At 52.2% G+C, this 115343-nt stretch carries 94 protein-coding genes, 1 tRNA gene and 6 pseudogenes (2 of these 101 running past the window's edge); 48 read left to right on the top strand and 53 right to left on the bottom strand.

Annotation, left to right across the window (positions count from 1 at the left end):
• The 3 genes from REH51_RS04165 to REH51_RS04175 all read left to right on the top strand — a co-directional run.
• Positions 1–383 carry the 3' portion of a LysR family transcriptional regulator gene (locus REH51_RS04165; RefSeq protein ID WP_009721521.1) on the top strand. The gene continues 520 nt to the left of window position 1, outside the view, so the window shows 383 of its 903 coding nt (coding positions 521–903); its start codon lies beyond the left edge, outside the window; its stop codon occupies positions 381–383.
• A gap of 89 nt (positions 384–472) precedes the next feature.
• A complete protein-coding gene (msrA, locus tag REH51_RS04170) occupies positions 473–1108 on the top strand; it encodes a peptide-methionine (S)-S-oxide reductase MsrA (protein WP_498936938.1) in 636 nt (211 codons plus the stop codon).
• Between the two features lie 200 nt (positions 1109–1308).
• The gene (locus REH51_RS04175) at positions 1309–2691 is read left to right on the top strand and encodes an NAD-dependent succinate-semialdehyde dehydrogenase (protein ID WP_009721519.1); all 1383 of its coding nucleotides are present in this window, start codon (positions 1309–1311) and stop codon (positions 2689–2691) included.
• A gap of 124 nt (positions 2692–2815) precedes the next feature.
• Here REH51_RS04175 and REH51_RS04180 read toward each other — a convergent pair whose 3' ends face one another.
• From REH51_RS04180 to REH51_RS04200, 5 genes are all read right to left on the bottom strand, one after another.
• Entirely contained in the window at positions 2816–3304 is a 489-nt protein-coding gene (locus REH51_RS04180) for a phosphatidylglycerophosphatase A family protein (RefSeq protein ID WP_009721518.1), read from the bottom strand.
• Entirely contained in the window at positions 3304–4074 is a 771-nt protein-coding gene (locus REH51_RS04185; RefSeq protein WP_009721517.1) for a tellurite resistance TerB family protein, read from the bottom strand. Before REH51_RS04185 ends, REH51_RS04180 begins: the two co-directional genes overlap by 1 nt.
• A gap of 105 nt (positions 4075–4179) precedes the next feature.
• Positions 4180–7245: an AAA family ATPase gene (locus REH51_RS04190; RefSeq protein ID WP_009721516.1), complete on the bottom strand. Its 3066-nt coding sequence runs from the start codon at positions 7243–7245 to the stop codon at positions 4180–4182.
• Positions 7242–8390, bottom strand: a complete 1149-nt coding sequence (locus tag REH51_RS04195; protein ID WP_039868509.1) for an exonuclease SbcCD subunit D — start codon at positions 8388–8390, stop codon at positions 7242–7244. Before REH51_RS04195 ends, REH51_RS04190 begins: the two co-directional genes overlap by 4 nt.
• Positions 8391–8508: 118 nt before the next feature.
• Positions 8509–9972 (bottom strand): SLC13 family permease, encoded by a 1464-nt coding sequence (locus tag REH51_RS04200; RefSeq protein ID WP_498936940.1) that lies wholly within the window; start codon positions 9970–9972, stop codon positions 8509–8511.
• Positions 9973–10420: 448 nt separating this feature from the next.
• On the opposite strand from REH51_RS04200, the gene REH51_RS04205 reads away from it, so the two are divergent.
• The 3 genes from REH51_RS04205 to REH51_RS04215 all read left to right on the top strand — a co-directional run bounded on the left by REH51_RS04205 (position 10421) and on the right by REH51_RS04215 (position 20581).
• Positions 10421–11035 carry a CDP-alcohol phosphatidyltransferase family protein gene (locus REH51_RS04205; RefSeq protein WP_009721513.1) on the top strand — a complete coding sequence of 205 codons (615 nt, stop codon included), beginning with the start codon at positions 10421–10423 and terminating at the stop codon, positions 11033–11035.
• A 131-nt stretch (positions 11036–11166) separates the two neighbouring features.
• Positions 11167–19965 (top strand): GH36-type glycosyl hydrolase domain-containing protein, encoded by an 8799-nt coding sequence (locus REH51_RS04210; protein ID WP_498936942.1) that lies wholly within the window; start codon positions 11167–11169, stop codon positions 19963–19965.
• Positions 19966–20254: 289 nt separating this feature from the next.
• Positions 20255–20581, top strand: coding sequence for a hypothetical protein (locus REH51_RS04215; RefSeq protein WP_009721511.1), 327 nt, complete (start codon positions 20255–20257; stop codon positions 20579–20581).
• A gap of 95 nt (positions 20582–20676) precedes the next feature.
• Here REH51_RS04215 and REH51_RS04220 read toward each other — a convergent pair whose 3' ends face one another.
• Positions 20677–21006 (bottom strand): hypothetical protein, encoded by a 330-nt coding sequence (locus REH51_RS04220; protein WP_009721510.1) that lies wholly within the window; start codon positions 21004–21006, stop codon positions 20677–20679.
• 243 nt (positions 21007–21249) lie between these two features.
• Here REH51_RS04220 and sstT point away from each other — a divergent pair, with 243 nt between their 5' ends.
• The 4 genes from sstT (at position 21250) to REH51_RS04240 (ending at position 24133) form a co-directional block, all read left to right on the top strand.
• Complete coding sequence (gene sstT, locus REH51_RS04225; RefSeq protein WP_498937703.1) at positions 21250–22485, top strand: serine/threonine transporter SstT; 1236 nt, start codon at positions 21250–21252, stop codon at positions 22483–22485.
• 69 nt (positions 22486–22554) lie between these two features.
• Positions 22555–23085: a helix-turn-helix domain-containing protein gene (locus tag REH51_RS04230; RefSeq protein WP_009721508.1), complete on the top strand. Its 531-nt coding sequence runs from the start codon at positions 22555–22557 to the stop codon at positions 23083–23085.
• Positions 23082–23804 (top strand): AzlC family ABC transporter permease, encoded by a 723-nt coding sequence (locus tag REH51_RS04235; protein ID WP_009721507.1) that lies wholly within the window; start codon positions 23082–23084, stop codon positions 23802–23804. The genes REH51_RS04230 and REH51_RS04235 overlap by 4 nt, the downstream gene beginning before the upstream one ends.
• The gene (locus tag REH51_RS04240) at positions 23801–24133 is read left to right on the top strand and encodes an AzlD domain-containing protein (RefSeq protein ID WP_009721506.1); all 333 of its coding nucleotides are present in this window, start codon (positions 23801–23803) and stop codon (positions 24131–24133) included. Before REH51_RS04235 ends, REH51_RS04240 begins: the two co-directional genes overlap by 4 nt.
• Here REH51_RS04240 and REH51_RS04245 read toward each other — a convergent pair.
• Both REH51_RS04245 and REH51_RS04250 read right to left on the bottom strand, forming a co-directional pair.
• Positions 24130–25479, bottom strand: a complete 1350-nt coding sequence (locus tag REH51_RS04245; RefSeq protein ID WP_009721505.1) for a serine hydrolase domain-containing protein — start codon at positions 25477–25479, stop codon at positions 24130–24132. The genes REH51_RS04240 and REH51_RS04245 overlap by 4 nt on opposite strands.
• Positions 25480–25590: 111 nt before the next feature.
• Positions 25591–26619, bottom strand: a complete 1029-nt coding sequence (locus REH51_RS04250; protein ID WP_009721504.1) for a diguanylate cyclase domain-containing protein — start codon at positions 26617–26619, stop codon at positions 25591–25593.
• Between the two features lie 360 nt (positions 26620–26979).
• Here REH51_RS04250 and REH51_RS04255 point away from each other — a divergent pair, with 360 nt between their 5' ends.
• The 10 genes and pseudogenes from REH51_RS04255 to REH51_RS04300 form a co-directional block, all read left to right on the top strand.
• Positions 26980–27699, top strand: coding sequence for a Crp/Fnr family transcriptional regulator (locus REH51_RS04255; RefSeq protein ID WP_009721503.1), 720 nt, complete (start codon positions 26980–26982; stop codon positions 27697–27699).
• Positions 27700–27896: 197 nt separating this feature from the next.
• Positions 27897–28613, top strand: coding sequence for a Crp/Fnr family transcriptional regulator (locus tag REH51_RS04260; RefSeq protein WP_009721502.1), 717 nt, complete (start codon positions 27897–27899; stop codon positions 28611–28613).
• A gap of 199 nt (positions 28614–28812) precedes the next feature.
• On the top strand, positions 28813–29013 hold the full coding sequence (locus tag REH51_RS04265; RefSeq protein ID WP_009721501.1) for a hypothetical protein: 201 nt from the start codon (positions 28813–28815) through the stop codon (positions 29011–29013).
• Between the two features lie 425 nt (positions 29014–29438).
• Complete coding sequence (gene nadS / locus REH51_RS04270) at positions 29439–29663, top strand: NadS family protein (protein ID WP_009721500.1); 225 nt, start codon at positions 29439–29441, stop codon at positions 29661–29663.
• 470 nt (positions 29664–30133) lie between these two features.
• Positions 30134–31174, top strand: coding sequence for an aliphatic amidase (locus REH51_RS04275; RefSeq protein ID WP_009721499.1), 1041 nt, complete (start codon positions 30134–30136; stop codon positions 31172–31174).
• 87 nt (positions 31175–31261) lie between these two features.
• Positions 31262–32389, top strand: a complete 1128-nt coding sequence (locus tag REH51_RS04280; RefSeq protein ID WP_009721498.1) for an AAA family ATPase — start codon at positions 31262–31264, stop codon at positions 32387–32389.
• Positions 32390–32392: 3 nt separating this feature from the next.
• The gene (locus tag REH51_RS04285) at positions 32393–33553 is read left to right on the top strand and encodes a transporter substrate-binding domain-containing protein (RefSeq protein WP_009721497.1); all 1161 of its coding nucleotides are present in this window, start codon (positions 32393–32395) and stop codon (positions 33551–33553) included.
• Entirely contained in the window at positions 33550–34146 is a 597-nt protein-coding gene (locus REH51_RS04290) for an ANTAR domain-containing response regulator (protein WP_009721496.1), read from the top strand. The genes REH51_RS04285 and REH51_RS04290 overlap by 4 nt, the downstream gene beginning before the upstream one ends.
• A 13-nt stretch (positions 34147–34159) precedes the next feature.
• On the top strand, positions 34160–34678 hold the full coding sequence (locus REH51_RS04295) for an AmiS/UreI family transporter (RefSeq protein ID WP_009721495.1): 519 nt from the start codon (positions 34160–34162) through the stop codon (positions 34676–34678).
• Between the two features lie 229 nt (positions 34679–34907).
• Positions 34908–35069: pseudogene (locus tag REH51_RS04300) on the top strand (transposase); the annotation flags it as partial.
• Between the two features lie 39 nt (positions 35070–35108).
• On the opposite strand, the pseudogene REH51_RS04305 reads toward REH51_RS04300, so the two are convergent.
• The 5 genes and pseudogenes from REH51_RS04305 to REH51_RS04325 all read right to left on the bottom strand — a co-directional run bounded on the left by REH51_RS04305 (position 35109) and on the right by REH51_RS04325 (position 40105).
• Positions 35109–36679, bottom strand: a pseudogene (locus REH51_RS04305) (IS3 family transposase).
• 72 nt (positions 36680–36751) lie between these two features.
• Positions 36752–37158, bottom strand: a pseudogene (locus tag REH51_RS04310) (IS5 family transposase); the annotation flags it as partial.
• 65 nt (positions 37159–37223) lie between these two features.
• Positions 37224–38852, bottom strand: a complete 1629-nt coding sequence (locus REH51_RS04315; protein ID WP_498936944.1) for a methyl-accepting chemotaxis protein — start codon at positions 38850–38852, stop codon at positions 37224–37226.
• A gap of 128 nt (positions 38853–38980) precedes the next feature.
• Positions 38981–39202, bottom strand: a pseudogene (locus tag REH51_RS04320) (transposase); the annotation flags it as partial.
• A 108-nt stretch (positions 39203–39310) separates the two neighbouring features.
• Positions 39311–40105, bottom strand: a pseudogene (locus REH51_RS04325) (IS30 family transposase).
• A 258-nt stretch (positions 40106–40363) separates the two neighbouring features.
• On the opposite strand from REH51_RS04325, the gene REH51_RS04330 reads away from it, so the two are divergent.
• Both REH51_RS04330 and REH51_RS04335 read left to right on the top strand, forming a co-directional pair.
• Positions 40364–40495, top strand: a complete 132-nt coding sequence (locus tag REH51_RS04330; protein ID WP_143759692.1) for a YHYH domain-containing protein — start codon at positions 40364–40366, stop codon at positions 40493–40495.
• Between the two features lie 693 nt (positions 40496–41188).
• Positions 41189–43057, top strand: a complete 1869-nt coding sequence (locus tag REH51_RS04335; RefSeq protein ID WP_498936945.1) for a sensor domain-containing diguanylate cyclase — start codon at positions 41189–41191, stop codon at positions 43055–43057.
• Between the two features lie 2 nt (positions 43058–43059).
• Here the strand turns inward: REH51_RS04335 and REH51_RS04340 are convergent, their stop codons facing one another.
• Entirely contained in the window at positions 43060–43275 is a 216-nt protein-coding gene (locus REH51_RS04340) for a DoxX family protein (protein WP_009721486.1), read from the bottom strand.
• A 38-nt stretch (positions 43276–43313) separates the two neighbouring features.
• Here REH51_RS04340 and REH51_RS04345 point away from each other — a divergent pair, with 38 nt between their 5' ends.
• The gene (locus REH51_RS04345) at positions 43314–43556 is read left to right on the top strand and encodes a hypothetical protein (protein WP_009721485.1); all 243 of its coding nucleotides are present in this window, start codon (positions 43314–43316) and stop codon (positions 43554–43556) included.
• Between the two features lie 186 nt (positions 43557–43742).
• Here REH51_RS04345 and REH51_RS04350 read toward each other — a convergent pair.
• Both REH51_RS04350 and REH51_RS04355 read right to left on the bottom strand, forming a co-directional pair.
• A pseudogene (locus tag REH51_RS04350) lies at positions 43743–43877 on the bottom strand (JAB domain-containing protein); the annotation flags it as partial.
• 384 nt (positions 43878–44261) lie between these two features.
• The gene (locus REH51_RS04355; RefSeq protein WP_009721483.1) at positions 44262–44597 is read right to left on the bottom strand and encodes a hypothetical protein; all 336 of its coding nucleotides are present in this window, start codon (positions 44595–44597) and stop codon (positions 44262–44264) included.
• Between the two features lie 408 nt (positions 44598–45005).
• Between REH51_RS04355 and REH51_RS04360 the strand changes: the two genes are divergently transcribed.
• The gene (locus REH51_RS04360; protein WP_498936947.1) at positions 45006–47450 is read left to right on the top strand and encodes an EAL domain-containing protein; all 2445 of its coding nucleotides are present in this window, start codon (positions 45006–45008) and stop codon (positions 47448–47450) included.
• On the opposite strand, the gene REH51_RS04365 is transcribed toward REH51_RS04360, so the two are convergent.
• The 6 genes from REH51_RS04365 to REH51_RS04390 form a co-directional block, all read right to left on the bottom strand.
• The gene (locus REH51_RS04365) at positions 47447–50599 is read right to left on the bottom strand and encodes a response regulator (protein WP_498936949.1); all 3153 of its coding nucleotides are present in this window, start codon (positions 50597–50599) and stop codon (positions 47447–47449) included. The genes REH51_RS04360 and REH51_RS04365 overlap by 4 nt on opposite strands.
• The gene (locus REH51_RS04370) at positions 50596–52794 is read right to left on the bottom strand and encodes a PAS domain-containing protein (protein WP_498936951.1); all 2199 of its coding nucleotides are present in this window, start codon (positions 52792–52794) and stop codon (positions 50596–50598) included. Before REH51_RS04370 ends, REH51_RS04365 begins: the two co-directional genes overlap by 4 nt.
• A 12-nt stretch (positions 52795–52806) precedes the next feature.
• Positions 52807–53457: a GAF domain-containing protein gene (locus tag REH51_RS04375; protein WP_498936953.1), complete on the bottom strand. Its 651-nt coding sequence runs from the start codon at positions 53455–53457 to the stop codon at positions 52807–52809.
• 12 nt (positions 53458–53469) lie between these two features.
• Positions 53470–55131, bottom strand: a complete 1662-nt coding sequence (locus tag REH51_RS04380) for a diguanylate cyclase (protein ID WP_009721478.1) — start codon at positions 55129–55131, stop codon at positions 53470–53472.
• On the bottom strand, positions 55124–55513 hold the full coding sequence (locus REH51_RS04385) for a response regulator (RefSeq protein WP_009721477.1): 390 nt from the start codon (positions 55511–55513) through the stop codon (positions 55124–55126). Before REH51_RS04385 ends, REH51_RS04380 begins: the two co-directional genes overlap by 8 nt.
• A gap of 102 nt (positions 55514–55615) precedes the next feature.
• Positions 55616–56635 (bottom strand): IS30 family transposase, encoded by a 1020-nt coding sequence (locus REH51_RS04390; protein WP_498936955.1) that lies wholly within the window; start codon positions 56633–56635, stop codon positions 55616–55618.
• A 141-nt stretch (positions 56636–56776) separates the two neighbouring features.
• On the opposite strand from REH51_RS04390, the gene REH51_RS04395 reads away from it, so the two are divergent.
• The 4 genes from REH51_RS04395 (at position 56777) to REH51_RS04410 (ending at position 58076) form a co-directional block, all read left to right on the top strand.
• Positions 56777–57046: a type IV secretion system protein gene (locus tag REH51_RS04395; protein ID WP_009721475.1), complete on the top strand. Its 270-nt coding sequence runs from the start codon at positions 56777–56779 to the stop codon at positions 57044–57046.
• Positions 57047–57106: 60 nt separating this feature from the next.
• Entirely contained in the window at positions 57107–57538 is a 432-nt protein-coding gene (locus REH51_RS04400) for a hypothetical protein (RefSeq protein ID WP_498936957.1), read from the top strand.
• Complete coding sequence (locus tag REH51_RS04405; RefSeq protein WP_009721473.1) at positions 57535–57801, top strand: hypothetical protein; 267 nt, start codon at positions 57535–57537, stop codon at positions 57799–57801. The genes REH51_RS04400 and REH51_RS04405 overlap by 4 nt, the downstream gene beginning before the upstream one ends.
• Positions 57802–57881: 80 nt before the next feature.
• Positions 57882–58076: a hypothetical protein gene (locus tag REH51_RS04410; protein WP_009721472.1), complete on the top strand. Its 195-nt coding sequence runs from the start codon at positions 57882–57884 to the stop codon at positions 58074–58076.
• A gap of 478 nt (positions 58077–58554) precedes the next feature.
• On the opposite strand, the gene REH51_RS04415 is transcribed toward REH51_RS04410, so the two are convergent.
• The 6 genes from REH51_RS04415 to REH51_RS04440 form a co-directional block, all read right to left on the bottom strand.
• Complete coding sequence (locus REH51_RS04415) at positions 58555–58986, bottom strand: hypothetical protein (RefSeq protein WP_234667711.1); 432 nt, start codon at positions 58984–58986, stop codon at positions 58555–58557.
• Positions 58987–59015: 29 nt separating this feature from the next.
• On the bottom strand, positions 59016–59318 hold the full coding sequence (locus tag REH51_RS04420) for a hypothetical protein (RefSeq protein WP_234667710.1): 303 nt from the start codon (positions 59316–59318) through the stop codon (positions 59016–59018).
• The gene (locus REH51_RS04425; RefSeq protein ID WP_009721471.1) at positions 59305–60156 is read right to left on the bottom strand and encodes a helicase RepA family protein; all 852 of its coding nucleotides are present in this window, start codon (positions 60154–60156) and stop codon (positions 59305–59307) included. The genes REH51_RS04420 and REH51_RS04425 overlap by 14 nt, the downstream gene beginning before the upstream one ends.
• 3 nt (positions 60157–60159) lie before the next feature.
• Positions 60160–60393, bottom strand: coding sequence for a hypothetical protein (locus REH51_RS04430; protein WP_009721470.1), 234 nt, complete (start codon positions 60391–60393; stop codon positions 60160–60162).
• Between the two features lie 398 nt (positions 60394–60791).
• Positions 60792–61865 (bottom strand): tyrosine-type recombinase/integrase, encoded by a 1074-nt coding sequence (locus tag REH51_RS04435; RefSeq protein ID WP_234667708.1) that lies wholly within the window; start codon positions 61863–61865, stop codon positions 60792–60794.
• A gap of 97 nt (positions 61866–61962) precedes the next feature.
• A tRNA-Ile gene (locus REH51_RS04440) sits at positions 61963–62039 on the bottom strand.
• A gap of 142 nt (positions 62040–62181) precedes the next feature.
• On the opposite strand from REH51_RS04440, the gene REH51_RS04445 reads away from it, so the two are divergent.
• Positions 62182–62757, top strand: a complete 576-nt coding sequence (locus REH51_RS04445; RefSeq protein WP_234667706.1) for a hypothetical protein — start codon at positions 62182–62184, stop codon at positions 62755–62757.
• 17 nt (positions 62758–62774) lie between these two features.
• Here the strand turns inward: REH51_RS04445 and REH51_RS04450 are convergent, their stop codons facing one another.
• The 5 genes from REH51_RS04450 to REH51_RS04470 all read right to left on the bottom strand — a co-directional run bounded on the left by REH51_RS04450 (position 62775) and on the right by REH51_RS04470 (position 68709).
• Complete coding sequence (locus tag REH51_RS04450; RefSeq protein WP_009721466.1) at positions 62775–64628, bottom strand: ABC transporter ATP-binding protein; 1854 nt, start codon at positions 64626–64628, stop codon at positions 62775–62777.
• Positions 64629–64725: 97 nt separating this feature from the next.
• Positions 64726–65535, bottom strand: a complete 810-nt coding sequence (locus REH51_RS04455) for an ABC transporter ATP-binding protein (RefSeq protein ID WP_009721465.1) — start codon at positions 65533–65535, stop codon at positions 64726–64728.
• Positions 65532–66665: a FecCD family ABC transporter permease gene (locus tag REH51_RS04460; RefSeq protein ID WP_009721464.1), complete on the bottom strand. Its 1134-nt coding sequence runs from the start codon at positions 66663–66665 to the stop codon at positions 65532–65534. Before REH51_RS04460 ends, REH51_RS04455 begins: the two co-directional genes overlap by 4 nt.
• A gap of 62 nt (positions 66666–66727) precedes the next feature.
• Entirely contained in the window at positions 66728–67696 is a 969-nt protein-coding gene (locus tag REH51_RS04465) for a FecCD family ABC transporter permease (protein ID WP_498937705.1), read from the bottom strand.
• Positions 67697–67764: 68 nt separating this feature from the next.
• Positions 67765–68709, bottom strand: a complete 945-nt coding sequence (locus REH51_RS04470; RefSeq protein WP_498936959.1) for an ABC transporter substrate-binding protein — start codon at positions 68707–68709, stop codon at positions 67765–67767.
• 278 nt (positions 68710–68987) lie between these two features.
• Here REH51_RS04470 and REH51_RS04475 point away from each other — a divergent pair, with 278 nt between their 5' ends.
• The 3 genes from REH51_RS04475 to REH51_RS04485 all read left to right on the top strand — a co-directional run bounded on the left by REH51_RS04475 (position 68988) and on the right by REH51_RS04485 (position 75579).
• Positions 68988–71120, top strand: a complete 2133-nt coding sequence (locus REH51_RS04475) for a TonB-dependent receptor domain-containing protein (RefSeq protein WP_498936961.1) — start codon at positions 68988–68990, stop codon at positions 71118–71120.
• Between the two features lie 218 nt (positions 71121–71338).
• Entirely contained in the window at positions 71339–72424 is a 1086-nt protein-coding gene (locus REH51_RS04480; RefSeq protein WP_009721460.1) for an efflux RND transporter periplasmic adaptor subunit, read from the top strand.
• On the top strand, positions 72424–75579 hold the full coding sequence (locus REH51_RS04485; protein WP_498936963.1) for an efflux RND transporter permease subunit: 3156 nt from the start codon (positions 72424–72426) through the stop codon (positions 75577–75579). Before REH51_RS04480 ends, REH51_RS04485 begins: the two co-directional genes overlap by 1 nt.
• A 77-nt stretch (positions 75580–75656) precedes the next feature.
• Here REH51_RS04485 and REH51_RS04490 read toward each other — a convergent pair whose 3' ends face one another.
• Positions 75657–77615: a ligand-gated channel protein gene (locus REH51_RS04490; protein WP_498936965.1), complete on the bottom strand. Its 1959-nt coding sequence runs from the start codon at positions 77613–77615 to the stop codon at positions 75657–75659.
• A 191-nt stretch (positions 77616–77806) separates the two neighbouring features.
• Here REH51_RS04490 and REH51_RS04495 point away from each other — a divergent pair, with 191 nt between their 5' ends.
• From REH51_RS04495 to REH51_RS04515, 5 genes are all read left to right on the top strand, one after another.
• Positions 77807–78730 (top strand): LysR family transcriptional regulator, encoded by a 924-nt coding sequence (locus REH51_RS04495; RefSeq protein WP_009721457.1) that lies wholly within the window; start codon positions 77807–77809, stop codon positions 78728–78730.
• A 69-nt stretch (positions 78731–78799) separates the two neighbouring features.
• Entirely contained in the window at positions 78800–79675 is an 876-nt protein-coding gene (locus tag REH51_RS04500) for an AEC family transporter (protein ID WP_009721456.1), read from the top strand.
• 86 nt (positions 79676–79761) lie between these two features.
• On the top strand, positions 79762–80940 hold the full coding sequence (locus tag REH51_RS04505) for a PQQ-dependent sugar dehydrogenase (RefSeq protein ID WP_498937707.1): 1179 nt from the start codon (positions 79762–79764) through the stop codon (positions 80938–80940).
• Positions 80941–81039: 99 nt separating this feature from the next.
• Complete coding sequence (locus REH51_RS04510) at positions 81040–82485, top strand: sensor histidine kinase (RefSeq protein ID WP_498936967.1); 1446 nt, start codon at positions 81040–81042, stop codon at positions 82483–82485.
• 11 nt (positions 82486–82496) lie between these two features.
• Entirely contained in the window at positions 82497–83897 is a 1401-nt protein-coding gene (locus REH51_RS04515; RefSeq protein WP_009721453.1) for a sigma-54-dependent transcriptional regulator, read from the top strand.
• Positions 83898–84142: 245 nt separating this feature from the next.
• Here the strand turns inward: REH51_RS04515 and REH51_RS04520 are convergent, their stop codons facing one another.
• The gene (locus REH51_RS04520; RefSeq protein ID WP_009721452.1) at positions 84143–84571 is read right to left on the bottom strand and encodes a hypothetical protein; all 429 of its coding nucleotides are present in this window, start codon (positions 84569–84571) and stop codon (positions 84143–84145) included.
• Positions 84572–84952: 381 nt separating this feature from the next.
• Here REH51_RS04520 and REH51_RS04525 point away from each other — a divergent pair, with 381 nt between their 5' ends.
• From REH51_RS04525 to REH51_RS04540, 4 genes are all read left to right on the top strand, one after another.
• Complete coding sequence (locus REH51_RS04525) at positions 84953–86155, top strand: quaternary amine ABC transporter ATP-binding protein (protein WP_009721451.1); 1203 nt, start codon at positions 84953–84955, stop codon at positions 86153–86155.
• Positions 86155–86991 carry an ABC transporter permease gene (locus REH51_RS04530; protein WP_009721450.1) on the top strand — a complete coding sequence of 279 codons (837 nt, stop codon included), beginning with the start codon at positions 86155–86157 and terminating at the stop codon, positions 86989–86991. Before REH51_RS04525 ends, REH51_RS04530 begins: the two co-directional genes overlap by 1 nt.
• 193 nt (positions 86992–87184) lie before the next feature.
• Positions 87185–88057: a glycine betaine ABC transporter substrate-binding protein gene (locus tag REH51_RS04535; RefSeq protein WP_498936969.1), complete on the top strand. Its 873-nt coding sequence runs from the start codon at positions 87185–87187 to the stop codon at positions 88055–88057.
• A gap of 242 nt (positions 88058–88299) precedes the next feature.
• Positions 88300–89940, top strand: coding sequence for a BCCT family transporter (locus REH51_RS04540; protein ID WP_009721448.1), 1641 nt, complete (start codon positions 88300–88302; stop codon positions 89938–89940).
• A 74-nt stretch (positions 89941–90014) separates the two neighbouring features.
• On the opposite strand, the gene REH51_RS04545 is transcribed toward REH51_RS04540, so the two are convergent.
• The 3 genes from REH51_RS04545 to REH51_RS04555 all read right to left on the bottom strand — a co-directional run bounded on the left by REH51_RS04545 (position 90015) and on the right by REH51_RS04555 (position 93274).
• Entirely contained in the window at positions 90015–90740 is a 726-nt protein-coding gene (locus tag REH51_RS04545; protein WP_498936971.1) for a 3'-5' exonuclease, read from the bottom strand.
• Position 90741: 1 nt separating this feature from the next.
• On the bottom strand, positions 90742–92652 hold the full coding sequence (locus REH51_RS04550) for a DUF294 nucleotidyltransferase-like domain-containing protein (RefSeq protein ID WP_009721446.1): 1911 nt from the start codon (positions 92650–92652) through the stop codon (positions 90742–90744).
• 232 nt (positions 92653–92884) lie between these two features.
• Positions 92885–93274 carry a DUF4168 domain-containing protein gene (locus REH51_RS04555; RefSeq protein WP_009721445.1) on the bottom strand — a complete coding sequence of 130 codons (390 nt, stop codon included), beginning with the start codon at positions 93272–93274 and terminating at the stop codon, positions 92885–92887.
• Between the two features lie 181 nt (positions 93275–93455).
• On the opposite strand from REH51_RS04555, the gene REH51_RS04560 reads away from it, so the two are divergent.
• Complete coding sequence (locus REH51_RS04560; RefSeq protein ID WP_442786590.1) at positions 93456–94355, top strand: DMT family transporter; 900 nt, start codon at positions 93456–93458, stop codon at positions 94353–94355.
• A gap of 4 nt (positions 94356–94359) precedes the next feature.
• Here REH51_RS04560 and mtgA read toward each other — a convergent pair whose 3' ends face one another.
• The 3 genes from mtgA to REH51_RS04575 form a co-directional block, all read right to left on the bottom strand.
• Positions 94360–95076, bottom strand: coding sequence for a monofunctional biosynthetic peptidoglycan transglycosylase (gene mtgA / locus REH51_RS04565; protein WP_009721442.1), 717 nt, complete (start codon positions 95074–95076; stop codon positions 94360–94362).
• 10 nt (positions 95077–95086) lie between these two features.
• Positions 95087–95941, bottom strand: a complete 855-nt coding sequence (fghA, locus tag REH51_RS04570; protein WP_039868396.1) for an S-formylglutathione hydrolase — start codon at positions 95939–95941, stop codon at positions 95087–95089.
• Positions 95942–96016: 75 nt separating this feature from the next.
• Positions 96017–97126 (bottom strand): S-(hydroxymethyl)glutathione dehydrogenase/class III alcohol dehydrogenase, encoded by a 1110-nt coding sequence (locus tag REH51_RS04575; RefSeq protein WP_009721440.1) that lies wholly within the window; start codon positions 97124–97126, stop codon positions 96017–96019.
• A 174-nt stretch (positions 97127–97300) separates the two neighbouring features.
• Here REH51_RS04575 and REH51_RS04580 point away from each other — a divergent pair, with 174 nt between their 5' ends.
• Positions 97301–98197, top strand: coding sequence for a LysR family transcriptional regulator (locus tag REH51_RS04580; protein WP_009721439.1), 897 nt, complete (start codon positions 97301–97303; stop codon positions 98195–98197).
• Here REH51_RS04580 and REH51_RS04585 read toward each other — a convergent pair.
• Positions 98194–99561, bottom strand: a complete 1368-nt coding sequence (locus tag REH51_RS04585) for an L-serine ammonia-lyase (RefSeq protein WP_498936973.1) — start codon at positions 99559–99561, stop codon at positions 98194–98196. The genes REH51_RS04580 and REH51_RS04585 overlap by 4 nt on opposite strands.
• A gap of 198 nt (positions 99562–99759) precedes the next feature.
• Between REH51_RS04585 and REH51_RS04590 the strand changes: the two genes are divergently transcribed.
• Positions 99760–100410: a hypothetical protein gene (locus REH51_RS04590; protein WP_009721437.1), complete on the top strand. Its 651-nt coding sequence runs from the start codon at positions 99760–99762 to the stop codon at positions 100408–100410.
• 186 nt (positions 100411–100596) lie between these two features.
• A complete protein-coding gene (locus REH51_RS04595; protein WP_009721436.1) occupies positions 100597–102168 on the top strand; it encodes an AbgT family transporter in 1572 nt (523 codons plus the stop codon).
• Between the two features lie 122 nt (positions 102169–102290).
• Here the strand turns inward: REH51_RS04595 and rpoD are convergent, their stop codons facing one another.
• The 3 genes from rpoD to rpsU form a co-directional block, all read right to left on the bottom strand.
• A complete protein-coding gene (gene rpoD, locus REH51_RS04600) occupies positions 102291–104144 on the bottom strand; it encodes an RNA polymerase sigma factor RpoD (RefSeq protein WP_498936975.1) in 1854 nt (617 codons plus the stop codon).
• Between the two features lie 281 nt (positions 104145–104425).
• Positions 104426–106330: a DNA primase gene (dnaG, locus tag REH51_RS04605; protein ID WP_009721434.1), complete on the bottom strand. Its 1905-nt coding sequence runs from the start codon at positions 106328–106330 to the stop codon at positions 104426–104428.
• A 177-nt stretch (positions 106331–106507) separates the two neighbouring features.
• Complete coding sequence (gene rpsU / locus REH51_RS04610) at positions 106508–106723, bottom strand: 30S ribosomal protein S21 (protein ID WP_007113641.1); 216 nt, start codon at positions 106721–106723, stop codon at positions 106508–106510.
• Positions 106724–106944: 221 nt separating this feature from the next.
• Between rpsU and tsaD the strand changes: the two genes are divergently transcribed.
• A complete protein-coding gene (gene tsaD, locus REH51_RS04615; RefSeq protein ID WP_009721433.1) occupies positions 106945–107985 on the top strand; it encodes a tRNA (adenosine(37)-N6)-threonylcarbamoyltransferase complex transferase subunit TsaD in 1041 nt (346 codons plus the stop codon).
• Positions 107986–108006: 21 nt separating this feature from the next.
• Here tsaD and plsY read toward each other — a convergent pair whose 3' ends face one another.
• Complete coding sequence (gene plsY / locus REH51_RS04620) at positions 108007–108576, bottom strand: glycerol-3-phosphate 1-O-acyltransferase PlsY (RefSeq protein WP_009721432.1); 570 nt, start codon at positions 108574–108576, stop codon at positions 108007–108009.
• 106 nt (positions 108577–108682) lie between these two features.
• On the opposite strand from plsY, the gene folB reads away from it, so the two are divergent.
• Together folB and folK are read left to right on the top strand one after the other, a co-directional pair.
• Positions 108683–109039 (top strand): dihydroneopterin aldolase, encoded by a 357-nt coding sequence (folB, locus tag REH51_RS04625; protein WP_009721431.1) that lies wholly within the window; start codon positions 108683–108685, stop codon positions 109037–109039.
• Positions 109036–109581, top strand: coding sequence for a 2-amino-4-hydroxy-6-hydroxymethyldihydropteridine diphosphokinase (gene folK, locus REH51_RS04630; protein ID WP_498936977.1), 546 nt, complete (start codon positions 109036–109038; stop codon positions 109579–109581). The genes folB and folK overlap by 4 nt, the downstream gene beginning before the upstream one ends.
• Before the next feature lie 20 nt (positions 109582–109601).
• Here the strand turns inward: folK and REH51_RS04635 are convergent, their stop codons facing one another.
• The 7 genes in view from REH51_RS04635 to REH51_RS04665 are tightly spaced (at most 39 nt apart) and all read right to left on the bottom strand, a layout consistent with a single transcriptional unit that may run on beyond the window.
• Complete coding sequence (locus REH51_RS04635) at positions 109602–110747, bottom strand: tRNA nucleotidyltransferase/poly(A) polymerase-related protein (protein ID WP_009721429.1); 1146 nt, start codon at positions 110745–110747, stop codon at positions 109602–109604.
• A gap of 30 nt (positions 110748–110777) precedes the next feature.
• A complete protein-coding gene (locus tag REH51_RS04640; protein ID WP_009721428.1) occupies positions 110778–111593 on the bottom strand; it encodes a symmetrical bis(5'-nucleosyl)-tetraphosphatase in 816 nt (271 codons plus the stop codon).
• A gap of 22 nt (positions 111594–111615) precedes the next feature.
• Complete coding sequence (apaG, locus tag REH51_RS04645; RefSeq protein ID WP_009721427.1) at positions 111616–111993, bottom strand: Co2+/Mg2+ efflux facilitator ApaG/CorD; 378 nt, start codon at positions 111991–111993, stop codon at positions 111616–111618.
• Positions 111990–112820 (bottom strand): 16S rRNA (adenine(1518)-N(6)/adenine(1519)-N(6))-dimethyltransferase RsmA, encoded by an 831-nt coding sequence (gene rsmA / locus REH51_RS04650; RefSeq protein ID WP_009721426.1) that lies wholly within the window; start codon positions 112818–112820, stop codon positions 111990–111992. The genes apaG and rsmA overlap by 4 nt, the downstream gene beginning before the upstream one ends.
• Before the next feature lie 26 nt (positions 112821–112846).
• Entirely contained in the window at positions 112847–113896 is a 1050-nt protein-coding gene (pdxA, locus tag REH51_RS04655; protein ID WP_009721425.1) for a 4-hydroxythreonine-4-phosphate dehydrogenase PdxA, read from the bottom strand.
• Positions 113897–113908: 12 nt separating this feature from the next.
• Entirely contained in the window at positions 113909–114946 is a 1038-nt protein-coding gene (locus REH51_RS04660) for a peptidylprolyl isomerase (RefSeq protein WP_498936979.1), read from the bottom strand.
• A gap of 39 nt (positions 114947–114985) precedes the next feature.
• On the bottom strand, positions 114986–115343 hold the end of the coding sequence (locus REH51_RS04665) for an LPS-assembly protein LptD (RefSeq protein ID WP_009721423.1). 2090 nt of this gene lie beyond the right edge of the window; 358 of the gene's 2448 nt are visible here — the last part of the coding sequence; its start codon lies beyond the right edge, outside the window; the stop codon is at positions 114986–114988.

Genomic DNA, 115343 nt, shown 5'->3' on the forward strand with positions numbered 1-115343 from the left:
CCCCAGCAGGCTGGGAAACCAAACTGATGGATACCCGCTGGGAAGCTCTAGCCAGGCTTCCCTGGATAGTCACGCCCTCGGTCTCGGCACACCACCGGCTGCTAGAACGCGTCCTAACCCCAAGTGGCGCCACGCCTAATAGGGTTGCCCAAGTAGACCAAGAAGCTTGTATGCTGGATTTAGTACGTGCGGGAGTGGGTCTTAGCTTAGCAAGGGACGCGCTGGCAATGGCCGAACGCCAGGAAAGCGGTTTGGCTGTAGCCGAAAATGTCCGTCTACCCTGCGCCCTTAGCATGATATGGCGCAAAGAACGTGCAGCGGAGCCGACGCTCAAAGCAGCATTGGATACGTTAGACACAGTATGGCCTTATCGGCTGGGGTAGCGAATAGGTTATGTAAGGTATTAGCCCACGTTGCCACTAATCGACTCTACATCGAGCGATAACTCACCACGTCCATCGGAGTACCTACAATGACCCTATTTCACCTTCTTCGCCCCTTATCTCAGCCCTTAACGCTATGTGTCATAGCTACCGCTTGTCTTGCCAGCACATCACTTCACGCCCAGTCTAATGCGGAAGCAACCTTTGCTGGCGGCTGGTTTTGGTGCATGGAACCGCCTTACGATAAACAGCCCGGCGTCAGCGCCACCATCTCTGGATATATGGGCGGCGAGCTTGAAAACCCTACCTACGAGCAGATTTCTCATGGAGGAACCGGCCACGTCGAGGTGGTGCAAATTGCCTACGATGACAGCCAAATCGGCTATGACCAGCTGTTAGAGATTTTCTGGCGCAATATTGCCCCCTTCGCCGTAGACCGCCAGTTTTGCGACAGCGGCGACCAGTACCGCTCAGCCATTTTTTACCATAACGACGAACAGCGAGAATTGGCTGAAGCATCCAAAGCTGAAATGGAAGCACGCTTTGAACAACCTATTGCTACCGAGATAGCCCCTGCCAGCGAGTTTTGGGCAGCTGAGGAGTATCACCAGGATTACTATGAAAAAAATCCCCTACGCTACCGTTTCTATCGCTTGAGCTGTGGTCGTGATGATCGACTGGAAGAGGTATGGGGCGAGGAAGCTGGCGGCCCAACATTTCAGTAGCCCACCATAAACATGCGAGTTTAACGGAACGTTTTTTACCGGTGACTGCCCTAGGGATAGCGCTTTAGTTAAGACGCTAACAATCAATTTGGGCAAAGCAACGTTTTTTCTACTAGAGTGGAGAATCAGTATTAATAGACCAGTCGGCTAATAACTGGTCTATTCTTTAACGCCCCGTTGATCAAAAGATAGGAGATCTTATGAGCAACAGCATCACAACCGTTAACCCAACCACCGGCGAAACGCTTGAGACTTATGCGCTGATGGATGCCAGCCAAGCCAAGCAGATTGTCGAGGCCAGTCATGAAGCGTTTCTAGACTGGCGGCTTAAACCTCTTGAACAGCGTGCTAAGGTGGTAAAAGCCATTGGCGAGGCGCTTAACGCCAATAAAGATGAGCTTGCCGAACTGATGGTAGAGGAAATGGGTAAGCTCCCCAGCCAAGCCCGCCAGGAAGTTGAGCTTTGCGCAGGCATCTGCGATTACACCGCTAAGCATGGCCCCACTACATTAGCTGACGAAGAGCGCAACCCCAGCAATGGCGAGCGTGGCATTGTCACTTACTCTCCCATGGGTGTTATCTACGGCATACAGCCGTGGAACTTCCCCGCTTATCAAGTAGTACGTTACTCCATCGCCAACATTATGGCGGGTAATAGCGTACTCCTGAAGCACGCTGAAAATGTCACTGGCAGCGGCCTACTGCTCGAAAAGATTTACCGCGAGGCAGGCCTACCGGAAAATGTTTTCCGCACGATCATTATCTCTCACGATGTATCTGATGAGGTGATTGCACACAAGGCGGTTCGTGGCGTCACCCTTACGGGTAGCGATGGTGCAGGTCGTAAAGTGGCGGCAAAAGCAGCCGAACACCTGAAAAAAACCGTATTGGAATTGGGCTCAAACGATGCCTATTTGGTGCTGGATGATGCGGACCTCGACGTTGCCGTCAAAACCTGCGTCACTGGCCGAGTGTTTAATACCGGACAGACCTGCGTGGCTGCAAAACGCTTCGTGGTGACCGATGCCAACTATGAAGCGTTCAAAGAGCGTTTTGTGGAAAAGATGAAGGCGCTGAAAGTAGGCGACCCCAGGTCAGATGATACCGACTTAGGCCCTATGGCCCGTGTCGATCTGCGCGATACTCTTCATGATCAAGTGGAAGAGAGTGTGCGCAAAGGCGCAAAAATCTTGTGCGGTGGTGAAAAACCATCCGGCAAGGGCGCTTTTTATCCGGTCACTGTACTGGACAACGTGACACCCGGCCAGCCCGCCTACGATGACGAGTTATTCGGCCCAGTCGCAGCGCTAATTCGCGCTAAAGACGATGAAGACGCAATGCGCATTGCCAACGACAGCCGTTATGGTCTCGGCGGCGGCATCATCTCTAAAGACGTGAAGCGTGCTACCGAGCTTGCCAGCAAGTACTTTGATACAGGCATGGTCTTCATCAATGGCTTCGGCGTTGCCACCCCGGAAATGCCGTTTGGCGGCGTCAAAGATTCCGGTTATGGGCGTGAGCATGGTGGCTTCGGTATGCTTGAGTTCGTTAACGTGAAGTCAGTAATTGTTGTTAAAGAGTGATTATCCTTAAAGATCGATGACCGTTAGCAACTAAGGCGGTAAACGCTCAGAATCATAAGTAGTAACAAGACAGCGCCGCTAGCTTTTCAACAGGCTAGCGGCGTTTTTTTCGTTGCTGGTATTTTTATGAGTTTAAATGTTGTTCAGTGGTTCGGCGCTGCCAAAATTTCAGTACTAGCGCCATCACTCCCCACGTTACTAACGCCGCAATAACATCGTCTAACACAATGCCAAAACCGCCCTGCACATACTCTGCCAGATGAATCGGCGGCGGCTTTAGCGAATCAAAGAAGCGGTAGACAACGAATGCCAGCGCCATTGCGAGCGGATGACGCGCCGCTTGTAACCCAATAACCGCCAGCGGGAACGCCAAGTACTCATCGGCAACAATGCTGCCATGATCCAACCCTGCATAGTGTCTCGCAGCGACTTGGCAAACCGGCACCGCAAGTACTAGCAGAACAGCGATGATAGCGCTCTGCTGTACCAGCGGACGGCTCAACAACCACCATGCTAAGGGGATACCCAACAGCGAACCAAAAGTACCCGGTGCCATTGGCGCTAGCCCCAAGCCGAAGCCGGTGGCTAACCAAAAATTAATCGTATCTAGCATTAACCTGCCTGCTGCGCCTGGCGTTCAAGTTCGGCGGCCATATCAGGCGAGAGATTCAGCGCGCTTGCCAATTGATCCAGCCAGGCGCGCTCCATGGGATTTTGATCGTCAGTAACAGCAACGCTGATCAAATACATCTCGCGAGCAGCCTGGGGGGAGTCGGCTTCACGGGCGAGTGCCTGAGCATCCAGCGGGGCGTTAAGCTGCTGCTCGACCCAGCGGTGCATCTCCTGATCGGCACCTAGCGCATCGATCTGCTCTGTGATGAGTGACTGCTCTTGCTCATCAATGTGTCCATCAGCCCTTGCGGCCATGATCATTGCTTGCAACAGCTCAAGGCTGCGCCGCTCTTGATACTCACCGCTAAGCACTTCTACTCGCTCGCCCTCGGATGCATTTTGAGCAGCGCTGAACGAGTTAGCACCATTTTTTCCTTCCTGGGAGCTTTGCCATGCTTTCCAGGCCAACATCCCCACACCGGCAATCGCGCCGTACTTGAGTGCTTTACCGCCCATGCTACGGCCACGCTTAGAGCCAACAAGCAATCCCATTGCGCCACCACCTAACAGGCTCTTCATATCAAAACCGCTAGAGCCGCCGCCTTGACGTGAGCTCTGGCCTGCGCCGCTACTACCACCGCCTAGCTGGCGCGATAGCCCATCAATAACGCCTTTAACATCGATACCGCTTCCGCTGCCACTACTGTTTCCACTACTTCTGCTACCGCTGGCCTGCTTCATCAACTGTTGTAAAATCTTGCTTGCGTTCATCCTTGCACTCCTAAGTGGATAGTATCTCTAGGGCTCGCTAGACGATTCACTTCCGTTATAAAACATGCTGTATGAACGCAGCATGAATTAACGCCACCCCAGGCATTAAAGAAGCGCGCCCTTCACTTCCACCGAGCTACCAAGTCGGCTGGCACGCACTTCAACACGGACAGGCATTTGCTCTTTGAGTTCGCTGACATGAGAGATAATCCCGATCATTCGCCCGCCCATTTGTAACTCGCTGAGCATCGAAATCGCTTGGTCTAATGCATCCTGATCAAGGCTACCAAAGCCCTCATCAATAAATAGCGTATCCAACTGAATACCGCCTGCGTAGGCCTGCACCACATCAGAAAGCCCTAGCGCCAGCGCCAAGGCCGCCATAAACGACTCACCACCGGAGAGCGTCGCTACCGAGCGGCTCTTGCCGGTATAGGTGTCGGCAACGTCTAGCTCCAATCCTGACGCTTTATTGCCTTTAGAGGGATCTTCGCGGCGCACCAACTGGTAGCGCCCACGGCTCATACGCACCAGCCGTTCAGACGCCTGAATCAGTACGTCGTCCAGCAGCACCCCCAATACAAACCGCTGCAGGCTGATGCGATTACCAGTCCGCCCGTTGGCCACCTCGCTGAGCGTTCCCCACACCCGATACTGGGCTTCAAGCTCGGCCTGGGCCGCGTGGGCAGCGGTCAGTTTTTGACGAATACCCTGCAAGGCCTTTAACCGCCCATCCATCGCCCGCCACTCCTCTAGTTGGGTATGTTCCTCAGCTTGGGCGGCTTGGGTGAGTGTAGTGAGTGCAGCAATATCCGGCGGCGTTTTTTCGGCCAGTTGGGCATGGTAATTCTGTAGCGCGCCTTCAAGTTCAGCCAAGCGGCGCTGATACGCCTCTACTTGGCGAACCAGGTCTTGACGTTGGTTATCTTCTAGCTTAGCAGCCTGAAAGGCAGCTTCACTTTCAAACGAACTGGCTTGTAGTGCCGTTTGCCACTCATTCTGGGCCTGCTCATACGCTTGCTGGCTACGCGCTACCCGCTGATTCGCGCCACGCAGCTGCTCTTCTGCCCGCGCCTGCTGGGTTTCGCTCGTCGAAAGCACCTGTTGTGCACGCTCCCAGGCCTGTTCAAGCTCAGCAATTTGGTTATCAAGTTCAGTGAGCGTTTGGCGCATGGCCAACGGGTTACGGGCATCTTCTGGCAGTGATTGGCTTAATTGATCGCGCTGGCTCTCTAGCCGTAACGCCTCCTCTTTGGCCTTTTCAACCTGAGGCCGCTGGGCGTTGAGCTGTTTATCCAGCGTGCCCCAGTCACGGCGTAGCTCGTCACGGGTACTGGTTTGCTGGTTAATCTCACTTTCGACATTTTTCCGACGCTCGACTTGGCGGCGCAATTGTTCGCAGGCCTGTTGCAACTCAAACGGCGGTTGGCTAGCCCACTCACCAAGCTGGTGAGTACGGCGCTGCACCTGCTCAGCGTTGTAACTATTCTGTTGTGCTAACTGGTGATCCTGACGCTCGGCGGTATGTAATGCGTGGCGCGCTTGCTCCTGGGCTGAACGGGCTGCTTCCACCTGCGCTTGGGTAACAATGTCAGTATGTTTAAACGCCGGAGCTGGGTGCTCAAGGCTGCCACACACTGGGCAAGGTGCGTCCTCTTTAAGGGTGCGCGCTAGCAATGCGGCTTGCCCTTGGTGCCAGCGCATCTCTTGCTCAGTTGCGTGGCGCTTAGCCTGTTCTGCTTCGCTGCGCCGACCTTGAAGCGCCTCTGTTGCCTGTTGTTGTTGAGCGGTAAACTCACGCCCCTGCCGCATCAGCTCCTCCAACTCCTGTCGCTGAGCTAGCAGGCTCTCGTGGCGGCTCAGCTCTGCAGGGGCGCTGGCCAACTGCTGACTTTCCGTTTGCAGCTGCTCAAGAGTAACGCTTAGCGCTTCACCTTGCTGACGAATACCGTCTAATTGAGCTTCATCACGCTTAAGTATGTCATCGGCTTGCTGCCAAGCGGTTTGTGCCGCTTGCCAGCGCGCTTCAAGCTCACTTAACTGCTGGCTTTTGTGGATAAACTCGCCCAACTGACGATGGCGCTCACGTAGTGCGGGCAGTTCGGTCTGGCGCTGGCGTGCCGCTTCAAAGGTACGCTTGGCTTGTTCAGTATTCGTACGCTGGGTAGTAAGCGCGGCATCGGCTTGTCGCTGCTCTTCTTGGGCGGTAGTGAGTGCCTGCTGCGCTTGGACTAACGCAGCACTGTAAGGTCGTAGCGCTTGAGCGTGGTCGCTTTGGGTCAAGCGGCTCTGAAAGGCGGTTATTTGCGCTTGCTGCTCAAGGTGGCGTGCTTTCTCTGCGGCGAGGCTGTCTCGCGCTTCAAATTGGCGCTGTAACGCTTGGGCTTCATCTCGTCGCTGTTCAGCACTACGGCGCTGCTGCTGAGCGGTTTCAAAACGCTGACGCGCTTGCCCTACTTGCGGGGTTAGCGCCTCTACTTCTTGCGCCAATGCCGCTTCGCTTTCCAGCTCGCCCCCGGCCAAAATGCCATTGATATGTTGGCGATGATCATTCACCGCTCGCTCTATTTGATTCGCCTGGGCACGCAGGCGCTCTTCAATACGCTGAAAAATCTGGGTTTGAAACAACTGAGAAAAAATTTTCTCGCGGTCTTTCGATTCCGCTAACAACAGTTCACGAAACTTCCCCTGGGGGAGCACCATTACTTGGCGAAATTGATTAGCATCCAGACCTATTAAAGCGTGCAGCTGGCTGTTGGCATCGGTGACCTTACGCGCCACCAAACATTCATCCTCATCACCTTCCGGGGTAAGCCGCCACAGCTGGGCTTCAGCGCTTTGTGTGGTAGTGCCTTCACCAGTGGCCTTGGGGCGCTCCTGCTGGGGCACCCGGCGCACTCGGTAAGCACTATCGCGCAGGCGAAAATCCAAGCTCACCTCGGTCAACAAGGTAGCAGCAGCTTGGTCGCAGCGCATTTGGCCGGCATCACGGTCATTGCCGGTGGTTTGACCGTAAAGCGCAAAACAGATGGCATCTAATATTGAGCTTTTCCCTGCGCCCGTGGGGCCGTTAATCAGAAACAACGGGCTTTTGCCCAGCGCAGTAAAGTCGATCGTTTCACTGCCTGCAAAGGGGCCAAACGCCTGCATGGTGAGCGTTAACGGCGTCATGGCTGGCTCTCCTGCTCACGGCTTAGGGTGGTGATGAGTTCACGCATAGCGTTGGCCTGCTCATCACTCATGGTGTCTCCGCTGGTTTGAGTAAAGAAATCGCTAAACATGTCCAACGCGCTAAACTGCAGCCGCTCGCGATCTAGCTGCTGACGCCCTCGCGCTTCCAGCATGCCGGGTTTTTCTAAATGCAGCACATTGGGGTAGACCTCGCGCAGCTTGCCCATGGGGTCAAGAATCGCGTGGCGGTCGGTCAGCCGTACTAACAGGTAGTCATCAGCCTGGGCATCGGTTCTGCCTTGTGCTAGCAGCTCAGCTAGCTCGCCTTCCAGCACGCGCACCTCTCGGTGCGGTGTTAGCGGGCGGTGTTCGATCTGGCTCACGCCCTCTTGGCCAATATCCACCAGCGTGACGCCTTTGCGCTGGTTAGCCTCTGAGAAGCTGTATTTAAGCAGCGAGCCACTGTAGCGAATATGCTCACCGCCGCGATATTGCGGCCCATGAAGGTGGCCTAGAGCGACATAATCAAACAACTGCATAGGTTCCCAGGCAACGCTTTCCGCGCCCCCCAAGGTTAACGGGCGCTCTGAATCGCTGGCACTGCCGCCATCCACAAAGCAGTGGCTCATCAGTACGGTGGGGCGGCCTACTTGGCGCTGGGTGTTGATACGTTCAACCAAGTAGCGATGAGCGCTGTCAAAGTCGCGTACATCCACCGAAAACTGGCTGCGTACATACTCTGGGTCAGCGTAGGGAATACCGAACACATCCACTTCTTCCCCATTAATCGACAGTGTCACGGGGTGATCGCAGTTGGATAGATCAGACAAAATATGCAGCCCTGCTTGGCGCAGGTGGCGCGCGCCGAAGCCGAGGCGCTCAGCGCCGTCATGGTTGCCAGAAATCATAATCACCGGCAAACCACGCTTTTCACACAATTCGCCAAGCACCTCATCTAACAGCGTGACAGCAGCGGCTGGCGGCACCGAACGATCATAGATATCACCGGCAATCAGCACGGCATCCACCGCATCGCGGTCAATAATGTCCAGTAGCTGGCTCAGCACATGGCGTTGGTCTTCCAGCAGCGAGAGGTTGTGAAACAGCCGCCCCAGGTGCCAATCGGCGGTATGAAGTAGTCGCATGGCAGGCTCAACGCAAAAAATATTGCCCATCATAGCAATCTGCATTCCAAACTGTCCTTCACCCAGCACAAAAAGCCCCGCACATGGCGGGGCTTGAAGCAGTAGTAGTCGCTGGCAGTTAGTCGCGGAACGCGTCTGGATAGGTGGTTAGATCGATTCCCCACAATAGGGGTAACAAGAAATAAACCGCCACCACAATCAGCAGTAACGCGAAAATATTCAGCCAGAAGCCATTGCGCACCATTTCGATAATTTTAATTTTACCGGTAGCAAAAATGATTGCGTTGGGAGGCGTGCCCACCGGCAGCATAAAGGCGCAGTTAGCTGCCATGGCGGCAGGCACCATCAGTACAAATGGGTGAATATCCAACGCCAGTGCTAGCGATGCCAGTACTGGCAGAATCATCGTGGCCGTTGCTGTGTTGGAGGGGATTTCGGTCAAGAACAACACCATTCCAGCGGCTAACAAGATCACCAGCAAGAAGTTAACGCCCTCCAGCACACTCATCTGGCTACCGATCCACACGGCTAACCCAGAGGAACTGAAACCAGCAGCAATCGCCAAGCCACCGCCAAATAGCAGCAGAATGCCCCAGGGTACGTCTTTCGCAATATCCCACCCGAGCAGGCAGCCGCCTTTGTTTGGCGAAGGAATTAAGAACAGCGCAATCGCCGCTACAATGGCAATCATCGTGTCGTTAATACCTGGAATGGTGAGTATTTGGCCTTGCCACAGGAAAGAACGGGTAATCCAGAAAAATGCCGCTGACAGGAAAACGACCAACACAGCTTTCTCTTCAAAACTAATGTTACCCAGTGCTTCCTTCTCTTTGGCAATAAGCGCTTTGCCTCCAGGCAGGCTGCTGAATTTAATCGGGTAAATAAAGCGTGTCAGCATCAGCCAACCAATAAACAGAAGTACCACAACGACTGGAAAAGCAAACATCATCCAGCTGGCAAAGGTGATTTCAACACCAAACAGCTCATTCACAATTGCCGCCAGGATGATATTGGGAGGCGTACCAATCAGGGTACCCAAACCGCCGATAGTGCCGCCGTAGCCGACGCCAAAAATCAGCGCTTTACTGAATTTATCGATGTCTTCGCTATGATCACCATCGCTCTTACTCAGCTCTTGTGTCACCTGATACACAATCGCAGTGCCAATAGGCAGCATCATCATAACCGACGCGGTATTGGATAACCACATCGAAAAAAAGCCAGTGCCCGCCATAAAGCCGAACACAATACTGTTAATACTGGTGCCCAATACCGAAATAATGGTGAGTGCAATACGCTTATGTAGGTCCCACTTCTCCATCGCCAGGGCAATCATAAAGCCACCGAGGAAAAGGAAAATAATAGGATTGCCGTAAGCCGCCGTTACCGCACTACTCTCAAGCGCCCCAGTAATAGGCAACAACACGATGGGCAGTAGCGACGTAACCGGAATAGGAATGGCTTCGGTAATCCACCACACAGCTACCCATAGCGTGGTAGCAAGCACCATGCGGCCTTCTATACTCAGGTCCGCAGGGTGAAAAAACAGCAGGACAAAGGCAAACAGCATCGGCCCCAGCACCAGCCCAATCTTTTGGGCCTTAGTATAAGCAGGTGGTTTTGGCGGTTAGTTACCCGTGTGTTGTTGCTCACCTGACGCATGAGGGGCTGAACGTCCCGCGCCGGAGGTTGGCAACGCACACATAAGTAGGTTTTTGACTTGGTCATGGGAGTGCCAAAGCGACTCCCAGAGTGTCATGGTGGCAGTTCTGCGCATTATCAAAGTACCGTTCGCAGTCAGGTGATCGAAAGGGAGCTTCTCACAGCAACCCCCTATGGCGTATTTAAACCAGCCTAGCTGGCTTTTTGGTGCCCTTTATTCACTGCAGCCAAGTATTAGTCCAGCGAATTGACGAAAACTACAACCAAAGTCTAACAACTTTAGTTGTAGCTGTTAGCGCTTCTTACCCTGATGTGACACTGCACTTTTATCACGGTAGGGTTGAGTCTTTTTCCAAGGAGGTACTCACGTGCTCGACCGCTTTACTATGCCGTTGACCCACCGACCACTTGCCAGTATGGCTCGGTATCTCAACAACCGGCAGATTACCCCTGACCAAGTTACCTTAGTGGCCTTTTTAGTGGGTATGAGCGCGCTACCGCTATTAGCCTTTGAATATTATGTTTTGGCACTAATGGCGATTTTATTGAACCGCCTTGGCGATGGGCTGGATGGCGCACTTGCCCGGCTAAGCGGCCAGCAAAGCGATGCGGGTGGGTTTATTGATATCGGGTTGGATTTTGTCTTTTATGCCGCGGTCGTGCTGGGGTTCGCGCTGGCCAATCCTGGGCAAAATGCGCTGGCAGCCGCGGTACTGCTATTCGCATTTATCGGCACGGGAACATCGTTTTTAGCTTTTGCTATTGCGGCGAAAGCACGCAATGTTGAACGGCCAAACTTTCCACAAAAGGCATTTTACTATTTAGAGGGATTAACCGAAGGCACAGAAACCGTTATCGCGTTAGTGCTCTTCTGCTTATTTCCTCACTATTTTCCATGGTTAGCGGGGCTATTCGCAGTCGCTTGCCTAATCACGACTGCCACGCGGCTATGGGGAGGCTATTGGACTCTACGCCAGCATTAGCGACCGCCTTACAACGGTTATTTATGCAATGTGCGTTATCGAACTGACAAAGTCTAACGTTAAGCACATCGTCCTGATAGAGAAGCATTGTTTTAAGAACCGTGCTCTGCACATTCATCAGGATGTAACCCGTGACTCTTTTTTTTCAGACGCCTTTATTTCGTCGTGTGCGCCAACACAAAGCTTCTATGGCATTGTGGAGCTCCTCTGCGCCAGTACGTGAAGAGTTGTTTAGTACAGAACGGCTTGAACAGCACGCAGGTAGTTTAGCGCTGGCGCAGGTTGTGACTGCAAGCCCACCTAAAGTGGCGTCGTTAACGCGCCGCCTAAACGATAATGCACGCGTATTACTTGCCGCTTACCGCGCTTGCGCTGTCACGCTGGCAGAGGGTCGAGATGTCGTTCCCGCTGCCGCTTGGTTACTTGATAATTATCATCTTATCGAAGCACAAATTCGTGAAATACGCGGCGATCTTCCGCCGGGTTATTACCGACAGTTACCAAAGCTTGCAGAAGGTCCTTTTGCGGGCTATCCACGCGTCTTTGGTATTGCCTGGGCTTTTATTGCACATACCGATAGCAATATAGAGCTCGCTAACTTACGTACATTTATTAAAGCTTATCAGCGCGTACAGCCACTAACAATTGGAGAGTTATGGGCGGTCGCGATAACGCTTCGCATTGTATTAGTTGAAAATCTACGCCGACTTGCCGATCAGATTATTATTGAACAAACGGCGCGCGATGCAGCGGACACACTTGCGGCTAAATGGATTGCCACTGAAAATGACTCACCAACAAGAAATGACGCCTCCAACCATCATTCAACTTACAGCGACTCGGTTAACAACGAATCGGCTAATAGCGTCTCGACAAATAATTGCTCAATGGATGATGGTTCAATTGATCATCAATTCCCTTCTTTTACGTCTCAGAAAACACCACTGTCGGCGCCTTTTATCGCTCAATTAGCCAAACGTTTACGCGGCGTTAACCCTCATACCAATGCTCTTGCCTGCTGGCTTTTTGAGCAGCTTAATCGCCAGGGCGAATCTATTGATGATGTGGTGCAAAGTACCCAACAGCGCCAAGGTGCAGCGAACGTTACTGTGCGAAATATCATTACCAGTATGCGCTTTATCTCTAGCACCGATTGGGCGGAGCTTTTCGAAAGTGTCAGCTTGGTAGATGTAAAATTACGCGAACATAGCCGCTTTGCGCAGTACGATTTTTCAACACGCAATCAGTATCGCATTGCAGTGGAAGAGCTCGCCCGCGGCTCAGCCTATACCGAGTTGGAAATCGTTGATCATACGCTAACGCTATCAAGAGAAGCACTGCCACTTACCGATGATGTCCATGAGGCAGCACGAGTCGAAGACCCCGGTTATTTTTTAGTGGCGGCAGGTAGGGATACGCTAGAAAAACGTCTTAACTTTCGCCCGCCATTGAAACGGCGATTTCGCCAGCTGCTGTTGAAAAATGGCATCAATGGCTACGTCATAATGCTGACAGCGACTACCGTCGCTTTGATGGTATTGGCCGGGTGGTTGCTGTTATCAACGCATTCAGGCGAGGTGTCGTCACTTTGGTTATTGTTATTGGCAGCCCTGGGCGTACTGCCCACGATTGAGTTCGCTACGTCTATCGTCAATCGTTTCGTTATTTATAATATCGGCGCTCAGCCACTGCCTAGCCTAGATCTTTCCAAAGGTGTTCCCCCCTCTCTTCGTACGCTGGTGGCAATGCCAACGCTATTGACCAATGAAGCTGACTTACAAGAACAGCTTGATCGGCTTGAGGTGCACCACCTGGGTAGTGATGGCGGTGCTATTAGCTATGCACTCTTAACAGATGGTGTTGATGCCCAGCAGGCAGAACTAGCCACCGATGAGGCACTGTTAAGCATTTGTGAAAAACGCATTGAGGAATTAAACAAACGCTACTGTCCTGCTAGCCATGAAAAGCGCTTCTTTTTACTGCACCGCAACCGCGTCTACAACGCAGGCGAACAATGCTGGATGGGATGGGAGCGCAAACGGGGCAAGCTTCATGAGCTCAATAAACTGTTACGTGGCGCGACGAACACGACCTTCAGGTACCCACCTTCTCTGCCAAGAAATGTGCACTATATTCTTACCTTGGACGCCGATACACGCCTGCCAAGAGGAGCCGCCAGCAAACTGGTTGGCAAAATAGCCCACCCGTTAAACCACCCTCGATTTGATACGCAGCAACGGCGGGTAGTGGAAGGCTATGCAATTTTGCAACCGCGCGTCACTCAATCGATGCCTACAGGCGAAAGAGGCTCTATTTATCAACAGCTGTGCTCTTCTCCAGGCGGCATTGATCCTTATGCCGCCGCCATTTCAGATCTTTATCAAGACCTAGTGGGTGATGGCTCGTTTGCAGGGAAAGGTATTTATAATATTGATGCCTTTGAAGCATCACTAGAGGGCCGTATCGCTGAAAACAGCCTGCTAAGCCACGATATGTTTGAGGGCATTTTTGCCCGAGCAGGACTGGCATCAGATATTGAAGTCATAGAAGACTTTCCAGACCGTTATGATGTGGTGGCCAAACGCCAACATCGCTGGGTGCGAGGAGATTGGCAGTTACTCCCTTGGCTATTAACAGCCTCGTTACCGCCTTCAGGGCGCTTGAAAATACTCGGCAATTTACGCCGATCACTGCTCCCCCCGTTACTGTTAGCCTGCCTTGCGGTGAGCTGGCAACTGCCTGTCATGATGGCCATTGTCAGTAGCTTAATGGTTATTATGGTCATTAGCATACCGGTCTTACTGTCGTTAATAACGTCGTTCGCTCCGCTGCGCGCAGGCGTCAACCTTCGTTACCACTTCCAACAATGGAGGGATGAACTGACGCTGGGATTGAAACAAATTTTACTGCAAGTAATGTTTCTCCCCGACCAAGCGTGGCGGATGCTAGATGCCATTGCTAGCACCCTGACACGCGTTTTTATAACTCGCCGCCATTTACTAGAGTGGACATCGTCGGCCCAGACGATGAAATGCCCGCACCTGACCGTTTGGGGATTTTATCGGCATATGGCACCCGGTACGTTACTTGGCGTAGCCATTGCCTTCAGTGCGTTATGGTTTAACAGTAGTGTTTGGCTAGTGGTCTTGCCGATCGCACTACTATGGATAGCAGCACCTGTGCTGGCAACTTGGCTAAGTAGTACGGCTAGTATTGCGACCCAACCTCTCATAGCAGAAGAAACCGCCCTTGAGCTTCGGCTTATTGCGCATAGAACCTGGCGCTACTTTGAAACCTTTGTAACTACATCGACCAATCTACTGCCGCCGGACAATTTTCAGGAAGAGCCTCGGCCGGTTATCGCCCAGCGAACGTCACCAACCAATATGGGTCTATACCTGCTGTCGATACTTGCAGCGCGTGATTTTGGTTGGATCGGTAACCCCAACGCGCTAAGCCGTATAGAAACAACACTTGCCGTTATGCATACCCTGCCCCGCTATCGTGGTCACTTCTTTAACTGGTATGCAATCGATGATCTACGTCCGCTAAACCCCAGGTATGTGTCTACTGTCGATAGCGGCAACCTTGCTGGTCACCTCATTACCCTCGCCAACGCCTTGGAAACCTGGCAGGACACAACGTTTTCACCTGACCCTCGCCAAGCAATAGCCGATACATTGGCATTGGCGTTCGAAGCACTTAAATGTGAAGAGCTTAAATTTGAGGTACCTGAATTTGAAGAACTTAATCGCGCTTCTCAATCAATAGAAAAATCTCTGCCCACTAAACCGCTCACTGACCAGCTTGAGAAAGTCGCCACTCTCGTAAGCGCAAATAAAACGTCATCATTAGACTTGGCAGCCCTCACCAAGCAAACCAAAAAAGCACTTAGTATCGCTGGCGACCTTTTCAATGAGCATCTCGCTAGTGACGATGATAAAGATGTGCTTTTTTGGGTGGCAGCACTACACAAAACGGCTGCACAGCATAGCGGTGACCACACAAACAACACAATCGCCAACGGCACACATGTAAAGCGGCTCCAGCAACTGGCCAGTAAAGCGCGACGGCTTGCCCTCAGCATGGATTTTGCGTTTCTTCTCAACCCTGAGCGGCAGTTACTGTCGATTGGCTTCTCGCTAGATGACGTCAGTTTGGACATCAGTTGTTATGACCTGCTGGCTTCAGAGGCACGGCTGGCCAGCCTGTTTGCCATTGCCAAAGGCGATGTAGCCACCCGTCACTGGTTCCGACTTGGGCGCGCTGCCACCCCCTTAAAAGAGGGTGCGGCAATGATCTCCTGGTCAGGCTCCATGTTTGAATACCTGATGCCGTCGCTGATAATGCGCGCTCCCGCTGGCAGTCTCTTGGAGCAAACTAACCGCCTGATAGTTAAACGTCAGGAAACATACGCCGCCCAGTTTTCAGCCCCATGGGGTATTTCTGAGTCGGGGTATAACGCACGGGACATAGAGCATACTTATCAATATTCCAATTTTGGGGTGCCTGGATTAGGGCTGAAGCGTGGTCTATCGGCCGATTTAGTGGTCGCGCCGTACGCAACGGGGCTGGCGGCAATGATCGACCCGGAGGGGGCCTTCAAAAATTATCGCCGCCTTGCAGAAATGGGCGCGCTAGGACGCTATGGCTACTACGAAGCGCTAGACCTGACCCGCTCACGGCTCCCCAAAGGCGCCAAGCTGGTGATTGTGCGCAGCTATATGGCGCACCACCAAGGCATGACCATCGTCGCCATCGCTAATACGCTCCATCATGGGCAGATGCGACAACGCTTCCACCGCGAACCGATGATTCAGGCGAGCGAGCTATTGCTTCAAGAGCGGATTCCACGGGATGTGGCTATTGCTTATCCCCGTGCCGAAGAGGTGAAATCAACCGCTAGCCAAACCATCAACGAAGCACAAACCGTGCGCCGTCTATCAACCGGCGTCAACGGACCTCCGGTGACTCACCTGCTCTCAAACGGCAACTACTCTGTCATGTTGACCGCAACAGGTGGCGGCTACAGCCGATGGCACAACCTTGCCATCACTCGCTGGCAACCAGATACCACACGCGATCACTGGGGAAGCGTTATTTTTCTCCGCGATACGCGACGTCCAAGCGTTTGGAGTGCAACAGGACAATCACTGGAATCACATACCGGCACGAATAACGACGACAATCACGTGTTATTTGCTGAAGATTATGCTCGCTATGACCATCGGCACGAATCTATTGCCAGTCACTTAGACATCCTGGTGTCTGGGGAAGATGACAGCGAAGTACGCTTGCTAACACTGACCAACAATGGACGCCAAACCTGCGATATTGATGTTACGGCTTATGCAGAATTAGTACTCACCACGCCGAGTACCGACAACGCCCATCCTAGCTTTGCCAAAATGTTCGTGGTTACTGAATACCTTCCAGCATTCAATGCGCTAATCGCCACCCGTCGGCGGCGGGACCCCAGCGAAGCGCAAGTGTGGGCAGCTCACTTCGCCGTCGTGGAAGGCGATACTGTGGGAGATTTCCAATATGAAACCGACCGCGAGCAATTTATTGGCCGGGGCAACCGTATTTCCACAGCAACGGCACTTTCTGAAGGCCAGCATTTATCAGGCACGGTAGGCAGTGTTATTGACCCTATTTTTGCATCGCGCTACTGCCTGCGAATCGCACCAGGAAAAGCCGCCCGCATCGCTTACTGGACGGTTGTTGCCGGCTCACGAGAGGCGCTGATGGATCTCATTGATAAGCATCATGATGTTAGCGCCTTTGAGCGAGCAAAAATGCTCGCCTGGACTCAAGCGCAAGTGCAGCTACGCCATTTGGGCACTCAGCCAGAGGAGGCCGCAGACTTTCAGCGGCTGGCTGCCCCACTGCTCTATCCCGACGCACGCTTTAGGGCACCCCAGAAAACGATTCAAAGCGGCGCAGCTCAACAGTCACTGCTATGGCAACACGGGATCTCCGGTGATTTACCCATCGTATTGCTGCGGATTGAATCCACTGACGATTTGCCACAATTGCATCAATTACTTCGCGCCCATGAGTATTGGCGCATGAAACGTCTCGAAGTCGATGTCGTCATCATCAATGAGCGTGCTTCCTCTTATATTCAAGATCTACAGCAAGCCATTAAAGCCACGATTCTCAGCAGCCAAGCAAGACCCCGGCTTCACAGTGGCTATGCCCAGGGAACGGTTTATGCCCTACGCGCCGACTTAGCAAGCGCCCAGTCACGCGCTCAGCTTCACTCAATTGCTCGCGTGGTGCTGATAGCGCACCGAGGATCAATTGCCGATCAGCTGTCTGTTATGTTGTCTGGTCAGAACCCCGCCAAGCCTCCGCTTGCCATTACTAAACGCGCCCTCCCCAGACCGTTGATAGATAAGGCTCATACTCCTCGCCAACTTAAGCGGCCAACACTTGAGTTTTTTAATGGTTGGGGCGGGGTTGCAAAGCAAGGGCGAGAGTACGTCACTATCCTAGAAGCAGGCAGCTTCACGCCAGCGCCATGGATTAATGTCATTGCCAATCAACAGTTCGGCTTTCAAGTATCGGCAGAGGGCGCTGGCTATCTATGGGCAGACAGCAGCCGAGAAAACCAGCTGACACCGTGGAGTAATGACCCCGTCATTGACCCAAGCGGAGATGCTGTTTACGTCCGAGATGAAGAGACGTTCGAGCTTTATACCGCAACGGCAAGCCCGATACGTGATTCAGGTCGCTACGTTGCGCGTCATGGCTTTGGCTATAGCCAATTTGAACATCAGAATGACGAGCTTAGCTTAGAACTGTTGCACTTTGTGCCCCTGGATGCCCCGTTGCGCATCTCACGGCTGAGACTGACTAATCATTCAAACCGGACACGTAAACTCTCTGTGACTGCTTATGCAGAGTGGGTTTTGGGCTCGTCGCGCAGCGCATCAGCTCCCTTCCTTATTACGTCGCAAGCACCAGAAAGCGGAGCGTTGTTAGTTACCAATCCATGGAATGCCGACTTCCCAGGCCGAGTGGCTTTTCTCGATATTGGCGAGCCACCTACGCAATGGACTGGCAATCGCAGTGAGTTTATCGGTTATGGCAAAAACCTGGCCGAACCGGCTGGGGTACGCTGTAAAACGCCGCTTTCTGGCACGTTAGGTGCAGGGCTAGACCCCTGCGCCGCTCTTCAGCGTCGCGTGACGCTAGCCCCAGGCAAAACAGCCGACATTATCGTGTTACTTGGTCAAGGAGGCTCCGACGACGAAACTGCAGGGCTGATTGACCGTTTTCGTGATGCTGATATTGATGCTGAGCTTGCCAGCATTCACGACCACTGGAATACGCAGCTCAATGCCATTCAGGTCAAAACACCTGATCGAGCGATGGATATCATGCTAAACGGCTGGTTGCTGTACCAAACTATCGCCTGCCGCTTAACGGCTCGCTCAGCGTTTTACCAAGCCAGCGGGGCCTACGGCTTCCGCGACCAGTTGCAAGATTGCATGGCATTGACGTTTAGCAACCCCGCCAAAACGCGTCAGCATTTGCTACGGGCGGCTTCACGCCAATTCCCTGAAGGCGATGTACAGCACTGGTGGTTGCCACACTCCGGGCAAGGCGTGCGCACGCGCATCTCTGACGACCGGGTTTGGCTGGCTTACGCCTGCGCGCGTTATATCGCAGCATCCCACGATATAACGGTGCTTGATGAGCCGGTGAGCTTTTTAGACGGCGCACTGTTGTCACCGCATGAGCACGAACACTTTTTCCAGCCAACCACCTCACTGGAAACCGCCCCACTGTTTGAACACTGCGCACGCGGACTGGATATCACCCTTTCGCAACTGGGTGAACATGGTTTGCCGCTGATAGGCGGCGGGGATTGGAATGACGGTATGAACCGCGTGGGTGCTGGGGGCAAGGGAGAGAGTGTGTGGCTAGGCTGGTTGCTGCTTAAAACACTTCATCAATTTGCGCCAATTGCCGAGCAGCGCGAGGCCCAAGCCTGCCACTCAGATGATCCTCAACGCGCTGTTCGTTGGTATGAACATGCTCAGGCGCTACGCATAGCAATTGAAAACAGCGCTTGGGATGGCCAGTGGTATCGTCGAGCGACTTACGACAACGGCATTTGGCTAGGCAGCAAACATAGCGATGCATGCCAGATCGATTCCATCGCCCAATCATGGGCGGTGCTTTCCGGCGCCAGCGACCCTGAACGATCGACGCTCGCAATGCACTCGCTGGAGCGCGAACTCATTCTGCACGATCAGCAGTTAGCGCTGCTTTTTTGGCCTCCCTTTGATCACCCTAAGCAGGATCCCGGCTATATAAGCGGCTACCCGCCTGGTATGCGCGAAAATGGTGGGCAGTATAGCCATGCTTCAATGTGGGCAATTTTGGCCTTTACCCAACTGGGTGAAGGTGACAAAGCACATCAGCTATTTACACTGCTTAACCCCATCAACCATGCCACCACCACGGAAGCGGCTACCCGCTATCGCGTTGAGCCTTATGTGGTCGCTGCTGATGTGTATTCTGTGGCACCCCATGTGGGTCGAGGAGGCTGGACATGGTATACCGGCGCCGCCGGCTGGATGTATCAAGCCGGTATGGAGGGTATTTTAGGCATTCGCCGGGAAGCGAGCTGGCTGGTAATTTATCCCTGTCTGCCAGCGAGTTGGCCGCATTTTACTACCGACATTACCCTTGCCCAATCGTACTATCATATCAGGGTGATCAATGCGCAAGATCCTCTAACAACGTCAAGCCAGGATCTATTAAGCCAACCCCTCCTAAGCCAAGCCCTCACTGCAACACTGGATGGCGTTTGCTTAGCAGAAACGGAGGTTGGTATGCCCATTCGAGTGCCCCTAGATAGTCAGCATCATCAACTAGAGATAGTTATCCGGCGATGTGCCCCTGCATCATGATGATGCCATGACTGATTATTTAATTTCTTGTATAACTTTTATGAATTTATTTCTCTATCAAGTGGGCAGCTAGGTGAGTAATTACCCTACGCGCCCCTACCAAGCAAGCGGGGATCTTTGGTTCAAATTAATTTTTTGCAACATTTCGATTTTGCGATTGAATCTCACGAAACAGTGTATTAGCCTCGAAGAGGTACAGGAGGCGTACAAAAGAACGCCGAGTTTAATACAGCACAGTATTTGTAATCGTTAGCATTCGAAACCGTTAGCATTCACAAGGAGTCGTGGCATGCAACCTAACCAGTTAAGCGATATTTCCCGAAAAGGCCTCCAACTGGCCATTCAAGAGATCAGGGAAGAAATGTTTGATACCCCAGAATGCGATTACACCATCGCCAAATTGCTAAGTCATTGCGGCCAGTTCAAAGCAGCTGAACGGCATATCGACGAAATGTTGATGAAGTGGGGTGTATCTCCAGAGGTAACTCGTCTGACCGAGCAGGCCTATACCGATCTAGTGACGTTTAGTCCTGATCGTACCGAGTCATTATCTTCTAGCGTGATAAGCCGCCGTCCCAATGCCGAAGTGGTTTCTCAAATACCGGCTATTGCTTAAGCAATAGCGACGTGCACGAAACAAAACGGCTCGCCCCTATCCCGAAGAATTATCAGCGAGGTCGCTGTTGGGAAGGGGCAAGCCGGTTAAAATTTTTAGTCTAAATTATCTAACGTCACCAGCAGATCTTGAGTTGATACGTCTACATTCCAAAAGGTGTAGCTATCATCTTCTTCATCGACTAAACGAATATCGAAGATAGGACTGTCATAACCCGTAATCGTCACCCGCTGAGTACCACCATCCACCAGCACGTCATTGCCGAGCACATCCTCTTCCCAGCTTTTCGAATCTGCAGGGCTTACGTACATATAGTAGAGGGTATAACCCGTACGATTAGTAATATCTACGTAATAGTCGGCGGCCATGACAAGCGACGAACTACACAGCATCAGCAGTGCAGCTAATAACACGTTAATGCGCATTGATAAACTCCTGGTTCTTTTTCTTTTTGAGAGAAGCAGTTGATCACATTGGAGGTGTCACAGAGAGCAAGACCTAGCGACTTGCGCAGTATATCGCTAACCACTCATTTAAGTGAGCGCTTTGAAGAGTTTTTAGCACGCTACGCCGCATCATGCTCACAGCTGGTAGAATACTGCCCCTTTCAGGCACGTCCACGGCCTATCGCCGCAACGTTTCCCCTTCTACTACCTGAGAGTCGCGCAATGATTGCCACCGTCTACACCGTGTTTCAGCCGCTTTTCCGGCTGGGCCTTATCCCGCAGATTTTAATTGGCATTGTTGCCGGGGTATTCATCGCCCTTTTCACACCGGACATTGCAGGCAATGTGGCACTGCTTGGCCAGCTATTTATTGCCGCACTGCAAGCGGTTGCCCCTATTTTGGTCTTTGTGCTGGTTACCGCTGCCATCGCCGCACACAAGCAAGGTCAACCAACGCATATTCGCCCCGTACTCATACTGTATGTGGTAGGTACATTAATCGCTGCGTTAATTGCAGTGGCGGCAAGTTTTCTTTTTTCCACCGAACTTTCATTAAATGCGGGGCAAATTGACGGCAATCCGCCTGGGGATATTTTTAGCGTTTTAAGAGACCTGTTACTAAATGCCGTGGCTAACCCGATTAGTGCGCTGATGGAGGCGAACTTTATCGCTATTCTGGCATGGGCCATTGGCCTTGGTTTATCGCTACGCCAAGCCAGCGATACCACCCGCCAAGCGTTAAGCGATTTGTCCACTGCTATCACCCGCATTGTCACACTGGTAATTCGATTGGCGCCGATTGGCATCTTTGGCTTAGTCGCGGGAACCTTGGCAGAGTCAGGGGTCGATGCATTGCTGAACTACGCTCAACTGCTGGGTGTCATTGTCGGCTGTATGCTGTTTGTTGCTCTTGTTAGCAACCCACTGCTCGTTTACTTCACTCCCCGCCAGAATCCTTATCCACTTGTGTTCACCTGCCTGCGCGGCAGTGCCATCACCGCCTTTTTCACCCGTAGTTCTGCGGCGAATATTCCCGTAAATTTAGAGCTGTGCCGCCGTCTAAAGCTGGATGCCGACACCTACGCTATTTCAATTCCGCTCGGCGCGACGATCAACATGTGTGGTGCCGCTATCACCATAACAGTAATTACATTGGCGACCACCCATACGCTAGGCATTACCGTCGACTTCCCCACTGCCCTACTACTGTGCGTAGTGTCTGCACTGGCTGCCTGCGGTGTTTCAGGCGTGGCCGGTGGTTCGCTCATGCTCATTCCAATGGCCGCTAACCTGTTTGGTATTCCTACAGAAGTCGCTATGCAAGCGGTGGCGATTGGATTTGTCATCAGCGTGGTACAGGACGCGACCGAAACCGCACTTAATTCATCAACCGATGTGCTGTTCACTGCTGCCGCCTGCCGAGCCCAGCAACCCTCCGGTTCTGACCACACGTTATAACGCAACATGATTGACTTCTCGCTGTTCCTTATATAGAACGTTCTATAAAAGGAACAGCGAGATAACCGAATGGATGAGCACTCACTAAGCACCCTAGGCCAGCATTTGCAGTCTCTTCGCCAAGCGCGTGGTTGGTCGCTGTCGCATTTAGCCAATAAAGCGGGTATTGCCAAATCGAACCTATGCCGCCTTGAGCAAGGCAACGGCAATCCAACTCTGGATACTATCTGGCGGTTGGCAGTACAGCTTAACGTTCCCTTCGGCACGTTGGTTGCCCCCATTAATGTGCCTCTCGGGGAAGATGGCGTGCAGGTGCAGCTGATTGATCAGGGAAAAGGCGTGCCCCAGGTAGATGCTTACTGGATGCGTTGTGCTCCCCATACCCTGCGCCACGCTGAAGCTCATACACGGGGTACTCAAGAAACGCTGACCCTGATTAGCGGCTGGTTAGAAGTAGGTCCAGAGGGAGCCACCACAGTGCTAACGCCTGGAGAGACCAAAACGTTTCCCGCCGACCAGCCACACTGCTACCGCACCCAAGACCATGAGGCCACCCTACTACTCACCGTTACTTACGGCGAACCGGGAGATGCACCATGAACCAACTTGCCAGCCACTCGCCGTGGCGTAGCGCGCTGCAAGGCGTACGCGAAGCCATTCCCCTATTGGGTGGCTACATACCAGTGGCACTATCGTTTGGTTTAGTGGCTAGCCAAGCAGGCTTTAGCACCCTAGAAGCCACCGCTATATCCGCACTGATTTACGCCGGCGCTTCGCAGTTTCTGTTTGTGGGCATGATTGCCACCGGTGCACCGCTATGGCTGGTGGTGGCGATGACGCTGCTAATTAATGTGCGCCATGTGGTATACGGCCCTAACCTAGCCGGACTGCTACCGCGCAGCCGCCACTGGCCTTGGCTAATGCACGGCCTAACCGACCAGGTGTTTGCACTGGCCTTAACTCGGCTTCCACAACTGCCTGACGCTAAGCGTTTTAGCTGGTTTGTGGGTGCATCGTTACTGGCCTGGGGCGCATGGATTGTAGGAACGTCTGTCGGTGCCACCGCGGGTGGAGCGTTTACCGCACGTTGGCCGCTGCTGGGAGAGATCATGCCTTTCGCGCTGCCCGCGCTATTTCTAACCATGGTAGCACCACGATTCACCGATAAACGCTGGGCAGCCGCCATGGGGTGCGCCATTCTGGCCGCACTGGGCTTGACCCTCTCGGGGTGGAGTAATGTGGCTATTCCGCTCGCCGCTGCCTGCGGCGCGCTGTGCTTCTACATGGTCAAATTCCAAACACGGAGGCGCACATCATGAGTATTGAGCTATGGCTAGCCGTCGCGGTTTGCGCTATTGGCACCCTGCTGATGCGCGTGGTGCCCTTCTTGTGGATGCAGCGCCGATTGGGCAGCGACACGGGCATTAATACAATGCCCCAGTGGCTGGGTATTCTTGGGCCATTAATGATTGCCGCCGTGCTGGGGGTTTCCATTGTGCCCGTTAACCCAAACGCCATTTCCTGGTTAGCCACCGCCATTGGGCTTTCCGTCACGCTGCTGGTGTGGTGGCGGTTACGCTCTTTAGGCTGGCCAGTGGCTGCTGGCGTTACGACGTTTGGTTTAGTAGAGATAATAGCGACGCTTTAACGCGGATCCACTTTTTCCATCAAGTATTCCGCTACGGCTTGGTAGGCGGGTAGCGACGTAGGATCGTTAGCCGCATTGCCCGCTACCGGGTGCGATGCAAAGCGCACAATCACCATCTCAGCGGTGGGATCAATATAAATGGTTTGCCCATGCACGCCTCTTGCGGCAAAGGCACCATGCTCGTTATGCAGAGACCACCACATGCCACGGTAACTGCCGCCCGGTAAATAACGGTAACCCGCGGCCGCAAACGCTTCCCTGTCGCCGCCTTGTCGAATGCGCTCAACAGCCGCTGCAGGAAATAGCTGCTCACCATCCAATACGCCGTCATTGAGCACCAACTGCCCGACTCGGGCCATATCTCGAAGGCCCGCACTCAAACCGCCACCTGCGAACGGCGTACCAATGGAGTCCACGGTAAAGTAGGCATCCTGCTCCATGCCCAACCGCTGCCAAAGACGCGATGACAATAGTGACGCCACCGATTCACCCGTCGTGCGCGCGACCACCCACCCAAGTGCATCGGTATTAATCGTTTTATAGCCAAAAACCTGCCCATGCTCACCTTCCGGCTGTACCGTCGCTAAATACTCATAATAGGTGCGCGGCCCAGTGTAATCGTCTGGCTTGGGAAGCGGGCTTGCCGCCGCATTGTAGGCCCAGATTTCAGCGTTGGGATCACTGTAATCTTCGCTGTAAGCAAGGCCTGTGGTCATCTCAAGCAGCTGTTTTACAGTGGCATTACCAAAAGCACTGTCGGTTAATTCCGGCAGAATATCACCTACCAACGCCTGCTCATCTAATACGCCTTCGGCCACCAGAATTTCACCTAGTAAGCCGGTCATGGATTTAGTCACCGACATAGCGCCGTGCTGGCCCGCTTCATCTAAACAGCCTGAATAAGTCTCATACACCACCTGGCCCTGGTGAAGAATCAGCAAACCATCGGTGTAGTTTTCGTTTAGCGACGCCTGCCACGACATAGGCTCACTACCGTCAATCGGGGTGAAAGTGACGTCGTTTATCGCGTCATCTAATGCGTAGGTGAGCGACACAGGCGCGCCCAACCCACGGCTAACCTGCTTGGTAGGCAGTAGTTCGCGGAAGTGACACACCGTCCAGCGCATTTTGGGGAAGCTAAAGTAGTTGGAGTCCGGCTGGCCAATCACCCGCTCCGGCGCGGGAGGAAACCCCTGCATCCACCCTAGCCGGTTAGGGTCAGACTCTTCAGCACTTAATACCGAGGCTCTCGCCTGCTGAGCATCCGCATGAGCCATTGAGCTAAGCAGCAAAGCGGGCAATGCAAGTGGCAACATCACACTAAAACGGCGATAAAATCGTGTCATAACCAGCTCCCAGGCGTACAACGCCACACGAGCGTGGCGTGACCCTTGAGTCTAGTGAATACTAATAGAATGGGTATCGAAACTGGTTCAACGTTCTTTATGATTACATTGTCAGTTCTTGTTGTTCATATCATGACTAAATACTTGACATTGGTTTCGACCGCTTTTCTTTGCACGATACATAGCGGTATCAGCATTCTCGAGCAAACTATATTCATTTAACCCATGATCGGGATAGAAGCTGATCCCGATACTGACACTAATGCCTAGCTCATAGTGACCAACATTACATGGCATCGCTAATGCCCGAAGGATTTTTTCTGCTACCCTGGCAGCATCGGTTAGTTTTTCAATTTCGCTAAGCAACACTATAAACTCATCTCCACCCTGCCGACACACACAGTCTGTATCGCGCACGCACTCAACGAGACAAGTAGCGACGAACTGCAACAAACTGTCGCCAACAGCATGGCCAAGTGAATCATTGATGCACTTAAAATTATCGATATCTAAATATAACAGCGCGACATAATGATCGTGGCGTTTTGCTAAACGGATAGCGCGAGCAAGATGCTCTGCAAATAGAAAACGATTAGGCAGTTTGGTTAGAGCATCATAATGGGCCTGATAGGCTAGTTGCTCTGCGCGAGTTAAAGAGTGCTTGGCATCATGAAATACAATCACCGCGCCTACCGTAACACCATGGCTATCATGAATAGGAGCCGCCGAATCTTCTATTTCCAGCTGACTACCATCCTGGCGAATCAAAACGCAGTCCAGCGCCAACCCTACCGTACGATTTTCTTCTATCGCCCTTAGCGCTGGGTTAGGCGCAGGCTCGTTAGTTCGGATATTGATGAGCTTTAAGACCTGATCAATTGATTTACCAAGCGCCTCTACACTTGCCCAACCGGTCAACGCTTCAGCGACACGGTTCAGATAGGTAACTCTGGCGCTCAAATCGGTCGTCAAAACAGCATCACCGATTGAATTTAGTGTTGCTTTAGCCCACCCCCTTTCTACTTGCAGGGCATTCTCGACACTTCGCAATCGCTCATCGGCAACTTGCTCGGCATCATTTTCTGTCGTCTGGGCGTTATTGCTTTGGTGACCACCGTACAGCATGACGTTTTTATCCATGTGTAGCCGTGTCCAAGGGTAAGGTTAGCGCTGCATTCCTTGCAGCGCGCAGTGCAACATCCTGTTTAGGCATATCCGTTGCCACACTGATATTGACATTAGGCGCTAATTCAATCACTCACTGTGCGCTGGCGTACACAGTTGCAAAATACTCACAGCCCAAAAAATTACCGCTTCTACGCCTACTTAAATGAACGCTATGTGCGATAACGTACAGAGTTTATTTCCAAGCACTCTATACTTAAAAGATATGTGCCTATCAACTTGAGGTGGCCAACCCTAAAACACACAATTCGGCACCTCAAGGTGGACGACTTTTCATCAGAAGCGGCGCGTCAGTTAAGGATAAGGGGAGATTCAATGCTTGAACCACGTGATTTTCAGCAAAATGCGTTGCTTGGTTTATTGCCGGAAGATGAACTGAATCGCCTCTTGCCTCATTTTGAGGAAGTGACACTTACCCTGGGTCAATCGCTGTGTGAGTCGGGGCAACACATGCACCATGTCTATTTTCCTCTGGACTCCATCGTCTCGCTGCTGTGCGTGATGGAGAATGGTGCCTCTACGGAAATTGCCGTTGTAGGCTATGAAGGCGTGGTGGGCGTGTCGCTGTTTATGGGGGGTGAGACCACGCCCAGCCGAGCGATTGTACAGAGTGCCGGGAAAGCGATACGCCTAAAAGGCCAATTGCTCAAAAACGAATTTTACCGCGCTGGCCCCATGCAGCGACTGCTGCTGCGCTATACCCAAGCTCTGCTGACACAAATGGCGCAAACGGCAGTTTGCAATCGCCATCACAACCTCGACCAACAGCTATGCCGCTGGCTGCTGCTCAGCCTTGACCGATTGCATGGCAATGAACTGATTATGACTCAGGAGTTAATTGCCAATATGCTGGGCGTTCGTCGCGAGGGAGTCACCGAAGCGGCGGGTAAGCTGCAAAGGGCTGGCCTGATCTCCTACCACCGAGGGCATATCAACGTGCTTGACCGACTAGGCCTAGAAGAGCGAGTTTGCGAGTGCTATTCGGTCGTTAAGGACGAGTATGACCGCTTGTTAAACCACCATAACGTTATGTGAGCGACAGAAGCGAGGTCGCCACCATAATGCTAACAGTGTTAGCGAGTTATGTACGCTAGCGTGCCGACGCTTGATTCACCCAATGTTAATATGCAGATGCATCGTTAAAAACAAATAACGGTACATCTGCAGCCGACATCAAAATGATAATTACCCTCATTGTGCCGTTTGCCAGGTTCTTTTAACCGGAGAGGCACATGACGTCTATTTTTCACGCTGCCGATGCCAACCACCTTCTTGCTGATCTGCCTACCGCTGAGCGGGACGCTTTTATGGCCAGTTGCGAAACCGTGCCGCTAGCGTTTGGCGAAGTACTGTTTCAGCCTACCGACACAGTCACCCACGCCTACTTCCCCATCAACAGCTTCATTTCACAGATCGTCATTCTAAATGTGGATAGCCGACTTGAAGTCGCGATGGCAGGACGTGAGGGCATGCTAGGTATTTCTCTGGTACTCGGCGTCGAAGAAGCCCCCCTACTTGCATTAGTTCAAGGTGAAGGGCTAGCCCTACGCATTAACGCCGCCAGCTTTCAACGGCTCCTGTTAAGTAGTCCTGTATTGCATCAACGCCTGAAACGATACCTCTATGTGGTCATGAACCAACTGGCTAACTCAGCAGCTTGCATTCATTTTCACCGAATTGAAGAGCGACTCGCTCGCTGGCTATTAATGACCCATGACCGCGCCAAGACAGATAGCCTGCAGCTGACCCACGAGTTTCTAGCCATGATGCTAGGCGTTCGACGCGCAGGGATTACGCTAGCGGCCATTGCCCTGCAGACACGCGGCCTTATCCGCTATCGTCGCGGAGAAATCATCGTTATTGACCGACAAGGACTGATCGAAGCGTCCTGTAAATGCTATGCCGACGACTGCGCACTGTATTCCAAGATATTGATATTAAAAGAATAACCATTATAGCCAACACAACAATTTGCTGATAAGGCAGCTAGGCATCTCTGACGTAAGCGGCGATGTAAGCCATCAGACATATGCCCCTTTCGTCCTGCCTTTACGCTGCGGGTAGCCTTTGTCCTGAATTCATGCTGAAGCCTGATATTGGCCGTTATGCACTATGCTGGTTAAACCACTGCATTACTGGGAGAGCGGTATGAATAAGGACGTCATCAACGCCATTCGAGAAAAAGAGCAACTACCCGATAGCATGACTGACAGTGAAATAGCGCGAGAATACAAAGGAACGTATACCGCCGCCAGAGCCGCCGTGAGCTTAGAGCACAAACCGCTCGATCAAGTGATCAATGACGCCATGGCCAAAATCTTTCCATTTATGCGCAATAAAAAGAAGTAAGTGCTAGTGGTTTAAAAAGCCACTACAAGAAAGTATTTCAGAAACTTTTTATGGGTACGCGCAAAATAAAGCAGGAAGCTAATACAGGCAGGTAGATTATTGCTTGATGGTGTCAGTTTTGGGGAAAGGTCAACTGCATGCCAAGGGACTTGTAACCCCCTGTTTGAGGTAAAACATTTAGAAATGGTGGGCCCAGTAGGACTTGAACCTACGACCAAGGGATTATGAGTGCAACCAAACAAACTTTGGGATCGCGCCTGCAACGTGTAAACCAAGCAATATCATAGGGTTAGTATTTTCCATTATGTACACTACTTACAAGGTAAACACCCTGTTAGCAGCCAAATGACAACCAGGCGGCGACCAGATTTGCCGTCAGGTACAAGTCATAGCAACCGACAATGATTAAAAAAGGAGTGTTCCGAATGAGCATTTTTGACGAACTCCAAGCATCGCTGCAGGAAGCCGTTGAGATTAAACAAAGAAAAGCGCAGGCCAGCCGCATTACACGCCATGACGTGGCCGATGTGAAGGCCATCCGGGCCAAGCTTCATGTCTCTCAGGCGGAGTTTGCTGAAGCTATGGGAATCAGTGTTGACAACATCAAAAGCTGGGATACCAAGCGCCGTAACCTAACCCTACAGGGCTAGCCGCTAAAGTGCTGGCGGCTATTCATGACAACCCTGCTTTTTTTCAACAAGTTTGCTTCGCATTAAAGCCTTATTTTCTGGAGGTTCCACAAAGGCAGCTTTGCTATCCTGAATAAGCGGGGCGGATGCAGATTCCGTGTCGTCTTAGGGATAGGTATGGCAAGGCGTAAAGCAAGCAATACTCGCATCTTAGAGGCCAAAAGATGAATGGGATGCGCGTTTCCTATACGAATGTCTAATAGGATATCTCTTGATACCGAGATTTAACTGAACTATAAGTTTAACTGTTTAGGCATTATTGCATCAATGGCGATGTCAAATAATGCCAACACGTATATACAATCAATCGGCAAGAAGAGCAGCGTGAATAAACACTCTTAGCTGCTGATTGATTAATAGAGCAAATGGGCTCTCTCGGGATTAATCCCGAGAGAGCCCTTTTTTTTACTACAAATATAAGAGGTCGAAAAATGCGCCACGGTGATATTTCTAGCAGTAACGATACTGTAGGTGTTGCAGTTGTTAACTACAAAATGCCTCGCCTGCATACTAAAGCAGAAGTTCTGGAAAACGCCCAACAAATTGCCGATATGGTTGTTGGAATGAAGCAAGGTCTGCCTGGCATGGATCTTGTAATTTTCCCAGAGTACAGCCTGCAAGGAATCATGTACGATCCTGAAGAAATGATGCAAACAGCAGCTACGATTCCCGGAGAAGAAACCGAAATTTTTGCTAAGGCCTGCCGTAAAGCTAATACATGGGGTGTTTTTTCTATCACAGGGGAGCGCCATGAAGAACACCCTAATAAAACTCCCTACAATACTCTGATCTTGATGAATAATAAGGGCGAAATCGTACAGAAATATAGGAAGATTATTCCGTGGTGCCCCATTGAAGGATGGTATCCAGGAGGAGAAACCTATGTCTCCGATGGCCCCAAAGGCATGAAAATCAGCCTCATCATTTGTGATGATGGAAATTATCCTGAAATCTGGCGTGATTGCGCCATGAAAGGTGCTGAGCTAATTATTCGCTGTCAGGGTTATATGTATCCATCGAAAGAACAGCAAATTATGATGTCTAAAGCCATGGCATGGGCAAATAACTCCTACGTTGCTGTTGCTAATGCTGCTGGATTTGATGGCGTATATTGTTACTTTGGCCACTCAGCTATTGTTGGATTTGATGGAAGAACTCTGGGCGAGTGTGGGGAAGAAGAAATGGGTATTCAATATGCCCAGCTTTCCGTATCTCAAATTCGCGATGCTCGGGAAAATGATCAATCGCAAAACCACCTCTTCAAAATGCTACACCGTGGATATAGTGGTATGCATGAATCAGGTGACGGCGATAAAGGTCTTGCTGAGTGTCCTTTTGAATTTTATAAGACTTGGGTTAATGATGCAGAAAAAGCAAGGGAAAATGTAGAAAAAATAACGCGGAGTACTGCCGGAGTAGCTCAATGCCCTGTAGGTAGCATCCCATATGAAGGAAAAGAAAAGGAAGCCTAATACCTAATATAAATAAAAGCATAAAGCCACCGGCTATTTTTTAGCCGGTGTGTTGTCCAATTAAAAAAACTAACAAGAGCGACTCATATGCCTTTTATAAACGATATGATTACTGACTCAGATCAAAAGAAGAAAAATATTGAAGCTTTACAAGCTGAAAACTCATCAGAAAATGATGTTATTAACTCACACATTTCCAATAGTAAAGAACTTAATAGTAGGTTTAGATTTGATATTGATACTGTTATGTCTTCTGTAAAGTCTGAAATTATTGGACAAGATCAAGCAATCCTTGCTGTGGAAGACATGCTCAAGGTTGTTCGTGCTGATATAACAGATCCGAGAAAACCCCTTTATACCTCTTTATTTCTTGGGCCAACTGGCGTAGGAAAAACTGAGATTGTTAGAGCTCTTGCAAGATCGCTTTATGGCGATGCTGATGCTTTTTGTCGTGTAGATATGAACACGCTTTCACAAGAACATTATGCTGCATCACTTACCGGTGCTCCTCCTGGTTATGTAGGAGCTAAAGAAGGTAAAACAATAATTGATCAAGAAAAACTTGAAGGCAAACTAGGCCTACCTGGCATTGTCCTTCTAGATGAAGTTGAGAAAGCTAGCAAGGAAGTGCATCAAGCTCTTTTAAATGTTTTTGATAATGGATTGCTTACAGTAGCATCTGGGGAAAAAACATACAGCTTCAGAAATGCTATAATTTTTATGACGAGTAATCTAGCGGCCCAAGAAATACAACAACTTGAAGAGAAGAATCAGCACCCAATTTATGGAATGATTACGAGAAATACCTCTGGAAGAAAAAAAGCTGTAGACACTATGGTGAAAAAGAAGATGCTCAACACATTCTCACCGGAGTTTGTTAATAGAATTGATAACATCATAATATTCAACTGGATTGAAGCTAGTACGGTTGAAAAAATTGTAGATCTTGAAATAAAAAGGCTCAATCGTAGGCTTAAAAAGCATAACTGCAAGGTGGAAGTTGAAAACGATATTGTTAAGCTTATAGCAAACTCTGGTTTTGATCGCCAATTTGGGGCAAGATCACTTCGTCGTTCCATGAGAAAAGTTCTCGAGGTACCTTTGGCTGAGCATCTTCTAGATCATCATAAAGCTGATAAAATAAATTTTAATAAAATTATTTATAAAGCACAACTTGAAAACAGTAAAGTAAAATTTATAACAAAGCAGATATAAACCATGACGAATGATTCAAACAGTAGCACGACAGTTGGCCTGTTGTTTTCTGATACTGGCGTAACGTCTGATATCGAAAGATCCCAGAGGTTTGGAGCCCGTCTTGCAATAAATGAGATCAATAATAGCGGGGGGGTAAATGGATTTCCAATCCTTATAGAAGAGCACGATTTAGGAGGAGAACCAGAGAGGTTTAGATCTTACGTTGACAAATTGATAAAAGAAAAAAATATAAAGCTTTTTATTGGCTGCTATATGTCACACACACGAAAATCAGTAATGTCATCTATAGAAAGGGCTGATGCTTTATTATTTTACCCTACTCCTTATGAGGGTTTTGAATATTCGCCAAATATAATTTATGGCGGCCCATCACCAAACCAAAATAGCGCTCCTTTAGCTGCATATTTAATTAAAAACTATGGAAATAAAATTGTTTTTGTAGGGTCTGACTACATTTACCCTAGAGAAAGTCACCATGTAATGCGTATGCTTTATAAGCAACATGGGGGGGAGATTCTAGATGAAATTTACATCCCTCTATATCCTTCTAAAGAAGAAGTAGAGCATGCGGTTAAGCGTGCTGTAAGCATGGAGCCAGATGTAGTTTTTTCAACAGTCGTTGGACATGGAACATCGGAGTTTTACAGCCATTTTGCTGATCATTATTTAAATAAAAACAGGCCTCCTATTGCTAGTCTAACTACAAGTGAAGCGGAAATACGTAAGATGATTCCTTCGGTAGCGGAGGGAAACATAGTAGTAGCGCCTTATTTTACAACTGTAAAGACAAGTAAAAGTCTTAGGTTCATTGAAGCTGCTAAAAATTATTTCCCAAGAGATGTTTGTATCACAGCTTGGGCAGAAGCCGCATACCATCAAACAATGATGTTATGTGAGTCTATCCGAAGATCTAATAGCTCTAGAGTAGAAGATATAAAGAAAGAATTATATTCCTTTCATTTTGAAGCACCACAAGGAGAAATTTGGATAGAAAAGGAAAACAATCATACCAACTTAGCCTCTAGGATTGCCGTCATCAATAGCAAGGGAGACTTTGATGTCAAATGGACATCTCCATGCCCTATCAAACCAGACCCATATGTTGTGGTACATAGACTTGATGATTGGTCGAATTTGATGCCTAAGGTTGTCTTCCCATGAAAGAATCACCCATACTTTATAGCCTCAGAGATTTGCAAGTTCTTGTTATGTATCCAGAAGGAGAAGTGAATGATTCTTTATTATTACAACTAATACGTATCGGCTGCAATGTAAGGCATTTATGGCCGCCACCTGAAAAAATTAGCTTTGAAGTAGATGTGGTATTTTCAGCCATTTCTCAGGATCGCTTCTACTCAAAAATAAAAAACTTATCCAAAGGATTTTCTAATGAAGCAACTTTTATTACTGTTATTGAATATGAAAGTCCTACTGTAATATCTCAAATGTTAGAGATAGGCGCACACGGAGTTATTTCCTTACCGATTAACTCAAACACTATACTTCCAAGCTTAGTGCTTGCTAGAAATAACAGCGAAACCATAAAAAAATATAATCGCAGCATAAACAAATTAGAAGAAAAGCTAGCGCTTATAAATGTAGTTAACAAAGCTAAAATATTATTGATGCAGAAATTTAATATAGAAGAGGAAGAGGCACATCGACACTTAACAAAAAAATCGATGGAAGAGAGAAAAAGCTTAATAAAAACTTCAGAAGAAGTTCTAGCGACTTACGACAAACAATCAAAATAGCGGAGAGTTTAAAATGATATTAGGGCTTACTCTTTTATATGTTGGAGCTGTATTATTCGTCAATGGAATATGGTTACTAGGCAAGATTAGCGATAAAGAAATATCAGTTATAAACATTCTTGTTGGCACGCTGAGCTTTCTGACCGCCTTGTACTTAATATTCCACGACCCAGGCAATTTATCTTCAATTAGTGCAGGTGCATTCACGATTCTTTTTGCATTTACATATTTATGGGTTGGGGCTAATCAGCTCTTGAAAGTAGACGGTACTGGGCTGGGGTGGTTCTGCCTATTTGTTAGCATTACAGCTGCTATTGTAGGTATAAATTCTATATCTTCATTAAGCGCTGACTTTAGCCTTTGGAATACATTTAATTGGTTTGCCTGGTCTCTGCTTTGGTTCTGCTTTTTTACTCTTTTGGCACTTTCAAAAAACATACAAAAAAGCGTGGCTTTTTACTCCATATTTTGTGCCGTATTCACAGGATGGATACCTGGAATAATGATCCTGCAAAAAATGATAACAGTTTGATTTCAAGAATTTATAAGATATGTCCTCGACAAATAAGAAAGGGGCCTCCCCCTTTCTTATTTTTAGCTAGCCTCATTGGATCTGAAATATTTCGCTTCATCATGCGATAAGACCCCCTCTGTCAGCTTAGACATGATGGATTGACCTACCCCTTACCCCTCTGTCAGCCTAGTTGTCCGGTTGGCGATATCGTCTAAATCTAACTCAGAGGGAGCGGTATGGAACTCATGTGCCACGTTATTCCGCAGAGCGCAAAGCCGCCGTACTGAAAAAATTATTACCACCGCATAACCGCAGTGTGGCGTCGGTTGCGACAGAAGAAGGCATCTCTGATGCGGCCCTGTACAATTGGTTAAAACAGTGTCGAGAGAAAGGAGTGCCTGTGCCAGGTTATCGGTGATTTTCAACCCAGTTATCCAAATAGCTGCGTTTAAGCAGCCTGTTTATTAAGCTCTATTTCATGCACTTTGCCTGGGTTCAGTGAGACCGAACCTGTCAGCGCCCAGTATCTTGTATTACCTGACCAGCGTTTTGGGTGCCGACGTTTAGCCTCTTCATAAACGGCTTTACGTTGCTCAAGATGCACATGATCGAGGCCGCGATGCCGCTCAGCTGGCGTGACATACTGGATGCCACTGTGAAGATGTTGCTCGTTATAGGCTTGCTCGAACGTCAACATCCACTGCGTACCGCGCTCAGCGATTTAAAGCCTTTGCTGGGCCACGTCGGACAGTATTTGACGGTGCGGAACAGGGCTTCCGAGTAAGGGTTGTCATTGCTCACTCTTGGTCGACTGTAGGACATCAACATGCCCAGTTCTGTCAGCCTTGCTTTGAGTGTATAGGAGGTCATCGGCGCTCCGTTATCAGAGTGCAATACGGGTGGGTTATGCCAACAGTTTTCTCGCAACAAGTCGCGCTCCAGCAGCTTTTTGGCCAACTCGCCCGACTCTTCATCATGAACTTCCCAGGCGATGATTTTGCGACTATAGATATCCATGATCAGGTAGAGATACCAGTTCTGCCCTCGTACAACAGAGGGGCAGAAGCTGATATCCCAGCTCCACACCTGATTCGGCCCTGTAGCGGTAAAGCTCGTGGGCTCAGGTACAGTGCGACATGGCTTCATGCGTCCTCGATGATGGTGTTGTTCATGCTTTTTCAAGACCCGGTAGAACGATGACTCCGAGGCGAGATAGACGCCTTTATCCGCCAATAACGGTACGATCTGAGACGGCGGCAAGCTCTGACACTCTGGCTGATGACAGGTGTTCAAAATAGCCTGCTCCTCCTCATGGGTTAGTTGATGCGGCTGGTTGCATTGCGCTGCATGGGGTCGTCGATCTTCAACAACCACGCCGCGTTCAGAACGCCAGCGTTTGAGCGTTCGTTCGCTGACATTCATTACCTCGGCGGCTCGATAACGCGATGCGCCACTGGAGACCGCTTCATCAAATAACGCCACCAGCCTTGTACGCTCATCGAGGCGTGTCAGTCGTCCTCGTCGCTGTCGGGATCTTCGCTGTACAAGGCGTCGAGCTTTTTTGAGAGCACCAGTAACGACGTCGTCTCTGCCACTATTTTATCTTTGCGACGCACTTACGCTTTGAGCTGCTTGATGGTCTTATGGTTTTCTTTACGCTGCTTGTGCGCCGCTTTTTCCTGATTTTCTTGCCGACCAGCGCCTTCGAGACAAGCCGCTTTCCACTGCTGAGATTGCTCGGGATAAAGTCCTTCTTCGCGGCAGTAAGCGCCAAGCTCCGCCTCTGACAGGGTGACGGTTTCGATGACCACGGCTAGCTTGGCTTCGGGCGACCATTCGCTGTCGCCTTGTGTGTAACCTGGCACAGGCACTCCTTTTACTCGACACTGTTTTAACCAACTATATAGCGTCGCGTCAGAGATGCCTTCCTCTGTCGCTACCGATGCCACACTGTGATTATGGGGGCGGTAACAACTTCTTCAGGACGGCTGCTTTACGCTCTGCGGAATAACGTGGCACAAGGACTCCATGCCGCGCCCTCTGGATTAGATTTAGGCGATATCACCAACCAGACAACTGGCTGACAGAGGGGGTGGTCAACCCGCCGCGACTGCGGCCAAGTGCATGGTCTGCTGGTTCTATAGATCCCCCTTTTTGCCAGCACCGCTGGCCGACCGAGTGGCTCTAATAGATGTTGAATCCACCATCCATGTATCGAGATCCATATACCCATCTTCACGCAAACGTAGATGTAAGGGAGCCAATATCCGATCGAAGGTGCCATCATCACGCAATTGGCGAAAGCGTTGATAGACCGTCTTCCAAGGGCCATAACGCTCCGGCAGGTCGCGCCACTGCGCTCCTGAGCAAAGGATCCATAGAATGCCGTTAAGCATCTGGCGGTCGTCCCGCCGAGGACGTCCCATGGTCTGTGGCGGAGAAACGATGTCTTCGATCATCTGCCAACGCTGATCAGAAAGCTCGTAACGGCCTGCCATATAACCCTCCTGCTCAATCAACAGGAATAGCGTAACCTTGATGACTTTTCAACAGAACCTAAGGTCTACTTTTGAAGCTCTCTAAAAATGGGGGGATTACTATCCAAATACATGGTCTGCCCTACGTCGATTTTTAATGATACTTTAAATGCCGAGATAGCTTCTGCCAAATGCATCGCTTGAGTTTTCAATTGCTCTGCAGCAGTAGTAGACTCTTCAACAAGCGAAGAGTTCTCTTGTGTCATACGATCCATCTCGCTGACCGCTGTGTTCACTTGTTGAATGCCATCCTGTTGCTCCTCTGCAGCGTTAACGACTTCGCTGAGCATCGTAGCAACGTGTTCAACTGACTCAACAATTTCTTTCATCCTAGCACCTGCATTCTCAGCGTGAGAGCTACCAGTTTGGATTTTACCACTGGCGTTATCTATCAAAGTTCGAATATCACGAGAGGCTTCAGCGCTATGGTTAGCCAGCTTGCGCACTTCTTCGGCAACTACGGCAAAACCTCTACCATGCTCGCCAGCTCTTGCGGCTTCCACTGATGCGTTGAGCGCAAGAATATTAGTCTGAAAGGCAATCCCATCCATCATTTTAACAATTTCTGTAATTTGGTTTGCCGCGTTAGTAATATCAATCATCGTGGCAGTGACATCATGTACAGCTTGCCCACCTTCACGTGCTTTATTTGCTGCTTGCTTGGAGAGTCTATCCGCTTGCCGTGCTGACTCAGTAGAATGTTCGACAGTACTGGTAATTTCTTCCATAGAAGCTGATGTTTGCTGGATACTGGATGGCGCATTTTTAGTACGCCGTGAAAGGTCAATACCACCACTAGCTATCTCGTTAGAGGCATTTTTGACCGCTTCACTACTTTGCCGAATAGTGATCATTACACCTTCGATACGCTCAATAAAGGCGTTAAAAGCTCTGGCGAGTTGGCTAAGCTCATCTTTACCTCTCTCATTCAGTCGTCTAGTTAGATCCGCATCTCCTTCGGAAATATTGTTCATGGCTGAAATCGTGTTATTCAAGGGATTAATAATACTGTTAACAATGACTAAAAATAAGGCCATTACAGGTAATGATAAAAGCAGGACAAGGCCAGTAATACGCCAGAACATAGACCATAGTCTATCGGCCACATGATTCATATATACGCCAGTGCCTATAATCCAGTCCCACTGATCAAAAGTTATAACTCTAGACATTTTAGGAGCTATTTCAGTGCTATCAGGAAGCTCCCAAACATAATTGACTGTAGCACGCTCACTATTTTGAGTTCTTTCAGTCATATGCTGGAATAATGGTGTTCCCTCAGAATCTTTAAAATCAAAAAAATTGACGTTAAATCGATCTTCAACAGGCAATGAAGGATCCATTATTAGCATACCATCACGCCCATAAATAAAAATATACTCACCTCCTTCATATCGAATTTTATCAATCCTATCGATAGCATTTTGCATGGCCTCTGTTTCGCCTAGCTCTCCATTTTTATACCTCTGATAGGCATCATAAACAAAGCCCCGCGCTACATCATTAACGGCGTCCAGTTTCTTCATTTCAGCCTCAATCAGCTCAGTCCGCGATTGCATAATCATGAACGCAGACATCGCTACGATGCCAATAACCGCAATGAGAATTAAACTCCACAACCTAGCTTTTATGGTTATTTTTCTAATCAATAACATTTTAATTTTTCTCTTTTAGCTTTGTTAGGTTGATGGAGCAAAAAATTAAACTTTTTTTTTAAAAAAAGTAAAGTACGCAATATGTCCAGCCTTTAACGTTTTACGGGCATTTGGCTTCATCGGCGAGGGCCGCACCACTGCTGAAGGAAGTAGAACCGCAACATCCGCTCCAGCCCGATGGGGGGGGGGCCGGCCGCGCTTGTTCGCCGAATTCGGAAAATAAGACGATGACAGCGTTTCGATCAAGCGTTGCCATGGCACCAGAGCATCAATCTGTGCCAGGAACCGTCCCGGCGAGTGACCTTCTTCTTGTTCTGATGCTCAACCTGAGCAAACGAGTTATTTTTCATCAGCTTGCGAGTTTATTGGTACTCTCAGGTAGTCTTTTGACCCTGAATTCAACTAACAAGTGCAGCACCTGCGGTTTCTAATGCTTCTGAATATTTTCCTAAGAACACCTAGGCTGGGGTTCGGTATCCCAGCCGCTTTCTTGGTCTATCAATCAGTTTGTTGACGACGCTTCGTAGCTCTGCATTCGTCACCTTCCGAAAGTCTGTCCCTTTTGGAAAATACTGCCTGATCAGATCATTGGTGTTCTCGTTTGTCCCACGTTGGCCTGAGCAGTAAGGATCACAGAAATACACAGAGGCGCTAACCGCTTTAGCAACGGCCTCGTGGACTGCAAACTCCGAGGGTAGACGTGCTGCCAACAAATAGCCACTACGTCGCTCTACCAACGTCACTATTCCCGTTTGCTTGTGTCCATAGAGCACCGTGTCTCCTTCCCAATGACCGATAGTGAGACGTTTTTCGATAGCAGAGGGTCGATGCTCAATCCCCACACGCTTAGGAACCTTGCCAAGTCCTGCGCTTTTGGCATGGGCACGATGCCTACTGCGGCGCTTGGGCTGACGGAGGTGCCTCCATAAATCGCCCCCCCTGGCCTTATCGTCCCAAATCAACGAGTAGACCCATTGGTGGCTAACCCCTATCCCCGTAAACGGTGCCATAAAGCCGCTAACCTGCTCTGCTTCTCTAAGTCTGTCAGACACAGCATTTACGAGGCTAGGAAGCCGCTTTGTCCACTTCCAGGCGCAACGGCGTCTTTGATCGCTATAACGCTGCGCCAGTGCGGGCTCATATCCCTTAGCCCCCAAGTTACGTCTAAACTCGCGGCTCACGGTACTGCTGTGAATGCCAAGCTATTGAGCAATCTGACGCTGGCTAAATCCTACATCCCTGCGGGCAAAAATTTGATATCGTTATGCTTGGGTCAGCTGTCGGTATCCCATACTCTGCTTCACTTTGGTCGGTTAGGCAGAGAGGGTACCGCTGCTGGCCCTCCTGCCTCTACCGCATGATCCAAAGTGCTGCAGTTATTCTATGAATTCAGGGACTAAAGCCAGCTTCACTTCAGCATGATAGATTCTAGTCTCGTATAGCTAGTAGTGGGCAGCTATAATAAGGAGACGATCAATAAGAAGGTATTATTAGCTCTAATGCTGACTGGTATGTTCTTCGGAGTCGGTAACGTGTCAGCGTCCACGGCTGCATACAGCGGTGATGGGGTATCGCACAGCGGAGGTACCGATAAGAACGGTTGCCATAGGGACACTAAAGCTGGCACGCGTCACTGCCACTAAGTAAGGTTTTGCAGCGCCATAAACGTCGCCTTAGGCATGCCGCACGTGACTGTCATCTTACGGATTGCGCGAAATCACGATTGTCCGATAACGACCGAGGCTGTGTGAAAACGTTCGAAGAGCCCCGGGCCGAACAAAAATCGAACAAGAATGGCGCTCTCTCGCTCATTCTGAGGCTACTGTGTTCTAAAGCTTCTCTAGTTTTCGCGTACGGGCGCCATTTTCTGGGCAGATCGAGAGTTTTAATACAGCCTCGACCCTGAGCGATCATTCCTGGAAATGCAGCATGAGCGCGAATTTTGACTATACGAACCAATATGAAATTAATAATACAAAAAAATCATAGGCTTGGGGGATTTGATGCTGCACATGGTACAGTCAATGTGGCACGGCTGTATGTTAATCTCGTGACGGCATCCCTAGTGGCAGTCGCTCTAACTTTCGCTTGCAGAAGTAAGGAGCATAACAAAGTGCACCAAATCGCTACGGCCTTCGCCGGATGGCCTACTGCGAAAGCCACCTTTGTGCACGGGGTTAGGCATACCCAAATGAAAGATATAGAGAACCTTGCGAGAGCCCTAAAGCAAAATTTTAGTGATTCAGAGTTCATGCTAGAGAAGCCCGAGTTGATAGATAGTCTCGAAGAGAAATATTCATGCGTACCCGCCGCCCTAAAACAGCTATATGAGGCTCTTGGATACGGAAGTATCGAACATTCCCATGCTCAGTTTTGACAACACATACAGTAGCGGTGGCACTAACAGTGGTACTTCCGTTGCCTGCCAATTCTTGCGGCTACTGCTGCTGGTGTTTCTGCTGGCGCCTGTCCAGGTGTTTGCTCAGGATGCCGCTATTGAGTGGTTCGAAGCGCCGGAACCGGAAATGAGCATCGAGGATATCCGGGCCCTGCCTGAATCGCAATGGAAGCAAAAGGCCAGTAATGAAACCCTGAACTTCGGGTTCAGCAGCAGTAATTTCTGGCTCAGAGTCGAGGTGTCGGCGGAACCGGACAAGCAGTTGCTGGAAATCGGTTATCCCCTGCTGGGCGACGTCCGGGTCTACTGGTTCGTCGGTGGCGAGGAAGTGGAGCGTTACGTCACCGGTAACCGCTGGATGTTCACTTCCCGCCCCATATATCACCGTAATTTTGTCTTCCCGGTGCCCTCTGGTACCGAGCCAGCCACGGCGTACGTGCGTGTGCAGACCGAGGGGGCGGTGCAGATTCCCGTTCATGTAACCACAGAGTTGGACTTCCTGGCGTCTGAGCAACTGAATTACGGTTGGGAGACAATGTATCTGGGCGTCATGGTCGCGATGGCACTGTACAACCTGTTCATTTTCATGATGGTCCGGGATCTGGCCTACCTGTGGTATGTTCTCACCGTTATTGCCTCAACTCTGGTATTGCTCAACTTCAGTGGCCTGGTATTCCAGTGGTTGTGGCCCGATCTGCCGATTATCAACCGGTATTTCGCGCCGTTGATTATCTCCGCCAACGCTTTCTTCGCCGCCATGTTTACGCTGAGTTTTTTGGAAGTGCGACGATACAGTCCTGTCGCTCACCGATTGCTGCAAATACTCGTGCTGATTAGTGTTGGCTGTTTTGTCTATGGCCTGTTCGGTAGTTATCAAATTGCCACTGTCCTCGTCAGTGTGCTTGTTGCGGTTGCTACTGCGCTGGGCTGGGGGATAGGAATGGTTGTCTGGTACCGGGGGCAGGTGCTTGCCAAGTTCTATTTTCTGGCATGGACCCCGCTGCTGTTGGGGCAACTGGTATTTGCCATCAGCAAGATGGGCCTGATTCCCACCAACACCCTGACCGTGATGGCGCCACAGATTGGCGCAACGCTGGAGGTCGTTCTGTTGTCGTTTGCTTTGGCCTATCGCATAAACCTTGAACGTCAGCACCGAATCGAGGCCCAGCGCTATGCCCTGGACATAGAGCGCCAGGCCAACCAGACCCTTGAGGCACGGGTCCAGGCACGCACGGAAGAGCTGGAGCAGGCTAATGAGCTGCTCAAGGCGGTCACAATAACTGACGGCCTGACCAAGGTGGCCAACCGACGCCGGTTTGATGAAAAACTGGAAACCGAGTGGAATCGCGCACTTCGACATGGGCAACCGGTTAGTCTGGTAATGCTGGATATTGATCATTTCAAGCAGGTCAACGATGACTTTGGACACCTGGCAGGGGATGATTGCCTGGTCAGCGTTGCTCAGGTCTGTGCCGATGAAATACAGCGATCAGGGGATCTGCTGGCGCGATACGGCGGCGAGGAATTCAGCGTGCTACTGCCTGCCACACTGGAAGATGGGGCTGTTAGTATGGCAGAACGTCTGCGTGCTGCGGTCGCAGAAACGCCGATTCATGTGGTGGGTAGTGACAGCCCGATGAACCTGTCAGTCAGTGTCGGTGTTGCCACGATGACCCCGGCTCCCGGCAGTCGCCCTGCAGAACTCATAGGCCAGGCTGATGAAGCTCTCTATGCCGCAAAAAAAGCTGGCCGAAACCGGGTGATGGTGTACAGAGGCAGCGGTAGCCGGGCGATTACCGGCTCCTGATGTCAGTTCTTCAGCTTGTAGCGGCCCGGGCCGATGAAACTAACGGCAACCCCGACGAACAGGAAGAAGCCCTGCAGTTCCAGTGACCAAACGCCATTGCTGCCCAGTGCTATCAGTTCGTGGCTATGCACCATGGCAATGACCACCAGCATGTTGAAGTCAGTCAGCAGCGCACTAATATGAGTCTGGTAGCCCAGGATCACTATCAGCGGTGCCATTAACTCGGCAATGAAGACGGCCCAGGCGAACGCATAACATGACTCAATCTCCCAAGGAACCGACTGAGATTTACGATGAAAAAGCAGCAGCAGAACTATCAGAAGTAATAATTGTTGGCGATTATCTTGCTGGACATTACGAAGCTTACGACAAGAGAACCGACTGGGAATTCGGTTATATAGGTTACGATGGTGTTTCGAAACTCACTCGACAGAGTTCGAGAGTTTCACTGATTTTTGGCCACCCAGCCAAAAAGTATGGTGCTGAGAAAAATGCTTAACAATCGACTACAGAGCGACCGATTTTCCACCGCTTCCCAGCTCCAAATCGGCGCGTGGGCCGAGCGTTATACCAGAAATGCCTAAAAGGCAGGAATTGGCCGTTTCCTATCTTAACCAAAAAAAGAAAGCTTGCCTCATTATTAGAACTGCCTCGCTGGGCAGCTCTAATTTACCCCGATATATACCTACAAATACCCTATCTCCGCAAACGACTTGCACCCGTCACTACCCACCACTACGTGATCCATTACTCGAATATCCATCAACCCCAAGGCCTCCTTAAGGGGCCCAGTGATACGCCGGCCTGAATCGCTAGGCTCAGGATCTTCCAGTCAGCCAAAACAGTGCTACGCCGATTCGTCAAGATGAGCCAGAGTGGTTGCCAGATTACCGCGTATTAGCAACCAAGCGCTGGAGAAAATAAACCCTGGCGTCTGTAACCAATTGATTCTATTTGTTAAACCAGCAGGCCTGAACGGTCGACCAAGAGATTATGAGTCCAACCAAGCAAACTTTGGGATCGCGCCTGCAATGCGTAAACAAAATCTTTTCAATGAGTTAGGGTTTTCCATGGTTTACATGACTCACATGGTTTTCACCCTGTTAGCCGCCAAATGACAACCAGGCGGCAACCAAATTACCACCGCTGCAGCAGGACGAGGGTGACTACATAGCAGGCTGCATAAAGCGGCTTAGACAGTGAATCAGGGTACAGCCTGACAAGCGCACCATTGGAAAAGCAGGCTTCTGCGCTCAGCCCTACCTTCCGTGCGCAGACGTTGAACCAATTCGTTCACTGTTTGTAAAGCTTCATTCCAGGTAGCGGGCTCATCATGATAAACCAGCGGGTCGATAAAACGCTCGTAGCGATCCTTATGGATGGGGTTGGTCTCTACGCACGCTAGACCATAGTGCAGCTCATCTGCTGAGCTATTGACAAATTGTGTATGCTGCTTGCCGAACTGAGCCACGTCCGTCTGTATTACCGCCTTTACCAACCTACGTAATATAGCGATGTCATGCTCGCAGGATGTCGCCATGTGAAGATCGTAGACATGCCTCACCAGCGTTTCATCATCTTTTTGGGAAAGGACGGAATAGCGCATAGGCCTAGACAGAGCCTGATGCTACACACGCTGAAGACGCCTGCACGAAATGTTTTTTACTGCGCTGGAGTGGTTTTGGCGGCATGGCCCCCATTGGACTTCGAGAAATGAAAAAGTGCGCCTGATAGGCACCCGTGAGCCGGGATTGGCAGCCCGGCGGGCCGCCTATTCGATCAGGCCAAATCCACATGAAGTGACGAAGAACCCAAAAACTCAGATACCCTGGAATTTGGCTTATCCGAGTAATCTCGCGAGAAAGTATTGGCCTATTTTAGCAGCTTGCTAGACTATTATTCGGATCATTTCGTAACGACCCGATTTTTCGCTTATAAAAGGAAAATTATGTGCCCTAACAATTCTGATAAAATGGCCAATCTGCGAACCCATTACATCACTCACCTAGGTCAATACGAACAACAACTGGAGGCACTTTGGTCGGCCGCGGCTGATGACCAAAGCAAGCTGTCGGATATCCAGTCAATGGCGCATCGTCTGGCCGGTTCGGGCAAGGCCTATGGATTCCGGGAATTGTCGCAGGTGGCGAGAGAGTGTGAGCAGGCACTGGAGCAAACGGAACATCTCTCACGGCAGGAACGAGCACCGGCAGGATCCGAGCCGGTCAGAGAATTGTTACGGGCATTGAAACAGATCTCGAAAGCTGAACCGAACGAGGTGGCCCATAATTACGCCCAAGATGCTGCAGAAACGAAAAGCCAGTCCGAAAACGATATTCCTGTCCTGATTGTGGATGACGATAAAAACTTCGCACTCAAACTCTCGGAAAACCTCGACTCTTACGGTTATATTGCGCACGTTGAGCAGAATATTACTCAATTGGAAAAAGCAATTGCCGACTATGACCCGCTTGCTGTGATCGTCGACATGGATTTTTTCGGCGATCGCTTTGCGGGTGCCAGGCAAGTGACTTACAGGCAACATAACGATGGCGCTCCCCTTCCCATCATTTTCATCTCTGAGCATGATTCTTTCGACCTTCGCCTGGCATCCGTCAGAGCAGGCGGCAATCATTTTCTTCACAAGCCATTGGATATTTCCAGATTGACTGCCCTGCTGCGCGCAGAGCTGAACATGGCACCTGTCGAGCCCTATCGGGTCATGATTGTTGACGATGATCAAGACTTGCTGAATTTGTATGAAAACATTCTCGATGATGCCGGCTATTCAGTCAGAACGGCGGATAACGCGCAGAACGCCCTCAATCTTCTCGATCAGTTTCAACCCGAGCTGGTACTGATTGATGTCAAGATGCCTGGCTGCAATGGCATTGAGCTGGGTCGTATCATCCGCCAGCATGAAGAATTTTCTAGCATACCGCTGTTATTTATGTCGGCGGTTGCTGGTATGGATGTGCAGCTGGCCTGTGCCCGCCTGGCAAATGACGAATTCATCAACAAACCGGTAGAACCCTGGCGGCTGTTGATGATGGTCAAGTCGCGTGTTGTGAAAGGCCGCCAGTTGCGAAGCATGGATCGCGTTTTGATGACACCCGGGGCAGACGTGGCTCAAGACCCACTGACGGCGCTACCAAAACTGGTGGAAGTCCGGCGTACTCTGAACGGCCTTTTGCAACAACCGTTTGAAGGGGTTCTGGCCGTGATAAAAATGGATCTTCGGGAGTTTCACTCCATCAATAATCTCTATGGCCACTATTTTGGTGATGAGGTCCTGCAAGGTGTTGCATGGAGGCTAGGTCAACACCTGGACAAGGACAGTATGTTGAGTCGCGAGGGCAGTGATGAGTTTCTGATTCTGAGTCAGGGGCATTCCTCGCAAAAGGCGCTTGATGAGTACGTGAGGAAATTGGTTCAGGTAGTAAATCAAACGGATATGAACTCTGAGCATGGCTCTGTCTCGCTATCGGTGGATGTTGGGGTTGCGATCGCCACGGACAACAACATGACGGCAGACGAGCTCCTGGACCAGACGGATATAGCTTTGTTTAAAGCGAAAGCGGCCAAAGATGCTGAACGGGTTTACTTTGATGCAGAGCTCAAGGCTGAGCAAAAATACCGCTTTACCCTGGAACAATCGATCAGGCTGGGGCTGGATAAACAAGAGTTTGTTGCGGTTTACCAGCCAATTTTCTCAGTGGCAGAGAGGCGCATTGTCGGGTTCGAGGCGCTGGCCCGTTGGCAACATCCGGAGCGTGGTCTGCTGGGGCCGGGGGAGTTTATTCCACTGATGGAAGAGCGGGGGCTAATTTCCCGGTTAACGGAGCAGATAATCAGCCGTGTGGTGCCTCAACTCGCCCATTGGCACACCATCAACCCGGATTGGTTTATGTCGCTGAACCTCTCCGCGAAAGATATCCAGACACCGGTGTTTATCAACAACCTGACCTCGCTGATCCACGCCCATCAGCTGATGCCGGAGAAAATCGTGCTGGAAATCACCGAGAGTCTGCTGCTGGCGGACTGGCAAAGCGCCAGTCAGGTGCTGGCGTCACTCAGGTCGCTGGGTGTTCGCGTGGCACTGGATGATTTCGGCACCGGTTACAGCTCGCTGAGTTATCTCCAACGCATTAACGCCGACAAGCTGAAAATCGATCGCAGTTTTATTGAACACTGGTCCCAAACCGGGGATGCCCGCTTGTTGCGTGCTACGGTGCGATTGGGCCAAAGTATGAACATGGATGTGATCGCCGAGGGTGTTGAAAAAAACGAAGAGCTGGCTTTTCTAAAGCAACTCGGCTGTCACCAGTATCAGGGCTTTCTGAGCGCCCGCCCCATGCTGCCGGAAGACATTGAAGCGGGTGACTGGTTTTAAATATGTCGCCGGATCACACTGACGAGCTGCTCAGAAGTCAGCCTGTTTTTCAGCAATACACTCGCGACGGCTGAAGGTGCCTCCTTTCCGATATCCTCGCCGGACAAGATGACGATGGCCGCACCGGGTTGTGCGCTCTCGATATCCGGGATCAAATCCCACCCTGAGCCGTCGGGCAGACCAATATCAAGCAAAACGGCATCATAAGCGTGCTGTTTTAGCAGCCTTTTGGCATCAGCCAGGGTTCCTGCCCGTTCCAGGCTTAAGTGGTCACTGACCATGGCCGAAAGGATATCGTGTAAATCTACATCATCTTCAACGTGCAGAATTTTCGGACAGTGCCCCTGTGATAGCTGATGCCTCACCAACTCGATCAGCTTCTGCTGGTCAATGGGTTTTGCCAGCCAAGCAATATTGTCTGCCTCGGTATCAAGCTCCAGCTGGCCCTGGTTCACTTTGGCGGATACCACGACAATGGGAATGTCAGCGGTGGCTGCCTGCTTCTTCAGCCGTCTGATGATGTCGAGACCACTGACATCCGGCAACATCAGGTCAAGGCTGATCAGATCCCAGTTGCCCGCTTCTATGGATTCAAGCGCCTCTGCACCAGAATGACAGATGGCCACCCGATACCCCGCATCCTCCAGCATAATTCTCAAGAGGCTGGCAATGTCTGGATCATCTTCCACGACCAGTATTTTGGGTGACTCACTGGATAAGCCGTCGGTATTTTTGGGAGAAAGGTCAGAGGGTGCCTTTTCAGCCGGTGATATCATTGGAAGCGAAAAGAAAAAGCGCGTTCCTTCGCCGGCGGTTGTCTCGAAGTCAATCGTGCCGCCCATGCGGGTAACCAGCTGTTGGGTAATGGCCAGGCCGAGCCCCGTGCCCCCTTGTTGACGCGTGTCTGAGCTGTCCGCCTGAGCAAATCGCTGAAATATCTTGTGGTGAAAATCCTCTGGAATACCCGGGCCCTGGTCGATCACGTTGACGGTGATATCGGTATCCGTACTGGCTGCCTCGACAGTGACTGTACCGCCGTCGGGAGAAAACTTGATGGCATTGGACAGCAGGTTGGCCAGCACCTGCTTTAACCGCTGCTCATCAACCTTGACGTTTTGCCGGGGTATCTCGCTGTACAGCGTCAGTTTGATATGGCGCTCGGCGCCGTAGGCCCTGTTTTCCTCCACGGCCTGCTCAAGAATGGGTTGAAGCGGTTGAACCTTCATATCTAAATTCACTTTACCCGTCGCGATCTTTTCGATGTCCAGCAAATCATTGATCAGGTGCGCCAATCGCTCACTGTTTCGATGGGCGGTCTTCAACAGTTTTTTGACCTTTTCGGGTATATCCCCCAGCTTACCGCTCAAAGCGAGCCCGAGAGCGCCGCTCACGGAGGTCAGTGGTGTGCGCAGTTCGTGACTGACGGTGGAAATGAATTCGTTTTTCATTTTTTCCATACGCTTGCGATCGGTGATGTCCTCGGCAACGCCGAGAAAGCCGGTCAGCTTATCCGCGTCATCGAAAATGGGGGTGACGGTCAACATGACTGGCATTGAGTCACCCCGTTTGGTCAGGTAGGACCATTCCCGCGTCTCGAAGCCCTCGCGCAGGGCGTTTTTCACGAAGACATCAAAGCCTGTGACGGTCTCGCCAAGTGCATCGGACAGCGCCACCGACCGTGCTTCTATTTCAGATGGAAGATGAAACAGCGCGGGACTTTGCGCGCCAACCACGTCATTTGAGTCGTACCCGAGCAAATTTTCAGCGCCGGTGTTGAACAGGGTGATGGTTCCCTCGGTATCGGTGGCGATAATGGCAAACTCCGTTGACGCTTCCAGAACATTGCTCAGCATGGTGGAGGTGCTGGCCAGTTCGCGGGTGCGCGCCTGGACTTGCTGTTCCAGCGTATCGCGTGCATTGTCCAGTTCAAAAAAGGTCTGGCCCAGTGCCGTGGCCATGGTCTGGAGAGAAGCCGACAAAGTGCCATACTCAAACACCGGGCTTGTTGGCATCTCAGGAGGATCACGCCGGCGAATTGTCTCAGACAGTTGTTTGCTGGCGTTGTCCAGTTGTACCAACGGACGTGTCAGAAGGCGACTGAGTAAAAAGCTGACCACAATGCTCAGCAGGGCCATCACCGCCAATAAAACGAAGCTCTCATTGCGTTTACGTTCCAGGGTCTGAATCAGCGCCCCGGCCGCCTTATCCGCTATCAATTTGGTGCCGCCCGCCAGGCCATTGATCGGCAGCTGGGATTGGTAGTGTCCCTGCCGCCAGCGATTCACCAGGCTTTCATCGGAAACCGGCAGCCAGATGTCCAGATTCTCCAGGCCGGTGATCCCGCGGCTCATTCCTGATGACGTCGAGACGACGTCGCCGGCCTGGGCAATAAGGTTGCCCTCCACATTGAGCAGCGCTATGCCGTCTATGGCATCGGTGTATTCAAAGCGCCGCAGCTCGGTTTCAAGAACTTCGGAGGCATCGGGGTTCTGCCCCAGGCGATCCGCTGTGGCGGTCAGGGCGCGCTCCATGACACTGGCCAAGCGCCTCTCCAGTTCTGTTTCGTCCTCATGGCTGTCAATGATCACGGGGATGGATCCGACGATCAGCGCCAGGGTCAGAATAACATGGAAGAGCAATTCATTTAGCCGGATATAGGGTGGCAGCCATTCAACTGTCCCCTTCTGAAACCGCCACACCAGTATCTTGACCAACAGCCCTGCAATAAGGGCATTGAACAGCCCATTCAGCGACTGCTTGAGAGCAATCATGATGGCGGGCGTCGTATCCATGCCCACCACGCCTGTATACAAGGGTAGAATAAGGGTGGTACCGGCCACGAGCCAGAAAGCCAGATCGGCCAGTACCAGATTGTTCAGGCCGCGCCGGTACAAAAGGCCGACAACAACCGCTTCCAGCGTAAAGACAAGCATGGCATAGGGATGGCCCCAAAGTACCCAGGTGTAGGCACTGCCGGCCAGCGCTACCCAGACAGCAGGCCAAAAACCCACCAACCTGATGGCTAGCATCACGACGACAGAGCCAAAAATAAAATGTATGCCAAAGAACAGGGGAAGGCTGAGCATATTGCCCAAAACCGCGAGCAGAACCAGACCGAATGTGGCGATGGCTTGCGTTGCAAAGGTCATGATTTAATCACCGGTAACTGAATATAGAACTCGGCACCACCGCCAGCGGCATCGCGATAGCCAACCTGGCCGCCAAGCTGCTGGCAGATTTCACGGGTTATCGCCAGTCCCAGCCCGGTGCCGGGCAGCTTGCGGCTATCGGTGGCGTCGGCCTGGCTGAACCGCTGAAACAGTCGTTCCTGAAACTCCGGCGACACCCCGGAGCCGTGATCCCGGATGCGGATTTCAGCGGTTTCGTCCTGCTCAATGACCGAGACTTCCACAGGGCTATTTTCCGGGGAAAATTTCATGGCGTTGGACAACAGGTTCGTCAGGGCCTGGACAAGCCGCTGGCTGTCGACCTTAACCGTGATCGCTGGCCACGCCTGGGGGGTGTTAATGTTGACGCTGTGGGAATGCAGGTATTCCCGGACAGACTCAATCGCCTCATCTAGAATGGGCGCCAAGGCTTGCTTCTGCGGCGCCATGGTCATCTTGCCCGCCACCAGTTTTTCCATATCCAGCAGGTCGTTGATCAGATGCATCAGGCGGCTGGTATTGCGCTCAGCCGTTTCCAGCAGTTTCTGCGCTTTATGCGGCAGCTCACCGGCCCCCCCCCCCGCCAACAGGCCGAGACTGCCCTTGATGGACGTCAGCGGTGTACGCAGTTCATGGCTGACAGTCGCAATAAACTGGTCTTTCATCCTGTCGAGCTTCTTGCGCTCACTGATGTCCTCGACAAGCGACCAGATGACTTTCCGGCCGTCTATTTCCTCACTGATCATGCCCTGCAAGCGTACGGGGTAGCGACTGCCGTCTTTTCGTATGTATTCTTTCTCAAAAGGGCCATAACGCCCGGTTGTGCGGAGGTCCGCGAGGGCTTTCTCCTCTTCGGGCAGGTACTCTTTGGGCGTGAAATCCCAGTAACTGAGCGCGATAAACTCTTCTGCCGTATAACCGGTTGGGGCAACCAGTGCGTGGTTGAGGTCGATAAAGCGGCCAGTCTCAAAGTCATTCAGCGCAATGCCAATGGGCGAAAACTCAAACAGGCCATGAAGGCGCGCTTCACTCTGTTCCAGAGCAATGCGTGCCTTTTGCTGTTCGTCAACATCTTGAATATACCCATGCCACTGGATACTGCCATCCAGTAAACGTTCCGGTTTGGCGTCACCCGAGACCCAGCGATAGCCATGGCGTGGGTGCGCCACGCGATACTTCATGGTCAAGTTCTCCAGCGTCCGGGCTGAGTCTTCGATGGATGCGCTCAAGGCGGCCAGGTCATCCGGATGGATACGCTCGAAAGCGGGCGTGGCCTCCTGCGCGGCCTGCTCCGGGGTTATACCATACAGATCTTCAATCTGGGGCGAGCTGAAGGGGAAGACCATTGTTCCATCGGGGAAACGGCGGAACTGGTAAACCACGCCCGGCAACTGTGCCATCAGCTTGGTCAGACGATCATGACCGAGGCTGTTGGTCAACACCTCTGAGAACCAATTGGCCAGCAAGCGGAGAAACAGCTTTTCGCTTTCGTCATAGCCTTCTTGCCTGACGCGAACAGAAGAAAAGTTCAGGGTTCCCCAGGGGTGGCCGTCCACCTCCACAACAATGCCTGCATAGCTACCCAGCGAGTTGGCTTTGTAACAGGGGTGAGCGTGATACTCAGGCTGATTCGTGTCCGGAATAAAGTACTCGCGGGTAGGCCCTTCATCGGCACTGGACACCAACAAGTCGCACCAGGTGTCGCCCAGTGGGAACTGCTGACCGGCGGCCACCGGAATGCCGTCATTGGCGTCTACCCAGGCAACGGTATAAGTGTCTCTCTCGATATGGCTGAGAATCGCCATATCTGAGCCAAGATAGTATCTGGCCTCCTGCAGGGCGTAGCCAATCTTGTCATCCAGTGAGCGATGGGTGGAGAAGGCAATATCGTTCAGCAGCATCAATGCCCTGTGATTGTGCTCCAGTTGCTGTAGCGCATCGTACTCGCGGGTGATATCCACAATAAACCCTTCAAGCACAGCCGGATACTGTGGATCATCCCGGACGCACCGGCCGCGCTCTTCTACCCAGCGCCATCCCTTGGTGCGGTGGCGAATCCGGTACTCGATGTGCCACTCCGTATTCTCCGTCATCGCTTCTGCGACGGCCTCGTCACACTTTGACGCGTCGTCGCTGTGAATCAGTTTGGCGTAACTGATGCGTTTATTCCCGATCATATCGTCAGCTGTTTAGCCACTGACGTTGTCCACTTGCCTGCTCATATAGAGCATGGTCCAGTGTTCATCTGGCAGGCAGCGGAAGGTTATACCTGGCATATTGTTCAGCAGTGATACCACTTCATCATGGCTTGCCTGTAGCTTCTGCTCCATTTCGGTGGTCTGTCTGCGCTGTCGGGCATCCGCTCGGATTAGATCCTCCACCATGGCCGCCAGCTCCCGGAGTAGAGCAATCTGAGTGTCGTCAAACGATCGCGGTTGGCGGTCGATCAGGCATAGGGTACCCAGGCGATACCCAGTATCGGTATGCAGGGGGGCACCGGCATAGAAGCGGATGTCTGGGCCGCTGGTCACCAGTGGGTTATCGAAGAAGCGCTCGTCTTCAAGCGTGTCTTCAACGATCAGCGTCTCGCTTTGATGAATCGCATGGCCGCAGAAAGAGATATCCCGGGGTGTTTCTGTTGCGTCCAGCCCCTGGCGAGATTTGAACCATTGCCGATCCCGGTCTATCAAAGACACTAGGGCAATGGGCACAGAGAAAGTATGGCAAGCCAGACGGGTGATCCGGTCAAACCGCTCCTCGGGGCCCTCGGTCAGAAGGCCAGTGTCGTCCAGTGCCTGCTGACGCTCGGTTTCATTGTCAGGAATCTCAGGGGCTTTCATAGGTTACCTCGTTCAAGGCGAACTCTGTACTTGCTGATCTGACGCACGCACCACTTGGTTTCGCCCGTCATGCTTGGCGCGGTAAAGTGCTTGATCAGCCTTTTCCAGCAATGCTTCGGCCGTATCTTTCGGAAACTGACGGTTATCTGCCACGCCTGCTGAGAGAGTACAGGTAAACGGTTCGCCATCGCTTGCAAATTTAATGTCCGCAAAATCTTCCCGCAAGCGGTTCACCAGCTTGTAGGCATGGTCGGCATTACAGTCCGGCAACACCAGTGTGAACTCCTCGCCACCGTAGCGGCCCAGCTTGTCAGTGGTCCGAAAATGCTGACGAAGCAGCGTGCCCACGGTGGCGATCACCGTGTCACCCACTGCGTGACCGTAGGTATCGTTGACGGCTTTGAAATGATCGATATCCAACATCGCGACACTGAAGGTTTGCGGGCGCCGCTGGGCTAACTGCCATTGCATCTGCAATGCTTCCTTGATGCTGGCATGCTTCAGCAAACCGGTCAGGCCATCCCGATTGCGGGTTCGTTCCAGTTGGCGCAAGCGCTGGATTCTGGCCGCGCATAATCGGACCAAAAGGTCCATGTCGACGGGTTTTCCCAAAAACGCGTCCCCGCCCCTCAGCAGAGCCTGGTTTCGCAGCTCCGGGTTGGACTCCGCAGACAGGTAGATGATGGGTAAATGTGTCCAGCGATCGGTTTGCGAAAGCAGTGCCGCGAGTTCCGCACCGTTCACATGGGGCAGCCACAGGTCCATCAGAACAAGCTCGGGGTTAAATTCGCTGACAGTTTCGAACAACTGGTCGGTCTTCTCGAGTGCCGCTACCTGCATGCCCGCGTCTTTGAGGATGGACTGAAAGTGGCTGGCAAGTTCCCGATCATCTTCTATGATCAGAACCCGTCCGGGTTCGGAGTCCTCAGTGCGAATAACCTGGGAGATGTGTGAAGCAAGTTTGATCATATCCAAGGGTTTGACAAAATACCCCTGGGCACCCGCACGCAAAGCTTCCAGCTTCGCACTGAAGCTATCCTCAGCACCGGTAAAGAATATCGGGCATTGAAAATCGTCTAGCAGGGATTGCCAGAAGTCTTGGGATTCTGGCCCTTCATGCTGAAGAGCATGGTGGTCAATCAGTAATAAATCTGGCTCTGGGTTGTCGGTTGTTTTAAGGGCGCGGGCATCGTCCAGATGATAAACACGGAAGCCAAAACTTGTCAGTTGAGACAGGGCATAACTGGCAAGCAGATGATCGCGCTCTACCAGCCATAGGCAAGGAGAGTCTGCAGCAATAGCTTGAGGGCTGGTTTCAATCGCTTCTTCGCTCTGCCCATGGCTGTCGGCCGCATGAGCGTCCCTCAGTTCAGACAACCACCTGGCGGGAGTGGCTGCTTCTTCGGAAGATTCTGACAGGTTTTTTGCCACTATTGTTTCAAACTCACGGGCTTTCTCGCCGAGCGAGTGGAAACCAAAGGTTCCGGCAGCCCCCGCCAGCGTGTGCAACGCCGAATGCAATTCACTCAGTGCGTCTTTGCATGAGGGATGCGTTTCCAAGCGGGAAGACAGAATTTCAAGCCGCTTAAATTCGGACTCCAAACGTTCTGCGTAAGCCGCTTTTAACTTTTCAATATGGCTGAGCGAACGACTGGTAAGAGACTGCTTAGCCATCGAACCGCTCCCAAATCGCTCGTATATCATCTGCCAGCGTCATGGGATCGAAAGGTTTTGATATCACCTCTGCAACGCCCATTGTTTTATAACGTTCCAATTCTTCCGGGTGAACTTTGGCCGTCATAAACACGACCAGAGTAGCTTCCGTTATGGCACCCTGTTTTTTGAGCGCGGTCAGAGTCTCCGTGCCATCCATGCCGGGCATCATGACATCCAGCAGAACCAATTGAGGCTCAAATGCCGGGATCTCCCGCAGTGCGACTTCGCCGGACTCACAGGTTTTCAATGTAAAACCACCTACGTCTACCAGAGCGAGGGAGGCAATCTCACGGATGTCTGGGTCGTCCTCGACGTAAGCGACCTTTTGCAATATGCTCATCTTTGCTAATCCTAATTGGTTGTTTTCTGGAAGAAATTCACATGAGGCAGTTTCAATGAATTAGCCCCAGAATCTTGGCGGTCTCAAGTTCCAAGTGCAACACTACTGCAGCGTGCTCGGGCCGGCGACAGCTTTCTTGAGCACCTCGGCGTAGACTTCCAGCGGCGTGCGCCAGTCCAATGTCTTGCGTGGCCGTGTATTGAGTGAGTCGGCGATGTCGTCGAGCTCTTCCTGGCTGTAGACCGACAGATCCGTGCCCTTTGATAAGTACTGTCTCAACAGCCCATTGGTGTTCTCATTGGAACCCCGCTGCCATGGGCTATGCGGGTCGGCAAAGTAGATCGCTGTCACTGTCTTCTGAGTGATCTCGGCATGCTTCAGCATCTCTTTGCCCTGGCCATAGGTCATCGATAGGCGCAGGGAGCGCGGTACCTCATAGAGCTTGTCGCTAAAGCCGACGGCCGCTGCTGTGGCCGTGGTGCCGTCCACTTTCGCCAGGATCACCAGACGCGTGGTTCGCTCTACCAGCGTACCGACGGCAGAGCGGTTGTTGGCACCGATGATGAGGTCTCCCTTCCAGTGGCCAGGCATTAGGCGGTCTTCGATCTCAGGCGGCCGCAGATGGATGCTGACCAAGCCTGGAATCTGTTGTCGTCTATCCTTGCCACGGCTGCGAGGGCGACGTTTACCGTTACCCTGGCGCAAACAGGCAATCAGCTCCTTATTGAGCGAGCCACGCGGTATAAGGTAGAGCGCATTGTAGATGGCTTCGTGCGAGACGTGGCGATCAGTATTATCAGGAAACATACGCTTCAGTGTTCGGGCTATTTGCTCTGGTGACCAGTACTTGCGCAGCAGGTAGACCACCAGTTCGAACAGCTCACCATCGAGATGCAGCTTCGGGCAACGACGAGGCCGACAGCGGGTCAGTCGGGCGCGGTAACCAGCGAGACTGGCGTCATACGCTATGCCAGGCCTGACCGTATGGCGTGTCAGTTCTCGTGAAATGGTGCTGGGTGCGCGTCCTAACTGACGGGCGATAGCACGAATCGAATGGTGACCCTGCATCAGCATGATGGCGGCTCGGGCTTCAGCAGAAAGACGGCGATAACAATGAGTCATGGCAATACATTACCTGATAGGTTAGGTGTTGCACTTGATCATTGAGACCGCCCTTTTCACTTGCAGTATACAACTCTGACGGGGCCTTAGAAGTGTCTAGGCCTAAAGGATAAAAAGACTTTGTGATATCGGATAAACACCATGATCAAGGGCTGGGTCTGGATCGGCGGACAAGCTACCGGTACTAGCTTGAGCCTTAGTGTGCCGGAGATCCTGGAACGGGGATTTACCCTTGGGGGCGATGTTATTTCGGCAGGCAGCGGCTTGAGCCGGATCGCCTACACCATCCTGGCGCTGCCTGTTGTCATCCTGTACACGCTGATTGCTGCTTATGCCTTCTTTGTGCTGGCTGAAATGTACGTGGTCACGGCAGCAGGCATTGTTCTGCTGGGTTTTGGCGGTTCGCAGTGAACGGCGGATTACGCCAAAAAGTACATCACCTACACCATCAGCATCGGAGCCAAGCTCTATGTGATGTTCTTGGTCATCGGCGCGGGTGAGCAATTTATCCACCAGTGGGCTGTGAATCAGGATCATGAGTCGTTTCGGGCTATCCTCGCCATCATTGGGGTGCTGTTGATGATGGCTATTCTGGTGAAGATGATTCCTGACGCGGTTCAGGGAATCATCAACGGGGCTTCTCTCGGCAGTGCAACGCCGTCTGTAAGCGGCATGGCAAGGGCTGCCGGGTCTGTCGCGGTAGGGGCTGGTGTAGGCGCTGCGGGTGGCGCTATGGCCATGCGTGAAGCCTCCAAGCTGGCTGGTGAACAGCTCAGTGGCAGTGGCGCGCTCGCTCCGGCGGTAGCTCTACAGGTGCTGGAAATGGGCCGCTTCCCATGCCGGGCTCTGCCTCGTCGTCGAGCGGTGCCGCTGCGGGCATGGGCCACGCTGGAAAGACTATGAAGAACCTGACAAAGGCGGCAGGTGAAACCTTGGGCGGTAAGATTATGGGTGACTACAACGCCAGTCACGGCTCGTTCGGCGGCTCTATGGCTCAGAAACTCCGGGCTGAACGACTCGGCATGTCGGAAGGCGGTGGCGATTCAGCCCATATGGGTGGCAAGCAGAACAGCGGCCAGACAGGTGCCATGAGCGGTACTATCCAAGCTGCATCACCTTCTGACGGCGGCAGTACGCATAATCAGCCCCCCCCAAGCTACGCATAATCGCCCCCTCTTTGAATCGGCAAGTAGCGAGCATGGCGACTCAGAGCAGCCTTACATGTCACCAGCAAGGAGCATAAACGATGATCAATGAACGCCCGCAAGCCCCTGTTTGGTATCTAATAGCCTGGTTGGGAATAGTGCTGTTGCTGGTTGGCTTCGCTGTCATCGGCTCATGGATAGCCTGGCTGATGTTGCCGGTATGCTATCCCTTCATCATGAAAGCCGTCTTATGGCGGCCAGAGCATCAAGATCGCCGCAGTAACTTTGATGCCTGATCGTGCCCATTGAGGCTATCTGTCGCGTAGGGGCGGTACGCATAATCGGACCCCCTACGCATAATCAGACCCCATCGCTAAACTGACATGTTCCAACCATGTTGGGCGCTACCCGGTGTTTTAACGCCAAAAAGGGGCGGCGATATCAGCTGTGGTGTCGAAACCAGCTGGGTTATCCCATCTATAATAAGAAGAATAATATTCTGATTATTATTATGGTCACTGGCATTCTTTTAATGCCGCCTTGCAACGGCCTCAAGAGCTAGTCCAAGTAGTGTCAGGGTTTGGCACAGGTGCTGGGTGACGGCCTTCTTTTTTGGCGTTCAAACATCGGCCTCCGGCCGATTGATCAAGCCCCTTGTGCTTGATCAGTTAAGGTGTAGCCACCCGCATCCAGCGGGTGGTTACACCGCCTGGATATCCTGATATATCCTGAATATCCTGCTAAAACCGTAAAGAATCGGGCCGGTGTGGCACGCTATCGGGCCGCTGTGACACGCTTTAACCTATCGCTGGCATCTACCTCAATGCCGATTTCTACCAATCTGTCTGAATCCTCCTTAATGCGCCGTCGGAAGTTGCGGAGCGTGGTACTGCTCGCAGCAACACCGCAAACAGCGCGGATCAGTGTGTCCAGAAACCAACCGCCGACTGGGTTGTGTTTGTGGGTAAGCACATGCCGGGCAACTGCCTGGCTGATTCCATGTTGTAGTCTGGCAATCGGTGCAGGCGAGTAGTACAACGACAAGTCCTTTTCCATCAGCATCACCAAAGCAACACCCAACCGGACACGCCACAAGTGTCGTTCGCCGCCTGTGAGCGGGTCGCGGCGGGTCATAGATGATGGGATCACATGGTCAATCAAGCCGCCAATGATACTGTCACTGCTCCGCTCCAGCTCCGGCGTCACGATTTCCACCGTGGCAGCTCGCAGATCGATCAGTAGCTTTTTGATGCGACCATGGCTGACTGGTGGTCTGATAGCATTCGATGCAACTTTGCCGGGTCAACTAGTAGCTCGACGCCTCCGTCAGAGATTTCACGACGCCGTTCGGCAACATACAGCATGGACTCGACGATATCGGCATGACGCTGCCCAAGCCTACCGGTTACACGGCATCGGCCAAAACTCGTATTCATCCACTGTCCTGCACGTTCTTGGGGGCGCTGGCTGGGTTGATAGATCATTACTCGAGCCTGCAATGCGGTACTGGTCGGGGCAACTCGGTTACCAGTCATCATCTCCGCCTTTGCCGATGGACTTCAGCTTTACAGGCGAGGGGCGCTTATGCCGCTCAAGTACAGCAGGTTTGAGGATGCCGCCTTCGTGACGCCTAAACCAACATTCTTGGAAAGGCGCGGCGTAGTTTACTTTGCTTACGCCGAAGCGGACGAAGTACCCACGCTGGCTTCTATCAACCCCCCATTCATCGGCCTCGGCTTGCGTCATGCCAGACAGGTAGGATTGCCACCGGCTATTATCGACAAGTACGGATGACCCTCGGCTCGCGTGCTGTTGGTCGCCGCTCCCCATCATTGCAGCACTCTTGTTGGAGTGGTGCAAAAAAAGGACAGAACAACCAGTGTCAGCAGCTATGGCCTCCATGCGGCCAATAACTTGGGTCATAGGCCCGCTGGCGTTCTCTTCCTCGATGTGGAAGCGGCGCAGGGTATCCAAGACCATCAGGCGACGACCCTCGGCAGCCCGTTTAATCCCATCGAACCAGTCTGGGGTCATGATATTGGGGCACCTGCCGATCAATGGTTCAATCAGCAGTTGTTCAGCCACAGCTTGCCGCTGTTCCGGCTTGAGGTTTGCGCCCAGCGCGTGTAGTGGGTGATAAATAGCAGTTGGTGGATCTTCGGCCGGCAGGTATATCACTTGGCCTGTGGGCAACTCACCCAATCCCAGCAGATCGGTGCCACCGGCAATCTGAGCAGCCAATTGTAGAGCAAGCATGGACTTACCTGTCCCGCCAGGTGATATAAGCGCACCGACAGTGCCCGCTACCATATGGGGTAAAACATAATCAAGCGGCGGCGGCTCATTTTCAAATGCCCACATCAAATCAATCGCCATATCTCACCCCCTATCACCGCAGAGCCGGTCACTGTCCAGCAGCTCGGCAATTTGCGAAGTGCGGAAATAGACACGCCGACCAACTTTCAGCTTTGCCTGGTTAATCTCTGCTGCCCAAGGGTTACTTGTGCGTAGGCTTATGCGCAGACCGTCTGGTGAGCGGTCAAGAACAGTGGCCAGTTGGGGAAGGCTTAGTAGTGGGCCGAAACGGTCGAGAAGGGAATCCTCGATAGTCATTGTGTAATCCTCCGTAATTGATACTTGCCTTACGAAGGTTATGAATATCTAGCTAGCTTGTATACTTACGATATATCGTAAGATATTGAAAAATAAGACTTAACCGCACTATAAGCGCACTGCAACCGCATTCAATCGCACTATAAGCGCACTCTATAAGCTCAGCTCAATTTTGGCGTACTCAATATTCTAAAATATTCTAAATGACAGAGAATTATTCACTCTCATTGCGTGGAAGTTTTGGGGATGCTGCTTGGCGCGGTTTTTATTGCGGGCAGGATGTGTAAAAGGTCCACCGCCAGCAAGCTGGCAGTGTCCGTTTACAAGTAACTTACTCGCCCTTTTGGGCTCGACGATGTTGGTATTCGAGTGGCACAGGCCTTACAAGTCTATTTCAGTCACGCCTTTGAGCGTCGCTGCTCAATAGCATCGAGCTGGTCTACCAGGTCTTCGGCGCGTAGGTGGGTGTAGCGCCGCAGCATTTGCATGGACTTGTGGCCGCTAATTGCTGCCACCTGCTGATCACTTAAACCAGCTTCGACTAATCTGCTCACAGCCTCATGGCGAAGGTCGTGAAAGCGGAAGTCATCCAGACCAGCTTGCTTCTTCGCCTGGTTCCATAGTTTGGTATAAGCATAGGGACCCCGCTTTCCATCCTGGCCAGGCTCACCGAAGAACACTAGATCACAGTCGAGCGGGCGAACTGGGTTATTAAGCGCTTGTTTGAACGCTTCGGTTGCCACTTGAGTCAACGGCACTAGGCGGGCTTCGTTGTTTTTGGTGTCTGTAAGGCGCACCACGCGGCGTTTAACGTCGACCTGATTGCGAGTGAGGGTCAGGATCTCTGAAGAGCGCATACCCGTTTCCAGGGCTACTCTGGCGATCCAGGCTAGCATTGGGTTGCTATGCTGCCGCAGAACAGCAAACAGCCGCTTTTCCTCGTCAGAATTCAGGCGACGGTTACGCCCTTCTCCTGGGCTAGGCTTGCGGATGTTCTGGACGGGATTATAGGTAAGTCCCAGTCCCCATTCCTGTATGGCCACGGTGTAAAGGTGTCCGAGTAAGGCAAGCTCCAGGCGCACGGTATTAGGGCTGATAAGCTGCCCACGCCGTCCTAGTGAGTTGAGTCGTTTATCACGGTAGTTGGCGATCAGCTCTGGGGTCAGCGCTGCAAGGGAGTATTTGCCCAAATGCTCAATAAGCGTCGTCGCTTTTTGGCGTTCACTTTTTTGAGTACTGGGTTTCTTAGTAGGCGTGATATCGGCTAAGTAGCGCTGCAATGCTGCTTCAAGCGTCATGCGCTCTGAGGCACTACGTTGGATATAAACACCGCGCACCATTTCATCTTCAGTGCGGCGTGCCCAATCTTGAGCGTCACGTTTGGTGCGGAAGGTCTTTGCGATGGTTGGCCAACCCGACTTGCGGATGACGGCTTTCCAGGTTGCAGAAGGGGTCTTGACGATAGTGGCCACAAAAAATCTCCAGGGTCTGAAAGATCGGCACTGTACCGAAACTGTACCCTTGGACTAGGGGACTCACCAGAGACAATTGCTAAGTTACTGATTTTAATGGTGGGCCCAGTAGGACTTGAACCTACGACCAAGGGATTATGAGTCCCCTGCTCTAACCAACTGAGCTATAGGCCCGCAAAGCGTGCATATAATAGCGAATGTGTTCGGGCGAGGCTACCCCTTGTAGCGCTATCTTGTGGTGATAGCAGTAATTTTTTAGGGGCACTTATTTAAAAGCGTGAGGTCTGGTAATGAGTTCCTAATGCGGAGACGCGCTGTGAAAGCTTTGATTGCTCTTATCCCGCTATTGTTGGCGGTGCCGGTTCATGCGGATTGGCAGCTAGACCCTGGCCAGTCGCAGGTGCAGGCGTCTATTACTCAGTTAGATGGCGATGCCCCACAAACCCATCACCATCAGGTGAATAATTTGCAGGGCGATATTTCTAACGATGGCACCCTGCGCCTGCCGTTACGCTTGAGTCAAACGGATTTGCTGACTCGCTTTGGTGATTTACCGCCGTGGGTGGGCTTGCTGGCCAATACCACGCTGGTCACACTGGTCGCACAAATGCCGCCGGAGCGATTGGATGGCCTGGATATTGGTGAATCCATGGTGGAAACACTCACCTTTCGGGTACAAACCGACCTGATTAACCAGGAAGAGTCGGTGCCGCTGCGCTTTACCCGTGAAGGGTTAAACGAAGTGCGAGTTACCCACGCTGAACCCATGGCGATGGATGGCCGAGCGCTGATGGCCAACAGCACGGTGCGAACCGTGCTGTCGTTGCTAGGCTATCAAGAGATTGATGAGCATGTACCGATTACCTTAAATGCCCTTCTGGTGAATCGCTAGCACGCTAAAAGACGTGTTCAATGGCTAAGTGTTTCCACATCCCCTGCCTGGGCGGCGCCGGTTTGTACTCGCCACTGGGCAGCATAGTGGCCATCAGCCACCAACAAGCTTGAGTGGTTACCGCGTTCAGCAACGCGTCCTTGCTCAATCACCACGATTTCATCGGCATGCACAATGGTCGAAAGCCGGTGGGCAATCATAATCACTGTACGGCCATGGGCGATGCGTTTTAGTGAACGTTGAATGGCGGCTTCAGTTTCGTTATCCACCGCGCTAGTGGCTTCATCCAGCACCAGAATTGGCGGATCTTTTAGCAGCGCCCTGGCCAGCGAAAGCCGCTGACGTTGGCCACCAGAGAGTAATACCCCTCGCTCGCCAACCGGGGTTTCCAACCCTTGGGGCAGTGTTTCAATAAAACTCCAGGCTTCAGCGGTTTTGGCGGCGTCAATAATCGCGGCCTCCGAGGCATCAGGTTTGCCGTAAGCAATGTTATCGCGAATGCTGCCTTCAAACAGGTACACATCCTGGCTCACCAACCCTATCGCTTGACGCAGCGAGTGCATGCTGACCTCCGTGATCGGCTGACCATCGACCAGTACGCGACCGCTGGCAGGGTCGTAAAAGCGCAGCAGCAATTTGATCAGGGTCGATTTGCCGGAACCGGTAGCACCTACCAGCGCTAGGGTGTTGCCTGCAGGCACGTGGAGATCAACGCCACTCACTCCCACCTGGCTAGAGGCATAGTGGAAGCTCACGGCTTCGAACTGCACCTCGCCTTTCACAGGTGCAGCGAGAGGCGCTGTACTTTCATCTTTAACCGTAATCGGCACTTCCAATAGGTCAAGAATCCGCTTGGTGCTGGCCATCGCGCGCTCGAACAAGTCGATCACTTGGGCAAGGCCAGTGAGCGGCCACAGCAAGCGCTGGGTAAGGAAAACCAGGACGCCGTAAGCGCCTACATTCAGGCTGCCGTTCAGCGCCATCATGCCGCCGACGGTGAAGGTGGCGAGAAAGCCCGCCAAAATCGCCATACGGATGACGGGTATAAACGCAGAGCTGACCTTTATCGCCCGGCGGTTGGCTTCTAAATAGGCTTCGCTGGCATCACGGAGGCGCTCGGCTTCCCGCGCTTCACTGGTAAAGCTTTTGATGGTGGCAATGCCACTTAGGTTGTTGGAAAGGCGGCTGGCAAGATCACCCACCTTTTCACGCACATCGCTGTAAAGCGGCCCGGCTTTGCGTTGGAAGAAGAAGGCGCCCCAGATAATGAGCGGGATCGGCGTGAACGCCAGCAGTGCAATCAGCGGTGACAGCACGAAGAACACGGCGCCTACCGCTATTACCGTCACACCAACTTGAATCAGCGCGTTGGCACCACCGTCCAGGAAGCGCTCCAACTGGTTCACGTCGTCGTTCATGGTGGCGACGAGCTGACCGGAGCTTTTTGATTCAAAAAATGCCATGTCCAATCGCTGGGCGTGCTCGTAGGTGTCTTGGCGCATATCGGCCTGTAGCCGCTGGGCAAGGTTTCGCCAGAGGATTTGGAACAAGTACTCGAACAGCGACTCCCCCGCCCAGATAAAGAACGTCAGCACCGCCAGAATGGTGATTTGTTGGTGGGGCGTTTCAAAACCCAGCCGCGCTACAAAGCTGTTTTCCTGGTTAACCACCACATCAATCGCCACACCGATCAGGATTTCCGGAGCGATATCAAATAGCTTATTAATAATGGAACAGGCGGTGGCCGCAGCAATCCGCCGCCGATATCCTTTGGCATAGCGCAGCAATCGCACGAGTGCTTGAAAGCTTTGGCTGTGAGCCCCCTGACTTCCTGAAGGTTTAGCGTGAGAATCGGGTGGAGAAGAAGCCACATCGGTTCCTTTTAAAGTTATAAAGAGAGTTATATAGAGGGTTGTATGTAGAGAGCTATATACAGAGAACTATATAAAGAGAGCTACTACGTAACCTTTATGCTGGCTGAGCCACGCGGCGCACGTTGGCCAATAAAGGGCTTCCGGTATCCGGGTCAAGCAGCAGCGTGCAATCTACCTGGTAAAGCTCGCGCACCAGCGCGGGTGTCACCACCTCGGCGGGCGCCCCCTTAGCAATAATCTGGCCATCGCGCATGGCAATCAGGTTGTCTGAATAACGGCAGGCACTGGCGAGGTCATGCAATACCATCACTACCGTACGGCCATGGCAAGCCAAGTGGCGCACTAACTCAAACACTTCAATCTGGTGGCCTAAGTCTAGTGCAGAGGTCGGTTCATCTAGTAACAGTAATGGGGTCTGCTGGGCAATGGTCATCGCGATCCAGGCGCGCTGGCGTTGCCCGCCGGAAAGCGCTTCTAACGGCCGGTCGGCGAGCTCTTTCAAACCAGCAGCATCGAGCGCGTACTGCACCACGCGCTGGTCTTCCGCCGACCATTGACGCAGCCAGCCTTGGTGGGGCTGGCGGCCAAAGCGAATTAACTCGGTGACGGTTAGCCCTTCCGGAGCCACCGCTTCTTGAGGCAACAACGCTAGCTGGGTGGCTAACTGGCGCGCGGGCAGACGCTGAATATCCTGACTATCCAGCAGTACTGCTCCGCTGTCAGGTTTGTGCAGGCGAGCCAGACCAGAAAGTAGCGTTGATTTGCCACAGCCGTTAGGGCCAACAATGGCCGTTACCTGCCCACTAGGTAAGCTAACGCCCAGGTCTTCAATCACTCGACGTTGGCCGTAGCTCATACACAACGCATCGGTAGCAAGCGTTGGTGAAAGAGATGTGCTATTCATGGGCGGCTCCGTTGTGGGCGCATTAATATCCATAGCAGCCAGGGGCCGCCAACCACCGCTGTAACAATGCCAACGGGAATTTCAATTGGTGCCAAGAGAGTGCGCCCGGCAAGGTCGGCCAGCAACATTACCAGAGCACCTGCTAATGTGGCGGCCAAAATCGGCACATGTCGAGCACTGGAAAGTGAACGAGCAACCTCTGGACCAATCAGCGCAACCATGCCCACTGGCCCCGCCACAGCAACCGCAAAGGCGGTGAGCACGACGGATAGCATCAGGATTTGCAACCTGCGGGCTTTAACACGAAGCCCGAGACCACTGGCGGTCGCGTCTTTAAAACGCAGTAACGTCAGTGAGCGTGCCAGCGCCAAGGCGGCAACTATCCCTAATGCCAAGCCAATTCCCAGCAGTTGTACTGCCCCGCTGGGGCGTGCATTAAGTGACCCAACCGTCCATGGATAGGCAGCGTTGGCGGTATCAATCGCTACTCGTGCCAACATCAGTTGGGTGACAGCACCAAACACCGCCCCCACGCCAATGCCCGCGACAATAAACCGGTAACCTTGGGTGCCACTGCCAGCCGCAAGGCCAAAGGTCAGCACGGCGGCGGTCGTCGCGCCAGCCAAGGCCATCGCTGGCGGCGCAATAGACACACCCATGCCCACAATAGAGGCCACCGCGAAGGCCGTCGCGCCGTTATCAATACCGATAATACCTGGCGTAGCCAGACGGTTGCGGGCCAGGGTTTGCATCAAAATACCTGAAAGCGCGAACGCCGCCCCGGTAAAGCAAGCAGCGATTAAACGCGGTAAGCGCAGCTCCTGAACCATAAAAGCCGTCATCATATCGCCCTTCCCCAACACCGCAGGAATGACCGCACTGGGCGCCAGCGGTACGCTACCTAAGCTTAGGTAGAGCAGGCACGCTGCCAGCAACGCAATCAACAAACCGATATTGACCGCTAGTGCGCGCTTTTCGAGAAGAAAACTATAGCCCCAACGGGGCAGCGCGATATGCCAGTAGCCTTCCGGCGCTGGCACGCTATTGGCATATTCCGCGGCATGGTTTGAAACAGCATGGCTTCGGGTGGCAACGTCCGTTAAAGACGGATGATTCGCCATTATTTTCATATCAACACATCACCAAGATGACACCGTGACGCCTGGGCGGCATGGTGGTAAAAAACAAGGCGTTATAGCATCGGGAGCCGTTTTGCACGCACCACGGCTATTAATACCGGCGCGCCGCATAGCGCGGTGAGTACACCCAATGGCAGCTCGGAAGGTGCAACGACAACACGCGAGATAATGTCCGCCGTAAGCACAATCAGTGGGCCAATCGGCAGGCAAAACCACAGCGTGCGGCGAATATCCGGCCCGGCAAACGCTCGCGCTACAAACGGCACCACCAGTCCTACAAAGGCAATCGGACCGGCAATCGCAGTTGCCGCGCCAACTAGCAGTGCTACGCAGCCTACGGCTAACCAGCGAATCAGCGTGGGGTGATGCCCCAGGCCACTCGCCGCTCGCTCACCTAGCGCCAGCGCTGCCAGAGGCCCCGCCATAACAACCACCGCGATGGCCGCGACCAATAAGCTCGGCAGCCCCGCCACAAGATCATCCAGTCGTCTTCCGGCAAGGCTGCCTACCACCCAAAAACGGATCTCATCGGCAGCGCGCTGGTCATACAGCAGCATTAATGAGGTGAGCGAGCCTAACAATCCAGAAAATGCCGCTCCCGCCAGCACTAGGCGCACGGGGTCATTTCCCACCCCACGAAAACGCGCCACGCTGAGAACACAGACACAGCCCACCAATGCCCCTAGCTGGGCAACCGAAATGCGTAGCGTGGCAGCGCTGGCCCCTAGTACAAGTGCCAGTGCTACCGCGAAGGCCGCTCCGGCGCTTACTCCCAGCAGACCAGGCTCGGCAAGCGGGTTGCGGGAAATGGCTTGCAGCAGTGCCCCGGCAACACCCAGCGAAATGCCGACGACAATGCCAATTAGGGTGCGCGGGGCGCGTAACTCCCAGACGATAAACTGCGCTTCACTGTCGCTTGCGCTCTGCAGCAGCCCCAGCACTCGCCGTGGCCCCACCTCACCAGCCCCAATCAGCAAACTAACGATGCTCACCGCCACAAGGGCGGTGAGCAGAATAAGCATCCATGTACGGGGAGCATAGCGCCGACTGGCGCTGCCCAATGTGCTAGGTAGTGATGTCACGGCATCTTTCACGGCAACAATGCGTTCTCAATGTCATCCAACATGGCCTGAGCAGCCAACGGGCCATTGGCGCTGCTCCACAGCTGGCCATTCACCGGTACGACCCGGTCTTGCTTAACCACGTTCAAACGAGTGAAGGCTGCGCTCTGCTTCGCGGCATCTAACGCCGCCTGGCCATCGGCATTAAGCGTGGCCAGGAATAGCCAGTCGCCGTCCACTTGGGAAAGGTTTTCAAGACTAAGTATATCGCTATGGGGGTGCCCTTCATCGACCAGTCCAGCATCCTGAACCTCTAACCCCACTTTCGCTAATAGGCCAGTGGCGATCAGCTCTGTGGACATTACCATCGGGCCATTGGGCATCCAGCGAGCCAGAACCGCAGTGCCACCCACTCCGGCAGCATCAATAGCGGCTGCCAGTTCGCTAATGCGGTGATCGACGTCCACAATGGCGTCTTCGATTTCCGTTTCACGATTGAGCGCCTGGCCATAAAGCCGCGCTTCCGCTTCCCAACTATCGGGCGCTAACGGTTGGGTGTGCGGCACCACGGTGGGTGCGATGCGAGATAGCAGTTGGTACTGCTCTTCCGGTAGCGGAGCAGCGGCCAGAATCAGGTCGGGCTGTTGGGCCAGTACGGCTTCAATATTGATTTCACGTACCACGCCGACAATCTCAGGGCGCTCGCCATTTAGATGAGCTTCTACGTATTCAGCAACATTATCACCGCCGCGGGTAGTGACCGCGCCAACCGGGGTGACGCCTGCGGCCAGGGCGGCATCTAACGCGCCCTCATAAAGGGTGACAACACGCTCTGGCGTATCGCTAACCTCAACGTCTCCGTAGGCTGTGTCCAACGTGCGCGCCTGAGCAACGCTTGCCAACGACCCACCTATTAATAACAGTCCGCTTACCACAATACCTACTAGTCCGTTGCGCAGCGACAAGTAACCCATATGTGACTCTCCTGAGTGTATGTGGCGCTGATAATAACGATTCTCAAAAGCACTTGCATTACTATTCCAACGAATTGCACGTTCAGGATGCTGCAACGATAGTTTAATTAGCCGTCTAACAACCTCTATAGGCAATTTTTTCACACAGCCCTGTTCGATATTTAGCAACACAATGTTCGATGAAACAAACTCGCATATGGGAACTTTTCTTCTTAGAATCACCAACTCGCTTGATAACCATTTTCATTAGCAAATAAGTTTCATCTCAGGGGACCACCATGCCACGCTTCACTCGCACCGCTTTAGCCAGCGCCGTCGCTCTAAGCGTCACCGCCACCGCGGCCTTAGCCCAAGAATCAGAACAACTGGACAATATTGTTGTATCTGCGAGCGGTTTTGAGCAGGCACTGGTGGATGCCCCTGCCAGTATTTCCGTTGTTTCTCGTGAGGAACTGGAGCGCAAGCGCATTACCAGCGTGGCTGATGCGTTACGTGATGTAGAGGGTGTTGATGTTGGTGGTGCAGTCGGCAAAACCGGTGGCAGCAATATCAGCATTCGCGGGATGCCTAGCGACTATACGTTGATTCTTATTGACGGCCGTCGGCAGAACGCCGCTGGCAGCGTCACACCTAACGGGTTTGGCGAAACGTCTCCCAGCTTCTTCCCGCCTGTCTCCAGCATTGAGCGTATCGAAGTGATTCGTGGCCCAATGTCGACGCTATATGGCTCTGACGCCATGGGCGGTGTAATCAACATTATTACTCGCCGAGTAGACCGCGAGTGGGTTGTTTCAGTAGGAATTGAAAACACATTTAATGAAGATCGTGATTTCGGTGATCGCCGCGAAATTAATCTTTATACGAGTGGCCCGCTTATTCAAGACACGCTTGGCATTCAGGTGCGCGGTCGCTTATATGAACGGGACGCATCAGAGCTTACTTACACTGACGGCAACGGCAATCCCATTGACGTTAGCCAGCGTGGCCCCAGCCCCGTTGAAGGCGATACCTACAACCTGGGCGGCAAGTTAACCTGGACACCAAATGCCGATCATGACCTGTGGGTGGATGGTGAAGTTAATCGACAGCGCTATAACAACGACGAATGCCAGCTCGGTACTCTAGACGGCCGTACCCGTAGTTGCGCGCCAGACCCTGGAGTCGCAAATGGCTACGCCGACGAACTGCGTTTTGAACGGCAGCAAGTTGCTATTGGCCACACTGGGCGCTTTGCATCAGGCACGCTCGAATCCAGCTTGATGCGCAACACCACAGAAACTAAAGGCCGTACGATTCCTGGTGAAAATGGCGTTGCCTATGACGGCTTCCCTGGCATCGTGGGCGGCGCGCCTCGCGAGCTAGAAACCACCAATACAGTGTTAGACAGCAAATATATCATGCCGCTAGGCGACCACATGACCACGGTGGGCTTACAGTGGTGGGATGCTAAGCTCGATGATGGGTTAGCAAATGAGACCTTTGAGCAAACCACATGGTCACTCTTTGCAGAAGATGAGTGGATGCTACGCGACGATTTGGCGCTAACGCTTGGTGGTCGCTACGACCATCACGATGCCTTTGGCAGCCAGTTCAGCCCGCGTAGCTATTTGGTGTGGAACACGACGCCAAACTGGACACTGAAAGGCGGCGTCAGCCGAGGCTACAAAACGCCCTCTCTGAATGACCTGCATGCGGGTATCAATGGCGTCACGGGCCAGGGCACCATACTCACTATTGGTAACCCAAATCTTGAACCAGAAACCAGTACTAGCAGTGAAATTAGTGCACATTACGACAGTCAGGCAGGTTTCACCGCTAGCGCCACACTGTTTTATAACGAGTTTGACGACAAAATAGCCAGCGGCAACGACATTGTTGTTGAGAACGATCCGCTCGTGCCCGACGGCGTCTATAGCCAAGACGTCAATATTGATGAAGCCGTCACCCAAGGTGTCGAGCTTGCTACTAGCTATCAATTCACACCAGATTGGCGTTTATCGGCCAACTACACCTACACCGATAGTGAACAGAAAAGCGGTAACAATCGTGGTGAGCCACTGACCGATACGCCAGAGCATGCGTTCAATGCCACGCTACGCTGGCAAGCCACGCCTCAGTTGGACACGTGGCTTCCCGCCGAGTACCGCAGCGAGCGCTACCGTAACCGTGAAAGCGTTAGGGGCGCGCCCTCTTTCGACGACCTAGGCGACTTCAAAGCCTATTCACTGTTCCACTTAGGCGGCAGCTACGCATTTACCGAGCAATTTAACGTGAGTGCCACCATTTATAACGTGTTCGATAAAGATTTTGTTGATTATCGCGCTTACGGTGACGGCACTAGCTTTGGCAATGTGTATGCCAATAGTGAAGAAGGGCGTCGACTGTGGCTATCTGCACGCTACGAGTTCTAAACGCTGCTAGCTAGAAGGTTCTGTTTACTGTTTCAATGAAAACTTGCTGCCCTGGCCATGTGCCAGGGCTTTTTTACGCCGTAAGGTTGGGCGTTAGCCAATCTCTATGCTGGCAATTCATTAAGTTAATCTCTCGTAAGCGCCAAGCTTAGGTACTATCAACCAACTTCCACGCCCGCTTAACAGCGAATTCGATGTTTATTAGGAAACTGTCTGTTATGACCGCGTACCCGCTTGTCCGCTATTTTGCCTTGGTTCTACTGTTGCTCTGCGGCCTAATACTTTCTGGCGCTTCCTTCGCGCAATCAGCCCCCAGGGTCGAACTCGCGCCCGTAAACCATGAGCCAATTTATACCGAAACAAATCTAGTCGGCACCGTTAACTCCCTGGAAGATGCCCTACTTTCAGCATCCGTGTCAGGGCTTATTATTCAGATAGCGGTTAATCCTGGCGACCACGTCGCCAAAGGAGACAGGCTAATCGCACTGGAAGACGACCTGGCTCGTTTTGACGTAGCAGCGGCGGTTGCCGCAGAGCAGGAGGCCCAGGCCGCGCTAGCGGAAGCAGAACGACTACTGCGCGAAGCGGAGTCGGTGGGCGTGGGGCGAAACATCGCGGCGACTGAAGCCAGCGCTCGTCGTAGTGCCGTTAACGTAGCCCGTGCCGCTCGCTCACGCTTAACGGCGGAACAATCGCGTTTAAGCGCCTTACTGGCTCGCCATGAAATTAACGCCCCTTTTAATGGTGTCGTTAGCGCTCGCAGCGTTAATCTCGGTGAGTGGGTCACACCGGGTGATAGCGTTGCACGCCTCGTTAACCTTGATGAACTGCGCGCTGATTTCCAGGTACCCGAAGCCTTTTATGCTGCCGTTCAAGACGAAGCGTTGATCAGCCTGCGCGTGGGCCAGCAAACCCACGAGACCACTATCGCCACCATGGTGCCGATCAGTGACCCCAGTGCCCGCACATTTCTATTACGCGCCCATGTGCCCGATGCAGCTTCACTATACCCAGGTAATGCAGTGGATGCCGTGCTGCGGGCGTCGACCGGCAGCGATGGGCTGACGGTTCCCCGCGATGCGTTAAGCCGCTACCCAGACGGGCGAGTCACCGTATGGGTGGCCACCCCTAACGAAAACAACACCTATCAGGTTACTGAACAGCGTGTGCAGTTGGGTATTAACTTTGCCGACCGCGTGGAAATTATCGAGGGCCTCGCCGGTGATGAGCAGGTAGTCATTCGGGGTAATGAATCGCTGGTCGAAGGTATCAGCGTTGAGGCTGTCGCGGCGGGGAGCGAGTAATGTTTGCAGCCCTACTGCGCCAGCAAACGCTGGTCACTGTTATCGCGCTAATCTTCCTGCTGCTGGGCATTGCCGCCACGCTGCGCATCCCCGTTCAGATGATTCCCGACATTGAAGCCCGCACAATAACGGTCGAAACGCGCTGGGCGGGAGCGACACCCCAGGATATCGAAAAAGAGATCCTCATTGAGCAGGAGCAGTACTTGCGCAATGTGCCGAATCTTACCCGCATGACGGCGATGGCCGAAAGCGGCAGCGCTGAAATTGAGCTTGAATTCCCGTTTAGCGTGGATATGACGGCAGCGCTGATTCAAGTAAATAACGCGCTCAGCCAAGTATCGTCATATCCCACCAATGTGGACCAGCCACGGATTGTTTCTGCCGCCTTTTCGACAGACGCGTTTTTACGCTTTCACGTGGGTACGCTACCCGGCAACCCTAAGGCGTTAGACATCCAACTGATGAGCGACTTTATCGACGACCGTGTGCGGCCTCGCATGGAAGGCGTTAAAGGGGTATCGGAAGTCGGCGTCAATGGCGGCGCTCAGCGGCAGCTACAAATTTTGGTCGACCCTGGCGCGCTGGCTCAGCGCGGGGTTTCACTTACCGAGCTACGCGATGCTATCACCCAGCGTAACCGGGATATCTCCGGTGGTGAATTAGAAGCCGGTAAACGCCGCTATCTGATACGCACGCTGGGCCGCTTTGATGACGCTGAGGCACTGGCGCAGCTGGTTGTCGCTCGTCAAGGGGATAGCATCGTGCGGCTTGCCGACGTTGCCGAGGTCCGCCAGGGGCAATCTCGCTTAAGCCAGCTATCGTTTTATAACGGCCAACCGGGCATTGGTATGGACCTTCGGCGGGAAAGCGGTGCCAACGTCATCGATATCAAATACGCCATTGAGGAAGAAATAGCGGCGATTAACGATAGCATTCTGCGCCCGGCGGGTATGGAAATGGTGCTGACTGCCGATGATGTGCGCTACGTGGAGGCCTCGGTCAGTAATGTATGGAGCAATCTGCTACTCGGGGCGGCCTTTGCAACGTTGGTGATGTACCTGTTTTTGCGCTCCGCTCGGGCCACCTTTATTGGCGTTATCGGCATTCCCTTTTGCACCATCGCTGCTTTTTTAGGGCTGATGCTCACTGGCCGCACGATTAACGTAATTTCCATGGCAGGCATTGCCTTTGCCATTGGCATGAGCGTCGATAACAGCATTGTGGTGTTGGAAAATATTGAGAGATACCGCCGTTTAGGGCTCGACCGCATTGAATCGGCGTTACGCGGCGTGCAGGAAGTATGGCCCGCGACGCTGGCATCGACGGCCACCACCATCTTGGTGTTCCTGCCGATTCTGTTTATAGAAGAGGAAGCCGGGCAACTTTCCTCCGACGTAGCCATTGCCGTTTCTGCTGCTATTTTTGCCTCGATGCTGGTGGCAGTCACCCTGGTGCCGTCACTATGTTCGCGCTTTAATTTTTCGATGCGCAACGAGCATGATGATAGCTCCGCGGCCTCACGCCCTTCGTGGGCTGGGGAGCGGCTTGATCGATTGATCGCCACTCCTTTTCGGCGCGGAGCGATTCTGGTAACTACAGTATTGATCAGCGGCTGGACTATCGTTGTACTCACTCCGCCAGCCGAGTACTTGCCCGAAGGCGAGGAACCTAAAACCTTTGCAGTGATGAGCCCACCGCCTGGCTATAGCCTGCAGGAGATGGCGGGAATCGCCGCGCAAGTAGAGGATTACTTTTTACCCCATGTAGACGCTGACCCAGCGGCTTTTTTAGCGGGCGACACTGAGGTGCCACCGCTGGCTTATATGAACATGCGAGTCGCCCCCACGCGGCTTTTTATCGTTGCGGAAGCAGCTGACCCAAGTGATATCGAAGCGTTAATGGACGCACTTACCAGCTACTACGAACGCTTCCCTGGCATGCGTGCGTTTGCCTCGAAAGGCTCGATTATTTCCAGTAACGATGGCGGCACCCGGAGTATCAACCTGGATATCGCCGGCCCGGATTTAGCGACCGTATATGAAGCCGCCAATAACCTCTACCGAGAAGCCCGCAATGAGTTTGGCAATCCGCGCATTCAGAGCCAACCTTCATCACTGTCGCTGGATCAGCCGCTAATACAAATTCGCCCAGATTGGGCGCAGGCATCAGCGCTTGGCTTAGCGGCAGGGGACGTCGGCTTTTCAGTCGCCGCACTCACCGAAGGTGCCTATGTGGATGACTTTTTTCTCGATGACGAGAAGATCGATATTTATCTTTATGGCCCCCAGCTGTCGCTACCTCTGGACCAACTACCCAACCTTCTACTCCATACTCCCAGCGGCGCGACGTTGCCGCTCTCTGCCGTCGCCAGCATTGATGAAACCATGGACACCAGTGTTATTCGCCGGGTCGATAGTAGCCGAACGGTGACCCTCAATGTCATCCCACCACCCAGTATTGCCCTAGAAGCAGGGGTTGAGCAGGCAGAGAGGATGCTGGAGCGTTTACGCCGTGAGGGGGTACTACCCTCGGCGGTGGATATTTCGATTTCTGGGGCTAGTGATCAGTTGAATGCCACGCGAGACGCGCTAATGGGCAACTTCTTGATTGCTATTGTGATTGTCTATTTACTACTGGTAGCGATTTTCTCCCACTGGGGGTACCCGCTGCTGATCCTTACCTCCATTCCTTTGGGCGTGGTGGGTGGCATTATGGGTTTGGCAGCCATGAACGCAGTGGGCAGCCTACTGCCACTCATTGGTATCGCTCCACTAAGTCAGCCCTTCGATATGATTACGATGTTGGGCTTTTTGATCTTAATGGGAACTGTGGTGAATAACCCCATCCTGGTGGTCGACCAGGCACGCCGACGATTACACGATAAGCAGCTATCCGTTCAGGAAGCCGTATCTCAAGCGGTACAAACCCGCCTGCGCCCAATTGCAATTACCACGCTGACAACCCTGTGCGGGCTTTCACCGCTGGTATTTTTACCCGGTGAAGGCACCGAACTCTACCGTGGCGTGGGGGCGATTGTCCTATTTGGCTTGCTGGGAGCCTCGATCGTGACGGTGACGTTCCTGCCAGCATTGATGATAAGCGTACTGACGCTTAGCAAACGACATACCCAGCCTGCCCAAGCCCAACATCCTTAAATAGCCACTTGATTCACTTAAAAATACGGCCACCTAATAAGGTGGCCGCAACGTTTAATAGAATGGCTAAACAGGTACTAGAAGGCGACATTCAACCCCAACCAAACACGGCGACCATCGTCCACGTAGCCGTACTCATCGTAAGTAATGCGCTCATCAAACAAATTATAAATACCGGCATTTACCGTGGTGCTATCGTTTAGCTTGTAACCCACCCCTGCATCCACAAAGGTATAAGAAGGTGCCACCACAGAACGGCTTGATGGGCCAGTAGTGGGCTGACTCTCTTCACCGCGGTAGCTCACTTTTGTCCATTGGCTGAGTCGCGAGTTGACCTGCCAGTCAAGCGTAGCCGAGACCTGGTGGCGCGGTAGCTGCGTCAAAGGCTCGCCAGCATATTGGCCACTTTTTTGTTCGGAGTCAGTGAAGGTATAGCTAGCCGTTAACGAGACTGCATCTGTCAGCGGTGCTGCCAGACTGGCTTTCACCCCTTGCGTAATCGCCTCATCAACGTTGACGCGATAAGTAGGGTCGCTGCCAAAATCATTACGACCATCGGTACAGATATCGATAGGGCAAGCAATACGAGTAATTTTATCGTCAAAGTCGTTGTGGAACAGCGTCAAACTGCCACTTAGACCTGCATCATTGGCGTAGAGCAGTGCAATCTCTTTGTTAAGCGACGTTTCAGGTTTAAGGTCCGGGTTACCGTAAATATTGCCACCGCGGCTGACCTGCCCCCAATCGGGAGTGATTTCACGCAGACTTGGCGATCGATAGCCGGTTGAAACGCCCCCTTTAAGCGTCCAGTCAGGTGTCACATTCCAAACACTGTAAAGGCGTGGGCTTACGTGGCTGCCGAAGTTATCGTCGTCATCGACGCGTAAGCCACCGGTCAACGCCCAGGTGTCGGTCAGCATCCACTCATCTTCTACAAACAGCGCCCGCTGGCTATTTTCGATTTCAGTCCGGTCAGATATCTTGTTGGTGGTGGTATCGCTCAGCGACTCCTCTTCGTAGCTCGCTCCAACGGTCACTAAGTGCATACCTAGTGGGATCACCGCGCTAGTTTTAGCGGTGGTGTTGGTAATTTCGATGTCGCGGGATTTGTTGTCGCTACGCTCACGCTGCACAAAGGTCTCGCTAGTCCCCCAGTCAAAGCGGCCACTGTGGGTAACGGCAACGTGAGTGTTGGTGTACTCGCCGATGCTGTCGGTACAACCACCTTTGCAACCCTCAGCAGCGGCAGAACGCCCTACCCTTGAGTGGCGATCCTGTTCGGTAATGCCAGCTTCGGCGGTGAAGTCGTGATTATCGTTCGCCGCGAAGCTCAACCGTGCAGTTAGACTTTGCAGGCTTTTCTCTTCGTAGCCATTCAAAATATCATCTTCATCCCGTTCAGACGCACGCCCATAAAGCTGCAGCCCTAATCGCTCACCCACTAACGGCCCGCTTAGGTAGAAATTCGCTTGGCGGCTGTCTCCAGAATTGCTGTTCTCTTGAAGCACTGTGTCGAGCTGCACATTGCCGTGCCATTCATCGGCCACTTTACGGGTAATCACGTTGATCACCCCACCAATAGCATCTGAACCGTAAAGTGTCGACATTGGCCCACGTACTACCTCAATGCGCTCAATCGCTTGTAGCGGCGGGAGCCAATCTTGTTCGAACCCCGCGCTACCATTCGGGCGTGATTCCCGAGAGTTTTGCGGACGTCCATCCACCAAAATCAAGGTGTACTGAGAGGGCATGCCACGAAGTGAGATATCATTGCCGCGATCTCCTGCACCGCCACCGGTGACAATCACGCCAGGCACATCGCGCAGCGCGTCAGTGATATTTTGATAGTGGCCACGCTCAAGCTCTTCCCGAGAAATAACGCTAATAGAAGCAGGCGCACTAGTAATTTGCTGTTCAAAACCTGACGCGTTAACCACAACATCATCTAGTCGAGGCGTTTCTTGTGCCAGCACGGCACTACAGGCCAATGAAGAGATGACGCTGGCCAATAGCGTGCGACGCAAACGAGAGAACATAGCTGGGTTCCTTTGATGTGAAAGAGCATCTGAAATACAATGCGAATTATTAACATTCGTATTTTTGCATAGTCTTTGCACAAAGAGGTCGCACAGCGCGTTCAGCCACCCGGAACACAAATGCCAATTATTTTCATTCACATCATTAGATGGCACAATAGCGTTTCAATTGCTGCCCAGTGGCTCCGACCATGTACGATTTTGATGAACTCGCCGCGTTTGCCGATGTGATGACCACCGGTAGCCTGACGCGCAGCGCACAAAAACTAGGGCTTGCTAAATCAACGTTGAGCCGCCGCATTAGCCAGTTGGAAGCCCGATTGGGTCAGCCACTGCTCAGGCGGCAAGCCAACCGGTTGATCCCCACTGAAGCAGGGCTGCTGTTTCATAACTACTGCACAGAACTGCTGGCGATGGCGGCACATAGCCAGGAAGCGTTGGCAGAACTCCGTGAGGAGATCAGTGGAAAAGTAACGCTGGAAGTACACGGGGCATTGGCACGAGGTTGGATGGCAGGTGTTGTTGATGCGTTTTTAACCCGCTATCCAAAGGTGGAATTAACCCTTCATACCCGAGAGTCACCGCCCACTAAAATGCACAGTAACAGTGTGCACATCTGGCTAGGGGCAACGCACGAATGTGGTCTCAACCAGGAGCGGTTGGGGCACTTGACCCGTGGCCTTTATGCCAACCCCAGCTATCTTGCCAACGCTGGTTACCCTCAGCATCCAAGCGAGCTAGAGGCACACGCGTGGATTGATTTACTCGATAGCGCTTCTAGCGGGCTGCTGTTACACCATACTCATCACGACGACTTTCTCTTTAATGCGCCCCGCTCGCGGCTGCGAGTCGATCTAACGGTGCTTCAAATTGATGCCATTGCCTATGGCCAAGGCATTGGGTTGCTGCCTCACTGGGTGGTTGAAAAACGTGAGCAGCATCATCCCGGCGACTTAGTCAGTTGCTTGCCTGGCTGGGAACCCGCTCCACTGCCGATCACCATGCTGTACGCTTACGGCCACCACTCACGCCGGGTTAACGCACTGCTCGAGTTTTTACGTGAGCAAGTCCCCGCCGCCTGGCAACCCCGTCACTCAACCGCTAACGTTGATTAACCAATTCACCTTGCCAGTTAGCGGCCTAATTAACGACAATGAGCCGCTAATCATCGTCAAGGAATAGTAATGCTCGCCGAACTTTTTGCCGTGATGGCTCCGGTACTTGCCGGTGCTGGGCTGGGATATTTATGGGTACGCTTAGGGCATCCCTACCCCGTCGACTTTATTACTCGGTTGGTGTTTAACATTGGCACACCCGCGCTGGTGCTCGCATCACTTTCTGGGGCTAATATTGATGCCAATAGCTTTGGGCAGATGATGTTTGCCACTACCCTAGTGATTCTCACCATGGGCGCGGCGAGCTTTGTGGTAGCCAAACTATTGCGCCGCAGTTGGCGCGTATTACTCGCCCCAATGATGTACCCCAACACCGGCAATATGGGGCTACCCGTTGTCCTGTATGCCTTTGGCAGCGCAGGATTTGCCTATGGCATTACGGTGATGGTGACAGTCTCACTCTTTCAGTTCACGTTAGGGGCCGTTCTTAATAGCAACGGAAGCCCGACTAAAACGTTGCTTAAAACGCCCACCGTCTATGCCATTTTGATTTCGATGGCGCTGCTATTAACCGATACATCACTTCCCCCTTGGCTGGCCAATACAGTCGACCTAATGTCTGGTTTCACCGTACCGCTTATGCTGATTACGCTCGGCGTCTCCCTAGCCAGCATCCAGGTAAAAAGCCTGCGCTCCGGCATCGGCTTTAGTCTGGTGCGCATTCCCCTTGCTGCTGGGGCTGCGTGGCTAATTGCGGGCTGGGTTGGCCTCCCCCCTCTGGCGCAAAGCATTCTAGTGCTGCAAATGTGCATGCCTGTAGCGGTGTTTAACTACTTGTTCGCCCAGCGCGCTCAGCGCGAACCCGCGTATGTCGCCAGCCTCGTTTTCTGCTCTACGCTACTTGCCCTGGTGTATTTGCCGATACTGCTAGCGTTTCTGATGTAGCAACACAAGGAACCCCGCCTGGTTTAAGCAGTCACTGCTAAACTGGAACATGATCATCACTAGCCACGACGACAGGAGTGACCATGATGCGCCAAGCACAAGAACGCCATACAGTGTTAATGATTCCCTTTCAACGCTGGTTTCTGACAGCCATTGGCGGGCTAATGTTGGCAGGTATTTTCAATAATGCCCAAGCAGAAATGGTTCACGATACGATTGAAACCGATCAGATGACCTTGTCACTTGAACGCGTGGCTAGTGGGTTGAGCAGCCCTTGGGCCGTTGCTTTTTTGCCTGACGGTCGTTTTTTAGTCAGCGAACGCCGTGGCCAACTAACACTGGTAGATCAAGACGGTAACCAGCGGACACTTGAAGGGTTACCCACGGTCAGCCATCAGGGTCAAGGCGGGCTTCTCGATATCACCCTACATCCGGCATTTGGTGACGGTGAACACAACTGGGTTTATTTCACTGGGAGCAACCCCGACGGTAATCACAGCCGTTCAGCACTTTCACGGGTTAAGTGGCAAGAGGATTCACTGGGCGAGATCGAGCACCTTTTTGAACAGGATCGTGCCTCTTCACCCGGCCGTCATTACGGTTCTCGTTTGGCATGGCTAGCAGACGGCACCCTAATAATGAGTATTGGTGACCGCGGCGTTAACCCATCCCGAGCCCAGGCACGTGACGACCATGCAGGATCAACGCTGCGTTTAACCGACACGGGCGACGTTCCTGATGACAATCCTTTTGTGGGCGATGACAGTACCCTGGATGAAATTTATTCCACGGGCAATCGCAACATTCAGGGTATGACGGTACTTAGCAATGGTGAAATTTGGGCGACCGAGCATGGCCCGCGCACAGGCGATGAACTTAATCACATCAAAGCAGGCAGTAATTATGGCTGGCCGGGAGTTAGTTTGGGTAATGATTACAGGACTAATGAGCCGATCGGAGTCGAATCGAAGCCCGGCATGGTCGACTCGGTTTACCGCTTTGAGGGTCGTTTTGCGCCTTCGGGCCTTACCGAAGTCACCAGCAGCGCGTTTGGAGACTGGCAGGGGCAGCTATTAGCTGGCGGTTTAGCCAGCGAAACGTTGCTGCGCCTGCAATTGGAAAACGACAACGTTGTGGATGCAGAGGTTATTCTTGACGGCCACATTGGCCGCATTCGTGATGTGCGCCAAGGGCCTGGCGACGCCATTTATTTGCTAACCGATGGCGATCGGGGCAGCCTTTACCGTTTGCAGGTGGTTAATTAACCCATACTAACGTTATCTGAACCGCTACTCTTTATACTGCCTGTCTACACTGTCCCTGCTGTTCACTGATGAACGGCTGATATTCATCATGGATGCCTGATGCGACTACGTAATTTAATTATTTTGACGGTGATCGTGCCGCTGTTTGTCATTCTAGTGGTATTTAGCCTAGTGGCTATCAAATCACTGGAAGATAACGTGCGTTCCAAGCTGCAAACCGAAGTTGAGATTATCACGCGGGCACTGGGCACATCTCTGAGTTACGCCGTCGCTCGCGATAGCGACACTCCGTTAGAAGAAGCGCTGCAATCCGCTTTTTCATTTCATCGTATCTATGGTGCTTATGTGTTCGATACCCAAGGCCGAGAGGTCTATGGGCTTGGTTTGGGCAAAGACCTGTTTACTTCGAATGAGATTCAGCAGGTTATCGAACAAGATGACCTATACAGCAATTACCGCCAACAGGAAGGCTGGACGTACTACTCAGCGTTGATTCCGCTGCGGGCGCAAGACGGTACGGTGCAAGGTGTTCTGCAAGTAAACCGACTTAATACCGGCATCGAAAACTATACGGGCTTTATCAGCATTGTGGCGGTACTGGTGTTTGTGATTGGGGCTGCCGGGATTGTTTTTAGCATCTGGTGGGGCTTTAGGCACTATATTGAACGGCCGCTCAATCGCCTTTTACACGTGATGTTACTGGTGGAAGATGGCGACCGCAGCCAACGAGCCACCGTAGATGGCCCGACGGAATATCGCCGCTTAGCATCAGGCTTGAACGGCATGCTAGATGCCATGGCAGAAAAAGATCGCGATATTGATGCCCGCCGGCAGCGCGAAATCGAATTAGAAAAGCGCCTGCGCAAATCCAAAAAGTTGGCCGAGTTAGGTGTTCTAGCAGCCGGTGTGGCCCATGAAATTGGCGCGCCGTTAACCGTCATCAATGGCCAAGCCCAGCGTTTAGCCCGCAGGGACACCATTGGCGACGACGAACGTGCACGACTAAGCCGTATTCGAGGCGAAGTAGAAAGAATTGTTCAAATTGTTCGCCAGTTAATGGAATTAGGCAGACAACATAACGTAGAGAAAGGCACACAAGCGTTGGATCAGCTTATCCTGAGTGCCAGTGAGTTAGTGGAAGAGGAGCTGGAACCACGAAATATCCATTTGGATATTGATCTTCCCTCCCCTACCCCCCATTTATTGGTCAATGGGCAGCAAATTGTGCAGGTACTCACCAATTTATTGCGCAACGCAGCGCAAGCGCCTGACGTTAGCTGTATACGCCTTAGTGCCAAGCAGTACAGTGAAGAGCTAACGCTTTGGGTAGAAGATGACGGACCTGGCATTCCAGCGTCGCACCATCAGCAGGTATTTGACCCTTTCTTTACGACCAAACCGGTGGGCCAAGGCAGCGGCTTAGGGCTCTCCATGGTACATCGCATTATTAACGATCACGGCGGGGCGATTGGCGTATTTAATAGCGGCCTTGGCGGCGCTGGATTTGAGATTACGCTCCCCCTTAGTGAAACCGCATCCGCTTGAGGAAAACGTTTGTGACCCATCAGGAACCCCTTTTACCTTTATTGGTAGTGGAAGATGACGCCGCTATACGTGAGTTATTAGAAGAAGAGCTCAACGACGCGGGCTACGACACGCTAGGCGTTCCCAGTGCCGAGGACGCCCTGGCGCTACTTAGCCATACACCTGTGGCGATGATGATTACGGATGTACGTCTTCCTGGAATGACCGGCATTCAGTTGCTTCAACAGCTGCGCCAAAGCGGCAGCGAGCTGGGTATTATTGTCATTACTGCGTTTGGCACCATTGACCAAGCTGTCGAGGCGCTAAAGCTAGGAGCCGATGATTTTCTAACCAAGCCATTGGATTTAGATGCGATTCGTGAGGCGGTCTTTCGCGTCTTAGAGCGACAGCGCTTGTCGCTTTCTCACGATACCGAGCTGAGCCACTTTCATGGCATTGTCGGAAAAAGCTCAAGCATGCAGTCTCTGTTTCACGATGCATCCCGGCTTGCTAAAAGCGATGCGCCTATTTTGATTCTAGGCGAAAGTGGTACCGGTAAAGAACTATTGGCCCGCGCTATCCATCAAGAGAGCAAACGCCACGAAGCACCTTTTGTGCCTGTTAACTGCGCCAGCATTCCTGCCGATCTAATGGAAAGTGAGTTTTTTGGCCATGTAAAAGGGGCATTCACCGGGGCAAACGAAGCGCGTCGTGGCCTGTTTCATAGCGCTCAAGGCGGCAGCCTGTTTTTGGATGAGATTGGCGAAATGCCCGTTAATCTTCAGGCCAAACTGCTACGTGCGCTGCAAGAAAAGACCGTACGGCCAGTCGGCGGCGAACGTGAGGAACCGGTAGATGTCCGTATCATTGCCGCGACTCATCGCAATCTTGAAAAAGAGATCGAACAGGAAAACTTCCGAAGTGACTTGTTCTATCGCCTTGAGACGTTCTCGCTGCGCATCCCTCCGCTGCGTGAGCGGGGCACCGATATTGAGCATCTCGTGTTTGCATTAATCGACAAACATGCTGAAGCGCAGAGCAAGCAGGTTGAACAAATTGAGCCCGAAGCCCTGAATAGCCTGCTGAACTACACCTACCCAGGCAACGTACGCGAACTGGAAAACGCCATTATGCGGGCCGTAACATTGAGTGAAGAAGGTGTATTGCAACACAAAGATTTGCCAGAGCGGCTGCGCGAACAGGCCAGCCAACATAACGGCTCGGAAATAACGCCGACACTCAGCGGCGAAGTGTTGCCCGGCACTCAAGTTCCAGCGCCTGCGCCTACCCGTTGGCCCAGCCTGGAAGAAGTAGAAAAGCGCTATATACGCAAAGTGTTAGAAGCCACCGGCGGCAATAAGCGGCGTACTGCTGAAGTGTTGGGTATTGCTCGACGAACGCTTTATCGTCGTTTGGAAGATAACGAGGAATAACTTGGTGCAAATTGCCGGCCACTAAACAGTGAGACCGGCTATCTGTGTATATGCCGACAGGCTTTGCGCTACATGCAAAAATAGGGCATGCGTTGGATTCCCTCTTTTTAAAGATGGCTTTCCAACATAGTCACTGCCACAAAAAAACCCCCGCGGGCGCGGGGGGAAAAGGATGATAAACCGTGTGGAGCAGCCGCAGGGAACAGACAGCTGGGTCGATTTATCATCGTAGGGAGCGTTAACGATTACTGACCGTTGTTCATCTCATCGTCGTTCTCATCAGCACCTGGCATCGGGTCGGTGCCTTCACCAAATCCTGGATTTTCCTCGGGATCTTCTACGTTGCTAACGTCTTCACTGGGCATCGGTTCTTGTGATGCCGCTGCATCATCGCTTAGCCCTGGGTCGCTCATGGCAGGGTCATCTGCTACTGCGGGTTCATCGTTCATCATAGGATCCGACGTAGTGCCCATAGCGGCATTATCGTTCGCAGTAGATGTTTGTCCAGTAGAAGAGGTTGCGTCCTGCTCCATCGTTTCTGGCTGTTCAGCAGGCGGCATAGCGTCGTCACCATTACCACAACCGGCGAGCGCAAGTGTGCTTACGGTGGCCGCTAACATGCACAGAGTAAGTACACGGGGGCGTTTGGTAACTTGATTAACGTGTTTATCCATAAGGCTTACCTCCCTTCTAACCAAAAAATATCGCTTAACTACATACCTCAATACACGATTCACGCCAAACAACCTTAATCATTAAAAATTAATATAAAAATCATAACTTTAAAAAAATAAAAAAACATAAACTGAATCCCGAGCGAATTGTTACTGCGGGTTCAAACTGACACATGTGACGACTTTTGACGCTTGGTGGAAGGGGCGTTGTGACACACCCTACCCACTTATGTATAATAAATATTAATAAATAACCAAACCTTAACTTAATTTTTAATTATGAACCGTTTTGTGTCGCTGTTTGCAGGGAAAGCCATCTGGTACTGGGAAGCGAGCTGAGCAACGACACAAGGCTGCTCATTCACGCAATAGGCACCGCTGATGGACGAAACCCGCCCTGTCAAAATTCAGGTCCGCGGCTTAAGCAAGGTATTTGGCAAACTGCCGAAAAAAGCCCTTGAACTTCGCGACCAAGGTTTAAAACGCCCTGAAATTCTTGAGAAAACTGGCCAAACGCTAGGTCTATCAAACATTTCATTCGACGTCTATGAAGGCGAACTGCTCGTCATCATGGGGCTTTCTGGTTCTGGCAAGTCAACGTTAATTCGTTGCCTAAATCGCCTGATTGATACCACTGAAGGTGAAATCATAATTGATGGCGAAAACATTCCCACGCTAAGTGAGAAAGCGCTTTTAGAGTGTCGCCGCCGCCATTTTTCAATGGTTTTTCAAAACTTTGCGCTTTTCCCGCACCGCACGGTACGCCAAAACGCCGAGTTCGGGCTTGAAATTCGCGGTGTAGATAAAGTAGAGCGTAAGCAAATTGCCCAAAATGCGCTAACGCAAGTGGGGCTAGATGGCTGGGAAGAGGCTTATCCGAATCAGCTTTCCGGTGGTATGCAGCAGCGTGTCGGTCTAGCCCGTGCCCTGGCGAATGATTCCACCGTGCTATTAATGGATGAAGCCTTTTCAGCGCTTGATCCTTTAATCCGAAAGGATATGCAGCAAGAACTGTTACAACTGCAATCTAAAATGCAGAAAACAACCGTCTTCATCACCCACGATTTAGATGAAGCACTCAATATTGGCGACCGCATCGTGCTACTTAAAGATGGCGAAGTCGTACAGATCGGTACACCGGAAGAAATATTAACCCAACCTGCTGATGACTACGTACGCCGCTTTATCGAAGGCGTCGATCGTTCGCGGGTGTTAACCGCCGAGAGCGCCATGCGCCCCGTGCGTTCTACCGCCCGTGAAAGCGACGGCCCGCGCACTGCACTACACCGTATGCGTGACCATAGTATTGATTCAATTTATGTCACTGATCGTGACCGCCGCCTAATAGGTCTGTTAGAGGCCGAGTCGGCAAGCAAGGCTATTGATGCCAAGTCAGAAACGATTACTGATTACCTGACTCAAGACTTCCGCAAAGTCCCTCCAGAAGAACCCCTGCAAAACCTGTTCGCTATGTTTAGCGATAAAAGCTTCCCCATAGCCATCATTGACGAGCAGCAGCGGTTGCTTGGTGTCGTTGTGAAGGGCGCGGTACTGGATGAATTAGCACGAGCAGGAGAACAGTAATGGATATTCCAAGCATCCCCCTTGGCGATTGGATTGAAAGCGGCCTGACCTGGTTGACCAGCGAATACTCATCTGTAACCCGGGCAATTTCACGCTTTACTCAAACCGGCATAGACGTCCTAAACGATAGCTTGATGTGGTTACCTGAGTGGGCGCTACTTGGGTTAATCACCCTACTCTGCTGGAAGTTAGCGGGTGTTCGCTTAGCGATTGGTTCAGTGGCCGGGCTAGCCTTAATTTGGAACCTGGGCCTTTGGAACCCGATGATTGAGACGCTCACGCTAGTGGTCTTCGCGACCCTGGTTGCTGTGGTTATCGCATTACCTGTAGGCATTGCGGCGGCATTATCTAATCGGCTTTACCGATTGATTATGCCGATATTGGACTTCATGCAGACCATGCCTGCGTTTGTTTACCTGATACCGGCGATTCCATTTTTCGGCATTGGCTCCGTATCCGCCATTTTTGCGACGGTGATTTTCTCGATGCCGCCTGCTATTCGTTTCACAACGTTAGGTATCCGTCAGGTACCGGTTGAGCTTATCGAAGCCGCCGATGCCTATGGCGCGACGCGCAGCCAAAAACTTTTCAAGGTTCAGCTTCCACTCTCGCTACCAACAGTGATGGCAGGTATTAACCAGACCATTATGCTGGCACTTTCAATGGTGGTTATCGCCGCCATGATTGGTGCAGACGGCCTGGGTAGCGAAGTGTGGCGCGCGATTCAGCGGCTACGCCCCGGTGATGGATTTGAAGCGGGTATCGCCGTGGTCATTCTGGCCATGCTGCTTGACCGTTTAACCCAATCATTACGGAAAACACGCCGCTCACAGTGAATCAAGGAAGGTCACGCGGCCACCATCGAGCTGCGTTGACCGATCTTCTTGATCCACTCTTTTTGCATGTGCATGCTGATAGCACGCCTATAAATTTTTAGTTACGTAACGTTGGAAAGCATTCTTACTACGGTTGTGGCGCTTAACCACTATATTGATAGACGCCAGGACTATTTCCCCAAGGAGCAAGTGAATGAAAAGTCGTACGTTGAATCACCGCATCCGCCTCGCCTCATTAGCCCTCATTGCCGGCACTGGCGTTGCCGCTGGAAGTTTGGCCCATGCCCAAGATCAGGGCACTATCAACCTTGCCTATGTTGAATGGTCGTCTGAAGTAGCGTCTACCAACGTAGTCGCTGCTGTATTAGAACAAGCGGGTTTCGAAGTTGAGCTAACCTCACTTTCTGCCGCTGCGATGTTCCAGGCGCTTTCTACTGGCGACGCCGATGCCATTGTTGCCGCTTGGCTAACCACCACCCACGCTGACTACATGGAGCGTGTAGGTGACAAACTTGAAGATCTCGGCATGAACTTGGATGGCACCAAGCTAGGTTTGGTAGTGCCGGCTTATACAGATGTTGATTCTATCGCTGACCTAAACGACAACGCCGACAGCTTTAACGGCGAGATCATCGGTATTGACCCCGGTGCGGGCCTGATGGCTCTTACTGAAGAGGTCGTGGATACCTATGACCTCGGGCTGCGCCTGCGTAGCGGTAGCGGTGCCACCATGACCGCCGCGCTTTCAAGCGCTATTAACAATGAAGAAGATGTTGTGGTGACTGGCTGGACGCCACACTGGATGTTTGCCCGCTTTGACCTGAAATACCTTGATGACCCAGAAAATGTCTATGGCGGGGCCGAGCAGATTCATACCGTGGTACGCCAAGGCCTAAAAGATGACATGCCAGAAGCCTACGCCATTCTTGACGCCTTCGAGTGGACACCCGAGCAGATGGGCGAAGTCATGCTGATGAATCAGGAAGATGGCAGCGACCCCTATGAAAATGCTAAGCAGTGGGTTGAAGATAATCAAGAAGTGGTAGAGCAGTGGCTTAATAGTTAATGCCATTAGCCAGACGATGAAGCAACAGAGGGCTGCGGCCCTCTGTTGTGATTGATAATATCGCTGTAATAAAAGCTAATTTTCAAGGCTGCATGCAGCCCGTTGAATAAAGATTAAGCAACGTTTGCTATTGTACTGATGGTACGCCCGCCAGCTAATGCCTGTTAGGAGTGAGATGTTGATGTCAAAACATAGTACTCCTCGAATGCATAGCCGTTTTTGTTCAACATGGAGAGGCTAAAGTGGATAATCCTGATTCAAAACGCTCCCCAGATGAGCCGGTCTCAGAGGGCATTCCCGCCCCTGACGGCCCAGCAAATCTAATAGATACCGATTACGTTATCGGCCAAGACAACATCACCACCAGTACGATGGGCGTGAACCTTGATCTACATGGCAAGGTATTCACCATCTCGTCAATTGTGGTTCTACTGTTTGTCATCTTAACACTCGCATTACAAGACACTATCGCACCGGTATATGACGCTATTTTTAGCTTTCTGACCGGTAATTTGGCGTGGTTCTTTATTTTTGCCGCCAATATTTTCGTTATTCTGTGTCTTGGGTTAATTATTTCGCCGCTAGGCAAAATCCGCATCGGCGGGGCTGATGCAAAGCCCGACTTTACCTATGTGGGTTGGTTTTCAATGCTATTTGCCGCAGGCATGGGCATTGGCCTGATGTTCTTTGGCGTAAACGAGCCGCTGACCCACTTTGGAACATCCTTTGATGGTGGAAGCTGGGCACCGTTAGCGGGCGCCGAAGGTGATGCTGCAGGTGCGGCTGCACTGGGTATGGCAGCCACAATCTTCCACTGGGGCCTACACCCCTGGGCGATTTACGCGGTCGTGGCGCTGTCACTTGCCTTATTTTCGTTTAACAAAGGGCTACCGCTGTCTATGCGCTCGGTGTTCTACCCCATACTCGGTGAACGCGTATGGGGCTGGCCGGGGCATCTAATCGATATTCTGGCAGTATTTGCCACACTGTTTGGTTTGGCAACGTCGCTTGGTTTGGGCGCAACCCAAGCAGCGGCAGGCTTGACCTACCTGTTTGGCGCACCAGAAAGCGATATCACGATGATTCTGCTCATCATCGGCATCACGATTATCGCTATCGGATCAATTATGGCCGGGGTCGATAAAGGCGTTCAACTGCTCTCAAAAATCAACATCGCTATGGCGGCAGTGCTGCTTTTCTTCGTTATTGCCGTTGGCCCAACGTTGCTCATCGCCACAGGTTTCTTTGAAAACCTGCTTAACTATGTTGTCCACTTGCCAGCACTGTCGAATCCGTTTGGCCGTGAAGATGCGAACTTTAGCCAAGGTTGGACTGCCTTCTATTGGGCTTGGTGGATCTCCTGGTCTCCGTATGTAGGTATGTTTATCGCACGGGTTTCCCGTGGCCGTACTGTGCGCGAATTCTTGGTTTCGGTTCTACTAGTGCCTTCCATTGTATCGGTACTCTGGATGACCACCTTTGGCGGCACCGCCATTGACCAGTACGTTAGCCAAGGTATTGAAGCCGTGCGCGACGCGGGCGTGGATCTGCAATTGTTCATCATGCTTGAACAACTGCCGCTGTCACAAATCACCTCGTTTGTTGCTATTTTGCTGGTCATTATTTTCTTTGTGACCTCTTCTGACTCTGGCTCACTGGTTATCGACTCTATTACCGCAGGCGGCAAGGTGGATGCACCGAAGCCACAGCGCGTGTTCTGGGCGATTATCGAAGGAGCTATCGCAATTGCGTTGCTGCTTGGCGGCGGTTTGACCGCACTGCAAACCATGGCGGTTTCTACTGGCTTCCCGTTCACCATCATCTTGCTGGTGGCATGCTATGCCATTATCAAAGGGCTGATGAGCGAACCTAAAGCGGTATGATGTGAATCTCAATTGCACTAAACCACAAACGGGCAGCCAAATGGCTGCCCGTTTGCGTTAAGCGATTCCACCCCTTAAACCCAAATATCTTTCAACCGTGTCTCAGGCGTGTAGTGGTGACTGATCTGCGCTTGTAACAACTCGGCTGTCGCCAGTGCGTCGACCAGTGCATGATGACCTTGATAGGCAGGCAAACCATAGCGTTCACGGCTTGCATTTAAGCGAATCGAAACAGGCGGACGCCCCAGCCAGCGGCGAAATCGTGCCCACAATGTTTGTCGATGCATACGCGCCTCAAGCGACATGGTATCGATCATCGGGAACATCACCCCTTCTCCCCGCCGCGCTTTAACGGCAGGATCGAGAAAAGGACGTTCGATATTGCGAAAATGCACCACCACCAATCGCCCAGCCAGCACAGCTAATAGCTCATTCAGTACTGCGTCCAAGTCTGGTGCAGTGGCTATTTCTGAGTGTGTGATGTGATGGTAAGCAATGGACTCCTCATCCAAGGGCCTAGGAGGCTTCACTACCCAGTAACGACGCTGGGCGAGCGGAATGCGATCCAGTGTGAAAGGCACCACACCAATGCTGACAATCGCATGACGCCGCTCATCCAGCCCCGTTGTTTCCATATCTAACGCCACCATCGGCACTTGCGCGATAGGTGTATCAGGGTTGGGTAGCGGCGTTGCAAAAAATTGCCTAAGCGCATCATCATGGGTTTGTTCGGCACGCTCAGCCATATAGCCTATCCAGTTAGCTTGAACTACTTTTTGGCGGGGCCGGATTCCATGCATATTATCGCCCCTGCCGCTGAGCGGGCACTGGATAGCGGAACTTCAAGAATTTTTGCGCGTTGTTGAGTACTTGAAAAGCATCTTTAAGCGTGTGACGCTCGCTATCCTCGACATTCTCCGGCTCGATATTGTTATCGGGGAAACGGTCTTCCTGCAGGTCTATCACTTGATGGCGAATCCGCGACATACATAAAAACTCAAACGCGTAACTGAGCTTATCGCTTACGCCCGTCGCAAGTAGCTGGGTATTGCTAATATCGTTTAAGCGCTGGAAAGAGTTTTGCGCTTTAGACCCACAGGCCAGCGCATGTACCCGAATAAGGTCAACCATGGGGGCAGTACCACGCCGCTTTAGGTTGATAGAATTATTATGTTTTCCATCCTTTTCCATCACAAACGTGCGGAAGAACCCAAGCGGCGGCGTTCGATTCAGCGCATTACGGGCCATGGCTGCCAAAAATAGTGGCGACTGAGGAGCCGTTTGGGCAATCAAGTCCTGAAGCGCTTCAACCAAGTGGTCTTCGCCGTAAATGCTGTCTAAATCGAAGAAGATCGAACTATGAAGCAGCCTTTCAGGGGTTGGGTTCGCCATCCAATCTTGAAAATAGCGCTTCCAAACATTCAACGGCTGACGCCATTGGCGGTTGGTCGCCATTACATCGCCTTTGCAGTAGGTATAACCGCAAGCATCTAGGCCATCGCTTACAAAGGCAGCTAACGCGTGAAAGTAGTCGTCATGCTCGTCGGGATTGAAATCGTCTGACAAGATCAGTGCATTATCCTGATCGGTGACGATACTTTGCTCATTTCGCGCCATGGAGCCATTAACCATAAAGCAGTAAGGCACAGGCGGTGGCCCTAGCTCTTCTTCAGCAAGCTCTAGCAGTCGCCGCGTAAAACTACGCCCAATGGTCGACAAGGCACTTCCCACCATCTGCGAATTAGCACCCTCTTGCACCATTCTTACAAAAGCAGCGCGTACATCTGGAGCAAGTTTCGCTAGCCCCTGGGCACTGGACTGGTTGAAAATATTGCTTACCAGATACAGCCCACTTTGCGTCTCGTAACGAATAATATCGGAAAGGTGAACAACACCCACCGGACGCTGGCGATAGAGCACCGGTAAGTGATGAACATTGTTGCGCAGCATCGTCAGCATGGCTTCGTAAACCGATGCATCCGACTGAATGGTAATTAACCGTTCGGAAACAACCTCTCCAATGGCCGTTTGCGCTGACAGTCCTTCAGCTACAATGCGGGTGCGGAAGTCACTATCCGTCAGAATGCCGCACATTTGCCAGGTTTTGCCTTCGCTATCCTGAAAGCTGTAGCGCGGATTATTACTGCCTTCATTAATTACCAACACCGCCGACGCTTGAGCCTCATTCACTTGCTTAGCGGCTTGCTGAACGGTGGTGGTGGACTCAACCATGACGGGATAACGCGTTACCAATTTGCGTATCCGCGTGACCATCATGTCGTTAGATTTCTTCTGCTGCTCTGCTGCGGTTTCTAAACGGGGGCGCTCGAGTTCAACAAAGTCAGCAAAATCGTCATCTTCTTCACATAGCCGTTGAAAGACGGCGTTGGGAATAAAGTAGATTAGCGTATCTTCGATCGCTTTAGCGGGTAACCGAACTTTATGGTTTCTCAGCAGGCTAAAATGCCCAAAGATATCCCCCTCGCCCAAGCGGTTATAAAGCTCACCTTGACGACGATATACCTCAACGGCTCCGCTACGGATATAGCACAACTCCGTGAGCATATCGTCAAACTTTAATATATCGCTCCCGGTTTTGTAGTAGCGTACTTGAACCTGCTCGGCTATAGCGTCTAGCAATACATCCGATAAGCCATCAAACGGGGGGAACTGCCCCATATGCTGACGTATTTCTAACAGTTCAACATCCATGCGATCTCCTGCACTTGGCGCGGCAGCATCATCAATAGATGAAGTTTGTCTTGGATAACGTGTATCGTAAACCCTCCAGTCACAAATGAGAGTTAACAAAAGCAAAAAACCCAGCGTAGAACGCTGGGTTTGCATTGGGTCAAACGGGTTATGCTACATAGGTGTCTAGCTCAAGGAGAACTACCATAGAACCTATCACCATAACTTTGAACCAGGGTTGTCATAAACAGAGTTACGACTGGTTAGCCATTTCCTGAACACGCTGCATCATTTCAGGGTCTTGCTGGATTGACTGACCAATGGCGTTAAAGGTATCAACATCTAGACCACTATCTTCAACGACTTCAATCATGCGGTCGTTGGCTTCAGCGCGAACTTCCTGTTGGGTAGTTTCATCTTCTGCTTCCTGCAGACGCTGTGTGTACTCTTGAGAGATCACGGCGATTTCTTGAGAAGCATCGGCGAACTGTTGTAGTTGCTGATCAGAAAAGTCCTGAGCGGGCGCTTGCTGGGTAGCCATCGGATCCTGAGCAGGGTCTTGAGTTTGCTGCGCGTGAGCGGTGCCAGCCAGAAGACCTGTAGCGAGAAGAGCAGCAGAGAACAGAGCAGTCATACGTTGCATAGAAAGAAACCTCATTGATGCGTTATGAATGTGCACCGTGTGACGCGTTGTTCAGGAACAGGTTCAACTTTTTATGTAAAAGTTAGTGACAGAAAGAACGTAACGTAACAAAAAAGCACGCAAAGAATCCCTATGCAGAGGAATTATGGCCAATAATATCAATCACTTAAAAAACATTAACATGGCTTCTTTAGGCCTTGCCGCGATGCCTGGTTTATTTGTTTTACTCTGGAGCACGGGGTTCATTGGCGCAAAATTTGGCCTTCCGTACGCAGAACCTTTCACGTTTTTGTTTATTCGTTTCGTACTCACCCTGATGCTGCTTATTCCACTGACGTGGTTAATGCGCATCGCATGGCCTTCATCGCCAGCACTCTGGCTACATATAGGTGTTTCAGGGCTTTTGGTACACGGTACTTATTTAGGTGGGGTTTTTTACGGTATTTATTTGGGGATGCCTGCTGGGCTTGCAGCGTTATTGGTTGGCCTACAGCCGTTGCTAACGGCAGCCTGTGCTGGCCCGCTGCTGGGTGAACGCTTAACCACCCGCCAGTGGCTGGGGCTACTGCTTGGCCTTGTGGGCATATGTCTTGTACTGGGCAGCAAGCTAGAGTTCGGCACCTCGCTTTTTGCTGGATTTGGCCTTGGCGCCTTAGTTAGCGTGATGGCCGCCTTGGTGGGAATTTCATTGGGTACGCTTTATCAGAAACGCTACTGCACTAGCATGCCACTTCTTTCCGGGGCGGTTATTCAATACATAGCGGCAGGCATGCTACTGGGCATTGGGGCCCTGCTGTTTGAAACCCGCCAGGTCGAATGGAGCATGACGTTTGTGCTCACTCTCGGCTGGCTAGTACTTATTCTGTCTATCGCAGCCATCCTGCTGTTAATGGCGTTGATAAAAAAAGGCGAAGCATCGCGCGTTGCCAGCCTGTTTTATCTAGTGCCACCGGTTACCGCGCTGCAAGCATGGTGGCTTTTCGACGAGCGTCTTCCACTGCTCGGACTGGCAGGCATGGTCATTGCCATTGCAGGAGTGGTCATGGTGGTACGTAAACCTAGCAGTAAAGAAAAAGCTTGAAGCGTTACAATCGCTCCAAGTAGCGGACACCGCCTAGATTACGCATCTGCTGAAGAATCCACTGGCTGCGGCGCTCTACCTGAGCGTCTGGCCGTGACGCGCTGCGGGTACGCGGACTAGGAAGAATAGCCGCTAGTAGGCTTGCTTGCCGTTCGGTCAATGCACTTCCAGACGCCCCAAAATAGTGCCCCGCCGCCGCTTCTAGTCCAAATACTCCTGTATCCCACTCAGCGACATTTAAATACACTTCCAGTATGCGTTGCTTGCTCCATAGCATTTCAATCAGCAACGTAAACCATACTTCTAGCCCCTTGCGGGCCCAGCTACGGCCGCTCCATAAAAAAACATTCTTGGCTGTTTGCTGGCTTAACGTGCTGGCCCCCCGCAGCCGCTCACCATCAAGACTGGCCTTCAGGGCACGCTTTAGCTCAACTAAATCAAAACCACGATGCTGAGGAAAACGCTGGTCTTCCGCTGCTATCACCGCCAGCTTGGCATTGCTGGATAGATTTTCCCAACTTCTCCATTGGCGTTGTATATCGATAGGTTCGCTGTTTATCCAGCTTTGAATTTTACGCTCTACCATCACCATCGAGCCAGGAGGCGGGACAAATCGGAATAGCAACACCAGCGCAACTGAAAGGACAATAAAAGCCAGCGCGCCACGCCAAATAAGACGCCATATCAAACCAAGAAAACGGCGCAACGCGCGATTAAGCATTTCGATATCCTTAGCGCTTCATGAGGTGTTCTGCATGATAGCGCAAATGCTCCTCGATGAACGAGGCGATAAAGAAGTAGCTATGATCGTAGCCTGGCTGGCGGCGCAATGTCAGCGGGTGATCATGCTCTTCACACACCGCTTCCAAACGCTCCGGCATCAGCTGCTCATCCAGGAACTGGTCGGCCTCACCTTGATCGATAAATAGCCGCTGACGAGAGGCACCATTAGCGACCAGTTCACAGGCATCGTACTGGCGCCAACGCGACTGGTCGTCGCCCAAATAACTGGTGAATGCTTTTTGTCCCCAGGGGCAGTTCATTGGGTTAACAATGGGCGCAAAAGCGGAAACCGAACGGAACCGGCCAGGATGGCGCAACGCCAAGATTAACGCCCCGTGACCGCCCATGGAGTGACCACTGATCGACTCACGCCCGTTCACTGGGAAGTGCTGACGCACCACCGAAGGCAGCTCTTCAATCACGTAATCATACATGCGGTAATTCGATTTCCAGGGGGCTTGAGTGGCGTTTACATAAAAACCAGCGCCCGACCCTAGATCATAACTTTCATGTTCACCGGACAGCTCAGTGCCGCGAGGGCTGGTGTCGGGGCAAACAATCGCCACCCCTAGCTCAGCAGCGATGCGGTGCGCGCCTGCTTTCTGCATAAAGTTTTCATCGTTACAGGTCAGGCCCGACAACCACCAAAGCAGCGGTACGCGCTCATTCTCAGCCTGAGGCGGCAGGTAAACCGCGAACACCATGTCGCAATCCAGCGCCCGGGAGTAATGGCGGTAGCGCTTGTGCCAGCCACCAAAACTGCGATTGGCAGACACCAGTTCTAAAGTTTCACTCATGCTCATGGGCAGGCTCCTTGAAAAGATGAAAACGCGGCGGGTTTCCCCTACCGCGCTCATTTACCCTATTACCAATGATACTCAGTAATGCAGCACGGTACGAATGCTCTTACCTGCATGAAGTAAATCAAAGGCTTCATTAATTTTCTCAAACGGCATGTCGTGGGTAATAAAGTCGTCGATATTCAGCTCGCCATTCATATAGCGTTCGACGTAACCCGGTAACTCACTACGACCTTTAACACCGCCAAACGCAGAGCCTTTCCAAACGCGTCCGGTGACCAGTTGGAAGGGGCGCGTGGAGATCTCTTCGCCAGCGCCCGCGACACCGATGACAATAGACTCACCCCAGCCTTTATGACAGCACTCAAGGGCCGAGCGCATTACGTTAACATTGCCGATACACTCAAAGGAGTAATCAACGCCGCCGTCAGTCATATCGACGATTACCTGCTGAATCGGATCGCTGTAGTCTTTCGGGTTGACGAAGTCGGTCGCGCCAAACTGCTTGGCCAATTCAAATTTATCGGGATTTACATCGATAGCAATAATCTTCGAGGCTTTTGCCATTACCGCCCCTTGGATGACCGCTAAACCAATCGCGCCCAAACCAAAAACGGCGATGGTGGAGCCTGGCTCTACTTTTGCCGTATTAAGTACCGCACCAATACCGGTAGTAACGCCACAGCCCAATAGGCAAATTTTATCCATGGGTGCTTCTTTGGAGACCACCGCAAGCGACACTTCCGGCAGCACGGTGTACTCACTAAAGGTCGACGTACCCATGTAGTGATGCAGCATTTTGCCATCTAGCGAAAAACGCGAAGTGCCATCAGGCATCACACCTTTTCCCTGAGTAGCGCGCACGCTGCCACACAGGTTGGTTTTACCGGAGAGGCAGAATTTACATTTTCCGCACTCGGCAGTGTATAGCGGGATAACATGGTCACCCGGCTTAACGCTGGTCACACCCTCGCCAACTTCCTGTACCACACCAGCGCCTTCATGGCCCAATACCGCTGGGAAATTACCTTCAGGATCAGCGCCAGACAGGGTATAAGCATCGGTGTGGCATACGCTAGTCGCTGCCATCTTAACCAATACTTCGCCCGCCTTCGGGCCTTCTACATCAATTTCGACTAATTCAAGCGGTTTACCCGCTTCGAGTGCTACGGCGGCACGTGATTTCATCATGCATCTCCTTAATGGTCACATAAGAATAAATACTGTCTTTATCTGACTTGTTTTAATCGAATCAGATTTAATGGCTGCAGTGTAGGTCAGCTAGGCGAGCAGGATAAAGCGGGATACACTCACAAGATTATTGCTACTGAGCAACAATCACAGATTAATCAAGGACTGCCCGTGCAACGCTGGGATCGTATTGAGGCATTCGTCGAGGTGGTAAGGCTGGGAACATTCTCGGCCGCTGCACGACACTTAAAAGTATCGACATCGCATATCAGCCGCTTGGTGAGCCAGTTGGAAAATCAGTTGGGCGTTCAGCTTTTGTACCGCACAACACGGCAAATTCGCTTAACCGATGCAGGGGCAATCTACGTTGAGCACTGCCGCCATCTCTTTGATGGCCTGCGCGATGCAGAGCAAGCTATCAGCGAGCTTCAGGCAAATCCGCGTGGGCTGCTGAAGCTGACCTCAGCGACGACGTTTGGCGAGCGCTATATCGCTCCACTGGTTAATGACTTCCAGTGTCTGCACCCGCAGCTTGAAGTGCATATGCACTTCACTAATCGCCCCGTAGAAATTATTGAAGAAGGCTATGATATTGCTATTCGCATGGGGGTACTCAAAGACTCTAGCCTGATTGCTCGGCGGCTGTGCGAACGGCAGGAGTATGTCGTGGGATCCCGGGCTTACTTCCGCCAGGCTCCCAGGCCACATACGTTATCGGAACTTAGCCAGCACCGTTGCCTGATGGGCTCACGCCCTAACTGGTTGTTTGAAGTCAACGGGCAGCGCCGCGAAGTTAAAGTGGAAGGCTGCTGGAGCGGCAATTCTGGGCCCGCGCTGCTTGACGCCGCGCTTAAAGGGCTGGGGCTTGCCCAACTGCCGGATTACTACGTAGCCCCCTATCTTGCCAGTGGTGAACTGGTGTCCGTGTTGGAGCCTTTCCAACACAACGATACAGCGGTATGGGCGGTGTATCCCCGTCACCGCCACCTATCACCCAAAATACGCCAGCTCGTCGATTACTTGGTAGCCAATATTGATGCGACGCTACCGCCCCGCCCGTCTGGCTAACACTCGATGGCGTTAACAGCCAAGCCACCTTTTGACGTCTCTTTGTATTTATCTTGCATATCTCGGCCAGTGTCACGCATGGTACGAATCACTTTATCCAACGATACAAAATGGTCTCCATCACCATGCATCGCCATTCTTGCAGCATTGATCGCCTTCACCGAGGCAATGGCGTTTCTCTCAATACACGGCACTTGAACCAATCCCGCTACTGGGTCGCAAGTAAGGCCAAGATTATGTTCTAGACCAATTTCAGCAGCGTTTTCCACCTGTTTTGGCGATCCACCCAGCACTTCAGCAAGCCCAGCGGCTGCCATAGCACAAGCAGAGCCGACCTCCCCCTGACAGCCAACTTCCGCGCCGGAAATCGATGCGTTCTTTTTACATAAAATCCCCATCGCTCCCGCCGCCAACAAAAAGGCCACTATGTCATCGTCACAGGCATCTGGCTCAAATTTCAAATAGTACGCCAGCACAGCAGGCACAATACCAGCGGCACCGTTAGTCGGTGCGGTGACCATCCGTTTACCCGCAGCATTCTCTTCATTCACCGCCAGAGCAAACAAATTGACCCAATCCATCACTGTGAAGCTCGACACAATCAAACGTTGATTCTGTGGAGGTGAAAGCAGTTGTTGATGCAGCCCATGGGCACGACGACGAACGTTCAAACCACCGGGCAAATGCCCCGTCGCTTTTAGGCCATTTTCAATACTAGTACGCATTGCTTGCCAAATCGTCAGTAGCTCTGTGCGAATCATCTCTTCACTGCGCCATGCTTTTTCGTTTTCAAACATTAACTCACTGATACGCAGACCATTTTCTTGGCAGAGCGCTAACAATTCATTAGCCGTTTCAAAAGGGTAAGGCAGCGCCGTTTTGTCTTCTTCTAACCCTCCCTGATCGGCGCAGGCTTTGTCGACATAAAAGCCACCACCAAGGGAATAATAGGTATTTGTCGCGATAACCGTATCGTGTTGATAAGCCGTTAACACCATGGCGTTTGGGTGAAATGGTAAGCACTGTTCGTCCCATTCAATATCCCGGGTACGATCAAACGATAGCGTCTGCCCATTGGGCAGCGTTAGTTGAGCGCCTTCATCAAGCGCGCGTAGTCGCTCAGTAATGGTATCTGGATCAATTGACTCTGGCGTTTCCCCCATCAAGCCCATGATGACGGCACCGTCAGTACCATGCCCGATGCCGGTAGAGGCTAACGAACCATGAAGCCGAACCACAATGCGCGTCAGCGACGGTGGTGTAACAGCTTGGCTAAAATCGCGTGCAGCACGCATCGGCCCAACCGTATGAGAGCTTGATGGGCCAATCCCAATTCTAAAGAGATCAAAAACGCTTATTGCCATTGTGTTGTCCGCCCCTCAGCGGTAGTTGTTGATTACCTGTTAGCTACGTTACTGTGCAGCCTTAACCCACCATTAGTCGAGCAGTTCACATTAAGTTCGGCGTGCGGGCATAGAAGGGTGACGATATAATGAATATTCTTCTATGCGTGCTTTTGAGCATCTCACTTAAAACGTTATCTTTCCGATAAGGATGTTGGTATGCCCTCTTCCCCACCGCAGTGGCCAATCAGTTTCGGATATACGCTCCTGCGTGCAACGCTTTATGTGCTTTTTATCGCAGGTATTGCCCAGGGCGGTTATTTCGAAGCTCTCTATCTACCTAACGTGCGCTATACCGAGCTAGGCTTTACGGAATTCGCCCAAACTCTGGTACTGGCCAGCTGTTGTGGCTTATTAATTTATGTGCGCCAAGTACTCAGAGTGTGGCCTACCGTCACGCTTCTATTGCTGGCATTTGTAGCTGCGTCGCTGGTGCGCGAACAGGATTACTTTTTAGATCACTACGTCGCAGACAACACCTGGAAAGTACTGGTATCGTTAATTGTAATACCTAGCCTTGTATGGGTAGTCGTGCATCGCCGCCGATTTATTGAGGAATTCTCTCATTATAGCAACACGTTCGCGTTTGGACTTTTCACTGCTGGCGTTCTTGTTACCTATATCTTCTCTCGCCTTTATGGCCGCCAAGACTTCTGGCGAGCCGTCATGCAGGACGACTATATCCGCGAATTTAAAGATGTCGCAGAAGAAGCCATCGAACTTTTAGGCTATAGCTTGATTCTATTTGCCATGATTGAGCTTCTATTGATTGCTCGGCGTATCTACAAGACGCGCCAAATCCCTCGCTAAGCCTCACTCGCTATCCCATTAGTGCCCTTCGCTATCGCCGCCTAACGCTCTGTATAGGCGGCATTTCATTTTTTACATCTCGCTATACGCAAAGCCATTTGCGCCGCTGTTGGCTTCAACGTAGTGTCGTCCGCCAGACTTATGGGCATTTTTGCTGAAAAATAACCTACTGACGACACAAATCTTATGACAAACTCACAAAATCGCGAAGAAAACCTAAAGCGAGGGGCTTTTACTCGCTTTCTAGATAGCGTTGAGTGGCTGGGTAACCTTCTTCCACATCCTGTTACTCTATTCGCTATTTTATGTGTGCTGGTAGTAATCGCCAGCGGCATCGCCGGAGCATTAGGTGTATCTGTTGCTGATCCTCGCCCTGCTAACGCAGGTGAATGGATAGCGGTTAATTCGTTGCTCAATGCCGAAGGCCTGCGTCGTTTAGTCACTGAAATGGTGACCAACTTCACTAGCTTTGCACCGCTGGGCACGGTGCTGGTGGCCATGCTCGGGGTCGGCGTTGCTGAACACTCCGGCCTGCTTTCAGCCAGCATGCGGGCGCTGGTTCTCAACCGCTCGCCGCGTATTGTCACTTATGCAGTGGTATTTGCCGGCATCATGTCGAACATGGCGGCTGAGCTTGGCTATGTCGTATTGATTCCTTTGGCGGCAATGATCTTCCACTCATTAGGGCGTCATCCATTGGCGGGCCTAGCTGCCGCATTCTGCGGTGTCTCTGGAGGCTACAGCGCTAACCTACTGATCGGCACCGTTGACCCACTGTTATCGGGCATTACCCAGGAAGCAGCGCGCCTTCTCGACCCAGCTTACATTGTGGGTGCAGAAGCCAACTGGTTCTTCATGTTCGCCAGCACGTTCTTCGTCACGCTTATTGGTGGCTTTGTTACTGAGCGCATCGTAGAACCCAAGCTTGGTAAATTCGACTCCACCTACGCTGATAGCGATATTGATAACCAACGCATGGAAGGGCTGTCAGCATCAGAGAAACGCGCCTTAAAAGGGACTGGTCTTGCGACATTAGCTTTAGCCGCACTGGTGGCTGTCATGGTAGTGCCCGAAAGTGGCATATTGCGCAACCCCGAAACAGGGCTGATTAGCGGCTCACCCTTTTTGCGTGGCATTGTGGTGATTGTCGCGGTGTCATTCACCTTATTGGGTTTCGTCTATGGCCGCTTAGCAGGCACCATGCAAAATGATCGCGATATTGTCGATGCCATGGCGAAGAGTATGAGCAGCCTCGGCCTCTATATCGTTCTGGTCTTTTTTGCGGCGCAGTTTGTTGCGCTATTTAACTGGAGCAACTTTGGCACCGTGACAGCCGTTGCAGGTGCCGACCTGCTGCAGTCCTTAGGGCTACGCGGTCCAGGCCTATTCGCGCTGTTTATTATTATGTGCGCGTTCGTCAATCTATCTTTAGGCAGCGCCTCAGCTCAGTGGGCCGTGACGGCTCCGATCTTTGTGCCAATGCTAATGCTGATGGGCTATGCCCCAGAAGTGATTCAAGCGGCGTATCGGATCGGCGATTCAGTGACCAATCTAATTACCCCCATGATGAGCTACTTTGGCTTGATTTTGGCCGTGGCAACCCGCTATCGGAAAGATATGGGAATTGGTACGTTGGTGGCACTCATGCTGCCCTACACGCTATTTATGCTGATTGGCTGGAGCCTGCTGTTCTTTATTTGGGTATTCGTTTTTGGCTTGCCTGTCGGCCCTGGGTCAGCCACGCATTACACGCTGTAAGCTTTATCAACATATAACGCTCATGGCATAACGCAAAAACCCCGCCGTTCTATGAACGGCGGGCTTTTTGGTCATGGTGGCGACTATCAATTCACCACTCTCTACTTACTAGAGCTTACTGTTCACTCGTCGAGGAACGAGCGCAGCGGCTCAGAGCGACTCGGATGGCGTAGCTTGCGCAACGCCTTCGCTTCGATCTGACGAATCCGCTCGCGAGTAACGTCAAACTGCTTACCCACTTCTTCTAGCGTGTGGTCGGTGTTCATATCGATACCGAAACGCATGCGTAGCACTTTCGCTTCACGTGCGGTTAAACCGCCAAGGACGTTACGCGTCGCTTCGATCAAGCCTTCGCCAGTAGCCATATCAATCGGCAACAGCATAGTGCCGTCTTCGATAAAGTCACCTAAGTGCGAATCGTCGTCGTCACCAATCGGCGTCTCCATAGAGATCGGCTCTTTGGCAATTTTCAACACCTTGCGCACTTTGTCTTCCGGCATTTCTAGACGTTCGCCCAGCTCTTCCGGTGTTGGCTCGCGGCCCCTTTCCTGCAGCATCTGGCGAGAAACACGATTGAGCTTGTTGATCGTCTCAATCATGTGCACCGGAATACGGATGGTGCGTGCCTGGTCAGCGATCGAACGCGTAATCGCCTGGCGAATCCACCATGTGGCATAGGTCGAGAACTTGTAGCCGCGGCGATATTCGAACTTATCAACCGCTTTCATCAGACCAATATTGCCTTCCTGAATCAGATCCAAGAACTGCAGACCACGGTTGGTGTATTTCTTAGCAATCGAGATCACCAAACGCAGGTTAGCCTCAACCATCTCTTTCTTGGCACGACGCGCTTTCGCTTCGCCGATAGAGAGTTTGCGGTTAACCTCTTTGAGGTCGGCCACGGTGAGCTGCACCATGTCTTCTTCAAAGGCAATTTTGCGCTGTGAGCGAGCAATATCAGCGCGAAGTGGCTCAAGACGGTCAGCATATTTGGGCTGCGCTTCCTGGAAAGTGTCCAACCATTTTGGATTAGACTCGTACCCGGGGAACGACTTAATGAACGTCTTGCGCGGTACTTTAGCTTTCTTCACGCACAGCTGCATAACCGCTTTTTCTTGGGCACGCACCTGCTCAACACTAATACGTACTTGACCGCCCAGCCTCTCAAAATGCTTCGGCACTAGCTTGATTGGCGAAAACAGTTCGGCTAAACGAGCTTGCTCACTTTTAAGTTCAGCACTGCCACGACCATGTTTCGCGAACGCAGCTTCAACAGCGGCATTCTGCTCACGGATTTGTTCGAAACGAGCTTTCGCTTCTTCCGGATCTGGGCCACCTTCACTGGCAGTGCTGTCGTCATCCTCGTCGTCTTCGTCGCTATCGATATCATCATCGCTTAGCTCAGGTTCGGCTTCGGGTTCAGGCACTTCGGCTTCAGCAACGCCAGGGATCCCTTCATCAGGATCAATAAAGCCAGAGAACAAGTCGGACAAGCGACCAGGCGCTTCTTCATCCTGCGTGGCGTCATAAGCATCCAGGATAGAAGCGACAGCGCCGGGCAAATACGCCAGCGCTGACATTACTTCCCGTGTGCCCTCTTCTATCCGCTTGGCGATTTCGATCTCACCTTCGCGGGTTAGAAGTTCAACCGTACCCATTTCACGCATGTACATGCGTACAGGGTCGGTAGTGCGACCGACGTCGCTTTCCACGGCGGCGAGTGCCGCAACGGCCTCTTCCGCAGCGGACTCGTCCGTGGAGTGATCCGACATCATCAAAGTGTCTTCATCTGGCGCTTCTTCAACGACACTGATACCCATGTCGTTGATCATGCCAATGATGTCTTCCACTTGATCCGGGTCGGCGATATCCTCGGGTAGATGGTCGTTGACCTCGGCATAGGTCAGGTAGCCCTGTTCCTTGCCGCGCGCGATCAACTCCTTCAGACGTGACTGCTGCTGCGCATTTCCAGCCATAGAAACCCTATCTCGACGAAGAAGAATGAAACACCTGGGGCGCTGAATCGATTAAACTCAACAAGCCGAACAGTATAGCGTAAATAGCAGGATTTTTTCCAGCGAAACGTATTTGCGCGGTCATTCAGGTGTGTTAGGTTGTTCGGTTAGGCCAGCGCCTGGCGACTGACCCTTTATTTGGTGCCAACGTTAGGGAAATTCAACCCTAGCGCCTCAAACTCTGTTTCAGGTTCTCATCTTCCAAACCCTGATCTTTCAAAAACCGACATCTCGCAGCCCGCTTAGTGTCGTTGAACAAGCTCCATGACTAAGCTTGCCAAACGTTGCCGCTGCGCTTTATCTAGCTTCTGCCCAGAACGCTCTAAATCCAGCAACGCTTGGTACTCTTCCTGAGGCGAGCGCTTGCGCTGAACCTCCACTAGATGCTCAACCAGCCCTGTCAGCTCGGCCTCTCGGGTACCCTTGGGAATCAGCAGCTCCCGTGTCGCCAGCTCAGCCAATACCTGCCCTTCATGACTACCCTGAAAATGTGCCAACACCACTTGCGGGCTGCGATAACGCCCTGCACGCAGTAACTCAATCAAGTCACGACATAGCGGTGTTTCTTCATCTTCCGGCAACCAGTCCAAGGAGTCTGGTAGCGATGCCACTAAGCGAGGCTCATGCAACAGTAGCTGCACAATACGCGCCACGGTAGAAAGCACTTGCGGGCGACGCTGCTGAGAACGCCCCTTTTGTGACTTTTTACCAGAAGGCTTTGCGCTGGTCGGCTGTTCTTCATGATGCTCAAACGACATCATGTCAGGCGACTCAATCGGCTCCCAGTGTGCGGCCTCTTGCGAAGACGCTTTCTGTGCTTCTTTTTGCGCACTGGCAGTTGCTCGTTTATCAAGCAGTGCTTTCAGCTGCGATTGCGCCAACCCACTACGCTTAGCTAACGCCTCCAACAGTAACGATTTGAGCATGCCTTCGGGTACTTTGTTCAATGCTTCAAGCACCTGACTTGCAAACCGCTCACGCCCTTCTACTGTATTCAGGTCACGTCCCTGGGCCGCCTGCTCAAAGAGAAACTCAGATAGCGGCATCGCACAGGTAACGCGATCCTGAAATGCGTCGCTACCTTCACGGCGAACTAGCGTGTCAGGGTCATCACCCTCTGGCAGAAACAGAAAGCGCGCTTCACGACCGTCGATCATCTGCGGCAGTGCTGTTTCTAACGCACGGGTGGCAGCTTGACGTCCTGCACGGTCACCGTCAAAGCAAAACACCACGCGGCTGACTAAACGAAATAGTCGGCTGAGGTGATCTTCTGTCGTAGCAGTTCCCAAGGTTGCGACTGCGTTATTAATACCGTACTGCGCTAGCGCTACTACATCCATGTAGCCTTCAACAATGACGAGCTGCTCAAGCTTGCTTGAGGCTTGGCGCGCCTCATACAACCCATACAGCTCACGCCCTTTGTGAAAAACGGGGGTTTCGGGCGAATTCAGATACTTAGGCTGCTCATCGCCCATTACCCGACCGCCAAACGCAATGGTGCGGCCCCTTAAATCCCGAATAGGAAACATCACTCGATCACGAAAGCGGTCATACGTCCGCCCTGTGTCTTCACGGTGAATTAGCAAGCCGTACTCTATTTGGACAGACTCACCAATACCTCTCGCGCTTAAGTGCTGCTTCAGGGCTTCCCACCCGCCAGGCGCATAGCCAATACCATAGGCACTGACAACGTCTTGCGATAAACCACGCCCTTGCAGATAGCGCTGCGCTCCCTGCCCTTCCTGCATTTTTAGCCGTTCTCGGTAAAAACTGGCAGCAAGCTCAAGAAGGTTAACGCCCTCTTTGCGCTTTTTTTCGCGCTGCTGGGCGCGTGGATCATCGGCACCTTCACGAGGAACCTCTACCCCCAAACGACTAGCTAACTGCTCAACCGCATCGGGAAAGGGCAGTTTGTCGTATTCCATTAGAAAGCGTAGCGCATTACCGTGGGCACCACACCCAAAGCAGTGATAAAACTGCTTATCGGCGCTGACCGTGAACGATGGGGTTTTCTCTTGATGGAAAGGACATAGCCCAGAATAGTTACGCCCGGCCTTTTTAAGCTGCACACGCTCACCAACCACCTCGACCACATCAACGCGGCCTAACAGGTCATCAATAAAACGTTGTGGAATCTGGCCTGCCATGAACTACGGGCATCCTCGCGCAAAGCGCTAGCTCACTTGCCTAGGGTCATCGGGCATACTGCCAGATCACCATAAACAGCGATGAATCAAAACAAAAACAAACGGCCACCTAGTGGCGGCCGCTTGACATCCCTCTTGAGACGACCAGCTAACTGCTCCGGCCCCCTCGGGTACGGATCAATAGAGCCGTTCGAAACGCTTTTGCTCACGCTGAATCTTCTTGGCGTGGCGTTTTACGGCAGCTGCCGCTTTGCGTTTACGCTCAGCAGTCGGCTTCTCATAGTGCTCGCGGCGGCGTACTTCAGAAAGAACACCGGCTTTTTCGCAAGAACGCTTGAAGCGACGCAGGGCGACGTCAAACGGCTCGTTATCACGTACTTTTACAGAAGGCATTAAGCACTCACCTACCTTAAGGAGTCTTGAGTTCGGATAGTACGTACACGCTTAAAGACGCAGTGTACGACCCAGTTTTACAGCGCACAGTAGTCTAGTCTTGGTTGGCGATCTTTGCAAATGCTTACGCGCCTTAAGCATGAGAATGCTAAACTAGGGTGCTGATTAACAGCACTGCTTTTTAACCTGCAACTTTTTAACTTACAACGAGTTCTTCTGCCATGCGCGTACTGGGCATTGAAACGTCTTGCGATGAAACGGGCGTCGCGATTTACGATACTTCGCACACAGGCGGCAGCGGTCTGCTTGCCGATGCGCTGTATAGTCAAATTGCCATGCACGCCGAATATGGCGGTGTGGTACCCGAGCTGGCTTCTCGAGACCATACACGCAAGCTATTGCCGCTGATTGAGCAGGTGTTGCACGACGCCAAAATGACACGGCGCGATTTAGACGGCATTGCCTACACTGCAGGCCCGGGGCTAGTAGGCGCACTGATGGTTGGGGCCAGTACAGCGCACGGCATGGCGCGCGCTCTGGATATCCCGGTACTTGGCGTACACCACATGGAAGGCCACCTATTGGCCCCTATGCTGGAAGACGACGCCCCTGACTTTCCCTTCGTAGCCTTACTAGTCTCTGGTGGGCACACTCAGCTTGTCGAAGTACAAGCTCTCGGGCACTACCAGTTACTTGGTGAATCAGTCGATGATGCCGCTGGCGAGGCCTTTGACAAAGCGGCCAAAATGCTTGGGCTTGCCTATCCTGGCGGCCCTCACGTTGCTAAGCTTGCCGAGCAAGGCGACCCAAAGCGATTTCGCTTTCCACGACCAATGACCGACCGCCCCGGCTTGGACTTCAGCTTTTCCGGCTTAAAAACCCATACGCTGACCGCTATTCGTCAATTAGACGCTGCTGGCGAGCTAGACACCCAGGCCAAGGCTGATGTGGCGAGAGCATTTGAAGAAGCGGTAGTAGATACGCTGGTTATCAAATGTCGCCGCGCATTGGATCAAACCGGATTGAAACGCCTAGTGGTAGCAGGCGGCGTTAGTGCCAATCAACGCCTGCGCGAACGCCTAGCGATTGAAACAGAGAAACGTGACGCACGATCTTATTATCCTCGCGGGCGCTTTTGCACCGACAACGGCGCGATGATCGCTTATGTAGGTGCACAGCGATTGGCGGCGGGTGAGCACGATGAAAGTGGCGTTATGAAGGCTACGCCGCGCTGGCCGTTAGACACCTTAACACCTACCTAATGCCGGCTTTCTACCACCTGCTTAGCCGCGTAAATGCGGCTCTTCTCCTCGGCGCAGGCGGCGAACATTCAGCCCATGGCGGATAAGTACTAACAGGCTGAACCCACTCACGACCACAACATAATCGGGTGCTAGCCAGACGCAGGCCAGCGGCGCGATGAATGCACTAACGAGCGACGCTGCCGCTGCCATACGCAGCCGCCAAACAAGCAGCATCCAGCACACCGCGCTAAGCAGCGCCACGCTGGGCACCAATATCAGCAGCACGCCAAACGCACTGGCTACCGATTTACCGCCGCGAAAACTATGCCACAGCGGATAACTATGGCCCAGCAGAACGGCTAATCCGACTGCACCCTGTAGCCACACAGGTAGCTCCAGTAATTTGGCTGCCAGCACCGCAGGCGCTCCTTTTAACGCATCCAGTAGCAGCGTGGCGACCGCTAAGCGCGGCCCGTAAAGGCGTAATACGTTTGAAAATCCGGGATTACGCGAACCGCAATATCGCGGATCAGGAACACCTGCCAGTCGGCATACGCTCAGCGCCGCTAACCAGCTTCCGCTTAAGTAGCCCACCACGATCCATATCATGCTGCTCACCACCTTGACTCTTACCCAGCGTTAGATCTTACCCAGCTGTCGTTTCGCGCTATCCTCAAGTACAATCGCCCGCTTGTTGACGCTAGGGGGAAAACCTGTGGATCGCATTTTGATCGAAGCGCTGGCAGTAGATACCGTCATCGGTGTGTACGACTGGGAGCGCACTATTGTTCAGTCTCTGAGCTTGGACTTATCGCTCGCAACGGACATCCGTCCCGCTGCCGCTGCCGATGATTTATGCCTGACACTTGATTATGCAGCCATTTGCCAGCGAATTCAGCGCTTTGCCGACGAGCACCAATTTGCCCTTGTCGAGACCTTTGCCGAGCGCCTAGCGAAATGCTTACAGCAGGAATTTTCCATTACCTGGCTGCGCCTTACCGTGCGCAAGCCGGGTGCCGTTCCACAAGCCGCTAGCGTCGGCCTTGAAATCATCCGCGGCACGCTTCCATGAGCTTGGTTACTCTCAGTTTAGGCAGCAATATTGATCCCGACACCCATATTCGCCTGTGCCTAGATGCGCTTGAAGACACGTTTGGCCCCCTTCAAATATCACGCATTTTTGAAAGCGAGCCGGTGGGATTTAACGATAATCGCAACTTTTACAACCTTGTGGTTGCGTTTGATAGCGATTGCTCGGTGGGTGAGCTTCAAGCGTGGTCTAAGCAACTTGAAATTGCCCATGGGCGCACTCCCGATATGATTAAGTGCAGCCCTCGAGCACTGGATATTGACCTGCTTACAGTAGGTGGCATTTGCGGCACCATCGACGGTGTTCCCCTGCCACGAGGAGAAATCACGCACAATGCCTTCGTTCTACAGCCGCTAGCGGAGCTACTACCCAATCAGTACCACCCCGTCTATGGTTTGCCTTACGCTGCGCTATGGCAGCGCTTTAAAATGGGTAGTCAACGTTTGTGGGCCATCGATTTTCATTGGCGTGGCCGCTGGATTTCCCGGGCAGATCCTGCGCCAAAGACGGCATCAGCTCGCTGAACAGAACCTACAGCCAACTCTTAGCGCACATTTAACAATGCACGCGCCACTGCCTGCTGGCGGCATTCACGTAGCGCCTTACCTAAGGCTGCTCCACGATATCCTTCGTGCAATAGCGCTTGAGGGTCAACGCTTTGTGCGGCATGCCACGCACGGCTCAGCGGTTCAACCGCTTTCTCGGATAAACGCTTGATGAGCTGTAACTGCGCATTGACCTGCGCGGGCTTACGCCAACCATCCAAACGCTCCAGCCAGTGCAGAACGCGTTCTTCGTTTAACGGCTCAGCCAAAACGCTCATACTCATTGCCACATGGCGCGCAAGCTGCGTCACCGCATTAGGCAATCGCAATCTTATCGCCAGTGCATCACGCTGAGCATCATTCAATACCGACACCAACAACGCGTAGCGCCAGTGAGCCAGTGGAAGTGAGCTATCGATAGCCACCTGCGCGACCGTCTCAAGCGCCATCGCCTCAAGCGCGTTTGCCAGTACAACGTCATCTGTTAGCTCAGGCCACCAAGCAGCCAGCGCCTCGCAACCGTTTAAGGCGGTGAAGTAACGGTCAGGATTTGGTTCACCCAACGCTTTTTCGGTTTCGACCCACACTCGCTCCGCAGCAAGGTGGCTAAGCTCACCACTGCGGCTTACATCTCGCATTAGTTCGAGGGTTTCAGGCGCAATGGCAAACCCTAAGTGCGCATAACGGGCAAGAAAGCGTGCAGTGCGAAGCACCCGTAAGGGATCTTCACTAAATGCCGGGGACACATGGCGTAATAGGCGCTGCTCAATATCTCGCTGACCATTAAAGGGGTCGGTCAACGCACCATCAAAGCGCTGCGCAATCGCGTTGATGGTTAAATCACGCCTTGAAAGGTCTTCTTCTAAGGTCACATCAGGACTTGCGTGTACTTCAAAGCCACCATAACCGTGGCCAGACTTTCTCTCAGTGCGCGCTAGCGCATACTCTTCGGCGGTATCAGGATGCAGGAATACCGGAAAATCGCGCCCCACTGGTTTAAAACCTCTCCGCTGCATGATTTCTGGCGTGGCACCGACGACGACCCAATCATTATCCACTACCGGCCAGCCTAACAGCGTATCGCGCACTGCCCCGCCAACACGATAAACGTTGAGTCCTTTGGTTTTCGCATCTACCTGAAACACGGCTATCGCCCTTTTTTAATGCCTCGTGTTTTAATGCCTCGGCTGACAGCTCGGTACGCTGGTGCGTTCACCCGATTCTAGGTTGAGAGCGGTTAACGACCCGCCCCACACGCAACCAGTATCCAGCGCTTCAACCTTTATCTTTGCGTTCGGGGTGCAACCCTCTAGTGCCGCCCAGTGTCCGAATAACAGTTGAAGCGCATCTGCTCTTGGGTACTGAAACCATGGAGCAAACCCTTCAGGAGCACTTTCCAAGCCTTCTTTGGCAGCGAAGTCTAGCCGACCATTAGCGTCGATAAAGCGCATTCGGGTAAAGACATTGACGAGACAGCGCAAACGATCAACCCCTTCCAGGTCGTCACGGAACTGGTCAGGCTGATTACCAAATAACTGCGTTAAAAATTCACCCGCACGCTCACTGAGCAAAGCCGCTTGCACTTCTTGACTAAACGATACCGCCTGATCGGCGCGCCACGTGGGCAACACGCCCGCATGGGTCATCAGCGTGTTATTTTCATAAATTGCCAATGGCTGGCTTTGCAGCCAATCCAGCAACTGCTCGCGCTGCGGTGTAGCAAGAATGTCGCTTAGGGTGTCATTTTTTTTCAGTCTGCCGCCGCCACGAGCCGCCACCAACAAATGAAAGTCGTGGTTACCCAGCACGCATCGGGCAGCACTGCCTAACGCCTGCACTTCCTGCAAACAGGCGAGCGAGCCAGGGCCGCGATTGACTAAGTCGCCGACAAGCCAGAGCGCATCGTTTGCTGGATTGAAGCTCAGCTGCTCTAGCAAACTGACAAACTCGGCATGACAGCCGTGCAGATCACCAATGACATAGGTGCTCATGGCTACCCCTTTTAGAGAATGGTCAATGAAGCTGACGCGGCACCGCTAGCCTAAAAGGTGCAATGGGCACATCGAAAGCACGCTGGGTGTAGGTATTAAGCAGCGTATAAGCGCCTTCCATGACGCCTACCGGCGTTTGCAGAATAGCCCGACTGGTGTAGCGAAAACGCTGCCCAGGGCCAATTAATGGCTGCTGGCCCACCACTCCTTTGCCACGTACCTCTTGGCTGTCGCCGTTACCTTGGGTAATTTTCCAGTAGCGCGCCATGAGCTGCACGCTATGAGGGCTTTGGTTATGCACCGTCACGGTGTAACTAAACACAAAGCGCGACTCACTGTCGTTTGACTCGGCAGTACGGTACTCAGGCGCGACGCTAACTTCAATGGCAAGACCACTCACGCGCCTTCACTCCCCTTACCACTAAGCGCTTCATCAGCAGCCACTTGGTTGGCAATGGTGACGTACTCCGCAACCGTCAGGGTTTGTGGACGCCGTGCGGGATCAATACCTAGCGCTTCTAATGTTTCTGCACTCACCCTGCCTTTAAGATTATTGCGCAGTGTTTTACGCCGCTGACCAAACGCCAACTTGACCAGCTCAAACAGCAGCGCTGGGTCATCAGCTGTTTGGGGCAAGCTTTCGTGAGGCGTTAGCCTAACAATGGCGGAGTCAACTTTAGGTCTGGGAACAAAGGCTTCCGGCGGTACGATGAACAGCTGATCAACGTGGCAGTAATACTGAGCCATCACCGACAAGCGCCCCCAATCAGTGCTGCCTGGCTCAGCGGCCAAGCGCTCAACGACCTCTTTTTGCAGCATAAAGTGCATATCGGCAATGGCGTTACCCATGGTTAACAGATGCACAATTAACGGCGTCGAGATGTTGTAAGGCAGGTTACCGACGACTCGTAGCGCAGGACCATCTCCTTTTAGCGCGGCGAAATCAAACTTTAGCGCGTCACCTTCATGAATAACAAAGTCGGGGTAGTTAAAAAACTGCACTCTCAAGCCAGGAATAAGGTCACGGTCTAATTCAATGACTTCAAGCTTTCCTGCCGCCTCTAGCAACGGAGCAGTGAGCGCGCCTTGTCCAGGGCCAATTTCGACGAGTCGGTCGCTTTCGCGGGGTCCAATGGCACGGACAATACGCGAAATGATGCCGAGGTCACGCAGAAAGTTTTGACCAAAGCGTTTACGAGCGCGGTGCTGCTGAGGCACTTGAGACATCTAACAGTGTTCCTTGGAGGGTTGATTCATAAAGCAATTAAGGCATTGCCGCGCTGAGCAGCAAGTCGCTTTGCCAGCGCTAAGGCAACGCCTAAGCTATTGGGGTCGGCAATACCGCGGCCAGCTAAACTGAGCGCAGTACCGTGGTCGACCGAAGTACGTACCAGCGGCAGACCAAGTGTAATATTCGCCGCCTGACCAAAGCCTGCGTATTTTAGCACTGCCAGCCCCTGGTCATGATACATCGCCAGTACCGCATCAACGCCCGCCAAATGGCGTGGTGTGAAAAGCGTATCGGCAGGTAGAGGGCCTTGAACATCCAAACCTTCAGCGCGCAGCGCCTCCAGCGCAGGGATAATAACATCGAGTTCTTCGCGCCCTAAATGACCATCTTCTCCGGCATGGGGGTTTAGCCCACACACGGCAATGCGTGGGGCGACGATCCCAAACTGGTTTTTCAGATCAGTCGCGAGCAAACGGCTAATACGGGTGATTTTGTCGTAGGTAACTGCATCTGCCACTTCACGCAGCGGTAGGTGAGTGGTGACAAGCGCGACGCGTAGGTCACTGCTGCCCTGCCAACGACTCGACTGGGCGTGCAGCGCCTGGTCAGTAGCCAATAACATCACGACTTCATCAACTCCACAGGCATCGCGCAGCCATTCGGTGTGGCCAGTGAAGCTGGGAAAGCCTCCCTCGATAATCACCCCTTTATGAAGCGGCGCGGTGACCATTGCCGCTGCATGCCCTTGCTGACAGGCGTCTACAGCGATTTGCAGCGTTTCTAGCACATAGCCTGCATTAGCAGAATTGAGCACACCAGGAATGACTGGCTCGCGCAGTGCAGCGTGCCACACGACCAATCGCCCTGGCGAGGAAGCCTCCCTACTTCCAGGGGCTGCTTCTACCACGTCTAGATGAAGCCCAAGTAGCGCCGCACGCTGCTTCAGCAACCCCGTATCGCCAATGGCCACCGAATTATTCAGTTGGCCATTGGCGGCCAGCATCAGCGTAATCTCTGGCCCGATGCCCGCAGGCTCTCCGGTAGTAACCAGCAGTGGCGCGTTATTGCTCATTAGGATGGCTCATTAAAGGCGAATATCAACGAAGGCCTGTTCACGCATTTCACGCTGCCAAGTCTGCAGCTCTTCGTTCGCACGACGCTGGAAAATAGCCTGACGAACCTGCTCACGACGGCTTTCTTCCGTCACGTCCTGACGGCGACGTTCAAGCACTTCAATCACGTGGTAACCAAACTGGGAGCGCACAGGCTCAGATAGCTGGTTAACACTCAGTGACCCCATGGCCTCTTCGAAGGCTGGCACCGTTTGTCCTGGGCGTACCCAGCCAAGCTCACCGCCATTCATGGCACTGCCACGGTCGTCACTAAATTCACGAGCAACAGACGCGAAGTCTGCCCCTTGCTGTAAACGCTGACGTGCCTGCTCAGCACGGGCGCGGGCCTGGTTCTCATTGCGCGTTGGCGTTAACTCCACCAAAACGTGGCGAGCACGCGCTTCTTCAATGAATGCCTGACCTTGCTGAGATGGCTGCTGATTCAAGAAGCGTTCAACGTCACGATCAGTCACGGTGACACGCTGACTAATTTGGCGCTGCTGCACTTGGCGCATCAGTATTTCGCGGCGTCCCTCTTCACGCACGTCAGCCAGCGTCATGCCATCCGCTTCCACGGCATCGGCAAACTCTTCTAGCGTCATGCCATTAGACTCTGCAATGGAGCGCACTTGGCGATTAAGCTCCGTGTCGTCCACGCTAAGATTGGCCTGGCGAGCCATCTGGAGTTGGATTTCATCCATCACCATGCGCTCTAGCACCTGCTGTGCCAGTTGGCTACGGGGCGGTAAGTTACCACCTTGGGCCTGCGCCTGTTGCTCCACCTGGGCAATGCGGTCGTCAAGTTCGCTGCGCATGATGACCCCGTCATTGACGACAGCCACAACGCTATCCAGCATTTGCCGCTGGGTCGATTCAAAATTTTGTGCGTAAACCGACAGCGGTACAAGCGTAGCACTCGTTCCAAGGCAGAGCGCCATCATGCCGCCAGCAGAAAGCAGTTTTGCCCGCTTTTTCAAGCCATCGGTCAGCAGGGTCTTTCTGGTAGTCATAAAGAATCTCTTTCAGTCAGTCGCCATTTAACAAAATCGTTACAGGGGCGTTGGGCGGTAGCCAGGAATGGCCTGTTCAAAGTAGCCGTCAGCCTGTTGACCAACGCCACCAAGGCCACGGAATACAAAGCGTAAAAATAACCCGCGGTCGTTAAAGTCATCACCCACGCGGGCGGTGTCGTTATCGTCTACCCACTCACGCCATACCAGCTGTAAGCCATAGCAGCAGTCGTTCCACTGAACACCGGCCAGACGTTCAAGCGCACGGTCATTGGTTTGATCGTGCAGGTAGCGACCAATCAAATCAATCCTCGGGCTGGCTTTCCAAGCAAGTGACAGATCCCACTCTTCTCGACTGTAATCTCTAAAGCCGTCATCACCGGGTACGACGCCTGGA

Source organism: Halomonas bluephagenesis (assembly GCF_054790765.1).

Coding starts and splice junctions, on each gene's coding strand:
- msrA (WP_498936938.1), top strand. CDS start 473: ATGACCCTATTTCACCTTCTTCGCCCCTTATCTCAGCCCTTAACGCTA.
- REH51_RS04175 (WP_009721519.1), top strand. CDS start 1,309: ATGAGCAACAGCATCACAACCGTTAACCCAACCACCGGCGAAACGCTT.
- REH51_RS04180 (WP_009721518.1), bottom strand. CDS start 3,304: ATGCTAGATACGATTAATTTTTGGTTAGCCACCGGCTTCGGCTTGGGG.
- REH51_RS04185 (WP_009721517.1), bottom strand. CDS start 4,074: ATGAACGCAAGCAAGATTTTACAACAGTTGATGAAGCAGGCCAGCGGT.
- REH51_RS04190 (WP_009721516.1), bottom strand. CDS start 7,245: ATGACGCCGTTAACGCTCACCATGCAGGCGTTTGGCCCCTTTGCAGGC.
- REH51_RS04195 (WP_039868509.1), bottom strand. CDS start 8,390: ATGCGACTACTTCATACCGCCGATTGGCACCTGGGGCGGCTGTTTCAC.
- REH51_RS04215 (WP_009721511.1), top strand. CDS start 20,255: ATGCAACCTAACCAGTTAAGCGATATTTCCCGAAAAGGCCTCCAACTG.
- REH51_RS04220 (WP_009721510.1), bottom strand. CDS start 21,006: ATGCGCATTAACGTGTTATTAGCTGCACTGCTGATGCTGTGTAGTTCG.
- sstT (WP_498937703.1), top strand. CDS start 21,250: ATGATTGCCACCGTCTACACCGTGTTTCAGCCGCTTTTCCGGCTGGGC.
- REH51_RS04230 (WP_009721508.1), top strand. CDS start 22,555: ATGGATGAGCACTCACTAAGCACCCTAGGCCAGCATTTGCAGTCTCTT.
- REH51_RS04235 (WP_009721507.1), top strand. CDS start 23,082: ATGAACCAACTTGCCAGCCACTCGCCGTGGCGTAGCGCGCTGCAAGGC.
- REH51_RS04240 (WP_009721506.1), top strand. CDS start 23,801: ATGAGTATTGAGCTATGGCTAGCCGTCGCGGTTTGCGCTATTGGCACC.
- REH51_RS04245 (WP_009721505.1), bottom strand. CDS start 25,479: ATGACACGATTTTATCGCCGTTTTAGTGTGATGTTGCCACTTGCATTG.
- REH51_RS04250 (WP_009721504.1), bottom strand. CDS start 26,619: ATGGATAAAAACGTCATGCTGTACGGTGGTCACCAAAGCAATAACGCC.
- REH51_RS04255 (WP_009721503.1), top strand. CDS start 26,980: ATGCTTGAACCACGTGATTTTCAGCAAAATGCGTTGCTTGGTTTATTG.
- REH51_RS04260 (WP_009721502.1), top strand. CDS start 27,897: ATGACGTCTATTTTTCACGCTGCCGATGCCAACCACCTTCTTGCTGAT.
- REH51_RS04265 (WP_009721501.1), top strand. CDS start 28,813: ATGAATAAGGACGTCATCAACGCCATTCGAGAAAAAGAGCAACTACCC.
- nadS (WP_009721500.1), top strand. CDS start 29,439: ATGAGCATTTTTGACGAACTCCAAGCATCGCTGCAGGAAGCCGTTGAG.
- REH51_RS04275 (WP_009721499.1), top strand. CDS start 30,134: ATGCGCCACGGTGATATTTCTAGCAGTAACGATACTGTAGGTGTTGCA.
- REH51_RS04280 (WP_009721498.1), top strand. CDS start 31,262: ATGCCTTTTATAAACGATATGATTACTGACTCAGATCAAAAGAAGAAA.
- REH51_RS04285 (WP_009721497.1), top strand. CDS start 32,393: ATGACGAATGATTCAAACAGTAGCACGACAGTTGGCCTGTTGTTTTCT.
- REH51_RS04290 (WP_009721496.1), top strand. CDS start 33,550: ATGAAAGAATCACCCATACTTTATAGCCTCAGAGATTTGCAAGTTCTT.
- REH51_RS04295 (WP_009721495.1), top strand. CDS start 34,160: ATGATATTAGGGCTTACTCTTTTATATGTTGGAGCTGTATTATTCGTC.
- REH51_RS04315 (WP_498936944.1), bottom strand. CDS start 38,852: ATGTTATTGATTAGAAAAATAACCATAAAAGCTAGGTTGTGGAGTTTA.
- REH51_RS04330 (WP_143759692.1), top strand. CDS start 40,364: ATGTTCTTCGGAGTCGGTAACGTGTCAGCGTCCACGGCTGCATACAGC.
- REH51_RS04340 (WP_009721486.1), bottom strand. CDS start 43,275: ATGGCACCGCTGATAGTGATCCTGGGCTACCAGACTCATATTAGTGCG.
- REH51_RS04345 (WP_009721485.1), top strand. CDS start 43,314: ATGACTCAATCTCCCAAGGAACCGACTGAGATTTACGATGAAAAAGCA.
- REH51_RS04355 (WP_009721483.1), bottom strand. CDS start 44,597: ATGGCGACATCCTGCGAGCATGACATCGCTATATTACGTAGGTTGGTA.
- REH51_RS04360 (WP_498936947.1), top strand. CDS start 45,006: ATGTGCCCTAACAATTCTGATAAAATGGCCAATCTGCGAACCCATTAC.
- REH51_RS04365 (WP_498936949.1), bottom strand. CDS start 50,599: ATGACCTTTGCAACGCAAGCCATCGCCACATTCGGTCTGGTTCTGCTC.
- REH51_RS04370 (WP_498936951.1), bottom strand. CDS start 52,794: ATGATCGGGAATAAACGCATCAGTTACGCCAAACTGATTCACAGCGAC.
- REH51_RS04375 (WP_498936953.1), bottom strand. CDS start 53,457: ATGAAAGCCCCTGAGATTCCTGACAATGAAACCGAGCGTCAGCAGGCA.
- REH51_RS04380 (WP_009721478.1), bottom strand. CDS start 55,131: ATGGCTAAGCAGTCTCTTACCAGTCGTTCGCTCAGCCATATTGAAAAG.
- REH51_RS04385 (WP_009721477.1), bottom strand. CDS start 55,513: ATGAGCATATTGCAAAAGGTCGCTTACGTCGAGGACGACCCAGACATC.
- REH51_RS04390 (WP_498936955.1), bottom strand. CDS start 56,635: ATGACTCATTGTTATCGCCGTCTTTCTGCTGAAGCCCGAGCCGCCATC.
- REH51_RS04395 (WP_009721475.1), top strand. CDS start 56,777: ATGATCAAGGGCTGGGTCTGGATCGGCGGACAAGCTACCGGTACTAGC.
- REH51_RS04405 (WP_009721473.1), top strand. CDS start 57,535: ATGAAGAACCTGACAAAGGCGGCAGGTGAAACCTTGGGCGGTAAGATT.
- REH51_RS04410 (WP_009721472.1), top strand. CDS start 57,882: ATGATCAATGAACGCCCGCAAGCCCCTGTTTGGTATCTAATAGCCTGG.
- REH51_RS04420 (WP_234667710.1), bottom strand. CDS start 59,318: ATGATGACTGGTAACCGAGTTGCCCCGACCAGTACCGCATTGCAGGCT.
- REH51_RS04425 (WP_009721471.1), bottom strand. CDS start 60,156: ATGGCGATTGATTTGATGTGGGCATTTGAAAATGAGCCGCCGCCGCTT.
- REH51_RS04430 (WP_009721470.1), bottom strand. CDS start 60,393: ATGACTATCGAGGATTCCCTTCTCGACCGTTTCGGCCCACTACTAAGC.
- REH51_RS04455 (WP_009721465.1), bottom strand. CDS start 65,535: ATGAATAGCACATCTCTTTCACCAACGCTTGCTACCGATGCGTTGTGT.
- REH51_RS04460 (WP_009721464.1), bottom strand. CDS start 66,665: ATGAAAATAATGGCGAATCATCCGTCTTTAACGGACGTTGCCACCCGA.
- REH51_RS04465 (WP_498937705.1), bottom strand. CDS start 67,696: ATGCTTATTCTGCTCACCGCCCTTGTGGCGGTGAGCATCGTTAGTTTG.
- REH51_RS04470 (WP_498936959.1), bottom strand. CDS start 68,709: ATGGGTTACTTGTCGCTGCGCAACGGACTAGTAGGTATTGTGGTAAGC.
- REH51_RS04475 (WP_498936961.1), top strand. CDS start 68,988: ATGCCACGCTTCACTCGCACCGCTTTAGCCAGCGCCGTCGCTCTAAGC.
- REH51_RS04480 (WP_009721460.1), top strand. CDS start 71,339: ATGACCGCGTACCCGCTTGTCCGCTATTTTGCCTTGGTTCTACTGTTG.
- REH51_RS04485 (WP_498936963.1), top strand. CDS start 72,424: ATGTTTGCAGCCCTACTGCGCCAGCAAACGCTGGTCACTGTTATCGCG.
- REH51_RS04490 (WP_498936965.1), bottom strand. CDS start 77,615: ATGTTCTCTCGTTTGCGTCGCACGCTATTGGCCAGCGTCATCTCTTCA.
- REH51_RS04495 (WP_009721457.1), top strand. CDS start 77,807: ATGTACGATTTTGATGAACTCGCCGCGTTTGCCGATGTGATGACCACC.
- REH51_RS04500 (WP_009721456.1), top strand. CDS start 78,800: ATGCTCGCCGAACTTTTTGCCGTGATGGCTCCGGTACTTGCCGGTGCT.
- REH51_RS04505 (WP_498937707.1), top strand. CDS start 79,762: ATGCGCCAAGCACAAGAACGCCATACAGTGTTAATGATTCCCTTTCAA.
- REH51_RS04510 (WP_498936967.1), top strand. CDS start 81,040: ATGCGACTACGTAATTTAATTATTTTGACGGTGATCGTGCCGCTGTTT.
- REH51_RS04520 (WP_009721452.1), bottom strand. CDS start 84,571: ATGGATAAACACGTTAATCAAGTTACCAAACGCCCCCGTGTACTTACT.
- REH51_RS04525 (WP_009721451.1), top strand. CDS start 84,953: ATGGACGAAACCCGCCCTGTCAAAATTCAGGTCCGCGGCTTAAGCAAG.
- REH51_RS04530 (WP_009721450.1), top strand. CDS start 86,155: ATGGATATTCCAAGCATCCCCCTTGGCGATTGGATTGAAAGCGGCCTG.
- REH51_RS04535 (WP_498936969.1), top strand. CDS start 87,185: ATGAAAAGTCGTACGTTGAATCACCGCATCCGCCTCGCCTCATTAGCC.
- REH51_RS04545 (WP_498936971.1), bottom strand. CDS start 90,740: ATGCATGGAATCCGGCCCCGCCAAAAAGTAGTTCAAGCTAACTGGATA.
- REH51_RS04550 (WP_009721446.1), bottom strand. CDS start 92,652: ATGGATGTTGAACTGTTAGAAATACGTCAGCATATGGGGCAGTTCCCC.
- REH51_RS04555 (WP_009721445.1), bottom strand. CDS start 93,274: ATGCAACGTATGACTGCTCTGTTCTCTGCTGCTCTTCTCGCTACAGGT.
- REH51_RS04560 (WP_442786590.1), top strand. CDS start 93,456: ATGGCTTCTTTAGGCCTTGCCGCGATGCCTGGTTTATTTGTTTTACTC.
- mtgA (WP_009721442.1), bottom strand. CDS start 95,076: ATGCTTAATCGCGCGTTGCGCCGTTTTCTTGGTTTGATATGGCGTCTT.
- fghA (WP_039868396.1), bottom strand. CDS start 95,941: ATGAGCATGAGTGAAACTTTAGAACTGGTGTCTGCCAATCGCAGTTTT.
- REH51_RS04575 (WP_009721440.1), bottom strand. CDS start 97,126: ATGAAATCACGTGCCGCCGTAGCACTCGAAGCGGGTAAACCGCTTGAA.
- REH51_RS04585 (WP_498936973.1), bottom strand. CDS start 99,561: ATGGCAATAAGCGTTTTTGATCTCTTTAGAATTGGGATTGGCCCATCA.
- REH51_RS04590 (WP_009721437.1), top strand. CDS start 99,760: ATGCCCTCTTCCCCACCGCAGTGGCCAATCAGTTTCGGATATACGCTC.
- REH51_RS04595 (WP_009721436.1), top strand. CDS start 100,597: ATGACAAACTCACAAAATCGCGAAGAAAACCTAAAGCGAGGGGCTTTT.
- rpoD (WP_498936975.1), bottom strand. CDS start 104,144: ATGGCTGGAAATGCGCAGCAGCAGTCACGTCTGAAGGAGTTGATCGCG.
- dnaG (WP_009721434.1), bottom strand. CDS start 106,330: ATGGCAGGCCAGATTCCACAACGTTTTATTGATGACCTGTTAGGCCGC.
- rpsU (WP_007113641.1), bottom strand. CDS start 106,723: ATGCCTTCTGTAAAAGTACGTGATAACGAGCCGTTTGACGTCGCCCTG.
- tsaD (WP_009721433.1), top strand. CDS start 106,945: ATGCGCGTACTGGGCATTGAAACGTCTTGCGATGAAACGGGCGTCGCG.
- plsY (WP_009721432.1), bottom strand. CDS start 108,576: ATGATATGGATCGTGGTGGGCTACTTAAGCGGAAGCTGGTTAGCGGCG.
- folK (WP_498936977.1), top strand. CDS start 109,036: ATGAGCTTGGTTACTCTCAGTTTAGGCAGCAATATTGATCCCGACACC.
- REH51_RS04640 (WP_009721428.1), bottom strand. CDS start 111,593: ATGAGCACCTATGTCATTGGTGATCTGCACGGCTGTCATGCCGAGTTT.
- rsmA (WP_009721426.1), bottom strand. CDS start 112,820: ATGTCTCAAGTGCCTCAGCAGCACCGCGCTCGTAAACGCTTTGGTCAA.
- pdxA (WP_009721425.1), bottom strand. CDS start 113,896: ATGAGCAATAACGCGCCACTGCTGGTTACTACCGGAGAGCCTGCGGGC.
- REH51_RS04660 (WP_498936979.1), bottom strand. CDS start 114,946: ATGACTACCAGAAAGACCCTGCTGACCGATGGCTTGAAAAAGCGGGCA.